Consider the following 109887-nt stretch of genomic DNA (forward strand, 5'->3'; position numbering starts at 1 on the left):
GGGTTGCGGCCGCGGTTCTCGCATGGCGGCCGCGGCCCGCGACAGCGGCCTGAGCCCCCAAGGCTTTGCCGCGGCGCGCCCCGCCGCAAAACCTTGACGGAGCGCACGCATGTCGCCCTCCGAATGTCTGTCCGCGCTACAGGCCGAGCTCGGCGACGCTGTCGTCAGCCTGGGTGCCCAGATCGTCGGACGCCGTTTTGCCGACTGGAGCGGCCTGCCCGCCGCTGCGCCGCTGGCGCTTGTGCGGCCGCGCGATACCGCCGAGGTCGCGCGCGCGCTGGCCGTCTGCCGCCGCTTTGGGCAGCCGGTGGTCACGCAGGGCGGACTCACAGGGCTGGCCGGCGGCGCATGCACCGGCGCGAACGATGTCGCGCTGAGCCTGGAACGCATGAACCATATCGAAGCCGTCGATGCGGTATCGGCGACGATGACCGTACAGGCGGGCGCAACGCTGCAGGCCGTGCAGGACGCAGCGGCCGCGGCGGGCTTCATGTTCCCGCTCGATCTGGGGGCGCGCGGCAGTTGCACCATCGGAGGCAATCTGGCGACCAATGCAGGCGGCGTTCGCGTCATCAAGTACGGCATGGCGCGCGATCAGGTGCTGGGTCTGCAAGCCGTGCTCGCCGACGGCAGCGTGCTCGACGGCATGCACAAGATGATCAAGAACAACGCCGGCTACGATTTGCGCAACCTGATGATAGGCAGCGAGGGCACGCTGGGCGTCATCACGCGGGCCGTGCTCAAGCTGCGCCCGCAGGTTGCCGATAGCGCCACCGCCTGGTGCGGCCTGGGCGACTATGCCGACGTCGCTCGCCTGCTCGGGCAGGCGCAGCGGCGTCTGCCCACCGGCGTCTCGGCCTTCGAGGTCATGTGGCCCAGCTTCATCGGTTATATGTTCGACCACGTCGCGGGTCTGCGTTCACCGCTCGACACGCGCCACGACTTCTATGTGCTCCTGGAGTCCGACGGCGCAGGGCAGGCGCAGCACGCACAGGTTTTCGAGGCCTTCCTGGGCGAGATGATCGAAGAGGGCGTCATCGAGAATGCCGCGCTGGCGCAATCGCAGTCCGATGCGGCCGCGTTCTGGCGCATACGCGACTCGACAGCCGATTTTCCCATCCTGATGCCGGATCTGATCGCATTCGACGTCAGCTTCCCGATCGCCGACATCGGACGCGCCGCCCAGCAAACGGATGCTGCGCTGCGCACGCGATGGCCGGACAGCACGGTGCTGACCTACGGGCACCTGGGCGACGGCAATCTGCACCTGATCGTGCAGGTGCCGGGCGGCGGTCAGGCGACTGCCGATGCCGTCGAGGCGCTGGTCTACGGCATCGTGCGGCAATACCGCGGCTCGGTATCCGCCGAGCACGGCATCGGTGCGAAAAAGCGCGACGTGCTGGGCCATACCCGCAGCGCAGCCGAGCTTGCCGCGATGCGCGCCGTGAAATACGCGCTCGACCCGTGCGGTATCCTGAATCCCGGCAAGGTCCTGCCGGCGGATTGATTACCCGAACGGGCGCGCACAGGGGCAGCCTTGCACCGCAACGCCGTCTCGGAATCCAGGGCAATCCAGCCCTCTTGCCATCTCCAACCGAACCCTCTAAATTTTTCGCATCGCTCTGATGACATCGGAGACGCGATGGAAATTTTCGACACGATCGCCGAGCACAGCCGGGCCATGCGGCTGCCGCTTTATGCGGTGACGCTGACCGCGGCGGCCAAGCGCGATACGCCGGTCCTTCTCATTCTGCATTGGCATGGTTTTCTGCGGGAGACCCAGGTCGCCGTGGAGGGCGTGGCCATCCCGCCGCGCGCGGTGGCTGGATCGGCAATACAGATCGACCTGCCCTGGCACGAGGTGGCGTCGCTGGACCGCGACCTGCTCGACGCCGCCTGGCGCCTGGGTGCCTGGGAGGTCGAACGCGAGGCGCGCCGGCCATGGTGGCGGCTGGGCGCTCCGGCGCGCGACACGCTCGCCTGCTGGCGTGCCTTCGGCAACTATCCGGACGCGCCGGCCGGAGAAGAAACCCTGGTCTCGGCGGCGCCCGATCGGGAAGCATTGATGGCGATGGCGGCGCACAAGGGGTATTTGCGCTGGACCTTTCGCCCGCGCAAGGGAGGCATCTGGGGCCAGGTCGACGACGAGGACAGCACGCTCGAGCACGACGGCGGCCGTGCGCCGCCATGCCCCGTGGCGCCCAGGCCGGTTCGCACCGAGCGCGATGGTCGTACCGTCTACCGTCTGGGTCGTGTGGACCACCTGATTCGTGTCTAATTGCCTCGCCGGCTTCGTTGCAAATTGATGCAAAATCGCCGAAAGCGAGCCCCTTGAAACGCATCGGCATTGCTCCCAGTTTTGCTTTCGCAGCCGCGACGGCTGCGCGATGCCCTGTTCCGGTTGCCGCGGTACGGCGGCCGGACGGCGGCGTCGGGTTCCCTTCCTTTTTGGTGATCTGACATCGTTCAGGAGATCGAACATGAAAATTCGTCCCCTCCACGACCGGGTTATCGTCAAGCGGATCGAACAGCAACGCAAGACGGCCTCCGGTATCGTGATTCCCGACTCGGCCACGGAAAAACCCGAACAAGGCGAAGTGCTCGCCGTGGGCGCCGGCAAGGTGCTCCAGGACGGCTCGGTGCGTGCGCTCGAGCTCAAGGTCGGCGACCACGTCCTCTTCGGCAAGTATGCCGGCCAGACCGTCAAGGTCGATGGCGAGGAATTGCTGGTCATGCGCGAGGAAGACGTTTTCGCCATCCTCGACAGCGACAGCGGCCAGCTGAAGAAAGCGGCCTGATTCTTTCTGTCTTTTTCCCGGAGCAAGAACATGAGTGCAAAGGACGTCAAGTTCCACGACGGCGCGCGGGCGCGCGTCGTCAAGGGTGTCAATATTCTGGCCGATGCCGTCAAAGTGACGCTTGGGCCCAAAGGCCGCAACGTGCTGATCGAACGCAGCTTTGGCGCACCGCACATCACCAAGGACGGTGTGTCGGTCGCCAAGGAAATCGAACTGAAGGACAAGTTCGAGAACATGGGTGCGCAGATCGTCAAGCAGGTGGCGTCCAAGACGGCCGACGTGGCAGGCGACGGCACCACCACGGCCACGGTGCTGGCACAGGCCATCGTGCAGGAAGGCATGAAGTACGTGGCCTCCGGCATGAATCCGATGGACCTCAAGCGCGGTATCGATCAGGCCGTCGAGAAGGTGATCGACGAGCTGCGCAAGCTGTCCAAGCCCATTTCCACCCGCAAGGAAACCGCGCAGGTGGCCGCGCTGTCGGCCAATTCCGACGAGGCCATCGGCGAGATCATTGCCGACGCGATGGAGAAAGTCGGCAAGGAGGGCGTCATCACCGTCGAGGACGGCAAGTCGCTGGAGAATGAACTGGACGTGGTCGAGGGCATGCAATTCGACCGTGGCTATCTCAGCCCCTATTTCATCAACGATCCCGACAAGCAAGTCGCCGTGCTCGATGATCCGTTGATCCTGCTGCACGACAAGAAGATCAGCAATATCCGCGATCTGTTGCCCGTGCTGGAAGCCACTGCCAAGGCGGGCAAACCACTGCTGATCGTGGCCGAAGACATCGAGGGCGAGGCGTTGGCGACACTGGTGGTCAACGCCATGCGCGGCGTGCTGAAAGTCGCGGCCGTCAAGGCGCCGGGCTTCGGCGACCGCCGCAAAGCCATGCTGGAGGATATCGCGATCCTCACCGGCGCCACGGTCATCTCCGACGAAACGGGCAAGCAACTGGAAAAAACCACGCTGGAAGACCTGGGCAGCGCCAAGCGCGTCGAGATCCAGAAGGAAAACACCGTCATCATCGACGGCGCCGGCAAGCAGGCTGCCATCGACGGACGCGTCAAGAGCATCCAGAAACAGATCGAGGAAGCGACCAGCGACTACGACCGCGAGAAGCTGCAGGAGCGCGTGGCCAAGTTGGCCGGCGGCGTGGCGGTCATCAAGGTCGGCGCCGCGACCGAAGTCGAGATGAAAGAGAAGAAAGACCGCGTCGACGATGCGCTGCACGCCACGCGTGCGGCGGTCGAAGAAGGCATCGTGCCGGGCGGCGGCGTGGCGCTGCTGCGTGCTCGCGCCGGCATCGCCGGCCTGAAGGGCGTCAACGCCGATCAGGACGCAGGCATTCGCATCGTGCTGCGCGCCCTGGAAGCGCCGCTGCGCGCCATTGTGGCCAACGCCGGCGACGAGCCGTCGGTGGTCATCGACAAGGTGCTGGCGGGCAAGGGCAACCACGGTTACAACGCCGCCACGGGCAGCTACGGCGACCTGGTGGAAATGGGCGTGGTCGACCCCACCAAGGTGACGCGTACCGCGCTGCAAAATGCCGCCTCCATCGCCGGGCTGATTCTCACCACCGACGCCACGGTGGCCGAACTGCCCAAGGACGAGAAGGCCGCGCCGGTGCCGGCCGGTGCCGAGATGGACTACTGAGGTTCAGGTCACTCCGGCGCCCGCAGGCCACTGTCATGGGGTCTGCGGGCGCTGCAGTGCGCACGGTCGGCACGACGTCAAATAATCCAGTCCGACGGCTTGCCGTTGCTCTGGCGTGGCAAAGCGCTGCCGAAAGTAAACGCGGCAGGCCGTTCGACCGGGAGGAAGTGATCCCGCACCCATGTCGCCAATGTCTGTGCGAGCGCCTCGCGGTCGGCGCGTTCATCCTGAGGCACGACGTAGGCTTTCAATCGGTTTCCTTCGTCCGGACGCATTAACCGTACCTGTGCGTCCAGTACGGCGGGATGCTGCTTGAGCGCCTCGGCGACACACCCGGGAAACACATTGACGCCTCCCACCTGAACTACCTGATCGCGCCTGCCTTGCGGGAAAAAACGGTACTCATCGACCCAGGTCAGGCTGTCTTGCAGGGCGAAGCAGGCGCTGGCGCCATCCGGCAGGCAGCGCACGATCGCGCAGGCGTCTTCTTGCACCCGCCAATACGGAAAGCACGTGTAGGGCTCGGTCTCGTCGGTGCGCCAGCCGATGCCGCCGGTCTCGCTGCTGCCGAATATCTGAAACAGCTGCGCCAGTCCCCACGTCCGTAGCGCTCGGGCAAGCGCCTCGTCGCAAGGTCCGCCAGAGCTCACCCCGATGACATCCGCGGGGACCGTGCATCCCGAGCGCTGCGCGGCGCGCCAATAATCGGGATGCGCGACCACGAGGTCGCCCGGGCGCAGGATGTTCGTCAGCGACGCCGGGCTGCTGGCCCGCAGATCAAGGGTTTCGCCCGCTTGCAAGCCCAGCGCCTGGGGGAGCAGCACGGTGAACAGGAATCCGTAGATGTGGTGGCTGGATACGGCACTGAGAATGCGCCGGCGTCCTGCGAACAGCGTCTGGAGCGTCGCCACTTCTTGCCATAGCCAGTCGCACGAATGGGTGCAGGGTTTGGGCGCGCCGCTGCTTCCGGAGGTATGGAATGTCAGGTCGGCGGAGAATCGCCTCAGGCTTGTCAGCGCCACCGATGTCCAGTCTTGCAGATGCAGCTTCGCGAGCAAGTAGTCCTCGATGCCCGCCCGATGAATGTGCAGCATCTCGGACAGTCTGCTTGCCAGCGTCAGCATCTCTAAAGAGTCGACCTCCAGATCGAGCGCAAGATGCGTGCTTTCTTGCCAGGGCAAGGGCACGACGGGCGCGCGCCGCCGCAATGACGTCAATTCGGCATGGATCAGGTCGCAAATTACCCGGTGCAGCACCCCGGTCTGCTCCCACCACGCCGGATTGTCGTTGGAGTGCCCACGCATTGCGGCCAGAGTGCTCAGAGACGCTTGACGAAGACCCAGTATGAACCGCCGTTGATCGAGCGCTTCATATGGACTTTTACCTTGGTCGGCTTCATGTTGTAGTCGAACACATACTCGAACATGGTGTTCAGATTGTCGGCCTTGACCCCTGCGTCGAATACGCCTTTGAATGCAGCCTTCGAGGTGCATGGCGCAACGTCGCGGAAGAAATTCTTGCCGATCACATCGGCGGGATTTCGTCCCGTAATGGCGCCTTCGGCCGAGTTGTATTTGAGAATGGTCCCGTCTTTGTCCAGTTCGATCGCGCCGAATGCCAATTTGTCGATGTCGCCGGACGACATCTTGTCCAGCGTGTTTTCGATATCGGACTTGCCGAATGCAATGATGTCGAGCTCTTTCATGATGTGCGTTTCCTCTTGGCGTTGCGTCAAATACAAGTGCGAATTGGCGTCTCGAAAGCGTAAGGATTCGCACTAAATATATACGATACGTACACTAACACACCACGGTGCGTCGCCTGTGCAGGCTTGACGCAAGCTTGAAATCAAGCAGCGAAACGCTGATGCTGCAGCCGATGTCGCGCATCGTGGGGTCGCCCCATCTATGCCGACACGCCGGCTTTACTTCTGCCGCAATGCCGATCTGGCTGCGGCGAGCACGGCGCGGCTCAAGCCTTCGACCAGGGCGGAAGCCGCCCGGGCATGATGCCAGTACAGCGGGATGTCCAGCGGGGTATCCGCCACGAGTTCGACCAGTGTGCCCCGTTGCAGGTGCTCGTCTGCGAGCATGGTCGGGTGCATGCCCCATCCCATTCCGGCTACGGATGCCGTCAAGAAGGCCTGGGTCGACGGCAAGGCGTGGCGCGGCAATTCCACCTCGCGGTGACAGAGGCGACGGGCCCATCGCGTTTGCAGGTTGTCTTTGAGGCTGAACATCAGCGAGGGTGCCTGGGAAAGCGCGCCTGCCGTCACGCCGTGGGCGAAATGGCGGCGTACAAAGTCCGGGCTGGCTGCGGCGACATACCGCATGGCCCCCAGCGGCTGGCTATTGCAGCCCGTGGTAGGGCGCGCCTGCGCGGTGACGGCTGCCAGCACCGCGCCGCTGCGCAGCCACTGGGCGGTATGGCCTTCGTCGTCCACCGCGACATCGACAAGGACCGGCGCGCTGGCAGCGAAGGCGGCGATCGCAGGTACGAGCCAGGTAGCCAGGCTGTCGGCGTTGACGGCAATGGGCAGCGGCACCCGCGCGCCGCCGTCCTGCGGCGCGATGGCCGGCAGCACCGCCTGCAATTCCTGCTCCAGCAGGCGCACACGGTCGATGTGCTGGCATAGCCGGCGGCCCGTATCGGTCGGGCGGCAGGGCTGGTCGCGCACCACCAGCGCGCAGCCCACGCGCTCCTCCAGCAGTCGTATGCGCTGCGAGACGGCCGACGGCGTGACATGCAGGGCCCGGGCAGCCCCGTCGAAACTGCCTTCGCGAATGACGGCGGCCAGCGCAGCCAAGGCGGAATAGTCTAGCAATGGATTAGCTGAACTTAATTGAATGAAGTAAACATAGTTTGCCTTCACCTTGACGCGCTTGCAAGATGGCGGTCATGTCCAGACTTCTCGCTGCCGCTCCTTTCTTTCCTGCAGTCATGCAAGGCATGACGCTCAGCCTGGGGCTGATCGTGGCGATCGGCGCGCAGAATGCGTTTGTCCTGCGTCAAGGCTTGCGCCGGGAATATATCGGGGCTGTCGTCCTGTTCTGCATGTTGGCGGATGTGGCGCTGGTCGGCGCCGGCGTTGCCGGCATGTCGCAGGCGCTGAGCGCGAGCCGCATGCTGGCTCGCGCCCTGGCGCTGGCCGGCGCCGTTTTTCTTGCGGTGTACGGATGGCGGGCCTTGCTGCGGATACGTCGCGTCGAAGCGCTACATGCCAGGACGGGCGGACAACGCCAGACGCTCGCCGCGGTCATGGGACAGGCGATCGCCTTCACGGTGCTCAACCCTCACGTCTATCTCGACACCGTGCTGCTGATGGGCAATGTGGGCGCGCGGCAGCCGGATGGCCTGCGCTGGTGGTTCGTTGCTGGCGCCGGCATGGGGAGCGCGCTGTGGTTCAGCGCGCTCGGATTCGGTGCGCAATGGTTGGCGCCGTGGTTTGCGCGGCCACGGGCATGGCAGGTGCTCGATTTGCTGACCGGCCTGACGATGTGCGCGCTGTCGGCGCTTTTGCTCGTTCATGCGTGGCATGGGATCTGAGACGGGCTTGGTCTCGGCCGGATGCAGATTCCCACCGTCGCGTGGCTGGGGAAAACAAAAAGCCCAGCGCAGTGGCTGGGCTACATGTTTGAATCTTGGGTAGATTTCGGTGGTGGCCTGGGGCGGAATCGAACCACCGACACGCGGATTTTCAATCCGCTGCTCTACCAACTGAGCTACCAGGCCAACGAAGTCCGGCACTATAGCATAAAAAATCCGGCGCTTCGCTCAAGGGGGGTTACAGATCGCCCAGGCGCCGCTCCAGCCTTTCCTTGGCCGCCAGCAATTCCTTAGGCAGCCTGTGGGCCAGCTTGTCGAAATGCGCCTCGTGCAGTTTCATTTCCTCGGTCCAGGCGCTCTTGTCGAAATCGGTCACAGTGTCGAACTGGGCGGCCGAGAAGTCCAGGCCGTTCCAGTTGATCTCGGCATAGGTGGGCGCGATGCCGAAGGCCGTTTCCTGGCCTGCCGCCTGGTCTTCGATGCGGTCGATCATCCACTTGAGCACGCGCATGTTCTCGCCGTAGCCGGGCCACACGAATTTGCCTTCGGCGTTTTTGCGGAACCAGTTGGTGGTGAAGATCCGGGGCAGCTTCGCGCTCTGGCCTTGTATCTTGGCGCCCAGGTCGAGCCAGTGTTGGAAATACTCGCTCATGTTGTAGCCCGCGAAGGGCAGCATGGCGAAGGGGTCGCGGCGCACCACGCCCTGGGCGCCGAAGGCCGCAGCGGTGGTTTCCGAACCCATGGTGGCGGCCATGTAGACGCCTTCTACCCAGTCGCGCGATTCGGTGACCAGCGGCACGGTGGTCGAGCGGCGGCCGCCGAAGATGAAGGCATCGATCTTCACGCCGGCCGGGTCGTCCCAGGCGCTGTCCAACGCGGGGTTGTTGGTGGCGGCCACGGTGAAGCGCGCGTTGGGGTGGGCGGCCTTGGCGCCGGTCTCCTTGGCGATCGCGGGCGTCCAGTCCTTGCCTTGCCAGTCGATGAGATGGTCGGGCAGTTTGCCCGTGTCTTTCTCCATGCCTTCCCACCACACGTCGCCGTCGTCGGTCAGCGCCACGTTGGTGAAGATCACGTCCTTGCCCAGGCTCTTCATGCAGTTGGGGTTGGTGTGATAGTTGGTGCCGGGCGCCACGCCGAAATAGCCGGCCTCGGGGTTGATGGCGCGCAGGCTGCCGTCGGGCTGGGGCTTGATCCAGGCGATGTCGTCGCCGATGGTCGTGACGTTCCAGCCGGCGAAGGCCGGGGGCGGCACGAGCATGGAAAAATTGGTCTTGCCGCAGGCGCTGGGGAAGGCGGCGGCAACGTGGTATTTGCGGCCGTCGGGCTTGGTTACGCCCAGGATCAGCATGTGCTCGGCCAGCCAGCCCTGGTCGCGGCCCATGATGGAGGCGATGCGCAGCGCGAAGCACTTCTTGCCCAGCAGCGCGTTGCCGCCGTAACCCGAGCCATAAGACCAGATCTCGCGCGTTTCGGGGTAGTGGACGATGTACTTGGTCTGGTTGCAAGGCCAGACGGTCTGGTCTTTCTCGCCGTGCTTGAGCGGCGCGCCGATGGTGTGCATGCAGGGCACGAATTCGCCCTTCTCGCCGATGACGTCGTAGACGGCGCGGCCCATGCGGGTCATGAGCTTCATGTTCACGGCCACATAGGCGCTGTCGGACAGTTCCACGCCCACATGCGCGATGGGGCTGCCCAGCGGGCCCATGGAAAACGGGATCACGTACATCGTGCGCCCGGCCATGCACCCGTCGAACAGCGGGCGCAGCGTGGCGCGCATGTCGGCGGGCGCCATCCAGTTGTTGGTGGGGCCGGCGTCTTCTTTCTTTTCGCTGCAGATGAAGGTGCGGTCTTCGACGCGGGCCACGTCCGACGGGTCGGTCCAGGCCAGGTAGCTGTTGGGGCGCTTGGCGGGGTTGAGTTTTTTGAAAGTGCCGGCATCGACAAGTTGCTGGCACAGGGCGTCGTATTCTTCCTGGCTGCCGTCGCACCAGTGGATTTTGGCCGGCTTGCACAGGGCGGCCATTTCGGCGACCCATGCGATGAGCTTGGGGTTTTTGACGTAGGCAGGAGCCTGAACGTTCAGGCTTTGCACGGATGCGTTCATCGAAGTTCCTTCAAACGGGGGATCTGGTTTTTCAAAGAAGTCGCCGGGCAACGGCTTTGAAAAAACGGCTCGAAGAACCAGGGTAAAGGGTCGATTCTAGGAAGATACTTTGGATTTGTCAGCAAAGGGTTCGGGGCCGGCGTGGTTATGTCGTCCGGGTAAACTCGTGCAAGACTGGACCGTGCATGTAGCCGAATTTGTCCAGTATCTCGATTTTTTCATCCGTGAACTCTCCATTTTCCAGCTCCTGGCGAGAGCGTTTGACGCCCGCCGTGCGCATGGGGCTCTCCATTTCCGTGGCCACGGGTTTGTACGGGGTCTCGTTCGGCGCCCTCAGCGTGGCCGCGGGCCTGAGCGTGCTGCAGACCGCGGCGCTGAGTCTGTTGATGTTCACGGGCGGTTCGCAGTTCGCGTTCATCGGTGTGATCGCGGGCGGCGGCGCGGGCTCGGCGGCGCTGGGCGCGGCCAGTCTGCTGGGTGTGCGCAATGCGGTATACGGCTTGCAGATGAGCCGCATGATCGGCCCGCGCGGTCTAGCTCGCTTTCTGGCAGCGCACTGGACGATCGACGAGTCCACGGCCACGGCCTCGAGCCAGAACGACGCGGCCGAGCAGCGCCGCGGTTTCTGGATCGCCGGCGGCGGCGTGTTTCTGCTCTGGAATCTGTTCACGCTGGTGGGCGCGCTGTTGGGTGATGCGCTGGGCGATCCGCGCCGTTTCGGCCTCGACGGCGCCGCGGTGGCTGCGTTTCTGGGGCTGCTGTGGCCGCGCCTGCGGGAGCGCGAGCCCGTGGCCCTAGCCCTGGTCTGCGGCGTGGTCACTGCCGTGGCCATTCCGCGTTTGCCCGCGGGCCTGCCGATTCTGTTGGCAGCCGCTGTCGGCGCCGCCTGGGGGGTGTGGCGTAGCCGCGCGCATGCCTTGCCGGCAGCGCCCGATATCGTGCCTGCCTGTACGTCGGAAGAAAGCAGGGAGGCATCGTGATCGCCGGCTTGTGGGGTTGGATCGCGGCGGCTTGCGCCATGGCCTATGCAACCAAGCTGCTCGGCTACAGCCTGCCCGCGCATTGGCTGAGCAATCCGCGCATGGGGCGTATTGCAGGCAGTCTCACGGTGGCGTTGCTGTCGTCGCTGACGGTGATGAACACCCTGGCCAGCGGCACGCAGATCGCCTTCGATGCGCGGCTGGGCGCGCTCGCGGCCGCGGGCGTCGCGTTGTGGCTGCGCCTGCCTTTCCTGGCCGTGGTCGTGATCGGCGCATTGGTTTGCGCCTTGCTGCGGTTGATGTTCTAGGGCCTGTCAACGCTAAAAGGTGCGTGGCTCCTTTTAGCGTTGACAGGCCCTAGCCTAGGCTCGCGCTGTGCGCCGGCCGCCCTTGACGGTCAGCACGTATCCGGCCAGGCCGACCATCGGCCCGGGGACAAGCAGCCAGACCGCGTCCAGCCCCATCCGCGTCAACAGGTCGGTGGACAGCGAGATGGACGCGACGGTGATGGCAAAACCGATGGAGGTCTGGATCGCCAGGGCCGATCCGACCAGGTCTGCGGGGCAACTGCGGGCTGAGAGCGCGGAGAACTGAGGCGAGTCTGCCACCACCGATGCGCCCCACACCAGCATGAGCGCGGCCATGGGCAGCGGCGGCATGACGGACCAGAACAAGGCGAAGACGGCGCCGCAAGCGCCAGAGAGCGCGAGGGCGCTCAATGCCACGGGTGCGCTGTCGAAGCGTCGGGTCAGCATGCCGCCCGCGATGCAGCCCAGCGCCCCGGCGCCGATGATCGCGAAAGACATGCCGGAGATTCCCCAATTGGGTGCGAGATGCGCAAGCGCCGTGTGCGAGACCAAAATGGGCACGATGGTCCAGAACGCATACAGCTCCCACATATGCCCGAAATAGCCCCAGGCCGCGGCGCGGAAAGGCCGGGCCTTGAAAGCCGACAACACGGCCGCCCGGCTGCCGATTGCGCCGGCATCGTTGCGCGTACGCTTGCGGGTGCCAGGCAAGTGCGGACCCTCTCCGAGGGCGTAAATGAGGCCGCCGCCGATAAGCGCGAGGACGGACGAGGCGAGGATCACGCTTTGCCAAGGCAGTCCCGCGCCCAGCTGACGCAGCAGATGCGGCAGCGCGGTGCCCAGCGTGAGCATGGCAACGAGTTGCGCGAGCGCCATGCCTGTGCGGCGCGGTTCCCAGCTGACGATGAGTTTCATCCCCAGCGGGTAAATGCCGGCCAGGGAAAAGCCCACGAGAAACCGATACAGCATGGCATCTGCAAGGCCATGGGAAAACCAGGCGAAGCAGGCGTTGAAAAAGGCGCCTGCAATGGCGCTGAGGGCAAAGATGCGGCTCGCGCGGAACCGGTCGGCCATGGCGGCCAGCGCCATGAACAGGGTTCCCGTGATGAAACCCGCCTGCACGGCGCTGGTCAGCCAGCCGATTTCGCTATTGCCGATATGCCAGGCTCGGGCCAGGTCTTGCGCGGCGCTGTTTGCGCTGAACCACAGGGACGTTCCCAGAAGCTGCGCCACCGCGATGACAGTCGAAGGCGTGGGCCGGTGGCGAGCAATGGAAGGGCTGTGCATGGTCACTCGTGGTGCCGGCCTGTGGGCAGGCCCTAGGCGTGGGCCGCTTGCGCGGCGGGTTGCAGGCGATGAAAGTCGCGGCCGAAGTAGATCAGGCCGTCGCGGTCGTTCGCGCTGCGCACGGCCTTGATCGCGCAGTAGAAGACGGTATGCGTGCCGACTTCGTTCATGGACATGATCTCGCAGTCCAGGGCGGCGACGCCGCCGATCAACGCGGGTGCGCCGGTTTCGAGGCGGTCCCACGCCGCGGCGGCGAAGCGCGATGCCATCGACGCGCCTGACGAAGAAAACAGCATTGCAAGATGGCGTTGATCTCCTGCCAGCACGTTGACGCAGAGATTGCCGTTCGCGCGGATCAAGGCGTTGTTCTTGCTGGCCCGGTTGATGCATACCAGCAGCGTGGGCGGTTCGTCGGTGACCGAGCAAACTGCCGAGACGGTACAGCCGGCCAGGCCGGCCGGGCCTTCGCTCGTGACGACGTTGACGGCCGCGCCCAGGCCCGACATGGCCTCTCGATACGTCGCTTTGTCGATCATGGTGGGTTCCTTGCGGGCTGAGGGGCCGGCCATGCATGGCCGGCCGCGATTGCCGCTCAAGCGCCTTTGGCGCGAAATCCGGCCGCGGGATGGGACGAGGGCAGGCGAGCCTGGCCAAACAGCTTTTCGCGATAGCAGCCGTCCTGGTAGGCGGTCTTGTAGACGCCGCGCTCCTGTAGTCGGGGGACCAGAAGTTCGATGACGTCGTCGAAGCATTCGGGCACGACGGTGCGCGACAGGTTGAAGCCATCGATGCCGGTATCGTCGCTCCACTCGATCAGTTGGGATGCGATCTGGTCCGCCGAGCCGACCCACGGCGTCTGGCGGCTGCCCAGCACCATCTGCTCGAGCAGTTTGCGGCGGGTCCATTGCGGGCCGCTGGCGCGCGTCATGGCCTCGACGTTCGAGACGATGGCCTGGCTCTTGCCGGTGTCGATAGGCTCGTCGATGTCGTACTTTGCAAAATCGATGCCGAGCGAGGCCGCGGCGTGAGCCAGCGCGCCTTCGGTGCTGACGTACTGGCGGTATTCTTCGAATTTCTCCCGGGCTTGCGCTTCGGTGCGGCCGACGATAAGCGTCGCCCCCATGAACACCTTCACGTCTTCGGCGCGGCGGCCGAGCTGCACCGCCTGATTGCGGATGTCGCCGACGATTTCCCTGATGCCTTCTTTTTTCTGGCCGTTGACGAAAACGCACTCGGCATGCGTGGCGGCGAATCTGCGTCCGCGCGCGGAGGCGCCGGCCTGATAGAGAACCGGGGTTCGCTGCGGGGAGGGCGCGCACAGATGCATGGCGTCCACCTTGTATTGCGGCCCGGCGTGATGGATGACTCGGACCTTGCCTGGGTCGGCATAGAGGCCGCGCTGGCGATCCGCCAGTACGGCGTCGTCGTCCCAGCTGCCTTCCCACAGCTTGTAGACCAGCGACATGTATTCGTCGGCCAGGTCGTAGCGATCGTCATGGGCGATCTGGCCTTCGATGCCGACGGCGCGCGCGGCGCTGTCGAGATAGCCCGTCACGATGTTCCAGCCGATGCGCCCGCCGGTCAGGTGATCCAGGGTGGACATGCGCCGGGCGAACAGGAAGGGCTGCTCGTAGATCAGGTTTGCCGTGACGCCGAAACCCAGGTGCCGGGTCACGGCCGCCATGGCCGGGATAAGCAGCGTCGGGTCGTTGACCGGCACCTGCGCCGCGCTGCGCAAGGCCGCATTGGCATTGCCGCCGTAGACGTCGTAGACGCCGACCACGTCGGCGAAGAAGATGCCGTCGAACAGGCCCGCTTCGAGTCTTTTGGCGTACTCTACCCAGTATTGCAGTTCGCCGTGGCGGGCCGACTGGTCGCGCGGATGGGTCCACAGGCCTTGCTGGATGTGGCCCACGCAGTTCATGTCGAAGGCGTTGAAGCGGATTTCACGTGGCATGTCGGATTCCCTGTGTCGTGCCGGGCAAATCCCGGCGCGGCGCCGTGCAGGTCTTTCGTCGGCGCCTGTCCACTATAATAGACGTTAGACTACGATAAAAGCTAGCGTCCGCCATTGCCGGATCTCGATCGATGAACAGCCCCTTGCCCGATCCCTCTCTTGCCATCGCCCATCGCATTCGCATCGAGCGCGAGGCAAGGGGGTGGTCGCTGGGCGACCTGGCGGAAAAGTCCGGCGTGTCCAAGGCCATGATCAGCAAGGTGGAGCGTTGCGAGGCCAGTCCCACCGCGACGATCCTGGGAAGGCTGTCCGGCGCCTTCGGTCTGCAGCTCTCGGTGCTGCTGGCCTTGGCGGAACGCACGGGAGAGCGCCTGAGCCGGGCGCACGCCCAGTCCGTCTGGATCGATCCTGAGACCGGCTATGAGCGCAGGGTAATCTCGCCTCAGAACGGGGCGGCGCTCGAATTGATCCAGGTAACCCTGCCTGCGGGCGTGCGCGTGGCCTATCCCGCCAGCGCGTTTGTCTTCCAGCATCAGCAGATCTGGGTTCTGGACGGAACCCTGACCTTCGAGGAAGGCGGCGCGACGCATGTGTTGAACGCGGGAGACTGCCTGCAGCTTGGCCTGCCCTGCGATTGCGCTTTTCACAACACGCAGGATGCGCCTTGCGTCTATGCGGTGGCGCTCATCCGGCGATAGCCCGGCGCCTGTCGAGGCGCCCGCGCCCGCTGCGGCGTCAGAAGATCGACCGCCCGGTCAGCGTGGTCAATAGCTCCAGGGATCGGACGCCGGCCAGCGAGTTGCCGTTCGCGTCGAGCCCGGGAGACCAGACGCACACCGCCATTTCTCCCGGCAGCACGGCGACGATGCCGCCGCCCACTCCGCTTTTGGCGGGCAGGCCCACGCGATAGACGAAGTCTCCCGCGGCATCGTATGTGCCGCAAGTGAGCATGAGCGCGGAGAGCCGCTTTGAGGAGCTCACGTCCAGCACGCGCTCGCCTCCAGCCGGCGAGACGCCGCCGTTGGCCAGAAAGAGCGCCGCGCGCGCGACTTCCACGCAGTTCATCGAGATCGCGCATTGTCGGCAGTACGCGTCGATCACGTCGTCGGCGGGCATCTCCAGATTGCCGAAGCTGGCGATGAAATGCGCCATGGCGCGATTGCGCTCGGCGTGTTCGAGCTCGGACTTGGCCACGCGCAGGTCGTAACTGATGTCGCGCTCGCCTGTGAGCCGTCGTATGAAATCGACGAGCGCGTTTTCAGCGCGCACGAAGCGGCGGCACAGCACGTCGGTGACGACCAGTGCGCCCGCATTGATGAAGGGGTTGCGCGGCTTGCCGCGCTCGCTTTCGAGCTGCACGAGCGAGTTGAACGCAGTGCCCGAGGGTTCGCGGCCGACGCGTTCCCACAGCGCGTCGCCGAGCAACTGGAAAGCCAGCGTGCAGGCGAACAGCTTGGAGATGCTCTGGATCGAGAAGCGCACGTCGGCGTCGCCGGTGCAAAAGACCTGCCCGTCGACGGTGACGATGGCCATGCCGAAATGATCGGCGCGCACGCCGGCCAGCTCCGGGATGTAATCGGCCACGCGGCCGGCCGTGCGCCACGGCTCGATTTCGCGTTGAATCCGTTCGATGATTTCTTGATAGTTCGCAGGGCTCATTGCTGGCGGCGTCTGATGAAAGATCACGGGCGCGGGCCGAGATGATACTGCCTAAAGAACGGGTTGCCGAGCTGCGCTGAGTACACTTGCCGGCACAAGCCGCCGGGCGCGGGATCGACCGATCCGCGGCCGGGCCGGCGCAACCAAGCCCCGAAGGAATAGCCAGGAATGCGTACATCCAAAGTCGTGCACGTCGTGAGCTGCCACGCCGAAGGCGAGGTCGGCGATGTCATCGTGGGCGGGGTCGCCGCGCCGCCGGGCGCGACGGTCTGGGAGCAGTCCCGCTGGATCGCCCAGGACGAGACGCTGCGCAATTTCGTGCTGAACGAGCCGCGCGGCGGCGTGTTCCGGCACGTCAATCTGCTGGTGCCGCCCAAGAACCCCAAGGCGCAGATGGGCTGGATCATCATGGAGCCCGCGGACACGCCGCCCATGTCCGGCTCCAACTCGATCTGCGTGTCGACCGTGCTGCTGGACACCGGCATCATTCCCATGCAGGAGCCGGTCACCCGCATGGTGCTCGAGGCGCCTGGCGGGCTGATCGAGGTGCAGGCCGAGTGCCGCAACGGCAAGGCCGAGCGCATCCGTGTGCGCAATGTGCCGGCTTTCGCCGGCAAGCTCGACGCCAGGCTCGAGGTCGAGGGCATGGGCACGCTCACGGTCGATACGGCGTACGGCGGCGACAGCTTCGTCATCGTCGATGCAGCCTCGGCGGGCCTGAGCCTGGAACCCGATCAGGCGCGCGACCTGGCCCAGGCCGGCATGAAGATCACCAAGGCCGCCAACGAGCAGCTCGGCTTCAAGCATCCGGCCAACGACTGGAATCACATTTCCTTCTGTCAGTTCACCAACCCCGTCGCGATGAAAGACGGCGTGCTGACGGGCAAGAACGCCGTGGCGATCCGCCCCGGCAAGATCGACCGCTCCCCGACCGGCACGGGCTGCTCGGCGCGCATGGCGGTGCTGCATGCAAAGGGACAGATGAGAGTGGGCGACCGCTTTGTCGGCGTCTCGCTCATCGACACCGAGTTTCATTGCAAGATCGACGGCGCCGTCGACATCAACGGCACGCCGGGCATCGTGCCCGTTATTTCGGGCCGCGCCTGGATCGTCGGCACGCACCAGCTCATGGTGGATCCCGACGACCCCTTCCAGGCGGGGTATCGCCTTTCCGATACGTGGCCGACGGAACTTTGATCCGTCCCGCCGCGTTCCTCTGGGCGGCGGCGCTAAGCCCTTGTCCTGACTGGGTTTAATCGGGCCTGGCGGGCGTATAATCCGGGCTGTTTCCCGCAGTGCGCCTGCCATGTCCGTTGCCGTTTTCACCTTTGGCCTGAACCACACCTCCGCGCCGGTTTCCGTGCGCGAGCGGGTGGCTCTGTCCGACGACCTGCTCAAGCCCGCGCTGGCGGGGTTGCGTTCGGCGTTCGGCGGCGCGGTGCGCGAGGCGGCGATCCTGTCCACCTGCAACCGCACCGAGATCTACTGCGCCGCCGAGGCGCAGGCGGCCGAGACCCTGCCGTTCTGGCTGGCCGAGCACAATCGGCTCGACACCGACCTGATCCAGCCGCATCTGTACCGTCACGACCAGGACGCCGCTGTGCGTCACGCCTTCCGCGTGGCGAGCGGGCTGGATTCGATGGTGCTGGGCGAGCCGCAGATCCTGGGGCAGATGAAAGACGCGGTGCGCGCCGCCGACGAGGCGGGGTCGCTGGGCATGCTGCTGCATCAGCTTTTCCAGCGCTCGTTCTCGGTGGCCAAAGAGGTGCGCACGCAGACGGCCATCGGTACGCAATCGGTGTCCATGGCCGCGGCGGCCGTGCGGTTGGCCGAGCGGGTGTTCGGCCAGTTGGGCCAGGCCCGGGTGCTGTTCATCGGCGCGGGCGAAATGATCGAGCTGTGCGCCACGCATTTCGCCGCGCGCAAGCCCAAGAGCATGATGGTGGCCAATCGCACGGTCGAACGCGCCGAGTCGCTGGCAGTGCGGTTCGGCGCCCACACGATGAAGCTGGCCGATCTGCCCGAGCGCTTGGCCGATTTCGATGTCGTGGTGTCTTGCACGGCGAGTTCGCTGCCGATTCTGGGCCTGGGCATGGTCGAGCGCGCCGTCAGGCAGCGCCGCCACAAGCCTATCGTCATGGTCGACCTGGCCGTGCCGCGCGATATCGAGTCCGAAGTCGCCCGCCTGTCCGACGTGTACCTGTATTCGGTGGACGATCTGGGCCGGGTGGTGCAGAGCGGCGCCGATGCGCGTCGTTCGGCGGTGGTGCAGGCCGAAGCCATCATCGATACGCGGGTGCAGGGCTTCATGCGCTGGCTGGAGTCGCGCGAGACGGTGCCGGTGATCCATGATCTGCAGCAGGCCGCCGCCGACGTGCAGGCGGCCGAGCTCGAGCGCGCGCGGCGCCTGCTGGCGCGCGGCGAGTCGCCCGAGGCGGTGCTCGAACAACTGGCGCACGGCCTTACGCAAAAGTACCTGCACGGCCCGATGGCGGCGCTCAATCACAGCGACGGCGACGAACGCCGCCAATTGCTGGCGATGGTGCCGCGCCTGTTTCCCGGCAAAGACTCGCGCCGTTAGCGGCGCCGGCCGCTTTCCGCCCCATCGCGGCGGTTTTGCTCGCGCGAGCGCCCGCCCTGTCCTTGTTTTCTCTTCGATATTCTTTTTGATGAAAGCTTCCATGCGAGGCCGGCTGGAGCAGCTGGCGCATCGTCTGATCGAGGTCGACGCCCTGTTGGCCGAACCCGATTCCGCTTCCGACATGGATCGTTTCCGCAAGTTGTCGCGCGAGCGCGCCGACATCGAGCCGGTGGTCGAAGCGTTCAAGAAATTTCAGCGCACCGAAGCCGATCTGGCCGCCGCGCAGGAAATGCTGAGCGATCCCGAGATGCGCGACATGGCCGAGGAAGAGATCAAGTCCGGCAAGGTCCAGGTGGAAAAACTCGAGGCGGATCTGCAGATATTGCTGCTGCCCAAGGATCCGGACGACGGCCGCAGCCTGTTTCTGGAAATCCGCGCGGGCACCGGGGGGGACGAAAGCGCCTTGTTTTCGGGCGACCTGCTGCGCATGTACACGCGCTACGCCGAGCGCCTGGGCTGGCGCGTGGAACTGATGTCCGAAAGCCCGTCCGAGCTGGGCGGCTACAAGGAAGTGATCGCGCGCATCGACGGCGAGGGCGCATACGGTCGACTCAAATTCGAATCGGGCGCGCATCGCGTGCAGCGCGTGCCGGCCACCGAATCGCAGGGTCGCATTCATACGTCGGCCTGCACGGTGGCCATCATGCCCGAGGCCGACGCCGTGGGCGAGATCGTGATCAACCCCAACGATCTGCGCATCGATACCTTCCGCGCCAGCGGCGCGGGCGGGCAGCACATCAACAAGACCGACTCGGCGGTGCGCATCACTCACCTGCCCACGGGCCTGGTGGTGGAATGTCAGGACGACCGCTCGCAGCATCGCAACAAGGACAAGGCCATGCAGGTGCTGGCGGCGCGCCTGAAAGACAAAGAGCAGCGCGAACGCCACAGCAAAGAGGCGGCCGAGCGCAAGAGCCTGGTCGGCTCCGGCGATCGGTCCGAGCGCATCCGCACCTACAACTTTCCGCAGGGGCGCCTGACGGATCACCGCATCAATCTCACGCTGTACAAGCTGCTGCAGATCATGGATGGCGATCTGGACGAGCTGACCGGCGCGCTGATCGCCGAGCACCAGGCCGAGCAATTGGCCGCGCTGGGCGATCAGGTATAGCGCCAACGGATTCCAGGGCCGAAACCGTGACGCGCATCTGCGACCTCCTCGACGACGCCGGCCTGCCGCGCCTGGAAGCGCGCATGCTGCTCGAGCATGTGCTGGACAAGCCGCGCGCGTGGCTGCTGGCACACGATACCGATGCGGCCGAGCCGCGCGTGCAGGCCTCGTACATGGCCTTGGTCCGGCGGCGCCTGGCGGGCGAGCCCATGGCCTACTTGGTGGGCGCGCGCGAATTCATGGGCCATGCGTTCCGCGTGACGCCCGACGTGCTCATCCCCAGGCCCGACACCGAACTGCTGGTCGAAACCGCCGTGGCCTCGCTGCAAGGCAGGCCGGGCGCGCGCGTGCTGGATCTGGGCACGGGCAGCGGCGCCATCGCGGTGTCGATCGCGCTGGCCTGCCCGCACGTGCACGTGGCCGCCACCGACCGCAGCGCCGCGGCGCTGGCCGTGGCCCGGGACAACGCCCACGCACTGGGCGCGAACGTGCATTTCTATCAAGGCGACTGGTATGAGGCTTTGCCCGCGGGCGAGCGCTTCGACGTAATCGTGAGCAATCCGCCCTACATCGCCAGCAACGATGCCCACCTGGCCCAGGGCGACCTGCGCTTCGAGCCGCGCGGCGCGCTGACCGACGGCGGCAACGGCCTGGCCGACCTGGCAAGCATCGTCGTGGGGGCCGTATGCCGCCTTAATCCCGGCGGCCAGCTCTGGCTGGAACACGGCTGGGATCAGGCCGAAATCGTGCGCGACATGCTGGTCCAGGCCGACTTCGAAGACGTGATTAGCCACACCGATTTAGCGGGAATAGAGCGTATTTCTGGCGGAAAACTATAATCGTGTCGATATCTGGCGGTTTTGAGCCGGCGGCATTGAAACGCCGCCAGCCGAGGACCCCGGAGCAATCCGAAGCGCGGGGCGGTCGTCCGCAGCCCACCGGGCGAGCATCGGAATTGCGCAGGGCAGCCTCGGCGGCTTAAGCGCTACAAAGCCGGCCGCACCGACATTCTGCAAGTTTCAATTTCATTCGAGAACCCAATGAGCGACGTCAAAGAATTCATCCGCGAAACCGTGACCACCCACCCCGTGGTGTTGTTCATGAAAGGCACGGCTCAGTTTCCGCAGTGCGGCTTTTCGGGCCGCGCCATCCAGATCCTCAAGGACAACGGCGTCAAGAAGCTCGTCACCGTCAACGTCCTGGAAGACGACGAAGTGCGCCAGGGCATCAAGGACTTCTCGAGCTGGCCCACCATTCCCCAGCTCTATGTTCAGGGCGAATTCGTCGGCGGCTCGGACATCATGGCCGAGATGAACGAAAACGGCGAGCTCAAGAAGCTGCTCGACGGCTCGGGTGCCACGGCCTGATCGGCCTGGCGCGAGCGGGTTTCAAGCCATCATGCGCCGCCTGGTCATCGGCATCACGGGCGCCACGGGCGCCATTTACGCCGTGCGCATGCTGCAGGCTTTGCAAGGCGTGCCGGACGTCGAATCGCATCTGGTCATTTCGACTTCCGGTGTGCTCAACATCAAGCACGAACTGGACATCGGCCGGCACGAGGTGCAGGCCATGGCCGATCACGTGCATAACGTGCGCGACGTCGGCGCCACGCTGGCCAGCGGCGCCTTCCGTACCGCGGGCATGGTGATCGCGCCGTGTTCCATGCGCACGCTGGCGGCCGTGGCGCAGGGGCTGTCCGACAACCTCATCACCCGTGCAGCCGACGTGACCTTGAAAGAGCGCCGCCGCCTGGTGCTGATGGTGCGCGAGACGCCGTTCAACCTGGCGCACCTGCGCAATATGACCGCCGTGACCGAGATGGGTGGCATAGTCTTTCCGCCGCTGCCGGCGTTCTATCATCGCCCGCAGTCCATCGAAGAGATGGTGGACCACACCGTGGCGCGGGTGCTCGAGCTGTTCGATATCGAGGTGCCCGGTCCGACCTGGGAAGGCACCTGACCGGGCGGCGCAGGTCAATCCTTCGGCGTCGCCTCGGCGAACGGGTGAAACTCGCGCGTGGCGGGATCGCGCACGAACAGCATGCCGGTGGCCACGCCGAAATAGGCGCCATGCAGATCCAGCTGGCCGGCCGCGAAGCGGCTGCGTATCGACGGGAAGGTCAGCAGATTGGCCAGGCTGTGCTCGATCACGGCCAATTCCAGGCGCTTGATGTCGGTGTCGCGATCGCCGGCGTCGGGCTGCATCTTCAAGCGATCGGCCACGGGCTTGATCTGCGACATCCACTTGCCGATGAAGTCCATTTTGGAGAGCGGCTCGGCATTGTCGTGGAAAGCGCGGATGCCGCCGCACGACGCATGTCCCAGCACGACGATGTGCTTGACGTTCAGTCCGCTGACCGCGAATTCGATGGCTGCGCTGGTGCCATGATAGGACGACGTGGCGGCGTCGATTTCGCAGGGAGGGACCAGGCTCGCCACGTTGCGGACCACGAACATCTCGCCCGGACCGGCATCGAAAATGACTTCGGGCGAGACGCGCGAGTCGCTGCAGCCGATAATGAGCACCTCGGGGCGTTGTCCTCGCTCGGCCAGGGCCTGGTAGCGGCTAAGCTCGCTGGGCAGGCGGCCATTGAGAAAGGACTGGTAGCCGTCGGTGAGTCGTTGGGGAAACATGGGGGCCTTTGAATGAGTGGGGCGCTGACGACATTTTCCCACATCGGCCGAGCCGCCTCGCCGGGAATGTGCGCAAGCCGCCCGGAAAAACGCCTTGTACAGTAAAGACATTCGCGTCCGGATTTTCGGAGGATTTATGGTTTGCCTTACCCGTATCCGCCTTGTTGCGGCCGCCTTGACGGTGTGTTGTGCCGTGCCGGCCTGGAGCCAGACACTGACGCTGCCGCAACAGCGCATGAACTACTGCAATTTTGTCGCCACATCACAGGGGTTGCAGGGCGATTCGCGCAAAGCCTATCTGACTGCCTGCATTAACGGCCAGAATCCGACGGCCGCCGCGATCAACAAGCCCTTGACCGTCGAGCAGCAGAGAACGGCGGCCTGCGAGGCGCAGGCCGACACGCAGCGGCTGGGCGGCGAGGCGCGCAGGACGTTCTTGAAGTCCTGCGTGAGGATGTAGACGGCCAGCGTTTTGTTCTGCGGCGCGTTGCCGGGGCAGGCGTCGAGGCGCCGATTTCCGCGAAATTCACCGGCCTTCGGCCGCCGTCACGGATGACCGGCCGGTGTCGTTGCGGGTGTCGTTGCGGGTGTCGCCGTGGGCGATGCTGCGGGCGCCGCCTGGACGGGCGCCGGCGGCGTCGGGGTTGTCGGATGCGTCGCGGTGGTGGCGCGCTTGACGGCAGGCGCTTTGGTGCGAGTGTGAGCAGGCGGCACCGGGGTGCGGTGCTTGCTCCAGTTGTAAAGCTCGGGCTTGCGGTAGGTATAGGTCTTTTTGGGGACGGGCTTGGCCACCGGCTTGGGATGGACGACAGCCTTGTGCACAGGCGCGCGTCGGATACGGACCGGCTTGGGCGGTGGCGGTGGCGGTGGCGGCAGCGCCGCGCTCACCGGGATATAGCGGGCGAAGGTCAGGGGCGTGGAAGCCCTAATATGCCAGGTCTGGCCGGGAGCCAGATCGGAGTCGGCATGTTCCACCAGGCGGCCGACTTCCTGGCCGCTTTCGTCGTACAGGGCGAAGGTGACCTTGGGCGCCGGCTGCGTAATCGGGCTGTTGTTGGTGTAACTGCCATAGATGATGGTCTGGCCCATCAGGAGATCGCGCGTGGCGGCCAGGTCGTAGACCGCATGGTCGCGCCGCAGGTTTTGCGCGCAGGCCGGCCCGCACAGCAAGGCGAGCAGCAACAAGGCGACAAAACGGACGGTCATATCAGGTTCCGGTAAGGCGTAAAGCGGCGCGTGCGGCACCACGTAATGGGTATTACGGGCGCCTGAGCCCGGAATTTAAGCGCTTGCGCCCGACAAGGGTGTAACAGCCGAGCGCCTAGCCCGAATTGCGCAGGCCTGCCGCGATGCCGTTGATGGTCAGGTGGATGGCGCTGCGCACGCGCGGGTCCGGCTTCTTGCCCGGTTTGGCCTGATCGGCGCGCCAGCGGCGCAACAGTTCGATCTGCAGGTAATTCAGCGGATCGATGTAGGCGAAGCGCTGGTTCAGCGATTCGCGCAGTCCGGGGTCGTCGGCCAGCAGATCGCGCCGGGTCAGAAGGCGCAGCATGGACAGCGCGCGTTCGTGTTCGGTGGTGATCATGCCGAAGACGCGCTCGCGCAGGGCCCGTTTGGGCACCAGTGCCGCATAGCGCGCGCCGATGGCCAGATCGGATTTGGCCAGCACCATTTCCATATTCGACAGCAGGGTGCGCATGGCCGGCCAGGCGGTTGCCATTTCGCGCAGCAGCGCCAGGCGTGCTTTTTTCGAGCGCGGCGCGTCCGGAGCCCCTTCTTCCAGATAGCGCTCGACGGCCGAGCCCACGCCGTACCAGCCTGTGATCATCAAGCGGCACTGCGCCCACGAGAAGCCCCATGGGATGGCGCGCAGGTCTTCGATGCTTTGATTGGCCTTGCGCGACGAGGGACGCGAACCGATGTTCAGCCCTGCGATCTCGTTGACGGGCGTGGACATGAAGAAATAATCCGCGAAGCCCGGTGTGTCGTAGACCAGGCCGCGGTAGGCGCGCTGTGCCTGCTCCGAAAGAAAAGACATAGCCGGGCCGTAGTCGCCGACGCGGTCCGCCTCGGCCTGCGCGGCTTCCTGCTGCGGCGCGAGCGAGGACTCGAGCGTGGCGGTCAGCAGCAGCTCGAGGTTGCGGCGGCCGATCTCGGCGTCTTTGTATTTGCTCTGGATGATTTCGCCCTGCTCGGTCAGCCGCAGTTGGCCGGCTACCGTGCCCGGCGGCTGCGACAGAATGGCGTCGAAGCTCGAACCGCCGCCGCGGCCCACCGAACCGCCGCGGCCGTGGAACAGGCGCAGGCGCACGCCGCGCTTGCTGAACACCTCGACCAGCGCGCGTTCGGCATGGTAGAGAGTCCAGTTGGACGTGAGAAATCCGCCGTCCTTGTTGCTGTCGGAATAGCCCAGCATGACTTCCTGCGTGCCGTCTTGCGTTTGCTGCACGCGCTCGCGGATCTCGGGCAGGTCCAGCCAGGCGGCCATGATGCCGGGGCCGCGCTCGAGGTCGGGGATGGTCTCGAAGAGCGGGACCACCATCAGGCCTTCGAGGGTTTTGAGAGGCTGCGCGGGATCGGCCGTGTTGGCGGAGTTGACCAGAAGGCCCGCTTCTTTCTGCAGCACCATCACTTCGAGCAGGTCGCTCAGCGTCTCGGTGTGCGAGATGATGATCTGGCGCACGGCGTCCTTGCCGTGGCGCGCGCGGCAGGCGGCAGCCATGCGCAGGATACCCAGCTCGCGCGTGGTTTCTTCGCCGTAGGCGATCCAGGGCGAGGCCAGCGGGCGGCCGTGGGCCAGTTCGCTGCGCAGCAGGGCGACGCGTTGGTCTTCGCTCAGGGCGGCATAGTCCAGGGGCTTGCCGTCGAGGCAGACGTCGGCGCGCGCGAAGAGCTCGGCCAATACGCGTTCGTGAACATCGGAGCTCTGGCGCAGGTCGACGGTGGCAAGGTGAAAGCCGAACACCGCCACGGCCTGCTGCAGTCCGGCCAGGCGCAGCCGCGCAATGGGCCCGCCTTGGTTGCCGGCCAGCGACTCGGCCACCGCGGCCAGGTCGCGCGCGAACTCGGCCGGGTCGGCGTAGGGGGCGGCGTCGTAGGTCCGGCGCTGCGCGAGCGTTTCGCCGGTCAGCTTGAACGCGGTGGCGGCCAGGCGCGCGTAGACGTGGACCAGCGTGCGGCGATAGGGCTCGTCCTGGCGGTGCTGCGAATCGTCGCCGCTGGCATCGGACTGCGCCTGCAGTTCGGGCGATACGCCGGCCAGCAGCGAGCTGATCGAGAGTTCGGCGCCCAGCGCGTGGATTTCCTGCAGGTAATGCTCCATGAGCACGGTGGCCTGGCGGCGCAGCGCGCGGTCCAGCGTGCCGGCATCGACATTGGGGTTGCCGTCGCGGTCGCCGCCTATCCAGCTGCCCATGCGCAGAAAGGGCTCCATGGGCGGCGGCGGCGGATCGAAGTGCTTGGCGCTCGGGCGCAGCAGCTTGTCCAGGTCGGCGTACAGGCGCGGAATGACCGCGAGAAAAGTGCTGCGGTAGTAGGACAGGGCGTTGTCGATTTCGTCGGCCACGGTCAGGCGCGTGGCGCGCAGCATGCGGGTCTGCCACAGCGTGGCGATGCGGCCCAGAAGCTCCTGTTCTACCTGCGCCTGCTCGTCGTCGGTGAGAGGCTGTTCGCGTCGCAGCAGCAGCGCGCTGATGGCCTGATGCAGATCCAGCGTGCTCTTGCGCTGAACTTCGGTGGGATGGGCGGTGAGCACGGGCACGATGCAGGCGTCCGTCAGCAGGCGTCGTATCTGCGCGGCGGAGATGCCGCGGGCCTTCAATCGCGCCAGCGTGTCGCGCAGGCTGCCGCGCGCCGGTTCGTCGCCGCGCAGGGTCTGCTCGCGCTGCTGGCGCGCCTGATCGCGGTCGTCGGCGATGTTCCACAAGTGCAGGAAGTAGGTGAAGGCGCGCGCCACGTCGTTGGCGTTGTCGCCGCGCAGGCGGCGTACGCTGTCTTGCAGCAGTTCGCCGTCGGCGGGACGGCCTTCGCGGCGAAAGCGCACCGCCGTGCGGCGCAGTGTCTCGATGATGTCGAAGACTTGCTTGCCTTCGCAGGCGGTAATGACGTCTCCCAATAGCGCGCCGACGAGGCGGATGGTGTGTCGCAGGGATACATCGGCGCGCGGGAGTTCGGTCGTCATAGTGCGTTCCATCGGATGGGAGGTTCGGGAGCCAGCCCATTGTACGCATCGGTTTTACAGGCTTTATATGTAGTGCGCAGGGCTTATGCGCTACATTGCCCGCATGAGTAATATCGACTTTTCTTCCGCGATTGCCCCGACTCCGCGTCGGGCCCTGGTACTGTTCTCGGGCGGGCAGGATTCCACGACTTGCCTGGCCTGGGCGCTGGACCGCTACGACCTGGTCGAGACGGTGGCTTTTGATTACGGCCAACGCCATCGCGTCGAGCTCGATGCCCGTCTGGAAGTGCTGCGCGGCCTGCGCGCGGCGTTTCCGCAATGGGCGTCGCGCCTGGGCGAGGACCATCTGCTGGACTTGAAGGTACTGGGCCAGGTGGGCGACACCGCGATGACGTCCGACCGCGCGATCGAGATGCAGGCCAACGGCCTGCCCAACACGTTCGTGCCGGGCCGCAATCTGCTGTTCCTGACGCTGGCCGCTGCGCTGGGCTACCGGCGCCAGCTGGACGTGCTGGTGGGCGGCATGTGCGAGACGGACTTCTCGGGCTATCCGGATTGCCGCGACGACACGATCAAATCGCAGCAGGTGACGCTGAGCCTGGGGCTGGGCACGCGCGTGGTGATCGAGACGCCGCTGATGTGGCGCGACAAGGCCGCGACATGGCAACTGGCGCGCGACCTGGGCGGCGACGCGCTGGTCGATCTGATCGTCGAGCACAGCCACACTTGCTATCTGGGCGAGCGCGGCGCGCGCCACGATTGGGGCTATGGCTGCGGCAAATGCCCTGCCTGTGCGCTGCGGGCGGCGGGGTGGACGCGCTGGAAGAAATCCTGAGGTCGCAGACCTCAGAACCTAAGCTTCACGCCCGCGTCGGCGGGGTACGTTCCGCCTCGCCCAGTTCGCGCTGCATCAGCACCGTGTCGCGCCATTGCCCGTGTTTGAATCCCACGGACCGCAACGTGCCTACCGGCCGAAAACCGAAGCGCGCATGCAGCGCCAGCGACGCCGCGTTGGCGCTGTCGCCCACCACCGCCAGCATCTGCCGCCAGCCGCCCGCCGTGCAGCGCGCGATCAATTCGGCCATGAGCTTGCCGCCGATGCCGTGGCCGGCCCAGCCGTCTTCCAGATAGACCGAGTCTTCCACCGTGTGCCGGTAGGCCGGGCGCGGCCGGTAGGGCGTCGCATAGGCATAGCCGCGCACCACGCCGTCGATCTCGGCCGCGATATAGGGCATGCCGTTGGCCACGACGCCGGCGCGGCGTTCGCGCATCTGCTCGACGGTGGGCGGCTCCAGCTCGAAGGACGCCGTGCCGTGCAGCACGTGGTGGGCGTAAATGCGCTGAATGGCGGGGACGTCGCCGTCCAGGGCGTCGCGGATGATGACGGCTGTGGTGTTCATGAGGGATGAAGAAGACTGGAAGAGTCGGATCGGCAAGCCCGGTAGTGTGCGCCGTCTTGTTCAATAAAAGAAGGTTCTGAATCTTCTGCGTATCATAAGAAAAAGTTTTTAGGTGCGGCGCCACGCAAGGCGCATGTACCGGGAGCATGCCTGGCTATGCGCGGCCTCAATCTGGACCATCTGCGGGTCTTTCTCGACGTCATCGAACTCGGCAGCTTTTCTGACGCGGCCGAACGCCACGGCTTGTCGCAGCCGGCGGTCAGCCAGCAGTTGCGCCAGCTCGAGCGGCGCTATGGCCTGCCTCTGGCCGAGCGGGTGGGCCGGCGCGTGACGGCCACGGCGGCCGGGCAGGAATTGCTGGTCTTCGCGCGGCGCATCGCCGCCCTGGAGTCTGACGTCGACCGGACCATGCAGTCGTATGCCTCGGGGGTGGGCGGCCGCGTGCTGCTGGGCACCGGCGGCACGGCCTGCACCTATCTGCTGCCGCCGCTGCTGGCCGATCTGAAGCGGCGTTTTCCCGATCTGGACGTGGTGGTGCGCATCGGCAATACCGCCGACGTGCTGCGCGGCGTCGAAGACAACGTGCTGGATCTGGGCCTGGTGACGCTGCCCGCGCAAGGCCGCATGCTGCAGGCGACGCCTGTGCTGGACGACGATTTCGTGGCCATTTTTCCCGCGGGCGAAACGGACATCCCGGCACGCGCCACGCCGGCCGATCTGGCGCGCCGCCCGCTGGTGCTGTTCGAGCCGGGCGCCCGCACCCGGCGCCTGGCCGACGACTGGTTTGAATCGTCGGGCGAGGCGGTGCGGCCCGTCATGGAGCTGGGCAGCACCGAAGCCATGAAAGAGATCGTGGCTGCCGGGCTGGGCTGCGCCGTACTGCCCAGCTCGGCGGTGACCGGCGCCGGCGCCCGCAAGAGCCTGGCCGTGCGGCCGCTGCGTCCGACGCTGCGGCGGCAGTTGGCCGTGGTGCTGCGGCACGACAAGCCGGTCGGCCGCGGACTGCGGCAGGTGGTCGAGATGCTGCGCAGCCTGCGCACCCGGCGCTAGCAGGGGGGCGGTGGGTCGGAAAAGGGGCGGCGCAATCCGGCGTATTATTGAAGACCGCCCTCTGTACAACATAGCCCGGATCCGCCCTGGGCGCAGCCTCGACGAGACAGTCATGCCGCACTACCGTTCCCGCACTTCCACCCACGGCCGCAATATGGCCGGCGCGCGCGCCCTGTGGCGCGCTACCGGCATGCAAGACGGCGACTTCGGCAAACCCATCATCGCCGTCGTGAACTCGTTCACCCAGTTCGTGCCGGGCCATGTGCACCTGAAAGACCTGGGTCAATTGGTCGCCCGGGAGATCGAGGCCGCCGGCGGCGTAGCCAAAGAATTCAACACCATCGCGGTCGACGACGGCATCGCCATGGGCCATGGCGGCATGCTGTATTCGCTGCCGTCGCGCGAGCTGATCGCCGACTCGGTCGAATACATGGTCAACGCGCACTGCGCCGACGCCATGGTCTGCATCTCGAACTGCGACAAGATCACCCCGGGCATGCTCATGGCCGCCATGCGCCTGAACATCCCCGTGGTGTTCGTCTCGGGCGGGCCGATGGAGGCGGGCAAGATCAAGTCGCCCACCGATGGCAAGGTGCTGGCCAAGATCGACCTGATCGATGCCATGATCAAGGCGGCCGACCCGGCCATCACCGACGCGCAGGCCGAAGAGTACGAGCGCAGTGCCTGCCCCACTTGCGGTTCTTGTTCGGGCATGTTCACGGCCAACTCCATGAACTGCCTGACCGAGGCCATCGGCCTGTCGCTGCCGGGCAACGGCACCATCGTGGCCACCCATGCGTGGCGCCGCGGTTTGTTCGAAGAGGCGGGTCGTCTGGTGGTCGATCTGTGCCGCCGCTATTACGAGCAGGACGACGCCTCGGTGCTACCGCGCGCCATCGCCACCAAGAGCGCCTTCCTCAACGCCATGACGCTGGACGTGGCCATGGGGGGATCGACCAATACCGTGCTGCATCTGCTGGCCGCGGCCCAGGAAGCGGGCGTGGACTTCACCATGTCCGACATCGACAAGGTGTCGCGCCGCGTGCCGTGCCTGTGCAAGGTGGCGCCGTCCACCGACAAATTCCACATCGAGGACGTGCACCGCGCCGGCGGCATTCTGGGCATTCTGGCCGAGCTGGCGCGCGCCGATCTGCTGGACCTGTCCTGCGGCAACGTGCACAGCGGCACGCTGGGCCAGGCCATCGCCAAGTGGGATGTGACCGACGAGAGCAACGAACAGGCGCGCAAGTTCTTCCGCGCCGCGCCCGGCGGCATTCCCACCACCGTGGCGTTCAGCCAGGAGTCCACCTTTCTCACGCTGGATGCCGATCGCGCGTCGGGCTGCATCCGCAACAAGGAACACGCCTACTCCAAGGACGGCGGCCTGGCCGTGCTGTACGGCAATCTGGCCGAGAAGGGCTGCATCGTGAAGACGGCCGGCGTGGATGAATCGCAGCTGACCTTCACCGGACGCGCCCGCGTGTTCGAGAGCCAGGACGACGCGGTCGAGGGCATCCTGGGCGACAAGATCGTGCCGGGCGACGTGGTCGTCATCCGCTACGAAGGTCCCAAAGGCGGCCCGGGCATGCAGGAAATGCTCTACCCCACCTCGTACCTGAAGTCCAAGGGCCTGGGCAAGACCTGTGCCCTGTTTACCGACGGCCGTTTCTCGGGCGGCTCGTCGGGCCTGGTGATCGGCCACGCGTCGCCGGAAGCGGCCGAAGGCGGCACCATCGGCCTGGTCGAGGAAGGCGACACCATCGAGATCGACATCCCCAACCGCCGCATGCACCTGGCCGTGTCCGACGCCGAACTGGTCAAGCGCCGCGCCGCCATGCAGGCACGCGGCGACAAGGCCTGGAAGCCCGAGAACCGCGTGCGCGAAGTGTCCCTGGCGCTGCAGGCCTATGCAGCCCTGGCCACCTCGGCCGACCGCGGCGCGGTGCGCGACGTGTCGCAGCTCAAGCGTTGAACGTTATCCGACGCTAGTTGCAATACAGAAAGGCCGGCGATATGCCGGCCTTTCTTCATCCGCAGACTGGTTTGCGGGAAGAGGGATCAGCCATGCCAGAGGCTTTGCCGAAAAAGACGCTCCTCATCGTCTACCACTCCATGACCGGCGGCGCGCGCCAGATGGCCGAAGCGGCACGCGACGGCGCGGCGACCGAGACTGCGGTGCGGGTGCATCTGAAGCATGCTTCGGAGACCCGCGCCGACGACGTATTGGCGGCCGACGGTTTCATCTTCGTCTGTCCGGAAAATCTTGCGGGTATCAGCGGCCAGATGAAGGATTTCTTCGACCGCTGTTATTACCCGGCGCTCGACCGGATCAACGGCCGTCCGTATTCGACGCTGATCTGCGCCGGCAGCGACGGCGGCAATGCCGCGCGGCAGATCGCGCGCATTGCCACAGGCTGGCGGCTCAAGGCTGTCGCCGAACCGCTGATCGTCTGCACCCATGCGCAGACGCCCGAGGCGATTCTCGCGCCCAAACGGATCGGACAGGAAGAGCTGGAGGCATGCCGGTCGCTCGGGGCGTCCTTGGCGTGCGGCATGGCGCTGGGCGTGTTCTGAGCGGCTCAGTCCCAGGCCGGCGCGAGCTTGTCCGGCGATACGATGCGGCCGTCGGGTTGCGCCAGCGCCGAGAGTGCGCGCATGTCCTCGGCCGAAAGCGCGAAATCGAATACCTGCATGTTGGCGCGGGCGCGCTCGGCCTGCAGGGTCTTGGTCAGCGTGACGACGTTGTCCTGCTGCACCAGCCAGCGCAGGGCGATCTGCGCCGGCGTCTTGCCCAGGCGCCGAGCAATGCCGGCGATGACGGGATCATTCAGCACCTTGCCGTCGGCCATGGCGAAATAGGCCGTCACCGTCATGCCCAGGCGGTCGGCCTCGGCCAGCACCTTGTCCTGGTTCAGGTAGGGGTGATATTCGATCTGGTTGGTGGCAATCGGCGCCTTGCTCAGCGCGGCGGCTTGGCGCATCAACGCGGTGTTGAAGTTGCTCACACCGATGTGGCGCGCCCAGCCGCGCGCCACGGTTTCGTTCAAGGCTTCGATCTGCTCGGCCAAGGGGGCCTTGTCGCCGGGCCAATGCAGCAGCAGTAGATCCACGCAGTCGGTGCGCAGTTTGTCCAGGCTCTCGCGCATGGAGCGCAGCAGGTCTTCGGCGCGGTAGTTGTCGATCCACACCTTCGTGGTGAGAAAGACCTCGTCGCGCGGCACGCCCGATTCGGCCAGGCCGCGACCGACGTCGGCCTCGTTGCCGTAGATCTGCGCCGTGTCGATCAGGCGATAGCCCAGCTTCAGCGAGGCCTGCACCATGCGGGCGGTGTCTTCGCCGGGCATGCGGAATACGCCCAGGCCCAGGGCGGGGATATGCGAACCGGTGCGGCCCAGAGGTTTGGTCGGAATGGATTGCGTAGCGACTGTCATGGTGAAGTCTTGTGCGTGTCGGTATCGGAGGAATGGGCGCGCGAGGATCAGGCGGCGGCCATGCAAGCGGGCCGGCGGTCCAGATGCCGGCTGTAGAGCGCCACCAGCAGGCCGGCTGCCGTGACGGCCGCGGCCGTCAGCGGCGTTGCGCCCAGCCCGAGGCCGTGATCGATGGTAACGCCGCCCAGCCATGCGCCCGCGGCGTTGCCCAGGTTGAAAGCCGCGATATTGAAGGCGGAGGCCAGGTTGGGCGCGCCGCCGGCCTTGGACAGTACGCGCATCTGCAGCGGCGGCACGGTCGCGAATGCCGCCGCGCCCAGCAAGGCGACGGTCGCGACCGCAGCGACCTTATCGTGCAAGGTCACGGAAAAAAGCGCGAGAACCAGGGCCAGCAGGGCCAGGCTGCCGATCAGCGTGGGCATCAGGTGCCTGTCGGCCAGCTTGCCGCCGTAGGTGTTGCCCAGCACCAGGCCCACGCCGAAGAGCAGCAGGATGGGCGAGACGGCGCCCGGTGAAAAACCGGCCAGGTTGGTCAGCAGCGGCGCGATGTAGGTAAAGGCCGTAAACACACCGCCGAAGCCCAGCACCGTCATGGCGAAGCCCAGCAGCACCTGCGGGCGGCCTAGGGCGCGCAGCTCGCAGCGCAGATCGCTTTGGTGCGAGCCGTGATCGGCCGGCACCAGCGCGGCGATGGCGGCCAACGCGGCCACGCCTACGGCCGCGACGGCCCAGAACGTGGCGCGCCAGCCCCAGGCCTGGCCCAGCCAGGTGCCGAAGGGCACGCCCAATACATTGGCCAGCGTCAGCCCGGTGAACATCAGCGCGATGGCCGAGGCCTGCTTGTCGGGCTTGACCAAGCTGGCGGCCACCACCGAGCCTACCCCGAAGAAAGCACCGTGCGCCAGCGAGGTCAGCACGCGGGCGGCCATGAGCGTGCCGTAGCCGGGAGACAGGGCGCAGGCCAGATTGCCGAGCGTGAAGATCACCATCATCCCCAGCAACAGTGTCTTGCGGGGCAGGTGTGCGGTGAGAATGGCGACGGGGGGCGCGCCCAGCGTTACGCCCAGGGCATAGCCGGTGACCAGCAGGCCCGCCGACGACAGCGAGACGTGCAAGTCGGCGCCCACCTGCGGCAGCAGCCCCATGATGACGAATTCGGTGGTCCCGATGCCGAAGGCCCCCACGGCCAGAGCCCAAAGCGCGATAGGCATGTTCCTTACTCCAGATGAAGAATGCGATGCCGAATTGTGAGCCTTGCAATCTGTGAGAAAAATAGGCCTAAAATCAAAATACTTATGAATAAAAAGCAAAAATGGCACTGAACTCGGACCTGCTGCGCGTATTCCTGGCCGTGGTCGACACCGGCAGCATGAGTGCCGCCGCCGAACATCTCGGGCAGACGGCTTCGGGCGTCAGCCGGGGCTTGTCGCGCCTGGAAGAGCAACTGGGCGTGACGCTGCTCACGCGCACCACGCGGCGCATGGAGCTTACGGAAGAGGGGCATGTGTTCCAGGAGCGCGCGCGCGGCATCGTCGGCGCGATGGACGAGGCCGAGGAATGCATGCGCATCCGCCATCAGCAGCCGTCGGGAATTTTGCGTGTGGACGCTTCGGCGCCGGTGATGCTGCACTGCGTGGTGCCGCACATGGCCGATTTCTACGAACGCTATCCGCAGATCCGGCTCGAGCTCACCAGCAACGACCGCATCGTCGACCTGGTGGAATATCGCACCGACATTGCCTTGCGGGCCGGGACCTTGAGCGACTCTTCCCTGCATGCGCGGCATTTGAAGACCTCGCGCCTGCACATCGTGGCCAGTCCGCAATACATCGCCCGGCATGGCCGGCCGCGCACGGTGGCCGCGCTGAACAAGCATGTGCTGCTGGGGTTTACGCAGCCCGATACGCTCAACACCTGGCCGCTGCGGCACGCGCAAGGCAACAGCTATGCGGCGCGCCCCACGCTGGCGGCCTCGAGCGGCGAGACCCTGCGCGGTATGGCGCTGGCCGGCGTGGGGATTGCCTGCCTGTCGGAATTCATGCTGCGACAGGACCTGGACACGGGCAGATTGATTTCCGTGTTGGATACGCTGGACAACGGCTATCGCCAGCCGCTGCACGCGGTGTATTACCGCAATACGCAGCTGGCCCGGCGTATCGCCTGCTTCCTGGATTTCCTGTCGGAACGCATGTGAAGCGCGGCGGCCGCGCTACCAGGCGTGCAGCGCGTCGTCGGGAAAGGTGCCGTTCTTGACCGCGGCGACATAGCCGGCGAAAGCCGCCTGTATGCCCGGCGCGCCTTGCATGAAGTTGCGCACGAATTTTGCCATGCGTCCGAGATTGAGCCCCAGCATGTCGTGCATGACCAGCACCTGTCCGGCCGTGCCGCTGCCCGCGCCGATGCCGATGGTGGCGCAGGAGCGCATCTGGCCGGTGATGTCGGCCGCCAGGCGGGCAGGAACCATCTCCAGCACCAGCATGCTCGCGCCGGCAGCCTCGAGCGCCAGGGCGTCGTTGCGCATGCGCGCGGCGTCTTCGTCCTGCCTGCCCTGGACGCGATAGCCGCCCAGCGCCGCCACCGTCTGGGGCGTAAGCCCCAAGTGCCCGCAGACGGGCACGCCGCGTTCGATGAGGAACGCCGCCACCTCGACCGCCCAGCCGCCGCCCTCGAGTTTGATCATCTGCGCGCCGGCCTGCATCAGCTGCACGGCCGACGCCAAAGCCTGCTCGCGCGATTGCTGATAGCTGCCGAAAGGCAGATCTGCAATGAGGAGCGCGCTGCCCTGGGTGCGCTCCAGCCCTTGCGCGACGCATTGGGTGTGATAGCGCATGTCTTCCAGCGACACGCCGACGGTGGTGGATCGGCCCTGGCAGATCATGCCCAGCGAGTCGCCCACCAGAATGCAGTCGACGCCTGCGGCATCCGCAGCCGCCGCGAAGGTGGCGTCGTAGGCGGTGAGCATCGCGATTTTTTCGCCGCTCGCATGCATGTCGGCGATGCGCGCGGTCGTGATTTTTTTGCGCGGGGTTTGCGCCGCGCCACCATGGGGCGCCCCGCCGTAGGGCGCGGCGGTCTCGCTCGCGGTGTCGGGCCCGGCGGGCGCGCCGCCTCGAGATGCGTGATCTGTCATGTCGGAACCTCAGCCCAGCGCGACGCGCAGCTGGGCTTCGAGATGGGTGGTGGGCACGACGCGCCAGCCGCTTTGCGCATAGCGCAGCCACCGCCCCAATACTAGGTGAGTCAGCAGGCTGGCCTGCGCGGCGATGTCGGAATCGGACGGCAGCGCACCGGTGGCGATCGCGGTACGCAGGCACTGCTTGAAGGTGGCTTCGATGCGGTCGTTGATATGGTTGATGCGTTCCTGCAGCCGGTTGTCTTCGGTGACGAGCGCATCGCCGGTGAGCACGCGCGTCATGCCGCGATTGCGTTCGGAAAAAGCCAGCAGCATGGTCGCGGTCTTGCGCGCCTGCATCAGGCCGCAGGTTTCGGCGGCCACGATCTGGTTGGCGAGCGTGAAGATCGTGGTTTCGATGAATTCGATCAGACCCTCGAACATCTGCGCCTTGCTGGCGTAGTGGCGGTAGAGCGCGGCTTCCGAGACGCGCATGCGCGCCGCCAGCGCAGCCGTCGTGACGCGCGCGGCATGCGGCTGCTCGAGCATTTCGGCCAGCGCTTGCAGGATCTGGAGTTTTCGTTCGCCGGGCTTGGTGGCCATGATGGAGTTCGATGCGGGTGATGCGGCCTCGGGCAGGCCGCCGGTTTACCCGCGCAAAGGCCGTCGCCGCAGCAGCAGGTCGCGGATCGAGTTTACCCGCAAGTCCACATAAGTCGGGCGTTGGAATCGCACCCGGGAAAAAGGCGTGCCGGGGTGGAACACGTGCACGGTACGCAAGCCCACGGCGCGGGCCGAACGCAGGTTGTCGAGCGTGTCTTCGACCAGCACGGCGCGCGCTGCGGGCACGCCTTCGCGCGCCAACACGTAGCGCAGCAGCGCGGCCGAGGGCTTGGGCCGGAACTCGCCGTGCATCCGCATTTCTTCGATGCCCCAGAGGCTGTCGAAGTGACGCAGCAGGTTCAGGTGGCGCAGCACGGTCTTGGCGTAGCGCAGCGGCGCATTGGTGATCAGCACCTTGCGGCCCGGCAGGGCGCGCAGGGCTTTGGCCAGGCCGCGCTCCGCGCGCACCAATGCGGTCACGTCGAAGTCGTGGCTGCACCGCAGAAAATGGCTGAGGTTCACGCCGTGGTGCCGCGCCAGGCCGATGGCCGTGGCGCCGTAGCGCTTCCAGTATTTTTGCCGCAGCGCGTTGGCCTCGTCGGCGTCCACGCCCAGCGTCTGGCGCACGGCCTGCGTCATGGCCAGATCGATGTGCGCGAAGATGGCGTGCGACGCGTCATGCAGCGTGTTGTCCAGGTCGAACAGCCACACGCGCCTGGCGTGCGACTCGGCCTGACGAGTGCGCTGCGCGCGCGCCACGGGGCGCGGCACGGGCCGGTGTTGCGTCGAACGCATGATGCGTCAGGAAACGCGGATCATGGTGCCCACGCCCTGGTCGGTGAGCAGTTCCAGCAGCAGACAGTGCGGTACGCGGCCGTCGACGATGTGCACGGCGTTCACGCCGCTCTTGGCGGCCTCGAGCGAGCCGGCGATCTTGGGAATCATGCCGCCCGAGATGGTGCCGTCGGCGATGAGTTCGTCGATTTTCGCCGGCGACAGTTCGCGCAGCAGGTTCTTGTTTTTGTCGAGCACGCCGGGAATGTTGGACATCATCAGCAGCTTCTCGGCGCCCAGCACCTTGGCGATCTCGCCGGCCACGACGTCGGCGTTGATGTTGTAGGCCTGACCATCTTCGCCGTAGCCGATGGGAGAGATGACCGGGATGAACTGGTCGTCCTGCAGCGCCTTGACCACGGCCGGATTGATGCGGGTGATCTCGCCCACATAGCCGATGTCCAGGGATTTGCCCGGGTTTTCTTTATCGGGCATCTGCAGCTTGCGCGCGCGGATCATGCCGCCGTCCTTGCCGGTGAGGCCCACGGCCGAGCCGCCCGCCTCGTTGATCATCATGACGATGTCCTGCTGCACCTGGCCGCCCAGTACCCACTCGACCACTTCCATGGTCTCGGCGTCGGTGACGCGCATGCCCTGGATGAAATTGCCCTGTTTGCCGACGCGGCGCAGCGCGTCGTCGATTTGCGGACCGCCGCCGTGCACCACCACCGGGTTCAGGCCCACCAGTTTGAGCATCACCACGTCGCGGGCGAAACTGTGCTGCAGGCGTTCGTCGGTCATGGCGTTGCCGCCGTATTTCACCACGATGGTCTTGCCGTGGAATCGTCGCAGATAAGGCAGCGCCTCGGAGAGTACGGCCGCTTTGACGGCAGGAGACGAGACAACGGCAGGGTCAGGGGTGTCGGTCATGGCGGTGAGAGGTGGCCCGTGAAAAATGCCGCCGTCCCGAACGGTGGGCGGCGGCGGTTCGTGCGCAATTGTAGATCAGCCAGCCAGGGCTTTTTCGACGGCGGCGTGGAACTGGGCGGGGTCGTATTCGCCCAGATAGCGCTTGACGATATGCCCCTGCCGATCGATGAGGAAGGCGGTGGGCGTGAGTCGCACGTCGCCGAATGCCCGGGCCAGCGTGCCCTGGCTGTCCAGCGCCACGGGGAAGGGCAGCTTGCGGGTCTGGGCGTAGTTTTCGACATAGCCCGGCTTGTCATAGGACATGGCCACGGCCAGAGTGACGTAGCCCTTGGGCTCGTAATGCCGGTAGTCTGCGACCGTGGCGGGCATCTGCTGCATGCAGGTGACGCAGTCGGTCGCCCAGAACTTCACGAGCACGACCTTGCCGCGCAACTGCGCCATGGTGATCGTCTTGCCGTCGAGTGTCTTGAACGCGACGTCGGGCGCGGCGGGGGCCGGGTGCCAGACGAACCAGCCGGCAATACCCACCACCACCGCGACAAGCAGGGCGATCAGCGGTTTTTTCATCGCCGGGCCGCCCCAAGATGAAAAGCGCCCCCCTCGGGGGGGCAGCAAGCCGCAGGCGCAGCGTGGGGGGTAATTTTCATTTGATGGGCATGGCCTGCATGGTGTCGCTGCCGTTCTCGATGGGGGCCGGGCCGGACGTCGGCGCGCTGCCGCCGCTGCCGTTGCTGGGCGTCGACGTGGTGGCGGCGCCCGACAGGCGGATGGCCTCGTCGCGGCTGATGTAGGTAAACATTTTTACCACTTTCACGATACCGCCGACACTGGCGGCGGTCTTGGCGGCGATGTCACCCTCTTCCTGGGTGACCTTGCCCATCATGTAGACCACACCCCGGTTGACGGTGGTGACGATGGCGCCCGAGGGCACGTCCTTGGTGCTAAGCAGGGACGTGCGCACCTTGGAGCTGAGCCAGGCGTCGTTGCTGCGGCCTTCGAACGGTTCGGCAGGGCCGACGTCGAGCTGGTTGATGACGGATTTGACCTTCTCGATACCCTGAGCGATGGTCGTGGCCTGATCCTTGGCTGCCTGGGTGGGCACGTCGCCGGTGAGCAGCACGTTGCCTTCGTAGGCGACGGCGTTGACGCGAGCGGCGTCGCCCAGCTGTTTGGCGATCTGGAACTGGGCCTTGAAGGCCATGGTCTGGTCGTCGAGCTGGGTGCCCGACGAGCGACGATCGGTGAACACCGAGGCGCCGACGGCTGCGCCGCCGAGCATCAGCGGGATGCAGCCGGTCAGGCTCGAGGCGGTGCCGGTCAGGGCGGCGGCCAGCAGCGCGGCGCGCAGGGCCATGCGGGGCGTGAACGTCATTCGGTGTCTCCTAGCAAGAGGGCGTCGATGCCGTCGCACATGGCGTGCAGCAGCAGTCCGTGAACTTCCTGGATGCGCATGGTGCGGTCGTTGGGCACGCACAGATGGACGTCGTGCGCGCCGAGCAACTGGCCGATCTGGCCGCCGTTCTTGCCCGTGAGGGCGACGACGTGCAGGTCGCGTTCTTGCGCGGCCTGGATGGCCCGCATGACGTTGGGCGAATTGCCGCTGGTGGACAGGGCCACCAGCACGTCTCCGGGCTGGCCCAGGGCGCCGACCTGGCGTTCGTAGATTTCCTCGAAGCCGTAGTCGTTGCCCACGGCGGTAAGGATGGCGGTATCGGTATTGAGGGCAATGCCGGCAAGCGGCAGGCGTTCGCGCTCGAAGCGGCCGACCAGCTCGGCGATGAAGTGCTGGGCGTCGGCGGCCGAGCCGCCGTTGCCGCAGGCCAGGATCTTGCCGTTGTTGGCCAGGGCCGTGAACATCAGCTCGACCGCGGCCGCGAGCGGCTCGGCCAGGTCGTTCATGCTCAGTTCGATGACGCCGATGGCGTCGCGGAAATGCGCAGTCATACGGGAGGTCAGATTCATGGGACGGATTATCTCATGGGGGCGCAAGCGGGTTTTTTCGGGATGCAACGGCGTGGGGGGAAATATTGCAGTCCTTTGCGGAGGGATTGCCCGGCGGGAATTTTTTTATTCGGACATGAAAATGTGGCGCAGCCAGACGGCCTGGCCTGCGTCGAACAGCACGGCGTCAAAACGCACGGGCGGAACGCGACCTTGCCAGTGGCGACGCGCAAGTCCCGGCAAAATCAGGGCGGCGGCGCCTGCCAGGCGGCGTTGCTTGGCCGGATCGATGCTGGCTCCCGCGCCGCCGTGGCTCGCGCGGGCCCGGGCGCGTACTTCTACCAGCACCAGCGTGTCGCCGTCGCGCATGACCAGATCGATCTCGCCGGGCGCAGCGCGCAGATTGCGCGCCAGCAGCTGCAGGCCGGCGCGTGCCAGCAATTCCAGTGCCCGGTCTTCGAAATCCAGCCCCGTGCGCTGTGTGGGCGAGAGTTGCGGATCTTGCTTGCGCGAGGTCGATTGGCGTGCGTTCCGCTTGCGCTGGCGCCGCTCGTGCTGACTGCGCCTGGCGACATCGGCCAGGGCATAGGCCAGCAGAACGTCGGCGGGCGGCCGGTCGTGTTCAGGAGGGATATCCATGCGGCTACACTGGCACGGTTTTCACAGCCGCGGTGCGCCGCAATGAACGAAGAAGTCACTCCGCCGGCCGAAGCCGGCGATGCCTGGCGCCGCGTGGCCGAGCGCGTCGCGGCTCAGCATTGGCCCGCGTCCGCCCTGTATGTGGTGGCCACGCCCATCGGCAATCTGGGCGACCTGGGCCTGCGGGCCTGGCAGGCCCTGGCCCGCGCCGACGTCATCGCCGCCGAGGACACGCGCGCCAGCCGCACCCTGATGGACGCATGGGGCATCGCTACGCCCCTGATGGCTGCGCATCGCCACAACGAAGCCCAGGCGGCGCAGGCGATCTGCGCGCGTCTGGCCGACGGGCAGCGCGTGGCGCTGGTCTCCGACGCGGGCGCGCCGGCCGTGAGCGATCCGGGCGCGCGCATTGTGCGTGCGGTGCGCGAGGCCGGCTATCTCGTCGTGCCCGTACCGGGCCCCAGTGCCGTCATCGCCGCCCTGATGGGCAGCGGCGTCACGTCCGACGAAAACCCCGCCTATGCCTTCGCCGGCTTTGCGCCGCCCAAAGCGGCGGCGCGGCAGCGCTGGCTGCGCCGCTGGTGCGCCCTGCCGGCGCCGGTGCTTATTTTCGAATCGCCGCATCGTCTGCCGGCCATGCTGGCCGACCTGCTCGAGGTCTGCGGTCCCGAGCGCAAGCTCACCGTGGCGCGCGAGCTGACCAAGCGCTTCGAGCAGATCGCCACGATGCCCATGGGCGAGACGGCCGACTGGCTGGCCGCCGACGCGCATCGCGGGCAGGGCGAATTCGTGCTCATCGTGCACGAGGCCGAAGGCGCGCAAGACAAAGACGAGGAGGGCACCGCGGCGGGCATCCCGATCGATGCCTTGCTCGAGGCGTTGCTCGAAAGCCTTTCGGTGCGCGATGCCGCGCGCGCGGCCGCCAAGATCACCGGCCTGCCGCGCGACAAGCTCTACAACAAGGCGCTGGAACTCAAGGCTTGATCAGGCTGGGCCGTATGCCGGTCTTGGCGTTGACCGTCGACATATCGCTCACCGCCGATTCGCGCGTGTCGTACGGGCCGATGCGTACGCGATAGAGTCGTGCGATCTGCAGGGTCGTGGCGTGCTTGCCCATGCCGCGCAATTCCGTGTTGATGCGTTTGGCCAGCGTTGTCGCGTTGGCTGATTGGCTGAACGCGCCCACTTGCAGATAGTAGGCGCCGTCCGCCTGCGGCACGGCGTCCTGCGCCGTCGTCTGTGCGATCGGCGACGGGGCGGCGGGAAGAGGCATGGGCAGCGGCGAGGGATCCGGGGTCTGTGCGGGCGGGGTCACCGGATGCGCGGCGTCGTCGGCGGTGAGCTGCGAGTCTTCGGGAGCGAGCTTGCCCGAAGCGACCATGGTGCGGATGTCGCTGGGCAGGATGCGTTCGACGATGACCCTGCCGCTGCCCGGGCCGATCAACCCCAGCTTGTAGGCCGCCGTGTACGACAGGTCCATGATGCGGTTGCTGTGAAAGGGACCGCGGTCGTTCACGCGCACGATGATGGTTTTGCCGTTGACCTCGCTGGTGACGCGCGCGTAACTGGGTATGGGCAGCGTGGGGTGCGCGGCGGTCATGGCGTACATGTTGTAGCGCTCGCCGCTGGAAGTGCGTGCGCCGTTGAATTTGCGGCCGTACCACGAGGCCCGCCCTTCTTGCCGGAAGGGCGTGTCGCTCGTGTCGGGCACGTAGCGTTTGCCGAACACCACATAGGGTTTGTTGGCGCCGCTGGCCAGCGGTTCGATGCGCGGCACGGCGTTGGGGATGGCGTCCAGTTGCGCGTGGGACGGCGGGTTGCTGCCGGGGCCGTCGTCCTCGTAGTAGCCGCCGCCTTGCTGGCCTCGATTGCCTGGCGTGGAGCAGCCCGTCATGATGAGCACGAGCAGCAGAGCGATCAGTGGCGGTAGACGGCGCGCGATGTTCATGTGTGTCCGGCTGCCTTGCCGTGCTGCATGCGGTGCCGCACCAGCAAGGGGTGATGGCCGGCGAAGCGCCGGGCCAGCTGCTCGACCACGTAGACCGAACGGTGCTGCCCGCCCGTGCAGCCGATGGCCACGGTCAGGTAGCTGCGCGTGTCTTGCCGGTATTGCGGCATCCAGCGGGTGATGAAACGGGCCACGTCGTCGATCATCTCGCCCACGGCGGGATGGCTGGCCAGCCACTGGGCGACCGGCGCGTCGCAGCCGGTCAGCGGCCGCAGCGCAGGGTCATAATGCGGGTTGGGCAGGCAGCGCATGTCGAACACCAGGTCGGCGCTGTTGGGCACGCCCAGCTTGTAGGCGAAGGATTCGAAAGTCAGCACCAGCGGCGCGATGTCGGCCTCGACCAGATCGCGCACCCAGGTGCGCAGTTGTCCGGGCGTGGCGTCCGAGGTGTCGATGACGTGGGTGTGCTCGCGCAGCGGCGCCAGCATTTCGCGCTCGAGCGCGATGCAGTCGGTGAGCGACGGCTGCCGGCCGTCGCGCGCGGCGCGGTCGGTGAGCGGATGACGGCGGCGCGATTCGGAGTAGCGCTGCACCAGTGTGTTGGTGTCGGAGTCCAGGAACACCACGCGCAGCCGGGTGCCCTCGGCCTGCAGCGAGCTCATGATGCCCGGCAGATCGGCCAGCTCGCCCGGCGTGCGCGCGTCGATGGCCACGGCCACGCGTTCGATGGCGTCGTCGTTGCGCGTCGTTTCGATGAATTCGCTCAAGAAACGCAGCGGCAGATTGTCGATGCAGGTGTAGCCGGCATCTTCGAGCATGCGCAGGGCGACGGATTTGCCGGAACCCGAAATGCCAGTGATCAGAACGACGCTGAACATGGGGGTCAGTAGGTCTGCGCCGCGCTGTTCTGCTGGATCGCCAGGCTCTGTCGCTGCAGAAAGTCTTCCAGCGTATCGATGCCGCGCAGCTTGAGGATGGTGTTGCGCACGGCGGCTTCCACCAGCACGGCCAGGTTGCGACCGGCCGCCACCTGCAGCATGACCTTGCGCACCGGCAGGCCCAGCATGTCCTGCGTGAGGTCGCTCATGGGCAGGCGCTCGAATTTCTCCTGCGGGTTGCGCATCAGATGCACGATGAGTTTCAGGCGCATCTTGCGGCGCACCGAGGTCTCGCCGAAGATGGTGCGGATGTCCAGCAGGCCCAGTCCGCGCACTTCGAGCAGGTTCTGCAGCAAGAGCGGGCAGTGGCCCTCGATCACGTTGGGCGCGGTGCGTGAAAAATCCACGGCGTCGTCGGCCACCAGGCCATGGCCGCGGGTGATGAGCTCGAGCGCGAGCTCGCTCTTGCCCAGGCCCGACTCGCCGGTGATCAGGACGCCCAGCCCCAGCACGTCCATGAACACGCCATGCACGGTGGTGGTGGGCGCGAGTTTTTTGCCCAGGTAGATGCGCAGCAGGTCGATGAGCTGCGCCGCGCCTACCGAGGTCGCCAGCAGCGGGATCTGATGCTGCGCGCACTGCTCGATGAGATCTTCCGGCGGGATCAGGTCGTCGGCCAGCAAAATGGCCGGAACGCCGCCGATCAGCAGCTCATCCATGTGGTGCATGCGGCGGCGCAGATCGAAGCGCGTGTAGTAGGCCAGTTCTTCCGGGCCGAAGACCTGGATGCGCGAGGGGTGGATCAGATTGAGGTGACCCACCAGGTCGGCGGCGGCCATGCCGTCGTTGGTGATGGCGCGGTCGGCCGATTGTTGGCCCGCAATCCAGCGAAAAGGTATGGAGTCGGCGTTGTCGTCGACCAATTCCTGCACGGTAAGCATGACGGTTGAACAGGCCTTAAAGTTGTCCCGTGGTGAGCATGCGATGCACCGTGACCGGGTCGGTCTCGGTAGCCAGCGCAGCACGCAATTCCTGATTGGACATCAAATGCGCGAGTTCGGCCAGAATGTCCAGGTGCTGCTGGGCCGCGTTCTCGGGGACCAGCAGGCACAGCAGCATCGACACGGGCAAGCCGTCGGGCGCTTCGAAGGCAATGGGCTTGGCCAGCCTGAAGAAAGCGCACAGGGGATGGTGCAGACCCTTGACGCGGCCATGCGGCACGGCCACGCCCTCGCCCAGGCCCGTGGATCCCAGGCGCTCGCGCGCGAAAAGGCTGCCGTACACCGTGGTGCGGGCCAGGCCATGATGGTTTTCGAATAACAGGCCGGCGTGCTCGAATGCGCGCTTCTTGCTGGTGGCGGGCAGGTCAAGCACCACATTGCCGGGAGGGAGAATACGCGACAGGTGGTTCATCGCGGCCATTATAGGGACACGATGACGCAGTGCAATAAATCTAAATGGGGGCGGACTCCGGCGTGATGCAGCCCAAACCCATCAGGGTCGCCTCGACGGCCTGCTCGAGCGGCGTGTGTGGCTCGTCGCCCAGAAAGGCTTTGAGGCGGGTATTGTCCAGGCGTAGCGGCTGGCGCCACAGATAGCGCATTTCCAGAAGCTCGCGCAGGGTAGGCGCAAAGGGCGCCGCCAGGCGCACGAGCCACCACGGGAATGCACGCGTCCCGGCCTGGCCGCCGTGGCGCTGTACGACTCGGCGGATGGCAGCGGCAATCTGCATGCCGTCGGCATCCCAATGACCGCCCGCATGGAAGCTCGCAAATGCCGGCAGCGAGGCGCGGCGCGCCAGCAGCTCGACCATGGTGCGCGCTACGTCGGGCACATACGACCATTGGTGGCCCACGCCCGCGGCGCCCGGCAACTGAATGACGCTCACCGGACGTCCCGGTTTGACCAGGCCTTGCGAGAACCAGCTGCTGGCCGCGCGCGGGCCGAAAAAGTCCCCTGCCCGCACGATGATGACGCGTGCGCCTTGTTGGCTGGCGTCGTGCAGATGCCGCTCCAGCTCGACCCGGATGGCGCCTTTGCGCGTGAGCGGGCGCTGCGGCGCGTCCTCGGCCACCAGCGGGAAGGTATCGGGGCCATAGTTGTATACCGTGCCCGGCAGCACTACCGTGGCGCCCTCCGCCCTCGCCGCCGCGATGGTGTTGTCCACCATGGGCAGAACCCATTCGTTCCACTTGCGGTAACCCGGTGGATTGACCGCGTGCACGATGACGCTGCAGCCGCGCGCGGCGAGCATGACGTCTTCGCGCCGCATTGCGTCGCCGCTCAGCCACGTGATGCCTTCCTGCTGCGCCTGGGGCGGGTTCGACCCGCGGCGCAAGGCCTGCACCTGCCAGCCGGCGTCGCGCAACTGCCGGGCGACCTCGCCGCCGATGCCGCCCGTCGCGCCCAGTACCAGGGCCTTGCAGTTCAGATTCGAAGCGTTGCCGATGTTCGCCATGTCCGATCTCCTTCGGTGTGCGGGTTTGTGGGACGGATCGAAGTATGGGCGTGACCGGGTTGAAAATAAATTGCCTAAGGTCGCCTAGTAGATATACTTTTATGTATGGCTAGCGACATGGGTTGGGAACTGTATCGAACGCTTCTCGCCGTTCTGGAAGAGGGGTCGCTATCGGGCGCGGCTCGCGCGCTGGGCATCACGCAACCCACGGTGGGCCGACATATCACCGCACTGGAGGCGTCCTTTCGCCAGACCCTGTTCACGCGCTCGCAGACCGGGCTGCTGCCCACCGAGGCCGCGCTGGCGCTACGCGGCTATGCCCAGGCCATGCAGAGCAATGCGGCGGCGCTCGAACGCGCGGCCGCCGGCGGTCAGGGCGAGGGGGCGGCGGGAACGGTGCGGGTCTCGGCCAGCGAAGTCATCGGGGTGGAAGTGCTGCCGCCCGCAATCGTGCAACTGCGCCAGGCGCATCCTGCCTTGAAGGTCGAACTGGTGCCGACCGATCGCGTGCAGGACCTCCTGCAGCGAGAGGCGGACATCGCGGTGCGCATGGTGGCGCCGAAGCAGGACATGCTTGTCGCCCGACGCGTGGGCGACGTCGAGGTGGGCATGTATGCGCGCAGCGACTATCTGGCGCAGTACGGCACGCCTCGCACGTTTGCGGATCTGGCCGGGCATGCGCTGATCGGGTTCGACGAGGAAACCCCCTTTGTGCGCGCGGCGACAAAGCCGTTTCCGGTTTGGCGGCGGGACGCTTTCTCGCTACGCACCGACAGCAGTCTGGCGCAACTGGCGCTGATTCGCGCCGGAGGCGGTATCGGGGCATGCCAGGTTGCCCTGGCCCGACGGGATCCGATGCTGGTGCGCGTGTTGCCGCAGCACTTTGCAGTGCAATTGCCGGCCTGGATCACCATGCACGAAGGCCTGCGCGCAAGTCCGCGCTGCAAGACGACGTTCGATGCGCTGGTGGCGTGCCTCGCGGCGCACATCGCCGCGGCATGACGTCGCGTGCCGGCCCGTGCGGGCGAGTCGGCGTGCAATGAAAAAAGCCATTCGCGAGAATGGCTTTTGACTTGCTGCCGGACGCGCCCGCTTCAAGCGGTCGTGGCGTCGGCGACCTGACGCTTGGCCGATTCGGCGGCGTGGTTTTGCATCTTGTCCTTATGCTTGATGACCTGGCGGTCGAGCTTGTCGACGAGCAGGTCGATGGCAGCGTAGAGATTTTCGTCGCTGGCTTCGCAATGGATGTCTTTACCACGCAGATGCATGGTGATTTCGGCTTTTTGCCGCAAGGGCTCTACCGAGAGCATGACCTGGGTATCGATGACGTGATCGAAATGTCGCAGCACTCGAGACAGCTTGTTCATTACGTATTCCCGAATGGCGGGGGTAACTTCGAGATGGCGACCGCAAATGCTCAGGTTCATACTTGCTCTCCTAAAAAGAGAAAAAAAGGTGCGCGTTGAATGCGCGGATTCGTCGTAAGAAGGGCTCCTTGTGGTGGGGTGATACGGGGTTGAAGTCGGTTGGAATTTGGTGGGCAACTCAGACGCCCATGAATCTAGTGTAGAGATTCTGGCGCGCAAAACAAGACGCGCTGTGCACGAAATTGTGACGGCGTGATGACTTTGCGTCTCGCTGCATTGCGTCATGTTGATGAATCGGGCGCAGCTTCCCCTATAGTGCTGTCAGTGGCGCCCATATGGCCCCGCAAGACTGCATGCTTTTCCTGGATGAGACATGACTGCTCCGCATTCTCCCTGCCTGGTCGGCTGTGCGACCGGTTTTTCGGGCGATCGCACCGACGGCGCGCCGCCCGTGGTGCGCTCTCTGGCCGCCCGCGGCGGCGGCACGCTGATTTTCGAAACCCTGGCCGAGCGTACCCTGGCGCTGGCTCAGCTGGCGCGAAACCAGGACCCCGATGCCGGTTACGAGCCCTTGCTGGACGATCTGGTCGGGCCGGTGCTGGGCGACTGTCTGCGCCACGGCATCAACATCGTCAGCAATTTCGGCGCGGCCAATCCGCCGGCTGCGGCGCGGCGCATCGCGGCGATCGCGGCCGGGCAGGGCCTGTCTGCGCCGCGCATCGCGGTGATCCACGGCGACGCGCTGGACAGCCCCGAGCAACGCGCGTTGCTGCGCGAACGCCTGGGGCCCGAGTTCGATCAGCTCGACATCGTCAGCGTCAATGCCTATCTGGGCGCGGAAGAAATCGCCCAGGCTTTGCGGGCGGGAGCGCAGGTCGTGGTGGCCGGGCGCGTGGCCGATCCCTCGCTCACATTGGGGCCCGTGCTGGCGCATTACGGCTGGCGCGCCGACGATTGGCCGCGGCTGGGGCGCGCCACCATGGCCGGGCATCTGCTCGAATGCGGCACGCAAGTCAGCGGCGGCTATTTTGCCGTGCCCGGCCTGAAAGACGTGCCCGGCCTGCACGAGACGGGCTTTCCCATCGCCGAGATCGATGCCGACGGCGCCTGCGTGATCGGCAAGGCCGACAACACGGGCGGCCGGGTCGACGCCCGCACCGTCAAGGAGCAGTTGCTTTACGAAGTCCACGATCCTGCGCGCTATCTCACGCCCGATGTGGTGGCCGATCTGAGCCAGGCCAGCGTGACGGAATTGGGCGACGACCGCGTGGCCGTGCACGGCATCACCGGTCACGCGCGGCCGCACGAACTGAAGGTGAACGTGTGCCATCGCGGCGGCTGGCTCGCCGAGGCCGAGATTTCCTATGCGGGTGTGCAGGCCGAAGCGCGGGCGCGTCTGGCTGGCGACATCGTGGCGCGCCGCATCGGCTCGGCGATGGCGCTGCGCCTCGACCTCATCGGCGCGATGAGCATTCTGGCCGACGACGGCGGCGCCATGCTGGGCGGCGTGCCGGATCGGCACGGGCAGGACGTGCGGCTGCGCGTCGCCGCGCGGCACGACGACCGGGCGACGGCCGAACGCGTGCTGCGCGAGGTCACGGCCTTGTATTGCTGCGGGCCGGCGGGCGGCGGGGGCGTGCGCACCTCGCTGCGGCCTCGATTGGCCACGCTGTCGTGCACGGTGCCGCGCGAGATCGCGGCGGCGGGCTGGACCATGCAGGAGGCGCGCCGATGACCACCGTGAACGTGCCCCTTTACCGTCTGGCGCACAGCCGCACCGGCGACAAGGGCGACATCTCCAATATCAGCCTCATTGCGTGGGACGCCGAGTGCTACGAGGTGCTGCTTTCTGAAGCGACCGAGGCGCGCGTGGCGCAGTGGTTCGGCTATCGCAAACCCACGCGGGTGACGCGTTATGTGCTGCCGGGTCTGCAGGCCATGAATTTCGTGCTCGAAGGCGTGCTCGACGGCGGTGTGAACAGCGCGCTCAACCTGGACGCGCACGGCAAGGGCCTGTCGTTTCATCTGCTGGCGCTGCAGGTGCAGGTGCCGGCCGAGCTGGCGGCGCGTTTGCCCGACGTGCCTGCCTAGGTGCCGGCGTCCGGGCCGGGCGATTACATCCTGAAGTGCTCGCCCAGGTAGACCCGCCGCACGGCCGGGTCGCTGACGATTTCGTCCGGGTGCCCGTTGGTGAGCACCTTGCCTTCGCTGATGATGTAGGCGCGGTCGCAGATGCCCAGCGTTTCGCGCACATTGTGATCGGTGATGAGCACGCCGATGCCGCGGCCTTTGAGAAAGCGCACGATGCGCTGAATCTCGATCACCGCGATGGGGTCCACGCCGGCGAAGGGTTCGTCCAGCAGAATGAAGCGCGGCCGGGTCGCGAGAGCGCGGGCGATTTCCACGCGGCGGCGTTCGCCGCCCGACAGCGAGATCGCCGTGTTGCCGCGGATGTGATCGATCTGCAGCTCGTCAAGCAGGGACTCCAGGTTTTCGTCGATCTGCGCGCGCGACAATGCGGCGCCGCTGCCGTCGAGTTGCAGTTCCAGCACGGCGCGAATGTTCTGTTCGACCGTGAGACGGCGAAATACAGAGGCTTCCTGCGGCAGATACGACAGGCCCACGCGCGCGCGCTTGTGGATGGGCATGCCCGTGATGGACATGTCGTCGATTTCGATGCGGCCCGAGTCGGCCGGCACCAGGCCCACGATCATGTAGAAGCTGGTGGTCTTGCCTGCGCCGTTGGGGCCCAGCAGGCCCACGACCTCGCCGCCGGCGACGGACAGCGAGACGTCCTGCACCACGGCGCGGCCGTTGTAGGTCTTGCGCAGGCCGACGGCGCGCAACGTGCCTTGCGGCTGGATCGCCGCGGCGGGCGGAGGAATGGCGGTCATGGGTGTGGCGTTGTCCGTCGATTACTTCTTGGCGGCCGGCTCGGGCTTTTTCACGGCAGGCTTGCCGTGCTGCGCGGCGCAGGCCTGCATCGCGGCCTGCGCTTTGGTCCGGGGCTCCGCCAGCGAGCGCACTCGGCCGTCGGGTCCGGCGGAGTCCGGTCCGCCCTGGGCTTCGTAGACGTCGCTTTTTTGATAGTAGCGGACGCGTTCGCCGCGGATGGTGTCGAAGGGCTTGCCGCAAATATAGCGGATCACCACAGCGTGGCCGATCAGATCGAACTGCTGCTTCTTGCCGTCGTATTCGCCGCGCAGCCCCTTGCCTTCGATGTGCTCGTAGGTTTCGGGACGGTCTTCGGTGATGGTCACGACCTTGCCCTTGTCGGCCGTGGCGACGCCGTACTGATAGCCGTCCTTGTCTTCGCTGACTTTCAGTTTGTCGGCGTAGATGTTGAGCTGGCCGCGCGTGGCGATCACCTTGCCGGTGAAGACGCTTTCATGTTTGCTGTCGTCGTACTGCATCGTGTCGGACGTGACCTGCGTGTTGGGCTGCTCGGCAGCGCTGCCCGCGCTTTCGGTCGACGTGGCAGCCGGCTTCTGCGCCGGGGCGGCTGCCGGGGTTTGCGCCTGCGCGCCCGCGACGACGGCGACGGCAAGTAGCGAAGCAAGAAGATATGCGGTCGGATGAGTCATTTTTTCTTGTTTGTCGAGTGATCGAGAGCCGCCCCGGCGGCCGCCGGTTCGCCGGACGCCGGATTATCGCTCGTCGGGGGAGTGGGGGTTCGGCTGGTGTCTTTGGGGGCCAGATTGACGTTGCTGGCCGAATATACCCGCAGCTGCTGAGTCTTGTTGTCGTAGCGCATGCCGACGCCGTCCATGGTGGACCGGCCCTTGACCACGTGCGCCGGCAGGTCGGTGTAGACCACGTCGTCGTTGGGCATGATGATGAACTTCTGGCTGTAGGCGTCCAGCGCGTCGTTCTTGGCGTCGGGCTGGCGATGCACGTGTGCGTCGCCGATCATGGTGATGCGATTGTTGTGGTCGTCCAGGACGGCAGTCTTGGCCGTGCCGATGGTGATGGGATTGCCTGCTTGCTGGCCGACCGCGCGCGGATTGGTGACGTGATAGGAGTCGTCGTCGGGAAAATGCCGGCCGTAGTCGCCTTCGAGCCGGTCGATGGGCTTGCCTGTTGCGTCGGTGCGCAGCATGACGAAATTCTTCGCCCAGGAATCCATCTCGTGCGTCATGCGCCGCGGCGGGTCGGTCTGGACGGCCTTCTGCGCATAGTTGGCCGCCCACCAGGTGCTCAGCACCAGGGCGACCAGCAGTATCAGCGCCACCAGGGCGGGGAAGCGTTCTTTCATGGTGCAGTCGGCTCCGCCGGTCCGCTCCCGAGGGGCCGATATCTCCCCACTGGGGGCAGCGAATGTAGTGAGCGCAGGGGTCTCATTGGATGACGCCGTCGCCGAACAGCGGCTGCGCGGTCAGATAGCTGCCCAGCCGGCCGCGCGCGGCCAGCAGCAGGTCGCAGCATTCGCGCGCCGCGCCGTTGCCGCCGGTGCGCGACGCGACCCAGTGGGCCGATTGCACGATGTAATCGGGGGCGTTGGGCACGCTGGCGGCGAAGCCGGCGCGCAGCATGGCGGGCAGGTCGATGAGGTCGTCGCCCATGAATCCGGTTTCGCTGAGCGCGATGCCATGGCGCTGCGCGAGCTCGGTCAGTGCCGCGCTCTTGTCGCGCACGTCCTGGAGCACGTCGGCGATGCCGAGCTCGGCGGCGCGGCGCGAGACGATGAGACTGGAACGGCCCGTGACCAGCGCGACCTTCACGCCGCTTTGCGTCAGCAGTTTCAGGCCGTACCCGTCCAGAGAGTGAAAGCGCTTGAGCGTTTCGCCGGTTTCGCCGTAGTAAAGGCTGCCGTCGGTGAGCACGCCGTCGACGTCGAACAGCATCAGGCGCACCGCGGAGGCGCGTTCGCGCACGGCTGGCGCCACGCGGGCCAGGACCAGCGCTTCGGCGGGATGGACGAGTTTGATGGGGAAGTCCATGAGCTGAATATATATCTACCGGGCTATGGGGTCAGACGACCTTGGCTGCCATGAGGTCGTGGATGTGCAGCGCGCCCAGGAGCATGCCCTGAGCGTCGACGACGAGCATCTGGTTCAGCCGCAGCGTGTCCATGATCTGCGCGGCCTCGGCGGCCAGCGCGTCGGGGCCGATGGAGCGGGGGCTGCGCGACATGCCGGCATCGACCGACAGGCCGCGCACGTCGCCCTGACGTTCGATCAGGCGGCGCAGGTCGCCGTCGGTGAAGATGCCGACCGGCCGGCCGGCCGCATCGACGACAGCCGTCATGCCCATGCGCTTGGCGGAGATTTCTTCGAGTGCGCGAAACAGCGGTGCGTCTTGTTGTACGGTGGGCAGGTCCTTGCCTTGGCGCATGACATCGCGCACATGGGTCAACAGGCGCTTGCCCAGCGCGCCCCCGGGATGCGAGCGGGCGAAGTCTTCTTTGCCGAAGCCGCGCGCTTCCATGCAGGCCACGGCCAGGGCATCGCCCAGCGCCAGCGCGGTGGTGGTGCTGGCCGTCGGGGCCAGGCTCAGCGGGCAGGCTTCCTGGGCGACGCTGGCGTCCAGATGCACGTCGGCCAGCCTGGCCAGATCGGACTCGGGATTGCCGGTGATGGAGATCAGGCGCGCGCCCATGCGGCGCACCACGGGCACGATGGTGAGCAGTTCGGCGCCCGTGCCGGAATAGGACAGGGCGATCAGCACATCGTCGGCGGTGATCATGCCCAGGTCGCCATGCACCGCCTCGGCGGCGTGCACGAAGAAGGCCGGCGTACCGGTGGAAGCCAGCGTGGCGGCGATCTTGCGGGCGATATGGCCCGTTTTGCCCAGGCCGCTCACGACCACGCGGCCGCGGCAATCGAGCAACAGGCGCACCGCCGTGCCGAAACGGTCGTCCAGGCGGGCGGACAGATCCTGCAGTCCCTGGGTCTCGGTCTGTAGCGTGCGGCGGGCCGAAGCGAGGGCTTCGGCGGGAGAAAAATGTGCGGGCATCGGAGGATTTTAATCGTACCGGAAGGTTTCCGTTTGTAGTTGCCGCCTCCAGGGGCCTATGGCATTCTGACGCGGATTTTTCGCCTGTTTCAGCCCATTTCCCCGCTGCTTTTCATTTTTCCTCATGACCGACTTCCCCGCCCCGGTGCTCGGCACCCCCTTGTCCTCCTCGGCCATCCGAGTCATGTTGCTGGGCTCGGGCGAGCTCGGCAAAGAGGTGATCATCGCTCTGCAGCGTCTGGGAACGGAAGTCATCGCGGTCGACCGTTACGCCGATGCGCCGGGACAGCAGGTGGCGCACCGGGCCCACGTGGTGTCCATGACCGACGCGCAGGCGCTGCGGCGGATCATCGAGGCCGAGCGGCCGCACATCATCGTGCCCGAAATCGAGGCCATCGCCACCGACCTGCTGGTCGAGATCGAGGCGCAGGGGCTGGCGCGCGTCACGCCCACCGCACGGGCTGCCCAGCTCACCATGAACCGCGAGGGCATACGCCGTCTGGCGGCCGAGACCCTGGGGCTGCCCACGTCGCCGTACAAGTTCGTCGACAGCGAAGACGAGCTGCGCGCGGCTGTCGCGGGCGGCATCGGCTTTCCCTGCGTGATCAAGCCCGTCATGTCTTCGTCGGGCAAGGGCCAGTCGGTGATCCGCGACGAGGCGGGCATTGCGCAGGCCTGGCGCTATGCCCAGGAGGGCGGTCGGGTCGGCGGCGGTCGGGCCATCGTCGAAGGTTTCATCGATTTCGACTACGAAATCACGCTGCTTACGGTGCGCGCCCGCGCAGCGTCCGGCGAAATCGAAACGTATTTCTGCGAACCTGTCGGCCACCGCCAGGTCGACGGCGACTACGTCGAAAGCTGGCAGCCGCATCCCATGGCGCCGAAAGCCCTGGCGCGTTCGCGCGAGATCGCCCTGGCCGTCACGTCGCAGCTGGGCGGAATGGGCGTTTTCGGGGTTGAGCTCTTCGTCTCCGGCGACCAGGTGTGGTTCTCCGAAGTCAGCCCGCGCCCGCACGACACGGGCCTGGTCACCCTGATCAGCCAGGTTCAGAGCGAGTTCGACCTCCACGCCCGCGCGTTGCTGGGCCTGCCGGTAGACGTTTCGCTGCGTCAGCCGGGCGCCTCCAGCGTCATCTACGGCGGCGTGCAGGCGCGCGGCGTCAGCTTTCACAATGTGGCCCAGGCCCTGGCCGAACCAGGCACCGATATACGCCTGTTCGGCAAGCCCGAATCTTTCGTCAAGCGCCGTATGGGCGTGGCGCTGGCGACCGCGCCGGATACCGACCAGGCCCGCGCCAAGGCGCTGCGCGTGTCCTCGGCGGTACGCGTCGAGGCGGCCGGCTAGGGTTGCCCGGCTAGCTGCGGCCGGTTCGACTCTGCCCGCCCGATTCGGTGGGCTTCGGTTTTGCGCGCCAAGGGCCACGCCGCCGGGTCGGCGTTTCCAGGCGCGTCGCAATTCGTTTTTTTTGTTGTAGATCAATAACGCTGCCATGAAGATGGCTTTTAATGTTGTTGCGCCTTGTTGCGTCAAATTCTATAATTTCAGAAATTAATGAAATCATCGTAACAAATGGCTATTTCCCCACAAACCGAGCGCTTCATCCTGCACTTTGGCGAAATGGGCAGCCGCTGGGGCGTGAACCGTACCGTGGGGCAGATCTATGCGTTGCTGTTCCTGGCGCCGCAGCCGCTGTGCGCCGACGACATTGCCGAGGCGCTGACCGTGTCGCGCTCCAACATCAGCATGAGTCTGAAAGAGCTGCAGTCGTGGCGGCTGGTCAAGACGGTGCGCCGCGTGGGCGACCGGAGGGACTACTTCGAAACCCCCCAGGATGTCTGGGAAATATTCCGCGTGCTTGCCGAAGAAAAACGCAAGCGCGAAATCGATCCAACCATGACGCTGTTGCGCGATACTTTGTTGGAACCGCCCGCGGGCGAGTCCGATGTCTACGCGCAACAGCGCATGCGGGAAATGTTGGAACTCATCGAGCTGTCCACCGGCTGGTTCGATGAGGTGCAGCGCCTGCCCCCCGAGACCCTGCGGCATCTGATGAAGCTGGGCTCGCGCGTACAGAAAGTGCTGACGTTCGCCGGGAAGCTGCGCGTGCGCGAATAGCCGGACGCCGCATTTCGTCTTCAAGAAGCGAAAGGAGACTCGCATGATCGACTTCGACGTCGTCAACCTATCTCGGCTGCAGTTTGCCGCGACCGCGCTCTACCATTTTCTATTCGTTCCCCTCACGCTGGGCCTGTCTTTTCTGCTGGCCATCATGGAAAGCGTGTACGTCATGACGGGCAAGCCCATCTGGAAGCGCATGACCATGTTCTGGGGCACGCTTTTCGGCATCAACTTTGCTCTGGGTGTGGCGACCGGCGTGGTCATGGAATTCCAGTTCGGCATGAATTGGTCCTACTACAGCCATTATGTGGGCGACATTTTCGGTGCGCCGCTGGCGCTCGAAGGTCTGTCCGCCTTCTTCCTGGAAGCCACGTTCGTCGGCCTGTTCTTCTTCGGCTGGAACCGGCTGAGCAAGGTGGGGCATCTGACGGTGACCTGGCTCACGGCATTGGGCACCAATCTGTCGGCGCTATGGATTCTGATCGCCAACGGCTGGATGCAGAATCCCGTGGGCGCGGTGTTCAATCCCGACACCATGCGCATGGAAATGACCGATTTCGCCGCCGTGGTGTTCAACCCGGTGGCGCAGGCCAAGTTCGTGCACACGGTCAGCGCCGGCTACGTGCTGGGCGCCATGTTCGTCATGTCCATCAGCGCCTGGTATGTCCTCAAGGGTCGCCATATCGAACTGGCCAAACGCTCCATGGCGGTGGCGGCCAGTTTCGGCCTGGCCGCGGCGCTGTCGGTGGTGGTGCTGGGCGACGAGAGCGGTTATCTCACCGGCGAGCATCAGCAGATGAAGATCGCGGCCATGGAATCGATGTGGGACACTGAACCCGCGCCGGCCAGCTTCAATTTGCTGGCCTGGCCCGACCAGGCCGAGCACAAGAACGATTTCTCCCTTCGCATTCCCTATGTGATGGGGTTGATCGGCACGCGCTCGATCACCCAGCCGCTTCTGGGCATCAACGACCTGGTCAAGCGCGCCGAGGTCCGCATCCGCTCGGGCATTGCGGCCTACGAAGAATTGCAGCGCATCCGGGCCAACCCCAAGGACGAGGACGCGCGCAAGGCGTTTGCGGGCAATTGGCGCGACCTGGGCTACGGTTTGCTGGTCAAGCGCTACCAGCCCGATCTTTCCAAAGTGACCGACGCGCAGATCACCCAGGCGGCGTGGGACACGGTGCCCACGGTGACACCGCTCTTCATCCTTTTCCGTGTAATGGTGGGCGTGGGTCTCTACCTGATTCTGTTCTTCGCGACAGCGTTCTGGCTGACGTCCAAAGACAAGCTGTCGCATTGCCCGCGCTTGTTGAAGATCGCGCTCTGGAGCCTGCCGCTTCCCTGGATCGCCATCGAATCGGGCTGGTTCGTGGCCGAATCGGGGCGCCAGCCCTGGGTGATCGAGGGTGTGCTGCCGACCTATTACGCGGCATCGGGCCTGTCCCTGCTCGACGTGGCGCTCACCTTGAGCATCTTCGTCGTGCTTTACACGGTGCTGTTCATCGTCGGCGTAAAGGTCATGCTGCATGCCATCAAAGCCGGCCCCAAGGATGACAGCCCGCCGGTGCTCGCCGGCCAGGGCATGGGATCCGTCCGCGCGGCGCTGGACGCCTGAACTCCGGGAGATCGAAGATGGAAAACCTGATTCCCCTCGACTACGCGACGTTGCGTGTCATCTGGTGGGTGCTGCTGGGCGCCTTGTTGATCGGATTCGCAGTCATGGACGGCTTCGACGCAGGCGTCGCGGCGCTGCTGCCGCTGGTGGGCAAGACCGATGCCGAACGGCGCGTGGTCATCAACGTGGTGGGCCCCGTATGGGAAGGCAACCAGGTATGGCTGATCACCGCCGGCGGCGCCATTTTCGCCGCCTGGCCCATGCTGTACGCAGCCTCGTTCTCGGGCTTCTACCTCGCCATGATGCTGATCCTGCTGGCGCTGATCTTGCGTCCGGTGGGCTTCAAGTACCGCAGCAAGCTGGAAGGCACGGTCTGGCGCAATGCCTGGGACGGCGTGCTGTGCTTCTCGGGCGTGGTGATCGCGCTGGTGTGCGGCGTGGCCATGGGCAATGTCATCCTGGGCGTGCCGCACGGACTGGACCCGGACACCCTGCGGCCGGTTTACACCGGGGCGTTCTATCAGCTCTTTACCCCTTTCGCGCTGCTCGCGGGCGTGCTGAGCGTGGCCCTTCTGGTCATGCACGGCGCAGTGCTGCTGGTCTGGCGCACCGAGGATCCTATCGCGGGCCGCGCGCGCGGCTGGGCGCGGCTGGCCGCGCTGCTGGCCATCGTGCTCTTCGTGCTGGGCGGCTTCTGGGTGGCTTACGGCCTGAACGGCCAGATTGCCAGCGGGTTCGACATGGGCGGGCCGTCCAATCCGCTGGACAAGACCGTGACGCTGCATGCCGGCGCGTGGATGAACAACTTCCACACGTGGCCGTGGATGTGGATCGCGCCTGTCCTGGGCGTGGCAGGTGCGCTGCTGGTGCTGCTGGCGCCGGGCGCGGGCGCGCTGGCTTTCATCGCCTCGGCCGCGTCGATCGCGGGGGTCATTCTCACGACGGGCTTCGCGCTCTTTCCTTTCCTGTTGCCCTCGTCATCGCAGCCGGCGGCCGGCCTGACGGTGTGGGACGCCTCGTCGAGTCATATGACGCTGTGGATCATGCTGATTGCCGTTGCGGTCTTCCTGCCCATCATCACGGCCTATACCGCCTGGGTGTACCGCGTCATGCGCGGCAAGGTCACGCACGAATCCGTGGGCGACACGCCCAACTCCTATTGAGTCGGAGGTTTCAACCATGTGGTACTTCTCCTGGATATTGGGCTTGGGTCTGGCCTGCACCTTCGGCATTCTCAACGCGATGTGGTTCGAGTTGCGTGAAGCGCAGCGGCAGAAACCGGCTGCGCGGGCTCGGTGAGCGCAGCCTCGAGCATCGAGCACGCGCCGCAGCCGGCCTCCAGAGTCCAGTCCGCCTGGTTGTCGGGTCAGGCGAAGCTGGCGCGCGCGCCGCTTGTCGTGGCAGGGGCGGCGCCCTTGGTTGCAGGGGCTTTGCTGGCCTTGCAGGCGTGGTTGCTGGCCGGTGTGCTCGACGCGGCCCTGGCCCACGGCGCCGATCGCAGCCAGCTGATCAGGCCCATTGCCGCCATCGGCTTTTTGATTCTGCTGCGCGCGGCCCTGGCGTGGCTGGCCGAACGCGCCGGTGCCAACGCCGCGGAAACCATCAAACATCGGATCAGGCTGGCGCTGTTCGACCGCCTTCTGCGGGCCGGCCCGCAATGGACCCGCCAGCAGGTTTCGGGCCAACTGGCCAGCGCGCGGGTCGAGCAAACCGATGCGCTGGAAGGGTTCTTCGCCAAATACCTGCCGGCCGTGGGTGCGGCCGGCGTGCTGCCCGTCGTCTTTTCGGCGCTGCTGCTGCCGCAGAGCATCGGGGCGGGCCTGTTGCTGCTTGTCACCGCGCCGTTGATTCCGGTTTTCATGGCCCTGGTGGGGTGGGGGGCCGAGGCCGCCAGCCGCCGTCACGCGCGCTCCATCGCCAGGCTGTCGGGCTTTTTCGCCGACAGGCTGCGCGGCTTGTCCACGCTCAAGCTATACGGCCGAGCCGATGACGCGGCCTTGGACGTGGCGCAGGCCAGCGAGGCGTTGCGCACGCGCACGATGGCAGTGCTGCGCGTGGCTTTTCTGTCGTCGGCCGTGCTGGAGTTTTTCGCTGCGCTGGGCGTGGCGGGCGTCGCGGTGTACATCGGCTTGCGCTACCTGGGCATGCTGGGCGCACCCGATCCGGGGTTCGGCCTGAAGGCGGGGTTCTTCTGCCTGCTGATGGCGCCCGAGGTCTATGCGCCTTTGCGTCTGTTCGCCGCGCATTATCACGATCGCGCCGCCGCGCGCGCAGCGGTAGCCGAGATCGACCGCCTGTTCGACGGCCTGCCTTCCACCGGCAAGCTCATTTTCGATGACGCACCGCAAGCGAGCGCCGCCGGCTCGGCCGTGGCCTTGAGCCTGGCCGTCGAGGGTTTTACCGTCGAAGCGCCGGGCCGCCCCCTGTCCGTGCTGCGCGATGCGTCGCTGCACCTGGCAGCCGGAGACCATGCGGTGTTGATGGGCGCCAGCGGCGCCGGCAAGACCACGCTGCTCGAAGCCGTGTGCGGGCTGCGCAAGGCTCGCGGCGAGATTCTGTTGGGCGGCAGGCCTTTGCAGTCGTGGGCCGAGCCTGAGCTGCGCGCGCGCGTCACGCTGATCGGGCAGAAGCCCTATCTGTTCCAGGGCACGATCGCCGACAACATCCGCTTTGCCAGGCCTGACGCAAGCGCCGACGAGGTGGCCGACGCGGCGCGGCGGGCCTGCGTGTGGGAGTTCGCCCAGACCCTGCCGCAAGGGCTGGATACGCCGCTCGGGCCGGGCGGCGCGGGCCTGTCGGGCGGGCAGGCGCAGCGCGTGGCCCTGGCGCGGCTGTTCCTGCGCGACGCAGGCCTGTTGCTGCTGGACGAACCCACGGCGCATCTGGATGCCGCGACGCAGGAGCGCGTGATCGACGCCATCGTCGAGCATGCGCGCGGGCGCACCCTGTTGCTGGTCACGCATTCGTCCGCGGTGGCCGGGCGCTTTGCGCGCCGGCTGCGCCTGATCGACGGCAAGGTCATCGACGCATGAAGCGCATATCGATCATTGCGCTTTATCGCCGTCGCCGCGGCGGCCTGGCGCTGGCTTTGCTGCTGGCGCTGCTGGCCGTGGCGGCGGGCGTGGGCCTGCTCGGCGTGGCGGGCTGGTTTCTGGCGGGTGCGGCGTTGGCGGGGGCGAGCATCGACTTCAATCTGTTCGCGCCTTCGGCCCTGGTGCGCGGCTTGTCTTTTCTGCGCATCGGCGCGCGTTATGCCGAGCGCCTGGTCGGGCATGGCGCAACCCTGCACCTGCTCGCCGATTTGCGCGGCGCGGTATTCGGCGCTTTGGCCCGCCTCACGCCGCGGCAGCTTGCGCGTTTTCGCGGCGGAGACCTGGTGACGCGGCTCACCAGCGACGTGGATGCCCTGGATACGGTGTTTCTCTTCGTGCTGGCGCCTGTCGCCACGGCCTTGCTGGGCGGGCTTGCGGTGGCGTTGGTGGTCGCATTCAGCCTGCCGTCCGCGGGCCTGATCCTGTTGCTGAGCCTGCTGTCGGCCTGCCTGGTGCTGCCCATTGGCCTGGCGATCGCATCGCGGCGTTCCGGCGTTCAGGCCCGCCAAAGCGCGGCCGACTTGCGCACGGCCGTGCTCGATGCCGTCGAGGGACACGCCGATATCGAGGCCATGGGCGCGCGCGCCGCCGTGCTGGAACACGCCGACCGTTTGTGCGGTGAGGCCGGCCAGGCCCGTCAAACGCAGGTGCTCCTGGCCGCGCACGGTCAATGGATCTTGCAGGCGGCGGCCGGTCTGGCGGTGCTGGCCGTGTTGTGGACGGGCCTGCCGGCCATCGCGGCAGCGCGGCTCACCGGGCCTTATCTGGCCGGGCTGTTGCTGGCCACGCTGGGCATTTTCGAAGTGGCCGGACCTGTGATGCGCGGCGCGGCGCGATGGGGCGCTGCGCGCGCAGCGGCCCGGCGCATGTCCGACCTGCTGGGCTCGGAGCCCGATCTGCAGGATCCCGAGCGACCTCTGCCGGTGCCGGAGTCGGGCGAGCTGGCGATGCGCGGCGTGCGCTACGCCTATCCGCAAACGGCGGACGACCCGGCCGCCTGGGTGCTGGACGGCGTCGATTTCACCCTGAGGCCGGGCGAGCGGGTGGGTATCGTCGGCGCCAGCGGCGTGGGCAAGTCCACACTGCTGCATTTGCTGCTGCGTCTGGACGACCCCGGCGCGGGCGAGGTGAGCTACGGCGGATGCGATCTGCGACGATGCGCGCAGGCCGATGTGCAGCGCCGCATTGCGCTGCTCTCCCAGGATGCTCCGGTCTTCCTGGGCACCGTGCGCAGCAATCTGCTCATCGGCGATGCCGAAGCCGACGATGCGGCACTGTGGTCGGCGTTGCGCGCGGCGCGGCTCGATACGTTCGTGCGTGGGCTGCCGCGCGGACTGGACAGCTGGGTGGGCGAGACGGGCGCCGCATTGTCGGCCGGTCAGGCGCGGCGCCTTTGCCTGGCGCGGGCGCTGCTCGCACCGGCCGCGGTGCTGTTGCTGGACGAGCCGACTGCGGGTCTGGATGCCCAAACCGAGGCCGATTTTCTTAGCGATCTGCCGCGGGCCCTGTCCGGGCGCGCCGCCGTGCTGGTCACGCACGCCGCGCTGCCGCCCGGCGCGACGCATCGTCAATTGCATATGCGCGAGGGCCGTCTGGAGACGCTGGCGGCGGCCGTGCAAACTATGTAAACAAAGACCCCGGGGCGGGGCGGTTGCGGCTATAGTGCGGCTTGCGTCTTTTTATGGAACGCCCCTCATGCAGGCCGACTCCGCCGATCTCATCCGTCGCGCCATCCGCAGCGTTCCCGACTGGCCTCAGGCCGGCGTCGTTTTTCGCGACATCACTCCGGTGCTGCAGGATGCGCGCAGCTTCCGCACGCTGATCGACCTGTTCGTCTATCGTTACATGGGCAAGCGCATCGATCTGATCGCCTGCGTGGACGCGCGCGGCTTCATCATCGGCAGCGCGCTGGCCTATGCCCTGAACGTGGGCTTCGTGCCCATACGCAAGCGCGGCAAGCTGCCGCGCAGCACGATGTCGGAGATCTACGCGCTGGAATACGGCCAATCCGAGGTCGAGGTGCATACCGATGCGGTGCGCACCGGCCAGCGCGTCGTGCTGATCGACGACCTCGTCGCGACCGGCGGCACCATGCTGGCTGCCATCAAGCTTTTGCAGCGCCTGGGCGCCAACGTGCTGGAAGCGGGCGCCATCGTCGACCTTCCCGACCTGAACGGGTCGGCCAAGATCGCAGCTACGGGCACGCCGTTCTACGCCGTTTGCGCTTTCAAAGACGGCGAAGACTGACGCGCCGGCTGGAGATCAGGCCAGCATGTCCCAGGCCGAGCGCGCGATCAGCAGCAAAGCCATCAGCGCCAGGATAAAAATGCAAACACGGCGGTAATGCGAATCGCCGTGACGCAGAAACAGGCGCCGTCCCAGGACGATGCCGACGGCCTGCAAGGGGTAGGCGATCAGCACGAACAAGAGCGTGTGCGAGGACACCTTGCCCATCGCGGCCAGCGTCATCAGCGACACCGTGCTCTGTACGCCGAAAATGATGGTCATCGTCGCCCGGGCGTTCAGCGGCGAGAACGGGCCGCCCAGGAAATAGGCCACCAGGGGCGGGCCGCCGATGGCGGCGAAACCGTTGCCCAGGCCGGAACACGCGCCGGCCGTGAGCGTGACGCCGAACCGGGGCTGATGGTGATAGCGCCAGCCCGAGGCCAGGACCACCACGGCCGCCAGCACGATGCAGCCCATGATCAGGCGGCTGATGGATGGGTTGGCCGCGACCAGCAGCTGCGCGCCGACCAGGGCCGCGACGCCGCTGGCCACCCCCAGGATCAAGGCCTGCCGCCACAGCACGTGCGGCCTGTCGGCGCCGGCGGTCTGCAGCGTGGAGAGAATCTGCATGCTGGTCATGATGGGCGCCGCCAGCGCGGGCGGAAACACCATGGACAAGGCCGGCATGCCGAGCATGGCCGCGCCGAAGCCGCTGAAGCCGCGCATCGCGCCGGCGGCCAGCATGGCCAAGCCGGCGAAGGCCAGGGCCCAGGGATGGGTCGCCAGCGTCGCGGCGGCGGATCCGTCGTCGTTCAAGGCACGGCCGGCGTCAGGTTTGATCGCGGTCGATGGCGAACGGCGCCCAGGATTGGCGCGTGGGCATGATCTCGAGCCGGTTGATGTTGATGTGGTCCGGCAGGGTGGCCACGTAGTAGATCTGTTCGGCGATGTCTTCGGCCGTGAGCGGCGTGGTGCCGCGATAGAGTTTGTCCGACGCGGCCTGGTCTCCCTTGGTACGCACCAGCGTGAATTCGGTCTCGGCCATGCCCGGCGCAATGTCGGTCACGCGCACGCCGGTGCCCGGCAGATCGCAGCGCAGGTTGTAGGAGAACTGCTGCACGAAGGCCTTGGAAGCGCCGTAGACGTGGCCGCCGGGATAGGGCCACTGGCCGGCCACCGAGCCCAGGTTGATGATGCTGGCGCCGGCGCCGGTTTCGAGCAGCAGCGGCAGCACGGCGTGGGTCACGTTGACCAGGCCGGTGATATTGGTGTCGATCATGGTGTGCCAGTCCTGCAGCTCGACTTTTTGCGCGGGTACGGGCGCCAGGGCCAGGCCGGCGTTGTTGACCAGCGAGCGGATCGGGCGGAAATCGGCGGGCAGGGCGTCGACCATGGCCTGCACGGCCGCGGCGTCGCGCACGTCCAGCGTGGCGATATGCACGGGCACCTTGTCTGCCAGCTCTTTTTTCAGTTCTTCGAGGCGGTCGGCGCGGCGGCCCGAGAGCACCAGCGACCATCCGCCGGCGGCGAAGCGGCGCGCGCTAGCGCGGCCGAAACCGGACGTGGCGCCGGTAATGAAAGCGACTTTTTTCATAGCGATGTTTGAACTCGGTGATAAAGAGAACGGCAGGAGAACTGCAAGAAAGCTTACAAGAACAGCTTGTACGCCGGATTGTCGGTCTCGTTCCAGTGCGGATAGCCGAGCTCGGCGACGAAATTCTTGAATTGTTTTTTCTCGCCGGCCGGCACCTGGATGCCGATCACGATCTGGCCGTAGTCGGCGCCCTGGTTGCGGTAGTGAAACAGGCTGATGTTCCAGTCCGGGTTCATGGCGTTCAGAAAGCGCATCAACGCGCCGGGCCGCTCGGGAAACTCGAAGCGGTAGAGCACTTCGTTGGCCGCTTGGCGCGAGCGGCCGCCCACCATGTGCCGCAGATGGGTCTTGGCGAATTCGTCGTGGGTCAGGTCCAGCGTGTCGAAGCCGTTCTTGCGAAAATGCGCGGCGATCTTGCCCGGTTCGGCCGGCGAGGACACCTGCAGGCCGACGAAGACATGGGCTCGGTCGCCGCCGTCGGCCATGCGATAGTTGAACTCGGTGACGCTGCGCTCGCCCACCAGTTCACAGAAGCGGCGGAAGCTGCCGCGCTGCTCGGGCATGGTGACGGCGAACACGGCTTCGCGCATCTCGCCCACCTCGGCGCGGTCGGACACGAAGCGCAGGCGATCGAAATTCATGTTGGCGCCGCAGGCGATGGCCACCAGCGTCTTGCCGCGCAGTTTGTGCTGGGCGGCATATTGCTTGGCGGCAGCCACGGCCATGGCGCCCGACGGTTCGAGCACGCTGCGCGTGTCCTGGAAAACGTCCTTGATGGCGGCGCAGATCGCGTCGGTGTCGACCACGACGAAATCGTCCACATATTGGCGCGCCAGGCGGAACGTTTCTTCTCCGACCAGTTTGACGGCCGTGCCGTCGGCGAACAGGCCCACATCGGCCAGCTGCACGCGGCGTCCGGCGCGCACGCTGCGCAGCATGGCGTCGGAGTCTTCGGTCTGCACGCCGATGATCTTGATGTCGGGACGCAGCTGTTTGACGTAGGCCGCCACGCCGCCGATCAGGCCGCCGCCGCCGACCGCCACGAAGATGGCGTCGATCTCGTCCGGATGCTGGCGCAGGATCTCCATGCCGACGGTGCCCTGGCCGGCGATCACGTCGGGGTCGTCGAAGGGGTGGACGAAGGTGAGTTTTTCTTTTTTCTCGAGCTTTTTGGCGTGCTCGTAGGCATCGCTGAAGCTTTCTCCGGCCAATACCACCTCGCCGCCCAGGCGGCGCACCGCGTCGACCTTGACCTGCGGCGCGGTGGTGGGCATGACGATGACGGCGCGGCAGCCCAGCCGGCTGGCCGACAGGGCCACGCCTTGGGCATGGTTGCCGGCCGATGCGGCGATCACGCCGCGCGCGCGCGCAGCGGGCGTCATGTTGGCCATCTTGTTGTAGGCCCCGCGCAGCTTGAAGCTGAACACCGGCTGCGTATCCTCGCGCTTGAGCAGCACCGTGTTCGAAATTCGCTGCGAAAGCAGCGTGGCGGGTTCGAGCGGCGATTCGACGGCGACGTCGTAGACCTTGGAGGTCAGGATGCGTTTGAGATAGTCGGTGGACATGGCTGCGGGCGTGGGAATAAGTGCCAAACCGCCCGTCCTTCATCGAGGACGAAGCGGGTCAAAGAGCGTACCACAGGGCCCGCGCCGGGCCGGCGCGCCGTCTGTCGGGCGCCGGCAGGTCTTAGAACTCGAACGCTACGCGCGAATCGACGACCGAGATGCTCGCCTGTCCGCCTTCCGTCTCGGGCGGCTGGATGCGATAAGTGAGCGTGTACAGCGCCGCACCGTCGCTTTGTATCGCGTCGATATTGACGCTGTCGGAGGATATGCCGTTGGGCCGCGTCGAGAGCGTGCTGCGCACCGACCAGCTACCGTCGCCGTTGGGCCAGGCTTCGTGCGCGGTCTTGTTGCCGGTGAACAGGACGGTCTTGTCGGGGAAGGCGGCTTGATTGTTGAATTCGAAGAAGGCGTTGATGCCGTTCTGGTTCATGCAGCGGCTCACGCCCAGCGCCAGGGCGTCGCCGCCGGGGCCCTCAGGGAAGCCATCGCGAAAGCTCTTGAGCGTCGGGGCGGATTCCCCGCCGCTGGTGCCGATGAGCGTACCCTGCATGTAGTAGGTCGCGCGGCCCACGTCCACTTCCATGGTCCTGGACAACCAGGGCTTGCTGCCGGCGCCGTCGTTCAAGACGTAGTCGGAAATCGTGCCGCGTTGCGCATCGATGACCTGCTGCGGATTGAATTCGGTCGATACGAGATTGCCGTTGGGTGAGTTCCGCACCACGCCGCGGTCGTCGGTTTCTCCTGGCGGGCCGAGGATGAGGCGGGCTGCGCTGGGCGGCACTTTGTCGAGCGTGATTTCCGGGCTGTTGCCCAGGCTCTTGGCGATATTGCGCGCTACGTCGGCCGAGCGGCCGGCCTGCACGGCCACGGCCTCGACCAGGGCGAGGTGGACCATGCGCGATTGCACCGACAGCCGCGTGTCCTTGGACAGGCTCAGGCTGGAAACCAGCTGGACGCCCTCGGGGCCGGTGAAGAGCGTGAGCAGGGCCTCGGCTTCTTCCCGGCTGTAGGACGACACCGCGACGCGCGACATCTGGTCGAGCATCTCGTAGGTGAAATCGCCGCCGCTCAGGCTGCCCGATTCCCACATTTCGTTGCCGTGTATCTTCATCTTCTCCATGCCGTCTTCGAAGGCGGTCAAACCTTGTTTGAGGCCTTCGATGGCCCGGCCCGGGTTGCCCTGCTGCAGGCCTTGCGCGACGCCGCGCATGGCCTGGCCGGCCTCCAGGTAGGCCTGCACCTGCACCGGGTCGATGCGGCGACTGGCGGCGATGGCGAGCAGTTCCGCCTTGACGCCGGGAGGAATGGTGGTGGAACGATCGATGAGCTGCAGCGCCTTGATGTGCTCGTCGATGGCGCGGGTCACCTGGACCTCCAGCCGGGGCAGAAGCGCCTTGACGGTGGACTCGGCGTCGGCGGCGCAGCCCAACTGGTTTTGCAAGGCCGGGATGTTGTAGCCCAGCCCTTCGGTCATGTTGTTGGAGATCGACTTGAGCACGCTGTCGGGCAGCGGCGGCAGGCCCGCCTCGTCGGTGGCCGCCTTGGCCAGCCGGCACAGCATGGACTCCGGATTCTTGCGATCCATCGGCGCGACCATGCTGTCGGTGATGGCCATTTCCTTCAGATGCTTGGCGATGCCTGCGTCGCCCTGCTTGAAGGTGGAGTCCGGGAGTCTGGTCAGGAACTCGCCGATCTTGTCCAGCGTCATGCCGGGCACTTTCATCAATTCTGCGACTTGCGCCTCGTAAAGGTTCAGCGCCTTTTCCGCCGCGTCGGCGATCTGCCGGTTGCTCAACTGGCCTTGGGCATACTCGGGCATGGCCTTGCAGTTCTCCCGGACCAGGCGTTCGAGAAAGCGCGCCGACTTGCCATCGACCATGCCTTGCCAGTTCGGGTTGTCGCCGCCGAGCTTCATGCCGCGTTCCAGGCAGATGCCGATCATGTCGGTCTCGCCCCGGCCGCGGCCGCCGCCCGATAGGCCGCTTTCCAGGAAGCGCGTGATGTGCTGGTTGTTCCAGGAGCGATTGCTGGCCTGGGCTTTTTCGGCGGACTGCAGCATGTTGCTGACGGCGCGGCCGGTCAGGGGCGCGCCGTCGGTCTGGTTCAGATCGCGCATCGCCATATTGGCGATGTGATCGCCGTATTTGGCGCGCATGTCCGTCGTCAGGCCGGCCAGGATCTGGCGGTTGTTGGCCTGATATTCGCCCAGGCGCACGGGATACGACTCGCACTCGGCGCGCGCCTGCTGCAACGAACCGAGCTGGCCCAGCAGGGGCACGCTGGAGAGCGCGGCCTTGAACTTGGTCCAGTTGCTCGGGGGATCGAGCGGCTTGGTCAGTTCGTAGTTGTCTCTTTTGCCCTGGCTCAGGACCTGGTCGAGATCCGTGCCCTGGCGAACCAGATTGCGGCTGAGTGCATCGAGATTCATGGCGCGCTCCTGCGGCGGGGTCAGGCGTAGGTCGGGGGGAGAGTCGAGTCGGTCATGGCCATGGCGGGGGAGACCGGCGCGGCCTGCCTGGCCTGGGCGATGCGGCGCGTCCAGCGTTCGGCCTGATTGGCGAAATTCTCGACCACGGTTTCGAAGGCATGGCTGTCGAGTTCGGTCACCGAGCAGGGGTAGGTGAGGATGATGCCGCCCGTGCCTTCCTCCAGGCACAGGGTGGCGCCGCGGGTGCGATGCCAATAAAGATTGGCGGCCAGCAGTTCGCGCAGCAGCGGTTCGGCGCCTTCGGACGGCAGTTCGTCCAGGTAGCAGGACAGGACCAGGCGCTCGGTGCCGGGGTCGTATTCGATGTTCAGGATCAGGTTGTCGTCGAACACCAGCACGCAGCTTTGCGTGGCGGCGTCCAGGGCCAGGGGGCCGACGGTGAGGGTATTGCCCAGGTCGGCCAGCAGGCGGCTGGCCAGATCTCGTTTGTCCATGAACAGGCTCCGGATAGGCTGCCGGCTAGCGTGCCGGCGCATGCCCCGTGAGTAACCGACCGCGGCGCGAGGTTCCAATGCCGGCGCGGCGCCGTACGGGCGCTGGGCGGGGCCGCCCGACCAGGGGGCGCCCGGCTGAGGGCGTCGAGCTGGGGGGGCGACAGCCCGGGCTTGCATCTTTCTTAAAGCGCAATCCTGGGGTTATTACCGAGCCGCCGCGCGGCGATGATCTAGAATGGGTTTTTAAGGGCCACTTCCTCGTCTATGAACGCCCCACTCGCCAGCCAAATCCTCGCCTCGGTTCCGCCGGCTCCCGGCGCGCGCTTGCGCGAAATCCCTTACAACTACACCTCGTTTTCGGACCGCGAAATCGTCTCCCTGTTGCTGGGCGAAGACGCCTGGCAGTTGCTGAGCGACCTGCGCGGCGAGCGCCGCACCGGCCGCTCCGCGCGCATGCTCTACGAGGTGCTGGGCGATATCTGGGTGGTCAAGCGCAATCCGTATCTGCAGGACGATCTGCTCGACAATCCCAAGCGCCGCCGGCTGTTGATCGAGGCCTTGCATCATCGCCTGGGCGAGATCGACCGCCGCCGCACGCCGTCCTCGGACAGCGTCGACACCCAGCGCGACGGTCGGGTGGTCGACCTGCTGGTCCTGGCGCGCGGCGCAGTGCTCGATTTCGAGCGCCGCTTCGACGAGACCCTGTCCCTGCGCCAGCAGGCGCAGCGCGTGCTGGGCCGCTGCACGGCGCGCGACAACATCAAGTTCGACGGCCTGTCGCGCGTGGCCCATGTCACCGACGCCACCGATTGGCGCGTCGAATATCCCTTCGTCGTGCTCACGCCCGACAGCGAAGACGAAATCGCGCCGCTGGTGCGCGCCTGCATCGAGCTGGGCCTGACCATCGTTCCGCGCGGCGGCGGCACCGGCTATACCGGCGGCGCCATTCCGCTGACCTGGCGCTCGGCCGTCATCAACACCGAAAAATTCGAGGCCCTGGGCCCGGTCGAGCAGACGCTGCTGCCCGGCCTGGACGCGCCCGTGGCGACCGTGCTGGCCGGCGCCGGGGTGGTCACCAAGCGTGTGGCCGAGGCGGCAGAGCACGCAGGCTTCGTCTTCGCCGTCGATCCCACCTCGGCCGAGGCCTCGTGCGTGGGCGGCAACATCGCCATGAACGCCGGCGGCAAGAAAGCCGTGTTGTGGGGCACCGCGCTGGACAACCTGGCCTGGTGGCGTATGGTCGACCCCGACGGCAACTGGCTGGAAGTCACGCGCCTGGGCCACAATATGGGCAAGATCCACGATGTGGACGTGGCGCGATTCGAACTCAACTGGTTCGACGGCAGAGGCAAGCCGGGCGGCAAGCCGATCAAGACCGAACTGCTGGAAATCGCGGGCCGCGTGTTCCGCAAGGAAGGCCTGGGCAAGGACGTCACCGACAAATTCCTCGCGGGCCTGCCCGGCGTGCAGAAGGAAGGCTGCGACGGCCTCATCACCTCGGCGCGCTGGGTGCTGCACCGCATGCCCAAGCACACGCGCACGGTCTGTCTGGAGTTCTTCGGCCAGGCGCGCGACTCGATTCCCTCTATCGTCGAGATCAAGGGCTACCTGGACGGCGAAGGGCAGGCGCGCGGCGCCATCCTGGCCGGCCTGGAGCACCTGGACGAGCGCTACCTGCGCGCGGTCGGCTACGCCACCAAGAGCAAGCGCGGCGTGCTGCCCAAGATGGTGCTGATCGGCGATATCGTCGGCAACGACGAAGACGTCGTGGCCGCGGCCGCGAGCGAAGTGGTGCGCCTGGCCAATACCCGCCACGGCGAAGGCTTCACCGCCGTCAGCCCCGAGGCGCGCAAGAAATTCTGGGCCGACCGTTCGCGCACGGCCGCCATCTCGCGCCACACCAACGCTTTCAAGATCAACGAAGACGTGGTGATCCCGCTGCCGCGCATGGGTGAGTACACCGACTACATCGAGCGCTTCAATATCGAGCTGTCCACGCGCAACAAGCTGCGCCTGCTCGACGAACTCGATGCCTACATCGCCGACTCGCTCTCCCCGAGCGCCGCCGCCAGCGACGACGATGACGACACGGGCCTGACGGCCGAGGTGATCGACGAGCGCCGCGGCCAGGCCGTGATGCTGCTCGACGGCGCGCGCCGCCGCTGGCAGTGGTTGCTCGACAACCTGGACATGCCGCTGGCGCAGGCTTTGCCCGAGCTCGATTCTCTGGGCCTGGGGCACCTGCATGCCGAACTGGCCGACCGCCTGGCGCGGCTGCCGCAGGTGCGCGTGTTCGACGTCGTGCAGGACCGCACGGTGCGCGTGTCGTGGAAGGCCGAAGTGCTGGCCGGTCTCGTCAGCCTGTTCCCCGGCGATGCCTGCAAGAAAATCATCGACGATCTGCGCGCCATTCATGCGCGCGTGCTCAAGAGCCGCGTGTTCGTCGCGCTGCACATGCACGCCGGCGACGGCAACGTGCACACCAACATCCCGGTCAATTCCGACGACTACGAGATGCTGCGCGAGGCCAATGAAACCGTGGCGCGCATCATGCAGGTGGCGCGCGACCTGGACGGCGTGATCTCGGGCGAGCACGGCATCGGCCTGACCAAGTACGAGTACCTGACCGAGGCCGAACTCAAGCCTTTCCAGGACTACAAGCGCCGCGTCGATCCTGCCGGGCATTTCAATGCCGGCAAGCTCATGCCGGGCGCCGACCTGCGCCGCGCCTGGACGCCCAGCTTCAGCCTGATGGGCTACGAATCGCTCATCATGCAGCAAAGCGAAATCGGCCAGATCGCCGATTCGGTCAAGAACTGCCTGCGTTGTGGCAAGTGCAAGCCGGTGTGCGCCACGCACGTGCCGCGCGCCAATCTGCTGTATTCGCCGCGCAACAAGATCCTGGCGACATCGCTCTTGATCGAAGCCTTCCTGTACGAAGAGCAGACCCGCCGCGGCGTGAGCCTTAAGCACTGGGAAGAATTCGAAGACGTGGCCGACCACTGCACAGTTTGTCACAAGTGCCTGAACCCCTGCCCGGTGGACATCGACTTCGGCGACGTATCGATGAACATGCGCGCGCTGCTGCGCCGCATGGGGCACAAGTCGTTCAATCCCGGCACGACCGCGGCCATGTTCTTCCTCAATGCAAAGGACCCGGCCACCATCAACGCCACGCGCAAGGCCATGGTGGGGGTGGGCTACAAGATGCAGCGCGCGGCGCACGATTTCCTCAGTTCGTTCACGCGCAAGCAAACGGCGCGTCCGCCGGCCACGGTGGGCAAGCCGCCCATCCGCGAGCAGGTGGTGCACTTCGTCAACAAGCGCATGCCCGGCGGCCTGCCCAAGCAGACGGCGCGCAAGCTGCTGGACATCGAGGACGCGGACTACGTGCCCATCATCCGCGATCCCAAGTCCACCACGGCCGACACCGAGGCGGTGTTCTACTTCCCGGGCTGCGGTTCCGAGCGCCTGTTCTCGCAGGTAGGCCTGGCCACGCAGGCCATGCTGTGGCATGCGGGCGTGCAAACGGTGCTGCCGCCGGGTTATCTGTGCTGCGGCTATCCGCAGCGCGGCAACGGCATGAACGACAAGGCCGAGAAGATCATCACCGACAACCGGGTGTTGTTCCACCGCGTGGCCAACACGCTCAATTACCTCGACATCAAGACAGTGGTGGTGAGCTGCGGCACGTGCTACGACCAGCTTGCGGGCTACGAGTTCGAGAAGATCTTCCCGGGCTGCCGCCTCATCGACATCCACGAATATCTGCTCGAAAAAGGCATCAAGCTCGACGGCGTGACGGGTCAAAAGTACATGTATCACGACCCCTGCCACTCGCCGATGAAGCTGCAGGATCCGATGAAGACGGTCAAGGCACTGGTGGGCGACGGCACGATCAAGACCGACCGCTGCTGCGGCGAATCGGGCACCCTGGCGGTGACGCGTCCCGATATCTCGACCCAGGTGCGTTTCCGCAAGCAGGAAGACCTGATGCAGGGGATGGAGAAGCTGGGCGTCGCGGTGGGTTCTACCGAGGCGGCCGGGCAGGTCAAGGTTCTGACCTCCTGCCCGTCGTGCCTGCAAGGCCTGTCGCGCTACGAAGAAGACACCGGCGCCCAGGCCGATTACATCGTGGTCGAAATGGCCCGCCATATTCTGGGCGAGTCGTGGATGGAAGACTACGTGCGCCAAGCCAACCTGGGCGGCATCGAACGGGTGTTGGTCTGATCGATCGGCGCTGTCTGTCTGGAGCCTGTTGACGCGGAAAAGCGCCGCACCTGCGTGTCGACAGGCCTCAGGCCTTCTTCTTCGTCTCTTGACGCAGCCAGTCGATAAATGCTTCGACCGGCTTGCGCCGCGCGTGCTGCGCGGGATACACCAGAAAATGCGCTTGGACTCTGATGCATTTTTCGAGCCCGAGAACCGGGCGCAACAGCCCCTTGGCCAGGTGTTGCGCGCCGATGGTCGTGCTCTCCAGCGCGACGCCCAACCCCTGTGATGCCGCGTCCAGAGCCATCTGGGCCCGGTCGAACCGCGCCGCGAACCGCCCTGGCGCACGTTGGTCGGTCACGGCGGCGAACCAGTCCGGCCATTGAACGACGCTGACGGTGCTCTGGATCAGCGGCGCGTCCATGAGCTGTTCGGGGCGCCGTAAACGACGCGAGCGGATGAAGTCGGGGCTGGCCAGCGGGGCGATCCGTTCTTCGAACAGGGGCTCGACCGTGAGATCGGGCCACTGGGGTATTCCGTAGCGGATGTCCACGTCGACCTTTCCCAGCGTGAAATCGCTATGCGTCGGCGTTGCCGACAGGTTCAGGACGATCTCGGGATGCGCCTGCGTGAAGGCCTGCAGCCGGGGAACCAGCCACAGACTGGCGAAGCTGGGCGAGGCATGCACGTAGAGACTGTTTTTCACGCCGTGCTGCAGATCGTCGCTTGCCGCGACGATGGCGGACAGGGCGCCGCCGATGCGCGCCATATAGCGCGATCCGGCCGCGCTCAGCTTGACGCCATGGGCGTCGCGTTCGAAAAGGCGCACGCCGAGCTGCGCCTCAAGCCGCGAAATCTGATGACTTATCGCGGAGGCCGTGAGGTGCAGCTCGGCGGCGGCGTGCATGAAACTGCGCCGCCGGGCCACGGCCTCAAAAGCCAGAAGATTCGCAATAGGAGGAACGACGGCCATGGGGAGAGTCCGGTATTACATGACGATATGTCATCTTAGGCTGATGATAATTCGCTTGTCATCATGTTCCTGATCCCACAACATCTGCCTCATAAATAAAAGCAAGCGGACGCCAGTCCTCGATCACAAGGCAGGAGACAAACCATGGCCGCGATGGCGGATTTCACGTGCTGTCTGTTGGACATCGGACCCCTTTGTACCGGCGTCGCGCATTCCTGCGCCTCGCAGGGCTTGCGGGGTAACGGATGAGTTCCCTCTCCCTGGAGCAAACTGTCGTCGAGCAGGACGACTCGGCGTTCGCGCGCGCCGAAATCTGGCTGGGACGTTGCATCGAAATACCCGCCGCCCTTCTGGTGCTGGGCGAGGTGCTCGTGCTGCTGCTGGGCGTGGTGATGCGCTTTGTTCTCGACAAGCCGCTGCCCTGGTCCGATGAGCTGGCATCCATCCTGTTTCTCTGGCTGGCCAACCTGGGCGCGGCCGTGGCACTGCGGCACGGCACGCACATGCGCACTACGTTTCTGGTGTCGCGCTGGGGGCCGCGGGCCCGGGCCTGGGCCGAGGTCCTGGCGATCGCTGTGCCGTGTCTATTCCTGATGCTGCTGATCGGTCCCATGACCCAGTACGCGCGGGACGAATGGATTGTGCAGACTCCCGCCCTGTCGCTGCCGGACACGGTGCGCGCTGCCGCGGTGCCCGTGGGCGGGGCGCTGATGATCGCCATCAGCCTGCTGCGCCTGGCGCGGCGCGGCCTGGCCGATCTAATCGGCATGGCTGCACTTCTTGCCGTCCTGGCGGGTGCGCTCTATCTCGGTGCGGGTTGGCTGCAGGGCATAGGCAACTGGAATCTTTTCATTTTCTTCGTCCTGATGGTGGGCGCCTGCGTGCTGCTGGGCGTGCCCATCGCGTTCTGCTTCGGGCTGGCGACGGTGGCGTTCATGCTGTGCACGACCTCGGCGCCGTTGGCCGTGGTGAGCGGGCGCATGGACGAAGGCATGAGCTCCCTGATCCTCTTGGCCGTGCCGCTGTTCATATTGCTGGGCCATTTGGTCGAGATGACGGGCATGGCCCGCGCGATGGTCGATTTCCTCGGCTCGCTGCTCGGGCATGTGCGGGGCGGCCTGAACTACGTGCTGCTGGGCGCCATGCTGCTGATCTCGGGCATATCCGGCGCCAAGACCGCCGACATGGCCGCGGTGGCGCCCGTGCTGCTACCCGAAATGAAGCGGCGCGGCAGCGACGAAGGCGAGTTGATTGCCTTGCTGGCGTCGTCCGGCGCCATGGCCGAGACGATTCCGCCCTCGTTGGTGTTGATCACTATCGGTTCGGTTGCAAGCATCTCCATTGGCGCGCTATTTACCGGCGGCGTCATGCCCGGCGTGGTTCTTGCCGTAATGCTGGCTATTCTGGTGCGCTTTCGCAGCGTCGAACCCGAACAGGGCCTCAAGCGCGCGTCGGCCAGGATGGTGGGGCGTGCCTTCGTCGTCGCCTTGCCGTCGCTGGTGCTGCCTTTCCTGATACGCACGGCAGTCGCCGAGGGCGTGGCGACCGCGACGGAGGTCTCGACCATCGGCATCGCCTATACGGTGGTCGTCGGCCTGCTGGTCTACCGCCGCTTCGATTGGAAGCGCATTTATCCGATGCTGGTGGACACGGCTAGTCTCTCCGGCGCCATCCTTTTCATCATCGGCACGGCCACGGGCATGTCCTGGGCTTTGACGCAGTCGGGTTTCGCCCAGTCCCTGGCGCACCTGATGACCGGCATGCCCGGCGGCAAGTACGGCTTTCTCATTGTGTCCATCGTGGTGTTCGTGGTGTTGGGCAGCGTGCTCGAAGGCATCCCGGCGATGGTGCTGTTTGCGCCGCTGCTGTTTCCCGTTGCCAGAGAGATGGGTGTGCACGAGGTGCACTACGCGATGGTGGTGATCCTGGCCATGGGCATCGGCCTATTCATGCCGCCCTTCGGCCTGGGCTATTACGCGGCTTGCACCATCGGGCGCACAAACCCCGATGCCGCGATGCGCTGCATCTGGCCCTACCTGGGGGTTCTTCTGGTCGGCCTCTTGCTGGTCGCCTTCGTGCCCTGGTTTTCCATCGGGCTGCTGCCTTCTTCGCCTTGAGCAAGATTTTCTTTTCCATCGGGGATAGACGATGAACGAATTGGTTCCGGCGCTGCGGGAGCGCGCCTACCGCATACGCCGCTACGCTTTGCGCATGGGCGAGGTTCAGGGCCAGGGCTATATCGGCCAGGCGCTCGGCTGGGCCGACGTGCTGGCGGTCGCCTACGGCCATGCCTTGAACTACCGGGCCGACGACCCGGACTGGGAGGAGCGGGACCGCTTTCTGCTCTCTCACGGTCACTATGCAATCGCCTTCTATGCCGCGTTGATCGAGGCCGGCATCATCAGCGAGAGCGAACTCGAAACCTACGGCAGCGACGACAGCCGTCTACCCATGTCGGGCATGGCCGCCTACACACCCGGCATGGAAATCTCCGGCGGCTCGCTGGGCCAGGGGCTACCCATCGCAGTCGGCATGGCATTGGGCCTGCGTCGCAAAGGCAATCCGGCCTTTGTCTACAACTCGATGTCGGACGGCGAGCTGGATGAGGGCTCCACCTGGGAAGCCGCCATGGCTGCCAGCCATCACGGTCTGGGCAACCTCGTCTGCCTGGTCGACATCAACAATCAGCAGGCCGACGGCCCTTCGAGCAAGGTGCTGGGATTCGAGCCGCTGGCGGACAAGTGGTCCTCTTTCGGCTGGCATGTACAGCGCGTGGATGGCAACGATCTACCGGCGGTGCTGCGGGCCTTCGACTACGCGCGCTGTTTAGGCGAAGGCAGGCCGCGCGTGATTCTATGCGACACGCTCATGGGCAAGGGCGTGCCTTTTCTGGAAACGCGGGAAAAAAATCACTTCATCCGCGTCGATCCGCCGGAGTGGCGCAAGGCGCTGGAGATACTCGATCAGCTGCAGGCCGAAGGAGCGCGCAAATGAGTGCCGTCGAGAAGAAACCCCGCCTGACGACGTCGGCGATGATCGCTTCCATCGCCGGCGAAGGACAGCGCACTCAGGCGGCGCCGTTCGGCAAAGCCCTGGTGGCGCTGGCCGAAACGCGGCCCGACGTCGTGGGCATGACGGCCGACCTGGCCAAATACACCGATCTGCATCTGTTCGCCCAGGCCTATCCCGAACGCTTCTTTCAGATGGGCATGGCCGAGCAGCTGCTGATGGGCGCGGCCGGCGGCATGGCCAAAGAAGGCCTGACGCCGTTCGCGACCACCTATGCGGTGTTCGGAACGCGGCGCGCCTACGACTTCATTCATCAGGTGATCGCCGAGGAGCACCTGAACGTCAAACTATGCTGCGCGTTGCCGGGGCTGACGACTGGCTATGGGCCCAGCCATCAGGCCACCGACGACATCGCCATGATGCGGGCGGTGCCGGGGCTCACGATCGTCGATCCGTGCGATGCCCTGGATACCGAGCAGGCCGTGGCGCAGATCGCCGCCCATGACGGTCCGGTCTACATGCGGCTGCTGCGCGGCCAGGTGCCGCTGGTGCTGGATGAGTACGACTACAAGTTCGAGTTGGGCAAGGCGAAGCTGCTGCGCGACGGCGACGACGTGCTCGTCATCTCCAGCGGGATCATGACGATGCGGGCGCTGGAGGCCGCGCAGGCGCTTGCGCAGGACCGCATTGGCGTGGCCGTGCTGCATTGTCCGACCATCAAGCCCCTCGACGAGGCGGCCATCATCGAAGCGGTGCGCTACCGCCACCGGCTGGTGGTCGTGGCCGAGAATCATTCGGTGGTCGGCGGCCTGGGCGAAGCGGTGGCCGGCGCACTGTTGCGGCAGCGCGTGCAGCCCGCGGGATTCCAGCTGGCCGGCCTGCCCGACGCCTTCCTGGACGCGGGCGCCTTGCCGACTTTGCATGACCGCTACGGCATCAGCTGCGATGCGCTGGCATCGCGCATCAAGAACTGGCTGGGGTGAGCGCCCGGGCGTTATTTCCCGCCGCGCATTGTTTTATTTCAATGTTTTCTCTTTCGGAGTGCAGAGCATGCTTCTCGCTGAAAAAATCGCCGTGGTAACCGGTGGCGCCGGCCTGAACGGATTGGGCTTCGCCACGGCCCGCATGATGGCCGAGCAGGGCGCCCGCGTGGTGATCCTGGATCTGGAGCGCGCGCAGCCTGCCGCTGCCGCTACCCTGCTGGGCGAGCGCCACATCGGCATCGTGGCCGACGTCACGGACAAGGCCTCCTGCGAGCGCGCGGCGCAGGCGATCGTGGATCAGTGCGGCCGCATCGACATTCTGGTGAACAACGCCGGCATCACGCAGCCGCGCAAGACGGCCGACATCAGCGCGCACGACTACGACGCCGTGCTCGACGTCAGCCTGCGCGGCACGCTGTATATGTCGCAGGCCGTGCTGCCAGCCATGAGGGCGGCCAGGTCGGGCGCCATCGTCTGCATCTCTTCCGTATCCGCGCAGCGCGGCGGCGGCATTCTCGGCGGTCCGCATTACTCCGCGGCCAAGGCCGGGGTGCTGGGCCTGGCGCGCGCCATGGCACGTGAGTTCGGCGTGGACGGCATCCGCGTCAACTGCGTCACGCCGGGCCTGATCGCCACGGACATCAACAAGGGTCTGATTCCAGACGACCGCATGCAGGGCATTCTGGAACAGATTCCCTTGAATCGCATCGGCGAACCCGCCGATGTGGCCGGTTGCGTCGTGTTCCTGGCCAGCCCCCTGGCCAAGTACTGCACGGGCGTGACCTTGGATGTGAACGGCGGCATGCTGATTCACTGACTTCCAGCAAGTGGTATCGCAGCACCAACAACGACACTCTCAAAGGAGACAAGCGATGGACAAGCCAGGAATCTCGCGTTTCATGTTGACCCGCAGGCAATGCCTGAAGGGCGCCGCAGCTCTATCGTTGGCGGCAGTTCTTCCCCGGTATGCCAATGCGGCGCAGTTCACCTACAAGCTCGCCACAGGGCAGGATCCCACCCACCCGGTGAACAAGCGTGCTCAGGAAGCGATTGACCGCATCAAGCAGGCCACCGGCGGAAAGATGGAAATACGCCTGTTCCCGGCCAACCAGCTGGGGTCGGACACCGACCTGCTGTCTCAGGTGCGCAACGGCGGCGTCGAATTCTTCAACGAAGCCAGTTCGGTGCTGTCCACCCTGGTGCCGGTCGCCGGCATCGTCAATACCGGTTTCGCGTTCCCGGATTACGACCATGTCTGGCAGGCCATGGACGGGTCGCTGGGCAAGTATGTCCGCGCGCAGATCGAAAAGGTCGGCCTGCTGACGATGTCCAAACCCTGGGACAACGGTTTTCGCGAGATCACCACGTCGTCCAAGCCGGTCAAGACGCCGGAAGATCTGCATGGCATGAAGCTGCGCGTTCCGGCGTCGCCGATCCTATCGACCCTGTTCTCCGCGCTGGGCGCCAGCCCGACGCCCATCAACTTCAACGAGGTCTATTCCTCGTTGCAGACCAAACTGGTCGAGGGCCAGGAGAATCCCCTGGCCATCATCAGCACGGCGCGGCTCTACGAGGTGCAGAAATACTGCAGCCTGACCAACCACGTCTGGGATGCGTACTGGATTCTGGGCAATCGCAGGGCCGTCGAGCGTCTGCCCGCGGACGTCAGGGAGATCGTGTTCCGCGAGTTCGAGAAATCCGCCGCGGACGAGCGCGCGGACATCGCGGCGCTCAGTAAATCGCTGGTCGACGGCCTGAAGAAGAACGGCATGCAGATGCTGGACGTGGACGCCTCACCCTTCAAGGCGGCGTTGGCCAAGACCGACTACTACAAGACATGGCGCGGCAAATTCGGCGACGAGGCCTGGAAACTGCTGCAGGATCACGCAGGTTCCCTGACCTGATCCGCGTTTCGCGTTTTTCCGCTATCGAACCCTTGGCGATGGCGCTCGACATAGGTCTGAACATGTCCAATCTTTCATCGGCGAAGCTTGCCGACGCCATCCGCTTTCTCTCCATTGATGCCATTGTTCGGGCGCAGGAGGGACATCAAGGCGTGCCGCTGGGCATGGCGGAAATCGCCACCGCGCTTTACACGCGCCACCTGAAGTTTCTCGCCGGCGATCCGACATGGCCGGATCGCGATCGCGTCGTGCTCTCTAATGGGCACGGTTCGATGCTGCTGTATTCGCTGCTGTATCTGACCGGCTACGCGTCCATCTCCCTCGATGAAATCAAGCGATTCCGCGAGCTGGGCGCACGCTGCGAAGGCCATCCGGAAATCGCACCGGAATGCGGCATCGAGGTGACGACCGGGCCGCTGGGGCAGGGCATCGCCAACGCCCTGGGCATGGCGGTGGCCGAGGCCTATCTCAACGCCCGCTTCGGCGATGGCCTGGTCGACCACTACACCTATGCTTTTGTCGGCGACGGTTGCCTGCAGGAGGGGGTGGGCCAGGAGATGATTTCCCTGGCGGGCCATCTGCGCCTGGGAAAACTGATACTGCTATGGGACGACAACCGGATCACCGACGATGGGTGCACGGATCTGTCCATCAGCGAAGACGTCGCGATGCGCTGCCGCGTCGCAGGCTGGCATGTGGTCGAGGTCGACGGGCACGATATCGAGGCCGTATCGACGGCCCTGGATGCGGCCAGGCAGGATCCAAGGCCTTCGTTCATCGCATGCCGCACAGTGATCGCGCGCGGCCTGGCCAGGCTGCAGGGGCAGCGCGGCGGGCATAGCGCCCGCCTGTATCCCGAGGATGCCGAGGCGGCGCGCAAGTTGCTGGACTGGCCGCATGCGCCTTTCGAGGTGCCCGAGGCTATTCTTCAGGCCTGGCGCGCTGCGGGCCGGCGCAGCCAGGCCGAGCATGCGGCCTGGCATGCCCGCCGCGAGGCCTTGCCTGCCGCGCAGCGCGCCGAGTTCGATCGCATCCTCGCGGGAGCGCTGCCGGACGGGTGGCGTAGCGTGCTGCTGGATTACAAGCGGCATGCCGCGCAGGCAGAGCCGGTTTCTAGCGGCATCCTGATCTCAGCCGAAATCAACGACCGCCTGACCGCCGTCCTTCCCGAGCGCATGGTGGGGTGCGCCGATCTGGAGGCGCCCACGGGACACAAGCGTCAGCTCGCCGCTTTTACGGCGCAGGACCGCTCGGGTGCCTATGTGCACTGCGGCGTGCGCGAGCACGTCATGGGCGCCATGGCCAACGGCATGGCCGCGCATGGCGGCGTCCTGCCCCTTACCGTGACGTATCTGGCCTTTTCGGATTACGAGCGGCCGGCGATGCGGATGGCCGCCCTGATGAATCTGCCGGTCAAGTTCGTATTCAGCCACGACTCGATCGGCATCGGCCGAAACGGACCCACGCACCAGCCGGTGGAGATCCTGGCGTCCTTGCGCGCCATGCCCAATATGCTGGTGCTGCGTCCGGCCGATGCCGTCGAGGCGGCCGAGTGCTGGGAGATCGCGCTGGAGAACCGCAGCGGCCCTGCGGCGCTGATCTTCGCGCGCCAGGCGCTGCCCCTCGTGCGGCGCGAGCACAGCGACGAGAATCTATCGCGGCGCGGCGCCTATGTGCTGGCCGAGGCCGACCAGGGCGCACGGATCGTGACGCTGCTCGCCACGGGATCCGAGGTCGCCATCGCGCTCGCGGCGCGCGAGCGGCTGCAGGCCGCAGGCGTGCCGACCGCCGTGGTCTCCATGCCCTGCTGGGAGCGCTTCGACGAGCAGGATCCGGCCTACCGGGCCGCCGTCCTGGGGGCTGGTACAGTACGCGTTGCCGTCGAGGCTGCGGTGCGTTTCGGCTGGGATCGTTACCTGGGCGAACGCGGCGGCTTTGTCGGCATGACCGGATTCGGCGCGTCGGGGCCTGCCGATGCGCTGTACGAACATTTCGGCATCACTCCGGCGGCCGTCGCTGCCGAAGCCAGACGCCTGCTGCAATCGCCCGCCTGATTCTCCGCCATGTACAAAATCGTCTTCCTCGACCGAGCCACCATCGCGCCGCAGATCCGCCTGCGTCCTCCGGCGTTCGCCCATGAACTGATCGAATACGAGCGCACCGCGCCCGATCAGGTCGCCGAACGGATTCGGGACGCCGACATCGTCATCACCAACAAGGTGCCCATCACCGCGCAGGCCCTGGCGCAGGCGCCCGGCGTGCGCCTGATCGCCGTCGCCGCGACGGGCACGGACTGCGTCGACAAGGCGGCCTGCAAGGATCGCGGCGTGGCGGTGTCCAATATACGGGGCTATGCGGTCAACACCGTGCCCGAGCATACGTTCGCGCTGATCTTTGCCCTGCGCCGCAGCATCGTGGCCTATCGCGAATCGGTGCTGGCGGGGCGTTGGCAGGAAGCCGCGCAGTTCTGCTTTTTCGATCATCCCATCCGCGATCTGGCGGGTTCGCGTCTGGGCATTGTCGGCCGCGGCGTGCTGGGGCAGCGCGTCGCCGACATCGCCAGGGCATTCGGCATGATCCCGCAATTCGCCGCCCGCAAAGGCGCCGATGATGCGGGCGAGGGATACCTGTCGTGGGATGACATGCTCGCGACCAGCGATGTGATCACGCTGCACCTGCCTCTCACGGAACAGTCGCGCGGCCTGATCGCCATGCCCGAATTCCGCAAGATGCAGCGCCGGCCTATCCTCATCAATACGGCCCGGGGCGGCCTGGTCGACGAGGCCGATCTGGTGCGCGCGCTCGACGAAGGGCTCATCGGCGGCGCGGGCTTCGACGTCACGCAGGGCGAGCCGCCCGCGCCGGACAATCCGTTGATGCGGGCCGCGTCGCGGCCCAATTTGATCCTCACGCCGCACGTGGCATGGGCGTCGGACGAGGCGCAGCAGTCGCTGGCCGATCAGCTGATGGGCAATATCGAGCGTTTCGTGGCCGGCAAGCCGGTCAACGTCGTCGACGCGTATTGACGCAGCCCTAAACGGTTCGCACCGTGATGCCGGCGTCTTGCAGCGCCTTGCGAATGCCCTGCGCGAAGGCCACGGCATTGGGTTGATCGCCATGGATGCACAGCGTGTCCGCCCGGACGGGCACCCGGGTGCCGTCGGTGGCGATCACGACCTGTTCCTGCACCATGCGCAGAATCTGTTCGACCGACTTGTTCACGTCGGTGATCATGGCGTCGGGCTGCGCGCGCGGCGTGAGCGAACCGTCGGGCTGGTAGCTGCGGTCGCCGAACACTTCGTTGGCCACGCGCAGGCCCAGGGCTTGCGCTTCCTGGATCATGGCGCTGCCGGCCAGGCCGTAGAGAATCAGGCTGCTGTCGATGTCGTGCACGGCCTGGGCGATGGCGCGGGCCAGCCTGGCGTCCTTGGCGGCCATGTTGTAGAAGGCGCCGTGCGCCTTCACGTGATGCAGCGCACCGCCTTGCGAACGCGCCACGCCCGCCACGGCGCCGACCTGATACACGGTGATGTCGTAGGCTTCTTGCGGCGAGATGAGCATGGTGCGGCGGCCGAAGCCAGCCAGATCCTGGAAGCCGGGGTGGGCGCCCAGCGCCACGCCCTGCTTAATCGCCGCGGCCACGGTCTTGCGTATCGTGGACGGGTCGCCGCCGTGAAAGCCGCAGGCGATGTTGGCCGAACTGACGTAGCCGAGCACGGCCTCATCGTCGCCCATTTTCCAGGCGCCATAGCTTTCGCCCATATCGCAGTTCAGGTCCAGAGTGGTTTGCGCCGCCATGTCGGTTCTCGTATGCCGTGTTCGTGAAAAAGCGTCGGTTTTCGGTGGATTTCCCGTTAGCGCTAATGTAGCGCCAACGGCATTTGCCGGCCTATTCGTAGCGCTTGCCCTGCGCCAGCAGTTCCGGGGTGCCGATGACGGCATTGATTCCGTCGAAATCCAACATGCGCTCGCGCCAGGGCGCGGTGGTGCCGTGGGTGCGCAAACTGGCGTAATACGCCTGCAGCATGTGAGCGACGGCACGCATGGTGCCCCCCGGGAATATGACGATGCGAAAGCCGCGCTTGCTCAACGCCTGCGCGCTTTCCACCGGCGTCTGCCCGCCTTCCACCATATTGGCCAGCAAGGGAATGCGGGACGCGAAGCGGGTGCAGGCGGCATCCATCTGCTCGGGCGTGCGCAACGCTTCGACAAAGAGCGCATCGACGCCGCATTCCAGATATTTTTCGGCGCGCTCGAGCGCGGCATCCAGCCCTTCGGTCGCGACGGCGTCCGTGCGCGCCAGAATGAGCGTATCTGCGCCGTGACGGGCATCGAGCGCCGCGCGCAGCTTGCCGCACATCTCGCTGACCGGAATCAGCGTCTTGCCTGCCAAATGGCCGCAGCGCTTGGGAAAGCCCTGGTCTTCGAGCTGGATCATGGCCGCGCCTGCGCGCTCGAAACCGCGCACGGTGCGTTGTACGTTCAGGGCATTGCCGAAGCCGGTGTCGCCATCCACGATGACGGGGCTGTCGATGCGATCGGTGATGCGCGCCAACGTGTCGGTGACTTCGGTGCAGGTCGTCAGGCCTACATCCGAGCGCCCCAGGGCGGAATAGGCGATCGAGGCGCCCGAAAGATAGACGGCGTCGAATCCCGCCTGCTGGGCGATCAGCGCCGAGAAAGCGTCGTAGACGCCGGGCGCCAGGACCATCTGGCCGGCGGCGATTTTGGACTTGAGGGAATGGGGCCGTGAGGCCTGATCGGCGGTCGTCATGATGCTTTCAGGGGATGGCGCGCCAGCTCGCCCGCGGCGAGCCGATGCTTGAGTTGATTGAGCAGCCCCCCTGCGCGGACCATGTCCAGCAGGAAGCCGGGTATCGGTTCGCAGGCCAGGCGGGTTGCGTCGGCGCGAACCACGACAGGGGCGTCTTTTTCCAGCGCGATGGCGATTTGCTCGCTTTCGTCGAGTTCGCCGGCTCGCGGGCAGGTGAGCAGGAGCAGCCCCACGTTGAAGGCATTGCGAAAATACAGGCCGCTATAGCTGGGCGCGACCACGGCGTGCAGGCCCAGTGCGACCAGCGCCGCCGCAGCCTGCTCGCGCGACGAGCCTATGCCGAAGTTTTCGCCGGCTGCCAGCACGTCGCCGGGCCGCACGCCTGCGGCAAAATCCGGACGCGGGCCTTGCAGGCAATGCTTTGCGATCTCGTCGATGCCGAACTTCATGTAGGCACCGGGAGCGAGCTGGTCGGTGTCGACGTCGCTGCCGACTTTCCAGACGCGATGCGTGCATGTCATGCCAGGAAGCTCCTCGGATCGGCGATGCGGCCGGCCAATGCCGACGCGGCCACGGTGTAGGGGGATGCCAGATAGACCCGTGCGGTGTCCGACCCCATGCGGCCTTTGAAGTTTCGCGCCGTGGTCGAGATGACGCTCGCCCCGTCGGGAATGGATCTGCCGTAGCCGGAGCACGCACCGCACGAGGTCGGCAGCACCTCGGCGCCGGATTGCACCAGTCGGCTCATGATGCCTTCGCGCTCGGCCTGCTTCTGATCGCGCAGACTGGCCGGCGCAACCATCAGTTTGACGCCGCTGGCCACGGCCCTGCCGCGCAGCACCCGATCGGCCGCGCGCAGGTCCTCCAGTTTGGCGCCGGTGCAGGCGCCGATATAGGCCGCCTGCAGCGGGGTGTCTGGGTAGTCGGTCACCGGCGCCGCGTTGGCCGGGCTGTGCGGCGCGGCGACCTGCGGCGCAAGTGCGTCGGCGTCGAAATCGTGCCGTTCGATCTGGGCGTCGGCATCGGTCTGCCAGCGCTCGGGATCGGGCAGGTCGCGCTGCGCCACGCCGACCGCGCGCAAGTAGTTCAGCGTGACGTCGTCAGGCGCGATCAGGCCGGCCTGCGATCCGAGCTCGGCCGACATGTTCGACAGCGTCATGCGCTCTTGCATGGACAAGGCGCGCACTGCGTCGCCGGCAAACTCAGCCGCCTGGTAGCGGCCGCCGCTCATGCCGAAGCGGCCTATCATGCACAGCGCCATGTCCTTGGCGGTGACGCCGTCGCGCAGGCGGCCGCGCCAGTGCATCAGCAGCGTTTGCGGCACCTTGATCCAGATCTCGCCGCTGGCGACCACGCCCAGCATTTCGGTGCTGCCCACGCCGAACATGTAGGCGCCGAAGGCGCCGCCCGTGGGCGAGTGCGAGTCGCCGCCCACGCAGAACATGCCGGGCCGGATGTGGCCGTGCTCCGGCACCACCGCATGGCAGATGCCGATGGAGTCGTAGACGTGCGGCAGGGCCTGCTCCCGCGCCCAGTCGCGCGCGATGCGCACGATACGGCGCGACTCGTCGTCCGATTCGGGCACGTAATGATCCATCACCAGCACGACCTTGGACCGGTCCCACAGGCCGGTGCCCAGTTCTTCGAGCATGGGTTTGAGGCGACGCGGGCCGCTGGAGTCATGGAACATGGCCAGGTCGACGCGGCAGTTCAGGATTTCGCCGACGCGCACGGCTTGTTTGCCTGCGGCGGCGGCAAGCAGTTTCTGGGCCAGGGTCTGGGGTGTCATGGAAGCGCCTATGTCTTGCGTTTTGCGGGACGCCGCGGCTTTGCGCTCGCCGCGGAAGCCGGCTCGACCCGCCTGGCAGGCAGCCAATTGGGTTCGCCGGACGTGTCGTGGGCCTGCATATGCATCCGATACTCGAAGCGATCGGGGCGATAGAGGGCGTGCAGCCACTCCACCGGGCGGCCGCTTTTGTCGCGCACGAGACGGTGCAGGCTCAGTAGCGCCGATCCCACGGGGATATCGAGCGCCTGCGCAGCGGCCGGTTCGGCCAGCGTGGCGGAGATGGTCTGCTCGGCCCGTGCCACTTCGATACCCAGGTCGCGAAAAATGGCCAACAGCGGACGCGAGCCGAGTTGCTGGCGAGAGATGCGCCGGGCAACGTCCTGCGGGACATGGGTGGTGAGATAAGAAAATGGCAGGCTGTCGTGACTGCGCACGCGGACCGAGCGACTGACGGGTTCGCCCGGAGACAGGCCCAAGCGCTCTGCCACGTGCGCAGAGGCCGGCACGACCTGCAGATCCAGCAGCCGCACGCGGGTCTGCATGCCCATCTGGTCCAGATGGGTCATGAGCGTGTCGATGTCGGCGGAATGCCCCGAAATGTCGGGAGGTTCGGCGAAGGTGCCCCGGCCCTGACGCCGCCGGATCAGGCCCTCGGTCTCCAGCGCTTCCAGCGAACGCCGGATGGTCAGGCGCGAAACGTCGTATTCGGCCGCCAGCGCGTTTTCGCCGGGCATGGGCGCATCGGGCGCATACTCTCCTGCGACGAGGCGTTGCTTGAGCAGCAAATACACCTTGTGATAAAGCGGCAGGGGAGTATCCGACATGGCAAGGGTTCTCTTGTACGCAGCGACCCGCTTATTCGGGTTTGGCGCCAGTGTATTTGACCAGTTCGGCGTAGCGGACGATGTCTTTGCGGATGAAAGAAGCCAAATCCGCGGCGCTGCCGCCTACAGGGATGGCAGCCTCGCGCTCGAGCATTTTGCGGAAGGTCGGGTTTTGCAATGCCTCGCGCGCGGCGCGGTTCAGCGTCGACAGCGTCGAGGGCGTCAGTTTGGCCGGCCCCAGAAGACCGAACCAGGCGCTGGATTCGAAACCCGGGATGGTCTTGCCGATGGGCGGCACGCCGGGGAACTCGGGCAGCGGCTGCGGGCTGGTCACGCCCAGCGCGCGCAGCGATCCGCTCTTGACATGTTGCAGCACGTTGACCGAGCTGGCGAACATCATGTCCACCTGACCTCCCAGCAGATCGGTCAGCGCGGGATTGGTGCCCTTGTAGGGAATATTGCGGATGTTCAGTCCGGCCATCATCTTCATGCGCTCGCCGGCCATGTGCAGCGAGGAGCCGATCGCACCGATGCCGGCGGTGTACTTTCCAGGGTTCGCCTTCACCTGGGTTATGAACTCGGGCATGGTCTTGGCGGGGAAATCCTTGCGGACCACCAACACGCTCGGCACGGTCGCGAGCATGCTGATGGGCGTGAAGTCCTTGATGGGATCGAACGGCAGATGCTTATACAGGCTCGGATTGACCGAGAAGCTGGTGAAAGTGACCAATAGCGTGTTGCCGTCGGCCTTGCTCTTGGCGACATAGTCGGCTGCGATATTGCCGCCCGCCCCGGGACGGTTCTCGACCACCAAGGTGCGATGCAGGATGGGAGCCATGTATTGGGCCATGCCGCGGGCCACCATGTCGGTGGTGCCTCCCGGCGGAGCACCGACGATCAGCCTGATGGGGGCGGTGTCCTGGGCCGAAGCGGGGGTGGCGGACGTGAACAGGGCGGCCAGCAGTGCGCAGGCCGCGATGCGTGAAAAGGAAAATGCCATGTTTTGTCTCCGGCGTGTTAACTTGTATTGATAAGAATACATTACATTTAAGCAGCAAAAATCTTTCCGCTCAATTCCATTGATCACTCCCGGAGAATCGCCCATGAGTTCGCGTCGCTCGTTTCTGCGCCAGTCCACCGCCATGGCCGCCCTTGCCGCCACCGGCGTCAGCGTTCCGAGGCTGGCATTGGCCGCCGCGCAGTCCATCAAGGTGGGGGTATTGCATCCAGTCACCGGCGCGGTCGCCTATTCAGGGCAACAGTGCCGGCTTGGAGCGCTGCTCGCCATCGACGACATCAATGCGGCAGGAGGCATCAAATCGCTGGGCGGCGCGCTGATCGAGCCCATGCTTGGCGACGCCCAGTCGCGCCCCGAGGTCGGTTCGGCCGAAGTCGAGCGCATGAACGAAGCCGGCGTGGCGGCCATCGTCGGCGCCTATGCATCGGCAATTTGCCTGGCCACGACCCAGACCGCCGCAAAGTACGGATTGCCTCATGTGGTGGACGTCGGTGTCGCCGACGAAATCGTCGAGCGTGGGCTGACCAACACGTTCCGTTTCGGCCCGGGCTATCACATGTGCTCGACACGCGCAGTTGACGACCTTGCCGCCTTGAACGACTCGGCCGGAAAGCCCGCCAAGACCGTGATGATCGTGCACGAGGATTCGCTGTTCGGAACCGGTACGGCGAAACTGCTGCAGAACGAACTCCCCAAGCACGGCTTCGACGTCAAGGAAGTGATCAAGCACCCCACGCCGACGCGCGATTTCAGCAACATCGTGCTGCGCATGCGCGCAGTCAATCCGGATATCGTGATCCCCGCGAACTATTACAACGAATATGCTTTGCTGGTTCGCACCATGAAGCAACAGAAGGTGCAGCCCAAGGCGATCTATTCGGTGCTGGGCGGTGCGGCGTCGAGCTATAAGTTCCTGAAAGAGTTTCCGGACATCGCCGAAGGCCTCATCGATTGCAACCATTGGTTCAATCCGAAAGATGCCCGCGCACAGCGCTTGAAACAACGCGTGGAAGCGAAGGGAGCGTTCTTCAGCTACGAGGTTTTCATGACCTATACGGCAATGATGCTGCTCGCGGACTCCATCGAACGGGCCAAGTCGGCCGATCGCGCGGTGATTATCGCGGCGCTTGCGTCGAGCACGTTCAGCAACAGCATCATGCCCTATGGCCCCACCCGGTTTGTGAACGGTCAGAATACCGGCGCGCAACCGTTGCTGACGCAGATCTCGGGCGGCGATATCAAGGTGATTCTGCCGAACGACTACCGCCAGGTGGCCCCCGCGTTTCCGCTCAAGGCCTGACCGATGTTGGATCCGGTCATCTTGCTGTCGGCCACATTGAACGGGCTGACTACCGGAGCCGTGTACGCGCTCATCGCGCTCGGACTGACGCTGGTTTACGGGGTGCTGCACATCATCAACTTCGCGCATGGCGCGGCGTTGATGGTGGCGCTGTATGTCGTATGGTCGCTCAAGGAAAAGCTTGGCTTGGATCCTTACGCCGCCTTGCCGTTCGTCACGCTCGGCATGTTTCTGCTCGGCTATGCCTTGCAGCGTCTGGTGATCGAAAAAGCAAGCCATGGCAAAGACGAAAACATTCTCCTGGTCACGCTCGGCCTGGCCATTGTCATGGAGAACGTCGCGCTCGTGTGGTTCAAGTCGGATACGCGCACCATCGACACGTCCTATACCCTCGCGACCATCGCAATCGGTCCGGTCATGATGGCGGTGCCCAAACTGATCGCCTTCTGCGGCGCCCTGGCGATCTCGGCGCTGCTTTTCTGGATCATGCGCGCAACCGACCTGGGCCGGGCCATTCGCGCGGTGGCCAAGGAAAAGCAGGGCGCCAGGCTCATGGGCATTCATGTCGAACGGGTGTATGCCATTTCATTTGGCATCGGCATGGCGTGCCTCGGCGCGGCGGCATGCTTCCTGATGCCGATGTATTACGTCAATCCGCAGGTCGGCGACGGGTTCGTGCTGATCGCTTTCACCATCGTGGTGCTGGGCGGCATGGGAAGTTTCGCCGGTGCGCTGGCAGGCGGCCTGCTCATCGGGGTGGTCGAATCGCTCGGCGGACTTTGGTTCGGCGACTCGCTGGGCCAGATGGGCATATTCGCCATTTTCATCGTTGTCGTGCTGCTGCGCCCGCAGGGCCTGTTTGGCGCGCGAGCGTGATGGCCGGGAGTGAAGACAAGCGATGAAAGATCTTCGGTCGATTGTGCTGTTCGCCGTCGCGGCGACGGTGGGACTGGTTTCGGTGCAGTCCAACGTATGGCTGCTGTTCCTGGCGATGACGTTCTATGCCGCGCTGCTTTCCCAGTCCTGGAACATCCTGGGCGGATTTGGCGGGCAATTGTCGTTCGGGCATGCCTTGTTCTTCGGCGCGGGAGCCTATGCCCAGGCGATTGCGCAGCTCGAGTGGGGTTGGAATCCTTGGCTGGCGCTTCCGTTCGCGATAGCGACGGGGGCGCTGGTCGCCGCAGCCATCGGGGCGCTGGCGTTCCGGTATGAAATCAAGGGCTCGTATTTCGCGCTCGTGACACTGGCTTTTGCCGAGGTTTTCCGGATCCTGGCCTTATCCCTGCCGTTTACCGGCGCGGGGGTCGGATTGATGGTGCCGCTGCATCAGAGCCTGGGCAATTTCCAGTTTGCTTCGCCCCGGGGATATGCATTCGTGCTGCTGGCTCTCGTTGTCATGGCCCTGCTCGTCACGGCATGGCTGCGTCATTCGCGCTTCGGTGCCTGGCTTCAGGCCTTGCGTGACAACGAGAACGCCGCTCGCGCGGTGGGAGTCGATCCGTTTCGCGTGAAGCTCGGCGCCACGGTGTTGTCCGGCGCCTTGATGAGCGCCGCCGGGGTCTGCTATGTGCAGATGTTTCAGTATATCGATGCGGGCATCGCATTCGGCCCGGCGATATCGATCGAGGCGCTGGTCGGCGTGATCGTCGGCGGAATCGGCACGCTGTGGGGGCCCGTTCTGGGAGCGGCGGCACTGTATGCGCTGGGGACGGCGACACGCAATATGTTTGGCGATCTACCGGGCCTGTCCATGGTGATCTACGGCGCCGTGCTGATCGCGATCGTCATGTTCCTGCCGCGCGGCATTGCCGGTTCGGGCACGTCGATACGCAGCATGATGAATATCGGCAGAAGGACCGCCAGTGCCGGCGAAACGCAACCGGGAAAATCGGGGCAGGGGAAAGCCCATGTCTGAAGCATTGTTGAAGGCCAGGGATTTGTCCATCGCATTTGGCGGGGTCAAGGCTGTGCAGGGCGTGAGCCTGACAATCAAGGCGGGTACGCTCACGGCGCTGGTCGGCCCGAACGGCGCAGGCAAGACGACCTTGTTCGGCCTGCTATCGGGATTTCTGACTCCCACGGCGGGACGTATCGAGTTTCAGCAGCGTGACATCACCGGGCTGCCTCCTTTCTCCATTGCGAGGCTGGGGCTGGCGCGCACGTTCCAGATTGTCCAACCGTTCGGCGCGCAAACCGTGCGCGAGAACATCGCCGTGGGTGCGCACCTGCGCCAGGCGGATCGGCGCGAAGCCTTGCGCGAGGCGGAGGAAGTGGCGTTGCGCACGAACTTGCAGGAGCAGCTCGACAAGCCGGCGGCCGATCTGACCGTATGCGGTCGCAAGCGTCTTGAACTGGCGCGCGCACTGGCTACCCGTCCCCGGTTGCTGCTGCTCGACGAGGTCCTGGCCGGCCTGAATCCGAGCGAGATCGACGAGGTGATCCCGGTCGTGCGCCAGATCGCCGACAGCGGCGTTACGGTATTGATGATCGAACATGTGATGCGAGCGGTGATGGGTCTGGCCGAGCATGTCTGGGTTCTTGCGCAAGGCAGGCTCATTGCCGAAGGCACGCCGCGCGACGTCACCTCCGACCCAGTCGTGATCGAGGCGTACCTCGGGCATGGCGTCGCAGCGCGGCTGGCGGCCACCCAGCGGGGGAACATGCAATGACTCGTTTGCTCGAGGTGGAGGGCCTGCGCGCAGGCTATGGTCGCGTCGAAGTGCTGCGTGGCATCGACCTGACGGTCGACGAAGGCGAGATCGTCGTGCTGCTGGGCAGCAACGGCGCAGGAAAATCCACGCTCAACAACACCCTCTCGGGTATCAATCCGCCCTGGGACGGGCGTGTGTGCTTCGATGGGCACGATCTGACCGGGCGCCACTACCGCGACGTGGTCAGGGCGGGCCTGATTCAAGTGCCCGAGGGGCGTCGAATTTTTCCGAACCTGAGCGTGCGTGAAAATCTTGCGCTGGGCGCGTACGCTCGCGGCCGCGCGACGCGCGAACGCAATCTCGAACGCATGCTCGATCTGTTCCCGCGTTTGCGCGAACGCATCGCCCAGCTGGCCGGCACCATGTCTGGCGGCGAGCAGCAGATGCTCGCCATCGGCCGCGGCCTGATGGCCGATCCGCGGCTGCTCATTCTCGATGAGCCTTCGCTGGGGCTTTCGCCGATGCTGGTTACGGAGCTGTTCTCGCTGATTGCGCGCCTGCAGGGCGAGGGATTGTCGATCCTGTTGGTCGAGCAAAACGTCGGCCAGTCGCTTGAGGTCGGTCAGCGCGGCTATGTACTCGAGAATGGCTTCATCCGCCATAGCGGCACATGCGCCGAATTGCTGGCCAGCGGCGAATTGCGCCGCGCCTATCTCGGACTTTAAAGAATGACTGCATTTCAGGCATTTCCGATACCCAGTGGAGTTTCTTCATGCTAGATCCGGTCACCCTGGCGGTTCTCAAGGGCAGATTGGAGCAGATCGCCGATGAGATGGACGCGACGCTCTATCGCAGTGCCTTCAACCCGATCATTGCCGAGGCGCACGATGCCTGCCACGGAATCTACGATGCCGCCACCGGTGCTACCCTCGTGCAGGGCAAATCCGGTCTGCCGGTCTTCGTCGGTGCCATGGCCTTTGCCGTAAAAGCAGCCGCGAACGCGGCGGCCGAGCGCGGCGGGATGGTCGATGGCGACGTATGGCTCTTTAACGATCCTTACGAGGGCGGCACCCACGCCAACGATTTCAAGCTGGTGCAACCCGTGTTTCGTGGCGGTCGCCTGTACTGCTTTCTGGCATCGGCTGCCCACTGGCATGACGTCGGCGGTGCAGTCCCCGGCAACTACAACCCGGCGGCCACGGAATGCTGGCAGGAGGCCGTGCAGATCCCGCCCGTGCGCATCGTGCGGCGCGGCGAGCTCGATGCCGATGTCCTTGCGATCCTCAAGGCGAATACGCGTTTGCCCGACAGTCTATGGGGCGACCTGAACGGACAGCTGGCGGCGTTGGAGCTGGGCGCGCGGCGTCTGGCCGATCTGCTCGACGAATATGGCGATGCGACGGTTCAGGACGCGCTCTCGCAGCTACGCGAGCGCGCAGTCAAACTCATGCGCGCGCATGTGTCGGCGCTGCCCGACGGGGAATACCTGTATCGAGACACGCTCGACAACGACGGGGTGCGCGATGAGCCCCTCACCATTGCGCTGCGCATGCGCGTCCAAGGCGAAGCGCTGACACTCGATTTTTCCGATACGTCGCCCTCCTGTATGGGGCCGGTCAACATCTCCCGCTCTACGGCGATTGCCGCTTGTTATGTTGCGCTAAAACATCTGTTTCCGGATGTGCCGGCCAATGCCGGCGTTCTGGACGCCGTGCGCTTCGAGTTGCCCGACGGACTGCTGATTACGGCGCAGCGGCCGCGGCCGGTGGGGGGCTATACCGAGACCATCCTGCGCATGATCGACGTGATTTTCTGCGCGATGGCGCAAGCAGCGCCGCAGCGAGCCCCGGCGCAAGCCTACGGGACCATCAACGCGCTGTCGATCGCCGGTTACCGGACCGACCCGGCGCGGCGCGGCCAGCGTTGGGTGATGTTCAGCTTCTTCGGCGGTGGACACGGCGCGCACGCCGACGGCGACGGCCTGTCGCACGGCAATGCTCCGATCTCGACGGCTACGATCCCGCCAGTCGAAATTCTCGAGGCCGCTTATCCGGTGCGCTTTACGCAATGGGCGTTGCGTCCGGATTCGGCAGGCGACGGCCAGCATCGGGGCGGCCTCGGTGCGATCTACGAGATCGAGCTGCTCGAGGATAGCGCCGACGCTTTCGTGTTCGGCGAACGCGGCCGTTCGGCCCCCCACGGAATCGCCGGCGGCGAGGCGTCGGTGCCGAATGTGTTCCGGTATCAGAACAAGGGCCAATGGCATACGCCACCCATGGCCTCGAAGATGCTGGGCATACGGCTTGCACGAGGCGAAAGAATACGGCTCGAAACGCCGGGCGGCGGCGGCTACGGCGCGCCGGCTCTGCGCGATGAGGCCGCTCGCGCGTACGACCGTGCAATGGGATATGTGACTGTGTCGACCGATGGGCAGGCCGGTCCTTCAATGAAAGGGCTCCAGGAATGAGTGATGCAGCAGGCAAGGCCGCTCCGCTGATCGTCGGCGTCGACGTGGGCGGAACCTTCACCGATCTATTCGTTCTCGACGAGGCGGCCGGCGTGGCGCGCATCGTCAAGGTTCCGTCGACGCGCGGCGAGGAAGCGCGCGGCTTCATGAACGGCATAGAACGCATCGATGCTGAGGGTCGGGGCGCGGCGGCGGGCATTGCGACCATCGTGCACGGCACAACCGTGGGAACGAACGCACTGCTCGAGCGCAAGGTCGCCCGCACGGGAATCATCACGACGACGGGTTTTCGCGACGTACTGGAGATGCGACGTCGCGACCGTCCGGCCACGTGGGGATTGCGCGGAAATTTCGTCCCCATCGTGCCGCGCGATCTGCGTCTGGAAGTCGACGAACGTGTGCTCGCCGATGGCACGGTGCATACGCCCGTCGACATCGTGCAGGTCGAGACGGCCGCGCGCGCGTTGCTTGCCGCGGGCTGTGAAGCCGTATGCCTGTTCTTCGTCAATGCCTATGCGAATCCCGTGAACGAGCAGCGCGCAGCCGCAGCCGTGCGAGCGCTCTGGCCCAACGGCCATGTGACGGCGGCAACCGAAGTGCTGCCCGAAATACGCGAGTTCGAACGATGTTCCACTGCCGCGCTGAACGCGGCCCTGCAGCCCGTAGTAGGCGGCTATCTTGCACGGCTGGAACGAGATCTGCGGGCGCAGGGGTTTGGCGGCGAACTGCTCGTCGTGCAAAGCAACGGCGGCATCATGTCGCGCCAGACCGCCAGCGACATGCCGGTGCGCACCGCGCTGTCGGGGCCGGCCGCAGGGGTGATCGCCTGCGCTGCGATCGCGCGCGCGGCGGGATTTTCCAATGTGGTAACGGGCGACATGGGCGGCACGTCGTTCGACGTTTCGCTGGTGGCCGGCGCAGAGGCGTCGCTCTCTGCGCAGACGTCGATCGAGTTCGGCATGGTCGTGCGGTCACCGATGATCCAGATCGAGACCATAGGCGCCGGCGGCGGCTCGATTGCGTCGGTCGATGCAGGGGGGCTGCTGCAGGTCGGACCGGAGTCGGCCGGCAGCATACCCGGGCCGGCCTGCTATGGACGGGGCAATATGCGCCCGACCGTCACGGACGCCAATGTGCTGCTGGGCCGCATCGCCGCAGACCGGCCACTGGGCGGTGGCCTGCTTGCCAAGCTCGACGCGGGGCTTGCGGCGCGTGCCATCGTCGATTCGGTGGCCGAACCGCTCGGATTGGATGTCTATGCCGCCGCCGAAGCCATACTCACCGTGGCCAATGCAAAAATGGCTGGCGCCATCCGCGTCGTATCGATCGAGCGGGGTCACGACCCGCGTCAATTCGCCTATATGCCGTTCGGCGGCGGCGGCGCGCTGCACGTGTGCGCGATGATGCGCGAGGTCGGCACGACCACGGGCATTGTGCCGCGTTACCCAGGTGTGACGTCGGCGCTGGGTTGCGTGATTGCGGACATGCGCCACGATAGTGTGCAAACGATCAATCAGCCGCTGGCCGCTTTGGACGTCGACGACTTGATCGCGCGCGTGCAAGCGCTGGCGCTTGCCTGCCAGGCACGTCTCGATTCGGCTGGCGTGCGGTTCGAGACCGTGCGCGAGACCATAGAGCTCGACATGCTTTACGTCGGGCAAAGCCACACCGTGCGTGTACCGGTAGCTCGCGACGCTTTGCACCGGGACGGCATCGCCGAGGCGTTCGGCGCCGCATATCGTGCGGCCTTCGGGCGTGCGCTCGACGGTATTCCCGTCCGAATCATGAATCTGCGCTATGCACGCATAGGCGTGCGGCCGAAGTTCGATCTTGCCGTGCTCGCGCCACAGGCGCGCACGATGCCCGCGTCGTTAGGTACGCAACGCGTCTACCACGCGGGGCAATGGTGGGACGCCGCGCGCTACGCACGCCTTGAGCTGCCGGTGGATGCCGAGGTTGCCGGGCCCGCGATCCTCGAGCAATCCGATACGACGATCTGGCTCGAACCCGGTTTTGCGGGCCGTGTCGACCCTCTGGGCAATCTGCTCATCACGCGTCGGGCATGACACCGCGAGAGGAATTCGCCATGAACGGAGCCCTGGACCTCGATGCGGCGCGTACTGCGCTACTCATCGTAGATCTGCAAAACGACTTTGTTGCGCCTGGCGGCGCCTATGACCGAGGCGGCGCGGCCACGCGGCAGGCCCAGGCGCTGCCCGCGCGCGTTGCGCCCATTGCCCGATCGCTGAAAGCGGCCGGCGGACTGGTTGCGGCAAGCCAGTTCACCTTGTGGCCGGACGCATCGGGCGAACCGATGATCTCGCCGCACCTGAAGCAATTGCGGCCATTCTTGCGGCGCGGCGATTTTGCCGCCGGATCGTCGGGGCATGCGATCGTGGCAGCGCTTGCGCCCTGCGTGGATGTTTCGGTCATGAAGGTTGCGTATTCGGCCTTTTTTAATACGCAACTCGATTGGGTGTTGCGCCGTGCCGGCATCGAGACGATTGCCGTGTGCGGGATCGTGACCAACGGCGGGGTTGCAAGCACCGCGCGCGATGCGCATATGCGCGACTATCGGGTGCTCGTGCTTTCGGATGGCTGTGCCGCGCCGGCGCCGGAGATGCACGAGGCGGCGCTGGCGGATTTGCGCTCCGTCGGCGAAATCCTCACCTGCGACGCCTTCGGGAACCTTGTCGCAGCTTGAAAGCCGCGTGGTTATTGCTCGGCCTGGGCCGCCAAGCGCTCGCGAAACGGCGCGAGCGCAGCCTCCAGGCCCGCATAGGCCCGTTCGCGCGCCTGGTCCAGGCGCTGGGCCTCTTGCAGCGTGGTCAGCGCAAAATGCACTCCTTGCCCCGGCGTGTACTGCGCCAGCAAAGGCAGGTCGGCGCTGATCACCTGGACGATCTTGGAATAGCCGCCGGTGGTCTGGCGGTCGGCCATGAGAACGATGGGCTGCCCGTCGGCGGGCACCTGCACCGAGCCGAAACAGGCGGCCTCGGACAGCATCTGGGTTGCGCTGGCCTGATGGATGCCGGGGCCGGTGAGGCGATAGCCCATGCGATCCGAAGCGGGGCTGACGCGAAATTCGGCCTGCACGAAACGCGCTTGCGACTCGGCGTCGAAGAGATGCCAATGCGAGCCTGGCATCACGCGCAGCGCGGCGCGCGGCGTGCTCACCAGCGTGGCGGGCAGATACAGGCGCAGCGCCTGCATTGCGGCATCGAGCGCGGCGAGGCCGTCGTCGTCGTGCAGCGTGCGGCGCAGGCCGACGATGTCGCCCTTGATCAGAGCGCGGCCATGCAGGCCGCCGAAGCCGCCGCGCAGATAGGTGCTTTCGCTGCCCATGACAGGCTCGATGGCGTAGCCGCCATGTACGGCCAGATAAGCGCGTGCACCGCGACCCGGGGCGGCGCGCACAGGAAAGGCGAGCAGGTCGCCCGCGCGGGCCAGTTGCGGGCGCAGCATGGGCACGGCGGCGCCATTCAAGGTGGCGCCCAGGTCGGCGCCGGCCAGCGCGAAACAGGCTGCGGCCTCGAAGCGCAGCACCGGTCCGACCAGGGTGATCTCCAGCGTGGCGCGGTTCGGCGAGTTGCCGACCAGCAGGCTGGCCAGCCGATGGGCGCGCTCGTCCATGGCGCCGTTCACGGGAACGCCCAGGTGTTGATAGCCGGTGCGGCCCATGTCCTGGAAGGACGATTGCAGACCGGGCTTGAGGACGGTGATGCTCATTGGCCGCTCTCGATCTTTTTCTTCATGCGGTCGAAAGTCTTGCGGTCGACGGCCTTGAAATGCACGCGATCGCCGGGCGCGAGCAGCACGGCGGGCGAACGTTCGGGATCGAACAGCCGCAGCGGCGTTGCGCCGATAAGGCTCCAGCCGCCGGGCAAGCCGCCGGGATAAATCACCGACTGCCGGTTGGCGACCGCGACCGAGCCGGCCGGAATATTCAGGCGCGGCGTATCGCGGCGCGGGATGGCCAGCTTTTCATCGTGTTCGCCGATATAGGCCATGCCGGGTGCGAACCCCAGCATGAAGACCATGCTGCCGGGCCGGGTGTGCAGCGCAACGACATCGTCTTCGCCGATGCCGGCGCGCGCGGCCACGTCGGGCAGGTCGGGGCCCAGGTCGCCGCCGTAGCAGACGGGGATCTCGATGTCGCGGCCGGCCGCCTCGTCGATGACGATGCCGCCGTTGAAAAGTTCGGCGACGCGCTCGGCCATCTGCGCGTGGCTGGGGCCGTCGACGCCGGGCAGGTAATGCACCGCCACGGCGGTGAACGACGGCACGATGTCGATGACGCCGGGCAGGCCTGCATCGCGCAGCAGGCGGGCCGCGGCCAGGCAGGTCAGGCCGATGCGAATGTCCAGCGCATCGCCGAAACGGACCAGCAGACAGCGATCGCCCTGGGCCTCGATGCGCCAGCCGGTTGCTGCGGATGCGTCGTGGGAGTCAGCTGCGCTCAATCGGAGCTCTTCAATGCAGGAGGATCACTTGGCGAAAAGCGAGTCCATGTTCTTGAAAGCCTTGAATTCTAGGGCATTGCCCGAGGGGTCGAGGAAGAACATGGTGGCCTGCTCGCCCACTTCGCCCTTGAAGCGGATGTAGGGCTTGATGACGAATTCGGTGCCGTCGTCGGTGAGCTTTTGGGCCATGGCTTCCCACTGCGCCATGGTCAGGACCACGCCGAAGTGGCGCACCGGCACGCCGTGGCCGTCGACCGCGTTCAAGGCCGCGATGCCGCAGGCCTCGGGCGAGAGGTGGGCGACGACCTGGTGGCCGTAGAGATTGAAGTCGATCCACTCGGGCGAACTGCGGCCCTCGGGGCAGCCCAGCTTGCGGCCGTAGAAGTCGCGGGCTTCTTCCAGGTCGCGTACGGGGAAAGCCAGATGAAAGGGCTGGATGGCGGTGTGCGTGGCGGTCATGGCGGTAGGCTCCGGCGATTGGCAAATTAAAGCAGTTGCAATGTGCCGTGAGTGTATGGATTGTTTTTTTGATTGGAAAACGATATTTTTTGAGTCTGACAATAAAAAATATCGATCAATGCTGCGCGAATTCAAGACCTTCATCGCCGTGGCTCGCGGCGGCACCTTCACCGGCGCGGGGCGCCAGCTCGGTTTGACGCAGTCGGCCGTCAGCGCGCAGATACGCCGGCTCGAAGCCTGGCTGGGCGCCGAGCTGTTCGACCGGGGCGCCAAGTCGGCCGAGCTCAACGCCCAGGGCCGCGAGCTGCTGCCCCAGGCCGAGGCCCTGGTCGCCATGGCCGAGGGCATGGTCGGGCAGGCGGCCGACCCGCCCGGCACCGGCCGGCTGAGCGGCCTTTTGCGGGTGGGGGCGATTGCCTCGGCGCAGCAAGATCTGCTGGCGCGCGCGCTGGCGCAGTTCCGCGACGAATACCCCGGCGTGAGGGTGCGCGTCGTGCCGGGGGTGTCGCTCAATCTGCTGGGCCAGGTGGACGCCGGCGAGATCGAACTGGCCGTGATGATTCGTCCGTCGTTCGCCCTGCCTGCCGAACTCCTCTGGCAACCCCTGACGCGCGAGCCCATGGTGCTGGCGGCGCCGCGCAATGCGCCGCGCGTTGCGTGGCGCCAATTGCTGGCCGACCAACCGTTCATTCGCTACGACCGGTCTTCGTTCGGCGGCAGGCTGGTGGACGGCTTTCTCAAGAAGCAGCGTATAGCCGTGCACGAGGCGGTCGAGCTCGACGAGATCGATGCCATCGCCGCGCTGGTGCGGCAGGGTCTGGGCGTGGCGCTGATGCCGCGCACCCGGCAGCTCGACACGCGCGGCCTGCGTTTGATCGAGCTGGACGAGCCGGGCTTGCATCGCGAGATCGGCATCGTGGCGCGCCGCCCGCTGGAGCGCGCGCCGTTGGCCGCGGCCTTGGCGCGCTGCCTGGCGGATGCGGGAGATATCCGGGCATCGGCCTGATGGCGGCAGGGCTTCGTTGCAATATCGCGCACCATGAACCTTCTTGCTTTCAAACTGATCATCACGCCGCTGCTGTTGCTCGCAGCCAGCCTGGCGGTGCGACGCTGGGGCGAAACGATAGGCGGCCTGATCGTGGGGCTGCCGCTTACTTCGGGCCCGGTTTCCGTTTTCCTGGCGCTGCAATACAGCCCCGAGTTCGCGGTGCGGGCAACCTCGGGATCGCTGGCGGCAACCGCCGCGCAAGCCGCGTTTTGCCTCGTCTATTGCGGCATGGCAACGCTCGGCTGGCCTGCCGCGCTCGCAGGAGCGAGCGTGGCGTTCGCCGTTACGGCAGCGCTGTTGCAGGAAAGCGGCCTGCCTCAGGGCGGACTTTTTCTTATCGCCGTGTTGTCGCTGGCGTTTACGCTGTATTTGACTCCGAGTTCAGCGGCGCAGGGCGTCAGGCTGCGGCCGCCCTGGTGGGACTTGCCCGTGCGCATGGTGCTCATCACCGCGCTCGTCCTGGGCGTGACGCTGATCGCGCCGCACATCGGCCCGGGCGCCAGCGGCGTGGTCGCGTCCTTTCCGCTCATGGCCACGATCCTGGGCGTGTTCGCCCATCGACTGGCTGGGCCGCACGCCGCGCGACAGGTGATGCGCGGGCTGGTTGCGGGGCTGTTCGGCTTCGCGGCTTTCTTCTATGTGATCGGCCTGATGCTGGTGCACTACGGCCTTGTCGTCACTTACTTCAGCGCCGCCGCTTGCGCAGTGGCCTCGCAGGTGTTTGCTCTGCACCAGATGCGCCGGCACGGCGGTAGTAAGGCCACCGCCGCATGAGGCGGATGCAAGCCGAGGCCCCCGGAGCAATCCGAAGTACGGGGCGGCCAACCGCAGCCCGCCGGGCGAGCATCGGAATTGCGCAGGGCAGCCTCGGCGCCTGAAGAACTTCGACCTCAGCCGGCCCGGACGAAGGCGCTTCAGGCCGCCGCGCGCAAGGCCTTGGCTGCCGCGACCATATTGCTCAGCGCGGGTATCACCTCACCCCACTGGCGCGTCTTCAAGCCGCAATCGGGATTGACCCACAAGCGTTCGGCCGGAACGCGCTCGGCCGCCTTCTTCATCAATTGCACAATGTGCTCCTGCGTCGGAATATTGGGCGAGTGAATGTCGTACACGCCGGGCCCGATTTCGTTCGGATAGTTGAAGCTGTCGAAGGCGTCGAGCAGCTCCATGTCCGATCGCGAGGTCTCGATCGTGATGACGTCGGCGTCCATGTCGGCAATGGACGCGATGATGTCGTTGAACTCCGAATAGCACATATGGGTGTGGATCTGCGTTTCGTCCTGCACGCCGTTGGCAGCAATGCGGAATGACTCGACCGCCCAGTCCAGGTAGCTCTGCCATTGCGCTTTGCGCAGCGGCAGGCCTTCGCGCAGCGCGGCCTCGTCGATCTGGATGACGCGCACGCCGGCTTTTTCCAGGTCCAGCACCTCCTCGCGGATGGCCAGGGCCAGCTGCTTGCACGACACCGAGCGCGGTTGGTCGTCGCGTACGAAAGACCAGTTCAAAATGGTGACCGGGCCGGTCAGCATGCCCTTCATGGGCTTGGCGGTCAGCGACTGCGCGTAGGCGATCCAGTCCACCGTCATGGCCTTGGGACGGCTGATGTCGCCGAAGAGAATAGGCGGCTTCACGCAGCGCGAACCGTAGGACTGCACCCAACCGTACTGGCTGAAGGCGTAGCCCTGCAGCTGTTCGCCGAAGTACTCGACCATGTCGTTGCGCTCGGCCTCGCCGTGCACCAACACGTCCAGTTCCAGCGCTTCCTGCTCGCGCACGCTGCGCGCGATCTCGGCCTGCATCGCGGCCCTGTAGTCCGCGTCGCCCAGTCGGCCGGCCTTGTATTCGCTGCGGGCGTGGCGGATTTCGGCGGTCTGCGGGAAAGAACCGATGGTGGTGGTCGGATAGGCCGGCAGCTTGAGCAGGGCGGCCTGCCTAGCGGCGCGCAGCCCATAGGCGCTGTGGCGCTGGCCGAGCTGGGCGTCGATGCGGGCCACGGCGGCTTGCACCATCGGGTCGGTGACGCGCGGCGATGCGCGGCGCGCGGTCAGCGCGGCCAGGTTCTCGGCCAGTTCGACCTTCACCGTGTCGCGGCCTTCGCGCAAAGCGCGGCCCAGCACACGCAATTCGTCCAGCTTTTGCAGCGCATAGGCCAGCCAGGATTTGATCTCGGCGTCCATTTTCTGCTCGCTGCGCAGATCCACGGGAACATGCAGCAGCGAGCACGAAGGCGCAAGCCACAGGCGTTCGCCCAGACGCCGGGACAGCGGCTCGACCCAGTCGAGCACGGCGGTCAGGTCGGTCTTCCAGATGTTGCGGCCGTTGATGACGCCCAGCGACAGCACTTTGTGCTCGGACAGCATGTTCACCAGCGGCAGCACGTCGTCGCGGCCGTTGACGGCGTCGATGTGCAGGCCGGCCACCGGAAGGTTCGCGGCAAGATAGCGGTTTTCCTGGAGCTGGCCGAAGTAGGTCGCCAGCAGGATCTTGACGCGGCAGGCCTTGAGATGGTGATAAGCCAGGTTGAAGGCGTGCTGCCATGCGTCGTCCAGCTCGGTGACCAGCAGGGGTTCGTCGATCTGCACCCATTGCACGCCTTGCGCGGCGAGCGTGTCGAGCAGTTCGCCGTAGACGGGCAGCAGCTTGGGCAGCAGGGCCAGCCGGTCGGAATCGTCCTTGGCCTTGCCCAGGGCGAGATAGGTGACCGGGCCGACGATGACCGGCTTGGCCGGCGTGCCGTTGGCGCGGGCTTCGGCCAGTTGCTCCAGCAGGCGCGAGGCTTCCAGCTTGAACTCGGTGGCGGCGGTGAACTCCGGGACGATGTAGTGGTAGTTGGTGTCGAACCACTTGGTCATTTCGCCGGCGGCGATGCCGCCGCAGCACGCGGCGTGCTCTTCTTGCCCCTGCGCCGAACGGCCGCGCGCTACGCGGAAGTAGTTGTCCAGCGCATCGCCGTGAAAATCGCGCGCCCGCTCGGGCAGGTTGCCCAGGGTGAAGCTCATGTCGAGCATCTGGTCGTAGAAGGCGAAGTCGCCCACGGGCACATAGTCCAGGCCGGCCTGGTCGTCCCAGTGGCGCTTGCGCAGCTGCACGCCCAGTTGCTTGAGCGCGTCGCGCGAAGATGCGCCTTTCCAGTACGACTCCAATGCGAACTTCAGTTCGCGCTGCGCGCCGATGCGGGGAAAGCCGAGGTTGTGTAGGGTGGTCATGGAGTGCCTTTGCTGCCTGCTGATGAAATGAAATGCCGGTGCAGATCTTAGGCAGCGCAAACCATGAAGTAAAATGGTAAAAATTCAATATTCGATGAATTTATTTCACATATCATGCTCGAACGCATCCATCTGGCCATCGTTCAGGAAGTCGAAAAACAAGGCTCGCTGACGGCCGCGGCGGGAGCGCTTTTTCTCACGCAATCGGCGCTGAGCCACAGCATGAAAAAGCTCGAACAGCAGCTGGGCACCGACGTCTGGCTGCGAGAAGGGCGCAGCCTGCGGCTGACGCAGGCCGGGCAATATCTGCTGGCGGTGGCCAACCGCGTGTTGCCGCAGCTGACGCTGGCCGAAGACCGGCTGCGCCAGTTCGCGCAAGGCGAGCGCGGCGCCCTGCGCATCGGCATGGAGTGCCACCCCTGCTATCAATGGCTGCTGAAAATCGTGTCGCCCTATCTGCGGGCCTGGCCGGACGTGGACGTGGACGTGAAGCAGAAGTTCCAGTTCGGCGGCATCGGCGCGCTGTTCGGCTACGAGATCGATCTGCTGGTCACGCCCGATCCGCTCTTCAAGCCCGGCCTGGTGTTCGAGCCGGTGTTCGATTACGAGCAAGTGCTTGTCGTCGCCGCCGACCATAAACTGGCCAAGGCGAAGTACGTCGAGCCCGGGCAGCTCGACCGCGAAGTGCTGATCACCTATCCGGTGCCGATCGACCGGCTCGACATCTACACCCTGTTTTTGTCGCCGGCCGGCGTGACGCCCAGGCGGCACAAGCCCATCGAAGACACCGACATCATGATGCAGATGGTCGCCAGCGGCCGCGGCGTGGCTGCCCTGCCGCGCTGGCTGGTGCGGGAATATGCCGGCAAGATGCCGGTCGCGCCGGTAAAGCTCGGGCTCAAGGGCATCGCCAAGCAGATCTATCTGGGAGCGCGTCAAGCCGACGTCGGCGTCGACTATCTGCGCGCTTTCATCGATTTGGCCCGCTCTCAGCCCTGAGCGCGGCTGACCCTTTCCGGCGGGAAATTCAGCGAGAACGTGCTGCCCTTGCCGGGCTCGCTCTCGATGCCCAGGCCGGCGTCGTGGCGCATGGCCACGTGCTTGGTGATGGCCAGACCCAGCCCGGTGCCGCCCACGGCGCGCGAGCGGCCGCGGTCGACGCGATAGAAGCGCTCGGTCAGGCGCGGTATGTGGCGCGCCGCGATGCCGATGCCGGTGTCCTTCACGCGGTAGTGGGCCGAGCCTTCTTCATCGGCCTCCCAATACACCGCGATCTTCCCGCCGTCGGGCGTGTAACGCACGGCGTTGGTCAGCAGGTTTGAGACGGCCGAGGTCAGTTCGCCGGCGCTGCCCAGCAGGTCCAGGCCCTCGTCGACGTGCCACTCGAAAGTATGCCTTCCGTTGGACAGGGCTTCGGCCTGCTGCCGCGCGCGCTGCAGCAGTTCGCTCATGTTGACGATGGCCGGCCCCGCGCCGTGCGAGGACTCGAGCGTTGAGAGCGTCAGCAGGTCTTCGACGATGGCCTGCATGCGCTGGGCCTGCTCGTACATCATGCTGACGTACTGTTCGCGCTGCTGGGCCGGCATGGCGTCCTGGGGCATGTCGCGCAGCGTCTCCAGGAAGCCCGTCAGCACCGTGAGCGGCGTGCGCAATTCGTGCGAGACATTGGCGACGAAGTCGCGCCGGGTAGTCTCGAGTTTCTCGATCTGCGTGACGTCGCGCGAGATCAGCAGATGCTGGTTCTGTCCGTAGCGGGCCAGCTGCAGCATCATCACGCGCTCCTGGCCGCTGTTGGACAGGCGCACCAGAATGGGCTCGGGCCACTCGCCGCTTTGCGCGTAGGCCACGAAATCCGGCACGCGCACCAGGTTCAACAGCTTGCTGCCGCGGTCATAGGGCAGGCGCAGTCCCAGATGGCGCATGGCGGTTCGGTTGCACCAGTCGATCTGGAATTCGTCGTTGAGCGTGACCACGCCGTCGGGCAGGGCCTGCGCGCCGGCCACCATGTTTTCCAGCGCGTCATGGCTTTCGTGCAGAACGCGCGATTGCATGCGCAGGTAGCGGTAGAGCGGGGCCAGCACGTCGTCCCAGGCGCCCACGTCGGCGGGCGGCGCGGTGCTGGGATCTTGCGCCCAGCGCGCCACGCGCGCCAGGCTGCGGCCGCGCCCGATGAGCATGGCGAAGAACGCCAGGCACGGTATCGACCAGCCGATCGCGGGCGTGAACACGCTGCCCGCAAGCAAGCCCAAAGTGGCCCAGAGGGCGCACCAGAGCAGGGTACGCAGCCAGAACATCCCGCGAGTCTAGCGCGTGGCGACTTGGGCCGTGAAGCGATAGCCGCTGCCGCGCACGGTTTCCACGTGATCGTCATGGCCGCTGGGCTCGAGCGCCTTGCGCAGGCGGCGGATGTGCACATCCACCGTGCGCTCTTCGACGAAGACGTGATCGCCCCACACCTGATCGAGCAGTTGGGCGCGCGAGAACACGCGCTCGGGGTGGGTCATGAAGAAGTGCAACAGACGGAATTCGGTCGGCCCGATAGCCAGCGGCTGCGTACCGCCCGACAGGCGGTGCGTGGCGGGATCGAGCTTCAGGCCGGCTACGTCGATGACGTCGTCGGTAAGCTGGGGCGCGCGGCGGCGCAGGACGGCCTTGATGCGCGCCACCAGCTCCTTGGGCGAGAAGGGTTTGGTGATGTAGTCGTCGGCGCCCGCTTCCAGGCCTTCCACCTTGTCCTGCTCGGAGCCCTTGGCGGTGAGCATGATGACGGGCACCGTGCGGGTGCGCTCGTCTTCGCGCAGGGAGCGCGCCAGCGACAGACCCGAGGCGCCGGGCAGCATCCAGTCGAGCAGGATCAGGTCGGGCAGTTCGGCGCGGATCAGCGTCTGGGCCTGCTCGGCATCGAAAGCCCGCAGCACTTTGTGCCCGGCGAACGACAGGTTGACGGCGATCAGTTCCTGGATGGCGGGTTCGTCTTCGACGACGAGTATGGTGCTGGACATGGGTGAGGTCGGACAAAAGGCGCCGGCCGGCGCGAGCGTTGCCATAGTATGGCTGCAATATTTCAGGTATGTGACGATTTCACAATCCGTGCAGCGGGTTGCGCTACACTGACTCGCATGGAGATGGCATTCCTCCAGTAAGCGCCACGCTCGTGGCTGATGATGCCTACATACCGGCCGGACGGGCCGCTTGTAGGCATGCCTGTCCGGAAAGTAACAACCTCTATTCCTGGACAGCGCAATGTGGAAACCCATGCTCGCCATATCCATCGGCTCGGCCGCCGGTGGGCTATCCCGCTGGTGGCTCGGCATCAAGCTCAACGCGATATTTCCCACCCTCCCGCCTGGTACGTTCGCGGCCAACGTGATCGCGGGTTACATCATCGGCGCCGCGGTCGCCGTATTTACGCGGTTTCCGGGTCTGGCGCCCGAGTGGCGGCTGCTGATCATCACGGGTTTTTGCGGCGGGCTGTCCACGTTTTCCACGTTTTCGTCGGAAGTGGTCGCGCTGGCGCAGCGCGGGCAACTGGCCTGGGCCGCGGGGGAAGTCTCGATCCACGTCGCCGGCTCGCTGGCGGCGACGCTGGCGGGGATCGCGTCGGTGCAATGGCTCAGGTCGTCCTGAAAGGAGCAAAAAATGAACGGATTCATGGTTACTTTTTTCACTCAACAAGACCGGCGCCATCACGGCGCGCCCCTGGCGGACTGGCTTGTCAAGCTGGCCGCGGAATTGGGCCTGGGCGGCGCGACGCTGATACCCGCAGGCGAGGGCGTGGGGCACGGACATCATCTGCATTCTGCCCGTTTCTTCGAATTGGCCGATCAGCCTGTTTCGGTGGCCATGGCGGTCACGCCCCAGGAGTGCGACCGGTTGTTCGCCCGGCTTCAGGCCGAGGGCGTGCAGATCTTCTACGTCAAGAGCGCGGTCGAATTCGGCACCCTGGGCGGCGCGTAGTCGGCGGCGGACCTCGGCCGGCTCGCGATCGGCCGGGCCGCGATCGGCCGGGCCGCGATCGGCTACCATGACGTACTGCCAGGACAACACCATGCAAAACTCTACATCCTCGTCCAAAGACACCGGACCGGAAGGTACGCACTTCGGGTTCCAAACCGTTCCCGAAAACGAAAAAGCCCGCAAAGTGGCCGAAGTCTTTCATTCGGTGGCCGCCAACTACGACATCATGAACGACCTGATGTCGGGCGGATTGCACCGCATCTGGAAGGCCTTCACCATCAGCCGCGCCGCGATCCGGCCGGGCATGCGGGTGCTGGACATCGCCAGCGGCACGGGCGATCTGGCCCGCGCCTTCGCCAAGCGCGCCGGCAGCACGGGCGAAGTCTGGATGACCGATATCAACGACTCCATGTTGCGTGTGGGCCGCGACCGCATGATGGACGCCGGCCTGGTGCTGCCCACCACCGTGTGCGATGCCGAGCGCCTGCCGTTTCCCGACGGCTATTTCGACCGCGTGAGCGTGGCCTTCGGCCTGCGCAACATGACGCACAAGGACCGCGCGCTGGCCGAGATGACGCGCGTGCTCAAGCCCGGCGGCAAGCTGCTGGTGCTGGAGTTTTCCCGCGTGGCCAAGCCGCTGGCGCCGGTCTACGACTGGTATTCGTTCAATGTGCTGCCGCTGATGGGCAAACTGGTGGCCAAGGACGAGGCCAGCTATCGTTATCTGGCCGAATCGATCCGCATGCACCCCGACCAGGAAACCCTGGCCGGCATGATGCGCGACGCCGGCCTGGACCGCGTGCAGTTCTTCAACCTGACGGCCGGCGTGGCCGCGCTACATGAAGGCGTGAAGCTGGGCTGACGCCGCGACCTGCAGCACGCGGGCGTCCTGGTCGCGCAGGCCGCAGACGGACAGGCCGATGCCCGGCGCGCCCGTGGGCAGCGACACCGCGCAGCCGTCCAGGAAGTTGATCACGCTGGTATTGCGCAGGACCATGCCGTTGGCGGCGAAGAATGCGTCGTCGTCTCTTTCTATGGAAGCGACCAGTGGCGGCTTGATGGCGACGGTCGGCATGAGCCATGCATCGGCGTCGCGCAGGCGTTCGGCAGCGACGGCGCGCAGGCGCTCGCGGGCTGCGAGAATCTCGATGTAGTCGGTTGCGCTCTGCTCGGCGCCGCGGCGTATGCGCTGCGCGACGCGGTGGTCGTAGCAGGTTCCCTGAGCCTGCAGCAGCTTGCGATGCCAGGTCCAGGCCTCGGCCGCTGCCAGACCGCCGCTGGCGTTTATCCGGGGCAGCTCGCGCAGCTCACGGAAACCGAAGGGAACGATGACCGCGCCTGCCTGCGACAGCTTTTGCAAGGCGTCTTCGAATGCCTGCGCTACGTCGTCGTCCATATCGCTGCAGACAAAATCGCGGGTCACGTACAGGCGAAGACCGCGCAGGTCGGCGGGCCGTGCGTCCAGTGCCTGGCCGCTGATCGCGGCGTCGAAGGCCGCGCAGCAGGCTACCGATACGGCCAGCGGGCCGATGGAATCGAGCGAACTGGACAGCGGCAGGGCCCCGTCCAGCGGCACGCGATGCGCGGTCGGCTTGAAGCCGGTCAGATTGCAGAAAGCCGACGGGATGCGGACCGAGCCGCCGGTGTCGGTGCCGAGCGCGGCGGCGGCCATGCCCAGCGCCACGCTGACCGCGGCGCCCGAGCTCGACCCGCCCGCCACGCGGTCTTCGTCGTGCGGCGCGCGCGGCGTGCCGTAGTGCGGGTTCAGCCCCAGGCCCGAGAACGCGAATTCACTCATATTGGTACGGCCCAGCAGGATGGCGCCGGCTTGGCGCAGCCGCGCCACCACGGCGGCGTCCTGGGTCGCGGGCGCAGCGTTGTTCAACGCAATCGAACCCGCCTTGGTGACCTGGCCTCGGATATCGAACAGATCTTTGATCGAGACCGGCAAGCCGGCCAGCACGCTGGGCACGTAGCCGGCCTGGCGCGCCTGGTCGCCGGCGTGCGCGGCTTGCAGAGCCGATTCGGCATCTACCTCCCGATAGGCTGCGCCGCCGCGGCCGCGATAGCTTTCGATGCGGGCCAAGGCATCTTCGACCAGTTTCACGCTGGAGGTCGTACCCGCAGCCAGCGCCGCGGCGAGTTCGTGCAGGGTCTTCGTAGGGGCGCTCATCGGGAATCACTCATCGGCGGATGGGATGCTTCAGTATAGGCGGGGCGGCCTCGTATCGGGAGCCCGGGGGGGAGCGCAGGGCCGGGCTTGTCCAGGCTTGCGGCGTGAAGTGGGCAAATGAACCCGGTAAACTCTGGCCTGGGTTCGCCCCGAGCCCGGCGCGGCAGGCATTCCCCTGCGCGCCGCGGCCGTCAT

At 65.9% G+C, this 109887-nt stretch carries 106 protein-coding genes, 1 tRNA gene and 1 riboswitch; of the genes, 54 read left to right on the forward strand and 53 right to left on the reverse strand.

What is annotated here, in order from left to right:
• Positions 1-109: 109 nt before the first annotated feature.
• The 4 genes from ACTHJ1_RS08660 (at position 110) to groL (ending at position 4454) form a co-directional block, all read left to right on the forward strand.
• Positions 110-1507, forward strand: a complete 1398-nt coding sequence (locus ACTHJ1_RS08660) for an FAD-binding oxidoreductase (RefSeq protein WP_440190690.1) — start codon at positions 110-112, stop codon at positions 1505-1507.
• A gap of 135 nt (positions 1508-1642) precedes the next feature.
• Positions 1643-2278: a diguanylate cyclase gene (locus ACTHJ1_RS08665; RefSeq protein ID WP_440190693.1), complete on the forward strand. Its 636-nt coding sequence runs from the start codon at positions 1643-1645 to the stop codon at positions 2276-2278.
• Between the two features lie 202 nt (positions 2279-2480).
• Positions 2481-2798: a co-chaperone GroES gene (gene groES, locus ACTHJ1_RS08670; RefSeq protein WP_440190696.1), complete on the forward strand. Its 318-nt coding sequence runs from the start codon at positions 2481-2483 to the stop codon at positions 2796-2798.
• A gap of 30 nt (positions 2799-2828) precedes the next feature.
• Positions 2829-4454 (forward strand): chaperonin GroEL, encoded by a 1626-nt coding sequence (gene groL / locus ACTHJ1_RS08675; RefSeq protein ID WP_440190699.1) that lies wholly within the window; start codon positions 2829-2831, stop codon positions 4452-4454.
• A 77-nt stretch (positions 4455-4531) separates the two neighbouring features.
• Here groL and ACTHJ1_RS08680 read toward each other — a convergent pair whose 3' ends face one another.
• The 3 genes from ACTHJ1_RS08680 to ACTHJ1_RS08690 all read right to left on the reverse strand — a co-directional run bounded on the left by ACTHJ1_RS08680 (position 4532) and on the right by ACTHJ1_RS08690 (position 7278).
• A complete protein-coding gene (locus tag ACTHJ1_RS08680; RefSeq protein WP_440190702.1) occupies positions 4532-5758 on the reverse strand; it encodes an AMP-binding enzyme in 1227 nt (408 codons plus the stop codon).
• A gap of 14 nt (positions 5759-5772) precedes the next feature.
• Entirely contained in the window at positions 5773-6159 is a 387-nt protein-coding gene (gene pyp / locus ACTHJ1_RS08685; protein WP_440190705.1) for a photoactive yellow protein, read from the reverse strand.
• Between the two features lie 219 nt (positions 6160-6378).
• Positions 6379-7278: a LysR family transcriptional regulator ArgP gene (locus ACTHJ1_RS08690; protein ID WP_440190708.1), complete on the reverse strand. Its 900-nt coding sequence runs from the start codon at positions 7276-7278 to the stop codon at positions 6379-6381.
• Between the two features lie 74 nt (positions 7279-7352).
• Here ACTHJ1_RS08690 and ACTHJ1_RS08695 point away from each other — a divergent pair, with 74 nt between their 5' ends.
• Positions 7353-8000, forward strand: coding sequence for a LysE/ArgO family amino acid transporter (locus ACTHJ1_RS08695; protein ID WP_440190711.1), 648 nt, complete (start codon positions 7353-7355; stop codon positions 7998-8000).
• Between the two features lie 110 nt (positions 8001-8110).
• Here ACTHJ1_RS08695 and ACTHJ1_RS08700 read toward each other — a convergent pair.
• Positions 8111-8186 (reverse strand) — tRNA-Phe (locus tag ACTHJ1_RS08700).
• Positions 8187-8238: 52 nt separating this feature from the next.
• Positions 8239-10104 (reverse strand): phosphoenolpyruvate carboxykinase (GTP), encoded by a 1866-nt coding sequence (locus ACTHJ1_RS08705; protein WP_440190714.1) that lies wholly within the window; start codon positions 10102-10104, stop codon positions 8239-8241.
• A 224-nt stretch (positions 10105-10328) separates the two neighbouring features.
• On the opposite strand from ACTHJ1_RS08705, the gene ACTHJ1_RS08710 reads away from it, so the two are divergent.
• Together ACTHJ1_RS08710 and ACTHJ1_RS08715 are read left to right on the forward strand one after the other, a co-directional pair.
• Entirely contained in the window at positions 10329-11084 is a 756-nt protein-coding gene (locus tag ACTHJ1_RS08710; protein WP_440190717.1) for an AzlC family ABC transporter permease, read from the forward strand.
• On the forward strand, positions 11081-11392 hold the full coding sequence (locus ACTHJ1_RS08715) for an AzlD domain-containing protein (RefSeq protein ID WP_440190720.1): 312 nt from the start codon (positions 11081-11083) through the stop codon (positions 11390-11392). The genes ACTHJ1_RS08710 and ACTHJ1_RS08715 overlap by 4 nt, the downstream gene beginning before the upstream one ends.
• Before the next feature lie 54 nt (positions 11393-11446).
• Here the strand turns inward: ACTHJ1_RS08715 and ACTHJ1_RS08720 are convergent, their stop codons facing one another.
• Genes ACTHJ1_RS08720 through ACTHJ1_RS08730 form a run of 3 tightly spaced genes read right to left on the reverse strand, consistent with a single transcriptional unit; the run spans position 11447 to position 14636 of the window.
• Positions 11447-12679: an MFS transporter gene (locus ACTHJ1_RS08720; RefSeq protein WP_440190723.1), complete on the reverse strand. Its 1233-nt coding sequence runs from the start codon at positions 12677-12679 to the stop codon at positions 11447-11449.
• A 32-nt stretch (positions 12680-12711) separates the two neighbouring features.
• Positions 12712-13215 (reverse strand): flavin reductase, encoded by a 504-nt coding sequence (locus ACTHJ1_RS08725; RefSeq protein WP_440190726.1) that lies wholly within the window; start codon positions 13213-13215, stop codon positions 12712-12714.
• A 56-nt stretch (positions 13216-13271) separates the two neighbouring features.
• Complete coding sequence (locus ACTHJ1_RS08730; RefSeq protein WP_440190729.1) at positions 13272-14636, reverse strand: LLM class flavin-dependent oxidoreductase; 1365 nt, start codon at positions 14634-14636, stop codon at positions 13272-13274.
• A gap of 131 nt (positions 14637-14767) precedes the next feature.
• Between ACTHJ1_RS08730 and ACTHJ1_RS08735 the strand changes: the two genes are divergently transcribed.
• Positions 14768-15334: a helix-turn-helix domain-containing protein gene (locus ACTHJ1_RS08735; protein ID WP_440190733.1), complete on the forward strand. Its 567-nt coding sequence runs from the start codon at positions 14768-14770 to the stop codon at positions 15332-15334.
• A gap of 37 nt (positions 15335-15371) precedes the next feature.
• On the opposite strand, the gene ACTHJ1_RS08740 is transcribed toward ACTHJ1_RS08735, so the two are convergent.
• Positions 15372-16295: a glutaminase gene (locus tag ACTHJ1_RS08740; protein WP_440190736.1), complete on the reverse strand. Its 924-nt coding sequence runs from the start codon at positions 16293-16295 to the stop codon at positions 15372-15374.
• 168 nt (positions 16296-16463) lie between these two features.
• On the opposite strand from ACTHJ1_RS08740, the gene ACTHJ1_RS08745 reads away from it, so the two are divergent.
• The 6 genes from ACTHJ1_RS08745 (at position 16464) to ACTHJ1_RS08770 (ending at position 22006) form a co-directional block, all read left to right on the forward strand.
• Positions 16464-17492, forward strand: coding sequence for a trans-3-hydroxy-L-proline dehydratase (locus ACTHJ1_RS08745; RefSeq protein ID WP_440190739.1), 1029 nt, complete (start codon positions 16464-16466; stop codon positions 17490-17492).
• Positions 17493-17601: 109 nt separating this feature from the next.
• Complete coding sequence (gene hemA, locus ACTHJ1_RS08750; RefSeq protein ID WP_440190742.1) at positions 17602-18876, forward strand: glutamyl-tRNA reductase; 1275 nt, start codon at positions 17602-17604, stop codon at positions 18874-18876.
• An 88-nt stretch (positions 18877-18964) separates the two neighbouring features.
• Complete coding sequence (gene prfA / locus ACTHJ1_RS08755; RefSeq protein WP_440190745.1) at positions 18965-20047, forward strand: peptide chain release factor 1; 1083 nt, start codon at positions 18965-18967, stop codon at positions 20045-20047.
• A gap of 26 nt (positions 20048-20073) precedes the next feature.
• Positions 20074-20886: a peptide chain release factor N(5)-glutamine methyltransferase gene (gene prmC, locus ACTHJ1_RS08760; RefSeq protein ID WP_440190748.1), complete on the forward strand. Its 813-nt coding sequence runs from the start codon at positions 20074-20076 to the stop codon at positions 20884-20886.
• A 201-nt stretch (positions 20887-21087) separates the two neighbouring features.
• The gene (gene grxD / locus ACTHJ1_RS08765; protein WP_440190750.1) at positions 21088-21414 is read left to right on the forward strand and encodes a Grx4 family monothiol glutaredoxin; all 327 of its coding nucleotides are present in this window, start codon (positions 21088-21090) and stop codon (positions 21412-21414) included.
• Between the two features lie 31 nt (positions 21415-21445).
• Positions 21446-22006 (forward strand): UbiX family flavin prenyltransferase, encoded by a 561-nt coding sequence (locus tag ACTHJ1_RS08770; RefSeq protein ID WP_440190752.1) that lies wholly within the window; start codon positions 21446-21448, stop codon positions 22004-22006.
• Between the two features lie 14 nt (positions 22007-22020).
• On the opposite strand, the gene ACTHJ1_RS08775 is transcribed toward ACTHJ1_RS08770, so the two are convergent.
• The gene (locus ACTHJ1_RS08775; protein ID WP_440190755.1) at positions 22021-22680 is read right to left on the reverse strand and encodes a carbonic anhydrase; all 660 of its coding nucleotides are present in this window, start codon (positions 22678-22680) and stop codon (positions 22021-22023) included.
• Between the two features lie 94 nt (positions 22681-22774).
• Between ACTHJ1_RS08775 and ACTHJ1_RS08780 the strand changes: the two genes are divergently transcribed.
• Positions 22775-23140 (forward strand): PsiF family protein, encoded by a 366-nt coding sequence (locus ACTHJ1_RS08780; RefSeq protein ID WP_440190758.1) that lies wholly within the window; start codon positions 22775-22777, stop codon positions 23138-23140.
• 86 nt (positions 23141-23226) lie between these two features.
• Here ACTHJ1_RS08780 and ACTHJ1_RS08785 read toward each other — a convergent pair whose 3' ends face one another.
• The gene (locus tag ACTHJ1_RS08785; protein WP_440190761.1) at positions 23227-23886 is read right to left on the reverse strand and encodes an FxLYD domain-containing protein; all 660 of its coding nucleotides are present in this window, start codon (positions 23884-23886) and stop codon (positions 23227-23229) included.
• A 115-nt stretch (positions 23887-24001) separates the two neighbouring features.
• Positions 24002-26860: a phosphoenolpyruvate carboxylase gene (ppc, locus tag ACTHJ1_RS08790; RefSeq protein ID WP_440190764.1), complete on the reverse strand. Its 2859-nt coding sequence runs from the start codon at positions 26858-26860 to the stop codon at positions 24002-24004.
• A gap of 103 nt (positions 26861-26963) precedes the next feature.
• On the opposite strand from ppc, the gene queC reads away from it, so the two are divergent.
• A complete protein-coding gene (queC, locus tag ACTHJ1_RS08795) occupies positions 26964-27695 on the forward strand; it encodes a 7-cyano-7-deazaguanine synthase QueC (RefSeq protein WP_440190767.1) in 732 nt (243 codons plus the stop codon).
• 25 nt (positions 27696-27720) lie between these two features.
• Here the strand turns inward: queC and ACTHJ1_RS08800 are convergent, their stop codons facing one another.
• Positions 27721-28260 (reverse strand): N-acetyltransferase family protein, encoded by a 540-nt coding sequence (locus ACTHJ1_RS08800; RefSeq protein ID WP_440190770.1) that lies wholly within the window; start codon positions 28258-28260, stop codon positions 27721-27723.
• Between the two features lie 156 nt (positions 28261-28416).
• Between ACTHJ1_RS08800 and ACTHJ1_RS08805 the strand changes: the two genes are divergently transcribed.
• The 3 genes from ACTHJ1_RS08805 to ACTHJ1_RS08815 all read left to right on the forward strand — a co-directional run bounded on the left by ACTHJ1_RS08805 (position 28417) and on the right by ACTHJ1_RS08815 (position 31884).
• Entirely contained in the window at positions 28417-29310 is an 894-nt protein-coding gene (locus ACTHJ1_RS08805) for a LysR family transcriptional regulator (protein WP_440190772.1), read from the forward strand.
• 112 nt (positions 29311-29422) lie between these two features.
• A complete protein-coding gene (ilvD, locus tag ACTHJ1_RS08810) occupies positions 29423-31282 on the forward strand; it encodes a dihydroxy-acid dehydratase (RefSeq protein WP_440190774.1) in 1860 nt (619 codons plus the stop codon).
• Between the two features lie 92 nt (positions 31283-31374).
• Positions 31375-31884 carry a flavodoxin family protein gene (locus tag ACTHJ1_RS08815; RefSeq protein ID WP_440190777.1) on the forward strand — a complete coding sequence of 170 codons (510 nt, stop codon included), beginning with the start codon at positions 31375-31377 and terminating at the stop codon, positions 31882-31884.
• Positions 31885-31889: 5 nt separating this feature from the next.
• Here ACTHJ1_RS08815 and ACTHJ1_RS08820 read toward each other — a convergent pair whose 3' ends face one another.
• Both ACTHJ1_RS08820 and ACTHJ1_RS08825 read right to left on the reverse strand, forming a co-directional pair.
• On the reverse strand, positions 31890-32741 hold the full coding sequence (locus tag ACTHJ1_RS08820; protein WP_440190780.1) for an aldo/keto reductase: 852 nt from the start codon (positions 32739-32741) through the stop codon (positions 31890-31892).
• Positions 32742-32788: 47 nt separating this feature from the next.
• Positions 32789-33952: an MFS transporter gene (locus ACTHJ1_RS08825; RefSeq protein WP_440190783.1), complete on the reverse strand. Its 1164-nt coding sequence runs from the start codon at positions 33950-33952 to the stop codon at positions 32789-32791.
• A 101-nt stretch (positions 33953-34053) separates the two neighbouring features.
• Here ACTHJ1_RS08825 and ACTHJ1_RS08830 point away from each other — a divergent pair, with 101 nt between their 5' ends.
• Complete coding sequence (locus tag ACTHJ1_RS08830) at positions 34054-34935, forward strand: LysR substrate-binding domain-containing protein (protein WP_440190785.1); 882 nt, start codon at positions 34054-34056, stop codon at positions 34933-34935.
• Positions 34936-34950: 15 nt separating this feature from the next.
• On the opposite strand, the gene panB is transcribed toward ACTHJ1_RS08830, so the two are convergent.
• From panB to ACTHJ1_RS08870, 8 genes are all read right to left on the reverse strand, one after another.
• The gene (gene panB, locus ACTHJ1_RS08835; RefSeq protein WP_440190788.1) at positions 34951-35871 is read right to left on the reverse strand and encodes a 3-methyl-2-oxobutanoate hydroxymethyltransferase; all 921 of its coding nucleotides are present in this window, start codon (positions 35869-35871) and stop codon (positions 34951-34953) included.
• 9 nt (positions 35872-35880) lie between these two features.
• A complete protein-coding gene (gene slmA, locus ACTHJ1_RS08840; RefSeq protein WP_440190791.1) occupies positions 35881-36456 on the reverse strand; it encodes a nucleoid occlusion factor SlmA in 576 nt (191 codons plus the stop codon).
• Positions 36457-36501: 45 nt separating this feature from the next.
• The gene (locus ACTHJ1_RS08845; protein ID WP_440190794.1) at positions 36502-37251 is read right to left on the reverse strand and encodes a pyrimidine 5'-nucleotidase; all 750 of its coding nucleotides are present in this window, start codon (positions 37249-37251) and stop codon (positions 36502-36504) included.
• 6 nt (positions 37252-37257) lie between these two features.
• Positions 37258-38160 (reverse strand): acetylglutamate kinase, encoded by a 903-nt coding sequence (gene argB, locus ACTHJ1_RS08850; protein ID WP_440190797.1) that lies wholly within the window; start codon positions 38158-38160, stop codon positions 37258-37260.
• Positions 38161-38235: 75 nt separating this feature from the next.
• On the reverse strand, positions 38236-38727 hold the full coding sequence (locus ACTHJ1_RS08855) for a peroxiredoxin family protein (RefSeq protein WP_440190799.1): 492 nt from the start codon (positions 38725-38727) through the stop codon (positions 38236-38238).
• Between the two features lie 76 nt (positions 38728-38803).
• Complete coding sequence (locus tag ACTHJ1_RS08860; protein WP_440190802.1) at positions 38804-39532, reverse strand: BON domain-containing protein; 729 nt, start codon at positions 39530-39532, stop codon at positions 38804-38806.
• Entirely contained in the window at positions 39529-40122 is a 594-nt protein-coding gene (locus tag ACTHJ1_RS08865) for a phosphoheptose isomerase (RefSeq protein WP_440190805.1), read from the reverse strand. Before ACTHJ1_RS08865 ends, ACTHJ1_RS08860 begins: the two co-directional genes overlap by 4 nt.
• Before the next feature lie 105 nt (positions 40123-40227).
• The gene (locus tag ACTHJ1_RS08870; RefSeq protein ID WP_440190808.1) at positions 40228-40740 is read right to left on the reverse strand and encodes a YraN family protein; all 513 of its coding nucleotides are present in this window, start codon (positions 40738-40740) and stop codon (positions 40228-40230) included.
• Positions 40741-40782: 42 nt separating this feature from the next.
• Between ACTHJ1_RS08870 and rsmI the strand changes: the two genes are divergently transcribed.
• Entirely contained in the window at positions 40783-41724 is a 942-nt protein-coding gene (rsmI, locus tag ACTHJ1_RS08875) for a 16S rRNA (cytidine(1402)-2'-O)-methyltransferase (RefSeq protein ID WP_440190811.1), read from the forward strand.
• On the opposite strand, the gene ACTHJ1_RS08880 is transcribed toward rsmI, so the two are convergent.
• The 5 genes from ACTHJ1_RS08880 to ACTHJ1_RS08900 are packed head-to-tail and all read right to left on the reverse strand — an operon-like array spanning position 41714 to position 46024.
• A complete protein-coding gene (locus tag ACTHJ1_RS08880; protein ID WP_440190814.1) occupies positions 41714-42688 on the reverse strand; it encodes a septal ring lytic transglycosylase RlpA family protein in 975 nt (324 codons plus the stop codon). The genes rsmI and ACTHJ1_RS08880 overlap by 11 nt on opposite strands.
• Complete coding sequence (rapZ, locus tag ACTHJ1_RS08885) at positions 42685-43566, reverse strand: RNase adapter RapZ (protein ID WP_440190817.1); 882 nt, start codon at positions 43564-43566, stop codon at positions 42685-42687. The genes ACTHJ1_RS08880 and rapZ overlap by 4 nt, the downstream gene beginning before the upstream one ends.
• A gap of 5 nt (positions 43567-43571) precedes the next feature.
• On the reverse strand, positions 43572-44507 hold the full coding sequence (hprK, locus tag ACTHJ1_RS08890) for an HPr(Ser) kinase/phosphatase (RefSeq protein WP_440190820.1): 936 nt from the start codon (positions 44505-44507) through the stop codon (positions 43572-43574).
• 16 nt (positions 44508-44523) lie between these two features.
• The gene (locus tag ACTHJ1_RS08895) at positions 44524-44979 is read right to left on the reverse strand and encodes a PTS sugar transporter subunit IIA (protein WP_440190823.1); all 456 of its coding nucleotides are present in this window, start codon (positions 44977-44979) and stop codon (positions 44524-44526) included.
• A 40-nt stretch (positions 44980-45019) separates the two neighbouring features.
• Positions 45020-46024 (reverse strand): NAD-dependent epimerase/dehydratase family protein, encoded by a 1005-nt coding sequence (locus tag ACTHJ1_RS08900; RefSeq protein ID WP_440190826.1) that lies wholly within the window; start codon positions 46022-46024, stop codon positions 45020-45022.
• Positions 46025-46129: 105 nt separating this feature from the next.
• On the opposite strand from ACTHJ1_RS08900, the gene ACTHJ1_RS08905 reads away from it, so the two are divergent.
• The gene (locus ACTHJ1_RS08905) at positions 46130-47026 is read left to right on the forward strand and encodes a LysR family transcriptional regulator (protein ID WP_440190829.1); all 897 of its coding nucleotides are present in this window, start codon (positions 46130-46132) and stop codon (positions 47024-47026) included.
• A 92-nt stretch (positions 47027-47118) separates the two neighbouring features.
• On the opposite strand, the gene hpf is transcribed toward ACTHJ1_RS08905, so the two are convergent.
• A complete protein-coding gene (gene hpf / locus ACTHJ1_RS08910) occupies positions 47119-47451 on the reverse strand; it encodes a ribosome hibernation-promoting factor, HPF/YfiA family (RefSeq protein ID WP_440190832.1) in 333 nt (110 codons plus the stop codon).
• A 313-nt stretch (positions 47452-47764) separates the two neighbouring features.
• On the opposite strand from hpf, the gene ACTHJ1_RS08915 reads away from it, so the two are divergent.
• Complete coding sequence (locus tag ACTHJ1_RS08915; protein ID WP_440190835.1) at positions 47765-49126, forward strand: acyclic terpene utilization AtuA family protein; 1362 nt, start codon at positions 47765-47767, stop codon at positions 49124-49126.
• A complete protein-coding gene (locus ACTHJ1_RS08920; protein WP_440190838.1) occupies positions 49123-49482 on the forward strand; it encodes an AtuA-related protein in 360 nt (119 codons plus the stop codon). Before ACTHJ1_RS08915 ends, ACTHJ1_RS08920 begins: the two co-directional genes overlap by 4 nt.
• 23 nt (positions 49483-49505) lie before the next feature.
• Here the strand turns inward: ACTHJ1_RS08920 and lptB are convergent, their stop codons facing one another.
• The 5 genes from lptB to ACTHJ1_RS08945 form a co-directional block, all read right to left on the reverse strand.
• Complete coding sequence (gene lptB, locus ACTHJ1_RS08925) at positions 49506-50285, reverse strand: LPS export ABC transporter ATP-binding protein (RefSeq protein WP_440190840.1); 780 nt, start codon at positions 50283-50285, stop codon at positions 49506-49508.
• Positions 50286-50306: 21 nt separating this feature from the next.
• Entirely contained in the window at positions 50307-50975 is a 669-nt protein-coding gene (gene lptA / locus ACTHJ1_RS08930) for a lipopolysaccharide transport periplasmic protein LptA (RefSeq protein ID WP_440190843.1), read from the reverse strand.
• Positions 50972-51646: an LPS export ABC transporter periplasmic protein LptC gene (gene lptC / locus ACTHJ1_RS08935; protein ID WP_440190846.1), complete on the reverse strand. Its 675-nt coding sequence runs from the start codon at positions 51644-51646 to the stop codon at positions 50972-50974. Before lptC ends, lptA begins: the two co-directional genes overlap by 4 nt.
• An 82-nt stretch (positions 51647-51728) precedes the next feature.
• Positions 51729-52331, reverse strand: a complete 603-nt coding sequence (locus ACTHJ1_RS08940; protein WP_440190849.1) for a KdsC family phosphatase — start codon at positions 52329-52331, stop codon at positions 51729-51731.
• Positions 52332-52362: 31 nt separating this feature from the next.
• Positions 52363-53346 (reverse strand): KpsF/GutQ family sugar-phosphate isomerase, encoded by a 984-nt coding sequence (locus tag ACTHJ1_RS08945; RefSeq protein WP_440190852.1) that lies wholly within the window; start codon positions 53344-53346, stop codon positions 52363-52365.
• 124 nt (positions 53347-53470) lie between these two features.
• Here ACTHJ1_RS08945 and purT point away from each other — a divergent pair, with 124 nt between their 5' ends.
• The 8 genes from purT (at position 53471) to ACTHJ1_RS08985 (ending at position 62422) form a co-directional block, all read left to right on the forward strand.
• The gene (gene purT / locus ACTHJ1_RS08950) at positions 53471-54691 is read left to right on the forward strand and encodes a formate-dependent phosphoribosylglycinamide formyltransferase (RefSeq protein ID WP_440190855.1); all 1221 of its coding nucleotides are present in this window, start codon (positions 53471-53473) and stop codon (positions 54689-54691) included.
• Between the two features lie 225 nt (positions 54692-54916).
• The gene (locus tag ACTHJ1_RS08955; RefSeq protein ID WP_440190857.1) at positions 54917-55462 is read left to right on the forward strand and encodes a GbsR/MarR family transcriptional regulator; all 546 of its coding nucleotides are present in this window, start codon (positions 54917-54919) and stop codon (positions 55460-55462) included.
• A gap of 43 nt (positions 55463-55505) precedes the next feature.
• The gene (locus ACTHJ1_RS08960; RefSeq protein ID WP_440190860.1) at positions 55506-57083 is read left to right on the forward strand and encodes a cytochrome ubiquinol oxidase subunit I; all 1578 of its coding nucleotides are present in this window, start codon (positions 55506-55508) and stop codon (positions 57081-57083) included.
• 17 nt (positions 57084-57100) lie between these two features.
• Positions 57101-58246, forward strand: coding sequence for a cytochrome d ubiquinol oxidase subunit II (cydB, locus tag ACTHJ1_RS08965; protein WP_440190863.1), 1146 nt, complete (start codon positions 57101-57103; stop codon positions 58244-58246).
• Between the two features lie 16 nt (positions 58247-58262).
• A complete protein-coding gene (gene cydX / locus ACTHJ1_RS08970) occupies positions 58263-58382 on the forward strand; it encodes a cytochrome bd-I oxidase subunit CydX (protein WP_440190866.1) in 120 nt (39 codons plus the stop codon).
• Entirely contained in the window at positions 58379-60115 is a 1737-nt protein-coding gene (gene cydD / locus ACTHJ1_RS08975) for a thiol reductant ABC exporter subunit CydD (protein WP_440190869.1), read from the forward strand. The genes cydX and cydD overlap by 4 nt, the downstream gene beginning before the upstream one ends.
• Complete coding sequence (gene cydC / locus ACTHJ1_RS08980) at positions 60112-61803, forward strand: thiol reductant ABC exporter subunit CydC (RefSeq protein WP_440190872.1); 1692 nt, start codon at positions 60112-60114, stop codon at positions 61801-61803. Before cydD ends, cydC begins: the two co-directional genes overlap by 4 nt.
• A 67-nt stretch (positions 61804-61870) precedes the next feature.
• The gene (locus ACTHJ1_RS08985; protein WP_440190875.1) at positions 61871-62422 is read left to right on the forward strand and encodes an adenine phosphoribosyltransferase; all 552 of its coding nucleotides are present in this window, start codon (positions 61871-61873) and stop codon (positions 62420-62422) included.
• A 15-nt stretch (positions 62423-62437) separates the two neighbouring features.
• On the opposite strand, the gene ACTHJ1_RS08990 is transcribed toward ACTHJ1_RS08985, so the two are convergent.
• The 5 genes from ACTHJ1_RS08990 to ACTHJ1_RS09010 form a co-directional block, all read right to left on the reverse strand.
• On the reverse strand, positions 62438-63217 hold the full coding sequence (locus ACTHJ1_RS08990) for a sulfite exporter TauE/SafE family protein (RefSeq protein ID WP_440190878.1): 780 nt from the start codon (positions 63215-63217) through the stop codon (positions 62438-62440).
• Positions 63218-63230: 13 nt separating this feature from the next.
• The gene (locus ACTHJ1_RS08995) at positions 63231-63995 is read right to left on the reverse strand and encodes an SDR family NAD(P)-dependent oxidoreductase (RefSeq protein WP_440190881.1); all 765 of its coding nucleotides are present in this window, start codon (positions 63993-63995) and stop codon (positions 63231-63233) included.
• A 53-nt stretch (positions 63996-64048) separates the two neighbouring features.
• Entirely contained in the window at positions 64049-65560 is a 1512-nt protein-coding gene (ilvA, locus tag ACTHJ1_RS09000; RefSeq protein ID WP_440191009.1) for a threonine ammonia-lyase, biosynthetic, read from the reverse strand.
• A gap of 121 nt (positions 65561-65681) precedes the next feature.
• Positions 65682-67988 (reverse strand): hypothetical protein, encoded by a 2307-nt coding sequence (locus ACTHJ1_RS09005; RefSeq protein ID WP_440190884.1) that lies wholly within the window; start codon positions 67986-67988, stop codon positions 65682-65684.
• A gap of 20 nt (positions 67989-68008) precedes the next feature.
• Positions 68009-68482 (reverse strand): type III secretion system chaperone, encoded by a 474-nt coding sequence (locus tag ACTHJ1_RS09010; RefSeq protein WP_440190887.1) that lies wholly within the window; start codon positions 68480-68482, stop codon positions 68009-68011.
• Positions 68483-68746: 264 nt separating this feature from the next.
• On the opposite strand from ACTHJ1_RS09010, the gene ACTHJ1_RS09015 reads away from it, so the two are divergent.
• On the forward strand, positions 68747-72712 hold the full coding sequence (locus ACTHJ1_RS09015) for a DUF3683 domain-containing protein (RefSeq protein ID WP_440190890.1): 3966 nt from the start codon (positions 68747-68749) through the stop codon (positions 72710-72712).
• A gap of 67 nt (positions 72713-72779) precedes the next feature.
• On the opposite strand, the gene ACTHJ1_RS09020 is transcribed toward ACTHJ1_RS09015, so the two are convergent.
• Positions 72780-73667, reverse strand: coding sequence for a LysR substrate-binding domain-containing protein (locus ACTHJ1_RS09020; protein WP_440190893.1), 888 nt, complete (start codon positions 73665-73667; stop codon positions 72780-72782).
• A 245-nt stretch (positions 73668-73912) separates the two neighbouring features.
• Between ACTHJ1_RS09020 and ACTHJ1_RS09025 the strand changes: the two genes are divergently transcribed.
• The 7 genes from ACTHJ1_RS09025 (at position 73913) to ACTHJ1_RS09055 (ending at position 82589) form a co-directional block, all read left to right on the forward strand.
• Positions 73913-75784, forward strand: coding sequence for a TRAP transporter large permease (locus ACTHJ1_RS09025; RefSeq protein ID WP_440190896.1), 1872 nt, complete (start codon positions 73913-73915; stop codon positions 75782-75784).
• A gap of 31 nt (positions 75785-75815) precedes the next feature.
• Positions 75816-76661 (forward strand): transketolase, encoded by an 846-nt coding sequence (locus tag ACTHJ1_RS09030; RefSeq protein ID WP_440190899.1) that lies wholly within the window; start codon positions 75816-75818, stop codon positions 76659-76661.
• Positions 76658-77659: a transketolase family protein gene (locus ACTHJ1_RS09035; RefSeq protein ID WP_440190902.1), complete on the forward strand. Its 1002-nt coding sequence runs from the start codon at positions 76658-76660 to the stop codon at positions 77657-77659. The genes ACTHJ1_RS09030 and ACTHJ1_RS09035 overlap by 4 nt, the downstream gene beginning before the upstream one ends.
• A 67-nt stretch (positions 77660-77726) precedes the next feature.
• Positions 77727-78476: an SDR family NAD(P)-dependent oxidoreductase gene (locus ACTHJ1_RS09040; RefSeq protein WP_440190905.1), complete on the forward strand. Its 750-nt coding sequence runs from the start codon at positions 77727-77729 to the stop codon at positions 78474-78476.
• A 55-nt stretch (positions 78477-78531) separates the two neighbouring features.
• Positions 78532-79563 (forward strand): TRAP transporter substrate-binding protein, encoded by a 1032-nt coding sequence (locus ACTHJ1_RS09045; protein ID WP_440190908.1) that lies wholly within the window; start codon positions 78532-78534, stop codon positions 79561-79563.
• 62 nt (positions 79564-79625) lie between these two features.
• Positions 79626-81617 (forward strand): transketolase, encoded by a 1992-nt coding sequence (gene tkt / locus ACTHJ1_RS09050; RefSeq protein WP_440190911.1) that lies wholly within the window; start codon positions 79626-79628, stop codon positions 81615-81617.
• 9 nt (positions 81618-81626) lie between these two features.
• Positions 81627-82589 (forward strand): D-2-hydroxyacid dehydrogenase, encoded by a 963-nt coding sequence (locus ACTHJ1_RS09055; RefSeq protein ID WP_440190914.1) that lies wholly within the window; start codon positions 81627-81629, stop codon positions 82587-82589.
• Between the two features lie 7 nt (positions 82590-82596).
• On the opposite strand, the gene ACTHJ1_RS09060 is transcribed toward ACTHJ1_RS09055, so the two are convergent.
• The 6 genes from ACTHJ1_RS09060 to ACTHJ1_RS09085 all read right to left on the reverse strand — a co-directional run bounded on the left by ACTHJ1_RS09060 (position 82597) and on the right by ACTHJ1_RS09085 (position 87950).
• The gene (locus ACTHJ1_RS09060) at positions 82597-83361 is read right to left on the reverse strand and encodes a LamB/YcsF family protein (RefSeq protein ID WP_440190917.1); all 765 of its coding nucleotides are present in this window, start codon (positions 83359-83361) and stop codon (positions 82597-82599) included.
• 91 nt (positions 83362-83452) lie between these two features.
• Positions 83453-84337 carry an isocitrate lyase/PEP mutase family protein gene (locus ACTHJ1_RS09065; protein WP_440190920.1) on the reverse strand — a complete coding sequence of 295 codons (885 nt, stop codon included), beginning with the start codon at positions 84335-84337 and terminating at the stop codon, positions 83453-83455.
• Entirely contained in the window at positions 84334-84858 is a 525-nt protein-coding gene (locus tag ACTHJ1_RS09070) for a LeuD/DmdB family oxidoreductase small subunit (protein ID WP_440190923.1), read from the reverse strand. Before ACTHJ1_RS09070 ends, ACTHJ1_RS09065 begins: the two co-directional genes overlap by 4 nt.
• Entirely contained in the window at positions 84855-86126 is a 1272-nt protein-coding gene (locus ACTHJ1_RS09075) for a 3-isopropylmalate dehydratase large subunit (RefSeq protein ID WP_440190926.1), read from the reverse strand. Before ACTHJ1_RS09075 ends, ACTHJ1_RS09070 begins: the two co-directional genes overlap by 4 nt.
• A gap of 8 nt (positions 86127-86134) precedes the next feature.
• A complete protein-coding gene (locus ACTHJ1_RS09080) occupies positions 86135-86950 on the reverse strand; it encodes a GntR family transcriptional regulator (protein ID WP_440190929.1) in 816 nt (271 codons plus the stop codon).
• Positions 86951-86981: 31 nt separating this feature from the next.
• On the reverse strand, positions 86982-87950 hold the full coding sequence (locus ACTHJ1_RS09085) for a Bug family tripartite tricarboxylate transporter substrate binding protein (protein ID WP_440190932.1): 969 nt from the start codon (positions 87948-87950) through the stop codon (positions 86982-86984).
• 103 nt (positions 87951-88053) lie between these two features.
• Here ACTHJ1_RS09085 and ACTHJ1_RS09090 point away from each other — a divergent pair, with 103 nt between their 5' ends.
• From ACTHJ1_RS09090 to ACTHJ1_RS09125, 8 genes are read left to right on the forward strand one after another with little or no spacing between them, the layout of a single operon-like run.
• On the forward strand, positions 88054-89268 hold the full coding sequence (locus ACTHJ1_RS09090; protein ID WP_440190935.1) for an ABC transporter substrate-binding protein: 1215 nt from the start codon (positions 88054-88056) through the stop codon (positions 89266-89268).
• Positions 89269-89271: 3 nt separating this feature from the next.
• Positions 89272-90144 carry a branched-chain amino acid ABC transporter permease gene (locus ACTHJ1_RS09095; RefSeq protein ID WP_440190938.1) on the forward strand — a complete coding sequence of 291 codons (873 nt, stop codon included), beginning with the start codon at positions 89272-89274 and terminating at the stop codon, positions 90142-90144.
• A gap of 22 nt (positions 90145-90166) precedes the next feature.
• The gene (locus ACTHJ1_RS09100; RefSeq protein WP_440190941.1) at positions 90167-91183 is read left to right on the forward strand and encodes a branched-chain amino acid ABC transporter permease; all 1017 of its coding nucleotides are present in this window, start codon (positions 90167-90169) and stop codon (positions 91181-91183) included.
• Positions 91176-91937: an ABC transporter ATP-binding protein gene (locus tag ACTHJ1_RS09105; RefSeq protein WP_440190944.1), complete on the forward strand. Its 762-nt coding sequence runs from the start codon at positions 91176-91178 to the stop codon at positions 91935-91937. Before ACTHJ1_RS09100 ends, ACTHJ1_RS09105 begins: the two co-directional genes overlap by 8 nt.
• Positions 91934-92644: an ABC transporter ATP-binding protein gene (locus ACTHJ1_RS09110; RefSeq protein ID WP_440190947.1), complete on the forward strand. Its 711-nt coding sequence runs from the start codon at positions 91934-91936 to the stop codon at positions 92642-92644. Before ACTHJ1_RS09105 ends, ACTHJ1_RS09110 begins: the two co-directional genes overlap by 4 nt.
• 47 nt (positions 92645-92691) lie before the next feature.
• Positions 92692-94386: a hydantoinase B/oxoprolinase family protein gene (locus ACTHJ1_RS09115; protein WP_440190950.1), complete on the forward strand. Its 1695-nt coding sequence runs from the start codon at positions 92692-92694 to the stop codon at positions 94384-94386.
• Positions 94383-96452: a hydantoinase/oxoprolinase family protein gene (locus tag ACTHJ1_RS09120; protein ID WP_440190953.1), complete on the forward strand. Its 2070-nt coding sequence runs from the start codon at positions 94383-94385 to the stop codon at positions 96450-96452. The genes ACTHJ1_RS09115 and ACTHJ1_RS09120 overlap by 4 nt, the downstream gene beginning before the upstream one ends.
• A gap of 20 nt (positions 96453-96472) precedes the next feature.
• Positions 96473-97090: a cysteine hydrolase family protein gene (locus ACTHJ1_RS09125; protein WP_440190956.1), complete on the forward strand. Its 618-nt coding sequence runs from the start codon at positions 96473-96475 to the stop codon at positions 97088-97090.
• An 11-nt stretch (positions 97091-97101) separates the two neighbouring features.
• Here the strand turns inward: ACTHJ1_RS09125 and ACTHJ1_RS09130 are convergent, their stop codons facing one another.
• The 3 genes from ACTHJ1_RS09130 to ACTHJ1_RS09140 are packed head-to-tail and all read right to left on the reverse strand — an operon-like array spanning position 97102 to position 99308.
• Positions 97102-98115, reverse strand: coding sequence for a biotin-dependent carboxyltransferase family protein (locus ACTHJ1_RS09130; RefSeq protein ID WP_440190959.1), 1014 nt, complete (start codon positions 98113-98115; stop codon positions 97102-97104).
• Positions 98112-98849: a 5-oxoprolinase subunit PxpB gene (pxpB, locus tag ACTHJ1_RS09135; protein ID WP_440190962.1), complete on the reverse strand. Its 738-nt coding sequence runs from the start codon at positions 98847-98849 to the stop codon at positions 98112-98114. The genes ACTHJ1_RS09130 and pxpB overlap by 4 nt, the downstream gene beginning before the upstream one ends.
• 24 nt (positions 98850-98873) lie before the next feature.
• Complete coding sequence (locus tag ACTHJ1_RS09140; RefSeq protein ID WP_440190965.1) at positions 98874-99308, reverse strand: VOC family protein; 435 nt, start codon at positions 99306-99308, stop codon at positions 98874-98876.
• Positions 99309-99426: 118 nt separating this feature from the next.
• On the opposite strand from ACTHJ1_RS09140, the gene ACTHJ1_RS09145 reads away from it, so the two are divergent.
• A complete protein-coding gene (locus ACTHJ1_RS09145; protein ID WP_440190968.1) occupies positions 99427-100314 on the forward strand; it encodes a LysR family transcriptional regulator in 888 nt (295 codons plus the stop codon).
• A 33-nt stretch (positions 100315-100347) separates the two neighbouring features.
• A complete protein-coding gene (locus ACTHJ1_RS09150; protein WP_440190971.1) occupies positions 100348-101130 on the forward strand; it encodes a hypothetical protein in 783 nt (260 codons plus the stop codon).
• Positions 101131-101270: 140 nt separating this feature from the next.
• Here the strand turns inward: ACTHJ1_RS09150 and metE are convergent, their stop codons facing one another.
• Complete coding sequence (gene metE, locus ACTHJ1_RS09155; protein ID WP_440190974.1) at positions 101271-103562, reverse strand: 5-methyltetrahydropteroyltriglutamate--homocysteine S-methyltransferase; 2292 nt, start codon at positions 103560-103562, stop codon at positions 101271-101273.
• 114 nt (positions 103563-103676) lie between these two features.
• Here metE and ACTHJ1_RS09160 point away from each other — a divergent pair, with 114 nt between their 5' ends.
• Entirely contained in the window at positions 103677-104561 is an 885-nt protein-coding gene (locus ACTHJ1_RS09160) for a LysR substrate-binding domain-containing protein (RefSeq protein ID WP_440190977.1), read from the forward strand.
• Here ACTHJ1_RS09160 and phoR read toward each other — a convergent pair.
• The gene (gene phoR / locus ACTHJ1_RS09165; RefSeq protein ID WP_440190980.1) at positions 104552-105856 is read right to left on the reverse strand and encodes a phosphate regulon sensor histidine kinase PhoR; all 1305 of its coding nucleotides are present in this window, start codon (positions 105854-105856) and stop codon (positions 104552-104554) included. The two genes, ACTHJ1_RS09160 and phoR, sit on opposite strands and share 10 nt — an antisense overlap.
• 9 nt (positions 105857-105865) lie before the next feature.
• Positions 105866-106564, reverse strand: a complete 699-nt coding sequence (gene phoB, locus ACTHJ1_RS09170; RefSeq protein WP_440190983.1) for a phosphate regulon transcriptional regulator PhoB — start codon at positions 106562-106564, stop codon at positions 105866-105868.
• A 110-nt stretch (positions 106565-106674) separates the two neighbouring features.
• A riboswitch (Fluoride riboswitch) is annotated at positions 106675-106740 on the forward strand.
• 65 nt (positions 106741-106805) lie between these two features.
• Between phoB and crcB the strand changes: the two genes are divergently transcribed.
• The 3 genes from crcB (at position 106806) to ubiE (ending at position 108381) form a co-directional block, all read left to right on the forward strand.
• Positions 106806-107189, forward strand: a complete 384-nt coding sequence (gene crcB, locus ACTHJ1_RS09175) for a fluoride efflux transporter CrcB (RefSeq protein ID WP_440190985.1) — start codon at positions 106806-106808, stop codon at positions 107187-107189.
• Between the two features lie 12 nt (positions 107190-107201).
• Positions 107202-107519 (forward strand): DUF190 domain-containing protein, encoded by a 318-nt coding sequence (locus tag ACTHJ1_RS09180; RefSeq protein ID WP_440190988.1) that lies wholly within the window; start codon positions 107202-107204, stop codon positions 107517-107519.
• Positions 107520-107610: 91 nt separating this feature from the next.
• Entirely contained in the window at positions 107611-108381 is a 771-nt protein-coding gene (gene ubiE, locus ACTHJ1_RS09185) for a bifunctional demethylmenaquinone methyltransferase/2-methoxy-6-polyprenyl-1,4-benzoquinol methylase UbiE (RefSeq protein WP_440190991.1), read from the forward strand.
• Here ubiE and ACTHJ1_RS09190 read toward each other — a convergent pair.
• Complete coding sequence (locus tag ACTHJ1_RS09190) at positions 108355-109692, reverse strand: amidase (RefSeq protein WP_440190994.1); 1338 nt, start codon at positions 109690-109692, stop codon at positions 108355-108357. The two genes, ubiE and ACTHJ1_RS09190, sit on opposite strands and share 27 nt — an antisense overlap.
• Positions 109693-109887 lie beyond the last annotated feature (195 nt).

This window comes from Bordetella sp., from assembly GCF_051960075.1.
Lineage (GTDB): Bacteria > Pseudomonadota > Gammaproteobacteria > Burkholderiales > Burkholderiaceae_B > Bordetella.

Excerpts from the sequence above, each read along its gene's own strand:
- ACTHJ1_RS09040 (WP_440190905.1), top strand. The coding sequence starts at position 77,727 with ATGCTTCTCGCTGAAAAAATCGCCGTGGTAACCGGTGGCGCCGGCCTG.
- ACTHJ1_RS08725 (WP_440190726.1), bottom strand. The coding sequence starts at position 13,215 with ATGATCGACAAAGCGACGTATCGAGAGGCCATGTCGGGCCTGGGCGCG.
- ACTHJ1_RS08865 (WP_440190805.1), bottom strand. The coding sequence starts at position 40,122 with ATGAATCTGACCTCCCGTATGACTGCGCATTTCCGCGACGCCATCGGC.
- ACTHJ1_RS09075 (WP_440190926.1), bottom strand. The coding sequence starts at position 86,126 with ATGACACCCCAGACCCTGGCCCAGAAACTGCTTGCCGCCGCCGCAGGC.
- ACTHJ1_RS09080 (WP_440190929.1), bottom strand. The coding sequence starts at position 86,950 with ATGTCGGATACTCCCCTGCCGCTTTATCACAAGGTGTATTTGCTGCTC.
- ACTHJ1_RS09105 (WP_440190944.1), top strand. The coding sequence starts at position 91,176 with ATGTCTGAAGCATTGTTGAAGGCCAGGGATTTGTCCATCGCATTTGGC.
- ACTHJ1_RS08995 (WP_440190881.1), bottom strand. The coding sequence starts at position 63,995 with ATGAAAAAAGTCGCTTTCATTACCGGCGCCACGTCCGGTTTCGGCCGC.
- ACTHJ1_RS08705 (WP_440190714.1), bottom strand. The coding sequence starts at position 10,104 with ATGAACGCATCCGTGCAAAGCCTGAACGTTCAGGCTCCTGCCTACGTC.
- ACTHJ1_RS08960 (WP_440190860.1), top strand. The coding sequence starts at position 55,506 with ATGATCGACTTCGACGTCGTCAACCTATCTCGGCTGCAGTTTGCCGCG.
- ACTHJ1_RS08955 (WP_440190857.1), top strand. The coding sequence starts at position 54,917 with ATGGCTATTTCCCCACAAACCGAGCGCTTCATCCTGCACTTTGGCGAA.
- ACTHJ1_RS09115 (WP_440190950.1), top strand. The coding sequence starts at position 92,692 with ATGCTAGATCCGGTCACCCTGGCGGTTCTCAAGGGCAGATTGGAGCAG.
- ACTHJ1_RS09005 (WP_440190884.1), bottom strand. The coding sequence starts at position 67,988 with ATGAATCTCGATGCACTCAGCCGCAATCTGGTTCGCCAGGGCACGGAT.
- ACTHJ1_RS09085 (WP_440190932.1), bottom strand. The coding sequence starts at position 87,950 with ATGGCATTTTCCTTTTCACGCATCGCGGCCTGCGCACTGCTGGCCGCC.
- ACTHJ1_RS09120 (WP_440190953.1), top strand. The coding sequence starts at position 94,383 with ATGAGTGATGCAGCAGGCAAGGCCGCTCCGCTGATCGTCGGCGTCGAC.
- ACTHJ1_RS08820 (WP_440190780.1), bottom strand. The coding sequence starts at position 32,741 with ATGACAGTCGCTACGCAATCCATTCCGACCAAACCTCTGGGCCGCACC.
- phoB (WP_440190983.1), bottom strand. The coding sequence starts at position 106,564 with ATGTCCAGCACCATACTCGTCGTCGAAGACGAACCCGCCATCCAGGAA.
- pyp (WP_440190705.1), bottom strand. The coding sequence starts at position 6,159 with ATGAAAGAGCTCGACATCATTGCATTCGGCAAGTCCGATATCGAAAAC.
- ACTHJ1_RS09160 (WP_440190977.1), top strand. The coding sequence starts at position 103,677 with ATGCTCGAACGCATCCATCTGGCCATCGTTCAGGAAGTCGAAAAACAA.
- ACTHJ1_RS09070 (WP_440190923.1), bottom strand. The coding sequence starts at position 84,858 with ATGACATGCACGCATCGCGTCTGGAAAGTCGGCAGCGACGTCGACACC.
- ACTHJ1_RS09180 (WP_440190988.1), top strand. The coding sequence starts at position 107,202 with ATGAACGGATTCATGGTTACTTTTTTCACTCAACAAGACCGGCGCCAT.
- ACTHJ1_RS08800 (WP_440190770.1), bottom strand. The coding sequence starts at position 28,260 with ATGAACACCACAGCCGTCATCATCCGCGACGCCCTGGACGGCGACGTC.
- ACTHJ1_RS09045 (WP_440190908.1), top strand. The coding sequence starts at position 78,532 with ATGGACAAGCCAGGAATCTCGCGTTTCATGTTGACCCGCAGGCAATGC.
- ACTHJ1_RS09145 (WP_440190968.1), top strand. The coding sequence starts at position 99,427 with ATGCTGCGCGAATTCAAGACCTTCATCGCCGTGGCTCGCGGCGGCACC.
- ACTHJ1_RS09090 (WP_440190935.1), top strand. The coding sequence starts at position 88,054 with ATGAGTTCGCGTCGCTCGTTTCTGCGCCAGTCCACCGCCATGGCCGCC.
- ACTHJ1_RS08895 (WP_440190823.1), bottom strand. The coding sequence starts at position 44,979 with ATGAACCACCTGTCGCGTATTCTCCCTCCCGGCAATGTGGTGCTTGAC.
- ACTHJ1_RS09055 (WP_440190914.1), top strand. The coding sequence starts at position 81,627 with ATGTACAAAATCGTCTTCCTCGACCGAGCCACCATCGCGCCGCAGATC.
- ilvA (WP_440191009.1), bottom strand. The coding sequence starts at position 65,560 with ATGTCCACCGACTATCTCAAACGCATCCTGACCTCCAAGGTCTACGAC.
- ACTHJ1_RS09030 (WP_440190899.1), top strand. The coding sequence starts at position 75,816 with ATGAACGAATTGGTTCCGGCGCTGCGGGAGCGCGCCTACCGCATACGC.
- ACTHJ1_RS08880 (WP_440190814.1), bottom strand. The coding sequence starts at position 42,688 with ATGAACATCGCGCGCCGTCTACCGCCACTGATCGCTCTGCTGCTCGTG.
- ACTHJ1_RS08855 (WP_440190799.1), bottom strand. The coding sequence starts at position 38,727 with ATGAAAAAACCGCTGATCGCCCTGCTTGTCGCGGTGGTGGTGGGTATT.
- rapZ (WP_440190817.1), bottom strand. The coding sequence starts at position 43,566 with ATGTTCAGCGTCGTTCTGATCACTGGCATTTCGGGTTCCGGCAAATCC.
- ACTHJ1_RS08720 (WP_440190723.1), bottom strand. The coding sequence starts at position 12,679 with ATGCACAGCCCTTCCATTGCTCGCCACCGGCCCACGCCTTCGACTGTC.
- lptA (WP_440190843.1), bottom strand. The coding sequence starts at position 50,975 with ATGACTCATCCGACCGCATATCTTCTTGCTTCGCTACTTGCCGTCGCC.
- rsmI (WP_440190811.1), top strand. The coding sequence starts at position 40,783 with ATGAACGAAGAAGTCACTCCGCCGGCCGAAGCCGGCGATGCCTGGCGC.
- ACTHJ1_RS09190 (WP_440190994.1), bottom strand. The coding sequence starts at position 109,692 with ATGAGCGCCCCTACGAAGACCCTGCACGAACTCGCCGCGGCGCTGGCT.
- ACTHJ1_RS08870 (WP_440190808.1), bottom strand. The coding sequence starts at position 40,740 with ATGGATATCCCTCCTGAACACGACCGGCCGCCCGCCGACGTTCTGCTG.
- lptB (WP_440190840.1), bottom strand. The coding sequence starts at position 50,285 with ATGACCGCCATTCCTCCGCCCGCCGCGGCGATCCAGCCGCAAGGCACG.
- ACTHJ1_RS09100 (WP_440190941.1), top strand. The coding sequence starts at position 90,167 with ATGAAAGATCTTCGGTCGATTGTGCTGTTCGCCGTCGCGGCGACGGTG.
- prfA (WP_440190745.1), top strand. The coding sequence starts at position 18,965 with ATGAAAGCTTCCATGCGAGGCCGGCTGGAGCAGCTGGCGCATCGTCTG.
- ACTHJ1_RS08985 (WP_440190875.1), top strand. The coding sequence starts at position 61,871 with ATGCAGGCCGACTCCGCCGATCTCATCCGTCGCGCCATCCGCAGCGTT.
- ACTHJ1_RS08940 (WP_440190849.1), bottom strand. The coding sequence starts at position 52,331 with ATGGACTTCCCCATCAAACTCGTCCATCCCGCCGAAGCGCTGGTCCTG.
- ACTHJ1_RS08745 (WP_440190739.1), top strand. The coding sequence starts at position 16,464 with ATGCGTACATCCAAAGTCGTGCACGTCGTGAGCTGCCACGCCGAAGGC.
- panB (WP_440190788.1), bottom strand. The coding sequence starts at position 35,871 with ATGACAGATCACGCATCTCGAGGCGGCGCGCCCGCCGGGCCCGACACC.
- ACTHJ1_RS08680 (WP_440190702.1), bottom strand. The coding sequence starts at position 5,758 with ATGCGTGGGCACTCCAACGACAATCCGGCGTGGTGGGAGCAGACCGGG.
- tkt (WP_440190911.1), top strand. The coding sequence starts at position 79,626 with ATGTCCAATCTTTCATCGGCGAAGCTTGCCGACGCCATCCGCTTTCTC.
- ACTHJ1_RS09035 (WP_440190902.1), top strand. The coding sequence starts at position 76,658 with ATGAGTGCCGTCGAGAAGAAACCCCGCCTGACGACGTCGGCGATGATC.
- ACTHJ1_RS08665 (WP_440190693.1), top strand. The coding sequence starts at position 1,643 with ATGGAAATTTTCGACACGATCGCCGAGCACAGCCGGGCCATGCGGCTG.
- groL (WP_440190699.1), top strand. The coding sequence starts at position 2,829 with ATGAGTGCAAAGGACGTCAAGTTCCACGACGGCGCGCGGGCGCGCGTC.
- ilvD (WP_440190774.1), top strand. The coding sequence starts at position 29,423 with ATGCCGCACTACCGTTCCCGCACTTCCACCCACGGCCGCAATATGGCC.
- ubiE (WP_440190991.1), top strand. The coding sequence starts at position 107,611 with ATGCAAAACTCTACATCCTCGTCCAAAGACACCGGACCGGAAGGTACG.
- ACTHJ1_RS08845 (WP_440190794.1), bottom strand. The coding sequence starts at position 37,251 with ATGCGTTCGACGCAACACCGGCCCGTGCCGCGCCCCGTGGCGCGCGCG.
- ACTHJ1_RS08770 (WP_440190752.1), top strand. The coding sequence starts at position 21,446 with ATGCGCCGCCTGGTCATCGGCATCACGGGCGCCACGGGCGCCATTTAC.
- phoR (WP_440190980.1), bottom strand. The coding sequence starts at position 105,856 with ATGTTCTGGCTGCGTACCCTGCTCTGGTGCGCCCTCTGGGCCACTTTG.
- ACTHJ1_RS09015 (WP_440190890.1), top strand. The coding sequence starts at position 68,747 with ATGAACGCCCCACTCGCCAGCCAAATCCTCGCCTCGGTTCCGCCGGCT.
- cydB (WP_440190863.1), top strand. The coding sequence starts at position 57,101 with ATGGAAAACCTGATTCCCCTCGACTACGCGACGTTGCGTGTCATCTGG.
- ACTHJ1_RS08740 (WP_440190736.1), bottom strand. The coding sequence starts at position 16,295 with ATGAGCCCTGCGAACTATCAAGAAATCATCGAACGGATTCAACGCGAA.
- ACTHJ1_RS09065 (WP_440190920.1), bottom strand. The coding sequence starts at position 84,337 with ATGACGACCGCCGATCAGGCCTCACGGCCCCATTCCCTCAAGTCCAAA.
- ACTHJ1_RS08775 (WP_440190755.1), bottom strand. The coding sequence starts at position 22,680 with ATGTTTCCCCAACGACTCACCGACGGCTACCAGTCCTTTCTCAATGGC.
- hprK (WP_440190820.1), bottom strand. The coding sequence starts at position 44,507 with ATGCTTACCGTGCAGGAATTGGTCGACGACAACGCCGACTCCATACCT.
- metE (WP_440190974.1), bottom strand. The coding sequence starts at position 103,562 with ATGACCACCCTACACAACCTCGGCTTTCCCCGCATCGGCGCGCAGCGC.
- hemA (WP_440190742.1), top strand. The coding sequence starts at position 17,602 with ATGTCCGTTGCCGTTTTCACCTTTGGCCTGAACCACACCTCCGCGCCG.
- lptC (WP_440190846.1), bottom strand. The coding sequence starts at position 51,646 with ATGAAAGAACGCTTCCCCGCCCTGGTGGCGCTGATACTGCTGGTCGCC.
- ACTHJ1_RS08900 (WP_440190826.1), bottom strand. The coding sequence starts at position 46,024 with ATGGCGAACATCGGCAACGCTTCGAATCTGAACTGCAAGGCCCTGGTA.
- hpf (WP_440190832.1), bottom strand. The coding sequence starts at position 47,451 with ATGAACCTGAGCATTTGCGGTCGCCATCTCGAAGTTACCCCCGCCATT.
- ACTHJ1_RS08815 (WP_440190777.1), top strand. The coding sequence starts at position 31,375 with ATGCCAGAGGCTTTGCCGAAAAAGACGCTCCTCATCGTCTACCACTCC.
- ACTHJ1_RS08905 (WP_440190829.1), top strand. The coding sequence starts at position 46,130 with ATGGCTAGCGACATGGGTTGGGAACTGTATCGAACGCTTCTCGCCGTT.
- ACTHJ1_RS09020 (WP_440190893.1), bottom strand. The coding sequence starts at position 73,667 with ATGGCCGTCGTTCCTCCTATTGCGAATCTTCTGGCTTTTGAGGCCGTG.
- ACTHJ1_RS08860 (WP_440190802.1), bottom strand. The coding sequence starts at position 39,532 with ATGACGTTCACGCCCCGCATGGCCCTGCGCGCCGCGCTGCTGGCCGCC.
- ACTHJ1_RS08920 (WP_440190838.1), top strand. The coding sequence starts at position 49,123 with ATGACCACCGTGAACGTGCCCCTTTACCGTCTGGCGCACAGCCGCACC.
- cydX (WP_440190866.1), top strand. The coding sequence starts at position 58,263 with ATGTGGTACTTCTCCTGGATATTGGGCTTGGGTCTGGCCTGCACCTTC.
- ACTHJ1_RS08830 (WP_440190785.1), top strand. The coding sequence starts at position 34,054 with ATGGCACTGAACTCGGACCTGCTGCGCGTATTCCTGGCCGTGGTCGAC.
- slmA (WP_440190791.1), bottom strand. The coding sequence starts at position 36,456 with ATGGCCACCAAGCCCGGCGAACGAAAACTCCAGATCCTGCAAGCGCTG.
- ACTHJ1_RS08915 (WP_440190835.1), top strand. The coding sequence starts at position 47,765 with ATGACTGCTCCGCATTCTCCCTGCCTGGTCGGCTGTGCGACCGGTTTT.
- ACTHJ1_RS08825 (WP_440190783.1), bottom strand. The coding sequence starts at position 33,952 with ATGCCTATCGCGCTTTGGGCTCTGGCCGTGGGGGCCTTCGGCATCGGG.
- grxD (WP_440190750.1), top strand. The coding sequence starts at position 21,088 with ATGAGCGACGTCAAAGAATTCATCCGCGAAACCGTGACCACCCACCCC.
- ACTHJ1_RS08945 (WP_440190852.1), bottom strand. The coding sequence starts at position 53,346 with ATGCCCGCACATTTTTCTCCCGCCGAAGCCCTCGCTTCGGCCCGCCGC.
- ACTHJ1_RS09130 (WP_440190959.1), bottom strand. The coding sequence starts at position 98,115 with ATGAGCATCACCGTCCTCAAGCCCGGTCTGCAATCGTCCTTCCAGGAC.
- ACTHJ1_RS09150 (WP_440190971.1), top strand. The coding sequence starts at position 100,348 with ATGAACCTTCTTGCTTTCAAACTGATCATCACGCCGCTGCTGTTGCTC.
- ACTHJ1_RS09095 (WP_440190938.1), top strand. The coding sequence starts at position 89,272 with ATGTTGGATCCGGTCATCTTGCTGTCGGCCACATTGAACGGGCTGACT.
- ACTHJ1_RS08695 (WP_440190711.1), top strand. The coding sequence starts at position 7,353 with ATGTCCAGACTTCTCGCTGCCGCTCCTTTCTTTCCTGCAGTCATGCAA.
- cydC (WP_440190872.1), top strand. The coding sequence starts at position 60,112 with ATGAAGCGCATATCGATCATTGCGCTTTATCGCCGTCGCCGCGGCGGC.
- ACTHJ1_RS08785 (WP_440190761.1), bottom strand. The coding sequence starts at position 23,886 with ATGACCGTCCGTTTTGTCGCCTTGTTGCTGCTCGCCTTGCTGTGCGGG.
- queC (WP_440190767.1), top strand. The coding sequence starts at position 26,964 with ATGAGTAATATCGACTTTTCTTCCGCGATTGCCCCGACTCCGCGTCGG.
- purT (WP_440190855.1), top strand. The coding sequence starts at position 53,471 with ATGACCGACTTCCCCGCCCCGGTGCTCGGCACCCCCTTGTCCTCCTCG.
- ACTHJ1_RS09010 (WP_440190887.1), bottom strand. The coding sequence starts at position 68,482 with ATGGACAAACGAGATCTGGCCAGCCGCCTGCTGGCCGACCTGGGCAAT.
- argB (WP_440190797.1), bottom strand. The coding sequence starts at position 38,160 with ATGACCGACACCCCTGACCCTGCCGTTGTCTCGTCTCCTGCCGTCAAA.
- groES (WP_440190696.1), top strand. The coding sequence starts at position 2,481 with ATGAAAATTCGTCCCCTCCACGACCGGGTTATCGTCAAGCGGATCGAA.
- crcB (WP_440190985.1), top strand. The coding sequence starts at position 106,806 with ATGTGGAAACCCATGCTCGCCATATCCATCGGCTCGGCCGCCGGTGGG.
- ACTHJ1_RS09025 (WP_440190896.1), top strand. The coding sequence starts at position 73,913 with ATGAGTTCCCTCTCCCTGGAGCAAACTGTCGTCGAGCAGGACGACTCG.
- ACTHJ1_RS09140 (WP_440190965.1), bottom strand. The coding sequence starts at position 99,308 with ATGACCGCCACGCACACCGCCATCCAGCCCTTTCATCTGGCTTTCCCC.
- ACTHJ1_RS09110 (WP_440190947.1), top strand. The coding sequence starts at position 91,934 with ATGACTCGTTTGCTCGAGGTGGAGGGCCTGCGCGCAGGCTATGGTCGC.
- ppc (WP_440190764.1), bottom strand. The coding sequence starts at position 26,860 with ATGACGACCGAACTCCCGCGCGCCGATGTATCCCTGCGACACACCATC.
- ACTHJ1_RS08730 (WP_440190729.1), bottom strand. The coding sequence starts at position 14,636 with ATGCCACGTGAAATCCGCTTCAACGCCTTCGACATGAACTGCGTGGGC.
- ACTHJ1_RS08735 (WP_440190733.1), top strand. The coding sequence starts at position 14,768 with ATGAACAGCCCCTTGCCCGATCCCTCTCTTGCCATCGCCCATCGCATT.
- ACTHJ1_RS09060 (WP_440190917.1), bottom strand. The coding sequence starts at position 83,361 with ATGGCGGCGCAAACCACTCTGGACCTGAACTGCGATATGGGCGAAAGC.
- ACTHJ1_RS08805 (WP_440190772.1), top strand. The coding sequence starts at position 28,417 with ATGCGCGGCCTCAATCTGGACCATCTGCGGGTCTTTCTCGACGTCATC.
- ACTHJ1_RS09125 (WP_440190956.1), top strand. The coding sequence starts at position 96,473 with ATGAACGGAGCCCTGGACCTCGATGCGGCGCGTACTGCGCTACTCATC.
- ACTHJ1_RS08660 (WP_440190690.1), top strand. The coding sequence starts at position 110 with ATGTCGCCCTCCGAATGTCTGTCCGCGCTACAGGCCGAGCTCGGCGAC.